This window comes from Mesorhizobium kowhaii (assembly GCF_042431665.1).
GTDB lineage: Bacteria > Pseudomonadota > Alphaproteobacteria > Rhizobiales > Rhizobiaceae > Mesorhizobium > Mesorhizobium kowhaii.
The window spans coordinates 1-112,169 of sequence record NZ_JBHLYT010000052.1; the positions used below are offsets into that span (position 1 = coordinate 1).

Below are 112,169 nucleotides of genomic sequence, written 5' to 3' on the forward strand. Positions count from 1 at the left end.
GGCGACAGGAATGGCTTCAGCACCAAAATCCTACGCCACATCAATCGCTTAAGCTACATCCGCCAGCCTCTCAGACGGGTCGTCGTGCATAAGACGGGCTAGCACTACGCGCCCGGTCGGCTGGCCGTTGTTAAAACGGCGGATCGCGTCATTGCCATATGCCTCGTGGAGGAGATCAAATGTGGCGTTGAAAGTCTCTGCGGCTTGCTGTGTTTCGGCGGTAGCTGCCAGATCGACTATACTTTTGTCGATGAAATCCTCAACGTCCAACTTTCCATCGAACTGAATATATGTGTGCACAAAGAAACGGGACACATACTCCATATCCCTCTGCTTTTCGAGCTGATCTGGACTAGCTGAAAGCACCGTTAAAAATGACTGTCTCTGAGAACATTCCTTCATAAACTGATAATAGGCAGGGCTTACCATAATGACGATAACGTTTCTCAGTTCTTGAGCGTTGGCTTGCGTTCCGCCTGCATTTAGCCGCTGGAATAGGTCATACTTCGTCTCATTGGAGCTAGGTCGTTTTAAGATCTCAACGCTGAGGCGACTACGTCGGACAGCCAATTGAAGCGGGCCGGGCAAGGGGATTTGTTCATCAACGGGAACATCTTGGATTTCTGGAGACTTGTCCCAAACAACTTTGTCGAGCGATGGAAGATACTTTGTTGCGACCAGTGAGCTAGGTATCTCACTCTGGCCTGTTGTCGGGTTCTTTAACACGCCCATAAATTCAAGCAATGTGGAGATACGTTGCAGGCCATCAATAAGTTCCCATTTCGTGTCGTCTTTTTCGAATACAAAAATGGACGGAAGAGGAATTCCAAGCAAAAGAGATTCAATTAGCTTTGATTTCTGGCCAATCTCCCAGCGGAACAAGCGTTGGAAATCAGGATTTATAATCAACTCACCATCTCTATACATATTTATAATCTCACCAACAGACATCTGATAGGCGTCCGTCTTTACGAGGCGCTTAGCATCCTCAATCTCTTTCTCAAGCATTCCAACCTCCGAGTGTCGCTAGTGCATGAATAGCAGTTGATTTATACTTGAGCGACTGGCAAAGCCAATATTTGGCTCACTCCATCCGGATATTTCGAGGCGTAGCCAACCCTCGCCTACGCCTTGCGCTCCCAGCGGCGGTCTGATGTCTGCTGCCAGTAGGTGACGGCATGGCCGGCGTCCTTCATCGTCTTCCAGTGCCCCCGGGCCGCCTCGACCTGGGCGGCATCGTGGCCGTCGAACAGGAACACGGCACGCTCGTAGCCGCCAAGTTCGGGCGGCATGGCGCCATCGACCAGGAAGCGGATCCTTGCCTCGTTGGGATTGCCGTCGCCGGTGGTCAACAGGATCGGCTGTTCACCGGGATAGGCCTCACGGTCGGTTGCATGGGCGAGGAACGAATCGTCGCGAAAAGTCCAAAGATGCTGGTCGAGCGCATCGCGGCGCTCCTCGGTGCCGGTCTGCACCACGGCGCGCCAGCCACGGTCGATGCTGCGCTCCAGGAGGCCGGGCAGCGCATCCTCGAGCGTCGATTCGGTCAGATGGTAGAACAGGACGTCGGCCATCGCGTCAGCCTATACCGGATGAACCCGCTCACTGCTCATAATTGTCTCGCACCAGCCGGTCGAGCAGCCTGACGCCGAAACCGGAACCCCAGGACTGGTTGATCTCGTTCGACGGCGAGCCGATCGCCGTGCCGGCAATGTCGAGATGCGCCCATGGCGTCTCCTTGACGAAACGCTGCAGGAATTGCGCGGCGATGATGGCACCGCCATAGCGGCCGCCAATGTTCTTCATGTCGGCGTTCTTGGAATCGATCAGCTTGTCGTATTCGGCGCCGAGCGGCATGCGCCACAGCCGCTCCTGCGTCGCCTGCCCCGCCGCCGTCAGCCTTTCGGCCAGTTCGTCATTGTTGGAAAACATGCCGGCATAGTGCTGGCCGAGCGCCACCATGACGGCGCCGGTCAGCGTCGCCAGGTTGACCATGAATTTCGGCTGGAAGCGGTCATTGCAGTACCACAGCGCGTCGGCCAGCACGAGGCGGCCTTCGGCGTCGGTGTTGAGCACCTCGATGGTCTGGCCCGACATCGAAATGACGATGTCGCCGGGGCGCTGGGCATGGCCGTCGACAGCGTTTTCGACCAGGCCGATGACGCCGACGACATTGGCCTTCGCCTTGCGCGCGGCCAGCGCATGCATCAGGCCGGTGACGGCGGCGGCGCCACCCATGTCGCCCTTCATGTCCTCCATGCCGGAGGCCGGCTTCATCGAATTGCCGCCGGTGTCGAACGTGACGCCCTTGCCGACGAACGCAACCGGGCTGTCCTTTGGCTTGCCGCCGTTCCACTGCATGATCGCCATGCGGGCGCCGCGCGGCGAGCCTTGCGCGACACCGAGCAGCGAGCCCATGCCGAGCTTCTTCATCTCCCTCTCGGCCAGGATCTCGACCTTGACGCCGAGCGCCTCGAGTTCCTTGGCGCGGGCGGCGAACTCAACCGGCCCAAGCACGTTTGCCGGTTCGTTGACGAGGTCGCGCGCCAGAAGCACGCCGTCGATCACCGCCTCGACCTCAGCGAAGGCCTTTCTCGCAGCGGCCGGAGCGGCGGTTTGGATGGTGACCTTGACCGGCTTTTTCGGCTCGGCCTCGTCCTTGTCCTTCCTGGTCTTGTACTTGTCGAAGGAATAGCTGCGCAGAATAATGCCCGCCGCGAGGCTTGCCGCGTCCTTGCCGCTTGGCGAGGCGCCGACCATTTCGAGCACCACGGCCACGTCGTTCGCCTTGCGCAGCGACGCGGCAATGGTGCCGCCAAGCTTCAACCACGCATATTCGTCGAGCCCCGACACCTTGCCGGCGCCGATCGCCACCAGCCTGTCGAGCGACGTTCCTTCCGGCGCCAGAACTTCGACGGAGCTGGCGAACTTGCCGGTGAACTCGGCGACCGGAAAGGCCCGCTCCAATGTCTTGCCCGGATCGCAAGCCCTGGCGGCATCGCTCAGGCCGCCCTCATCCGCCGACAGCACGAAGACCGTGCCAGTCTTGGGTGCGGAAAATTTGGCGAAGGCGATCGACGGTCTTTGGCTCATCATGTCCTGCTTTCGGAAAATGCGTAGCTTTTGGGGAAGTGGTTCGAAGCGATGCGCGACATTTGGTCGTTTTCCTGCATTTGGCAAGACTTTGCCAAATTCGCACCCCATATGACCAACGGAATCGATGGTGATTCTTCGCGGCGCGGCCCCGCTTTTTGCCGCAACCTGTTGTTAACCATCGATGTTTGCCCTTTCTTATCCATTGCCGCCGACACTCCGACCCGCCGGGGGCGCGTGATGTGGGACGGGAACCGGATCGACCATCCATGGAGCCAGTTGTGCAGGCGCCGCCGGACAGCTACCTTGTGCGGTGGCATGATGCCGTTCGAGAAGATCGAGAAAAGCCTTCATGAAGGTCATTGAACGCTACATCATGCGCCGCGCTTTCGTGGTCTTCATGGCGGCGCTGGTGTGGACGCTGGCCATCGTCTGGACGACGCAGGTGCTGGCCAAGATCGATCTGGTCACCGACAGCGGCCAGTCGTCGCTGACCTTCTTCGAGGTCGCCGCTCTCATCCTTCCCTCCATCATCCCGATCGTCGTGCCCTTTGCGGTGGTGGTGGCGGTCGCACAGACACTCAGCGTGATGAATTCAGATTCCGAGCTCGCCGTCGTCAACGCCGCGGGCGCCTCGCGCTGGACGATCGTGCGGCCGATCATGCTTCTGGCACTCGCCGCCAGCGTCTTTTCCTTTGCCGTCGACAACGGCATCGACCCTTATGCACGGCAGAAAAACCGGGCCCTGGTGGCGGCGTCGCACGCGGATCTGTTGTCGCTGATCATCCAGGAAGGCACCTTCCGCAAGATCGAGGATGGGCTGTTCCTGCAGATCGGCGAGCGGCTTCCCGACAATCGGCTGGGCGGCATCTTCGTCGCCGATTCGCGCGAAGAAGGGGTCAACCTGGTCTACTACGCCAAGACGGGCAACATCATCGAACGCGGCGGCGAAAAGGTGCTGATGATGAATGACGGCGTCATCCATCGCAAAACGCTGACCGGCGACCTGTCGGTCATCCGGTTCACATCCTATGCCTTCGACATGTCGGCCTTCATGGCGGCGGCTTCGGAGGTGAACCTGCTGCCGAAGGACCAGACGACCCAGTACCTGCTCAATCCAAACCTCAACGACAAGAACTACCAACAAATTCCCCTTGAATACCGGGCCGAGCTCAACCAGCGGTTTTCGGAATGGACCTATTCCATCGTCTTCGCGCTGATCGCGCTCGCGGTCGCGGGGGACGCTCGCTCGCACCGCGAGGCGCGCGTCAATCCGCTGATCACGGCGATTTCGATATCGCTGTTCGTGCGTTGGCTGGGCTTCTTTGCCGCCAGCAAGGCCGATGAGATCCCGCAATACGCCTATATGGTCTATGGCGTGCCCATTGTGGCTTCGGCGGTGGCGATCTGGTTCATCGTCTCCAACCGGACCATGGAACTGCCGATAGCTTGGGCGGACTGGATGACGAACTTCGCCACTCGCATCGGTGACAGCTGGAACGCGCTGAAGCTGCGTCTGTCCGGGCGCGGCACTTCTGGGCAAGGGGTCAGCTGATGGGCTGGACGCTGGGCCGCTATTTCTTCTTCCGCTACGTGACGATCACCATCTGGTTCTTCATCGGCCTCCTGGCGCTGGTGTTCCTGATCGATTTCACCGAGCTTTCCGGCCGCACCACCGGCCTGCCTGGCTTCACCTACGGGACGGCAGTGGCCATTTCCGGACTGCGGATGCCGATGATCATGCTGCAGACGGTGCCGTTTGTCGGCCTCTTCTCGGCGATGGCGACACTGGTGTCGCTCAACCGGCGCTACGAGCTGGTCATCGCGCGTTCCGCCGGCGTTTCCGCCTGGCAATTCCTGTTGCCGTGCTGCATCGGAGCGTTGCTGTTCGGCGTCCTGTCGGTTGGCGTCATCAATCCACTCGCCGCGCACGCCTTTTCCTGGTCCGAGCAGATCGAAACCCAGCTGCGCTCCGGCAAATCGAACACGGTTTCGGCCGATGCCGCACCCTGGATCCGGCAGAAAACCAGTTCCGGGGACACCATCATTGGCGCGCGCGCGATCCTCAACCAGGGCCTCGAGATGGCCGATGTCGTCTTCTTCATTCTCGACCCGCAAGGCAACATCGTCGAGCGCAAGGACGCCGCGCGCGCCTTCCTGCGCGACGGCTATTGGGAATTGCAGGACGTCAAGACGTTCCAGAACGGCACGATCCAGGCATCGGCGAGCGATCGCGTGCCGACCAATCTGAAGCCCGAATTCGTGCAGGAGCGGCTGGCGCGCCCCGAAACCATCCCTTTCTATGACCTGCCCGGAAAAATCGAGGTTGCCCGCTCGTTCGGCCTCAAGGCAAATGCCTTTGCCATGCAGTTTGATTCGCTCGTGGCGTTGCCGTTCCTTCTCGTCGCCATGACGCTGATTGCGGCAACGGTTTCAATGCGATTTGCTAGGATGGGACAGTCAGCGACGATGATTCTGGGTGGCATCGTCGCCGGCTTTCTGCTTTATGTCGTTTCGGTGCTGGTGAAGGCATTCGGCGTGGCGGGGTTCGTGCCGACTGTCGTAGCCGCCTGGGTACCGGTCGTGGTGGCTATGTTCTTCGGGGTGACTTTCCTGCTATACAAGGAAGACGGCTAGTGAGGGAGGCGTTTTTGCCCAGCAACAGGCAGGCCGGTTTGGCGCGCCTCTATGCGGCCAGCGCCTTGGCGTGCCTGCTTGCCTGCGCCGTGCCGATGCCCGCGCTTGCGCAGGACGTCAGCGACATGGCGGCCACAGTTCCGTCCGGCTCGCAGATGCTGCTGGCTGCCGATACGCTGGTCTACAACAACGACAACCAGACGGTGACTGCCGTCGGTGGCGTGCAGATCGACTACGGTGGCAATCGCCTTGTCGCCCAGCGGGTCGAATACAACCGCAATACCAAGCGGATGGTCGCGAGCGGCAATGTCGAGGTCATCAACAGCGATGGCACCAAGATCAATTCGGAACATATCGACATCACCGATGATTTTGCCGACGGCTTCGTCAACGCGTTGCGCGTCGAAACCATCGACAAGGCCTATTTCGCAGCCGAAAGCGCCGAGCGCATGGGCGGCGTGCTGACCACGTTCCACAATGGCGTCTACACCGCCTGCGAACCGTGCGAGGACAAGCCCGACAAGGCGCCGACCTGGCGCGTCAAGGCCAGGAAAATCATCTGGAACGGCGAGAAGAAGACGGTTCGCTTCGAGAACGCGAATTTCGAGTTCTTCGGCTTCCCGCTTGCCTATCTGCCCGCGTTTGAGATCGCCGACCCGACAGTGAAACGCAAGAGCGGCTTCCTGATCCCCAGCATCGTCTACAAGAGCGACCTCGGCGTCGGCGTAAAGGTTCCCTATTATTTTGCATTGTCACCGACCTACGACCTGACCGTCACCGGCACCGGCTACACCAAGCAGGGCTTCCTCGGTGAGGCCGAGTGGCGCCAGCGCTTCAACAATGGCCAGTACAGTTTGAAGATCGCCGGGATTCAGCAGCGGGATCCTGATGCCTTCCTCGACACGGCTGGATTCCCAGCCACCTCTGGCCACAACATCAATTCGGGTGGAGTTGGAGATCCGAACAAATTCCGCGGCATGATGGGCACCCAGGGCCAGTTCGCCATCAATCCGCGCTGGAATTTCGGCTGGGATGTGCTGCTGCAGACCGACAAGAACTTCTCGAATACCTACAGCATCGACAAGTACAGCAGCAGCGTCCACCAGTCGTCGGTCTACCTGACGGGTCTCAACGGCCGCAACTATTTCGACCTGCGCGCCATGCACTTCGAGGTGCAGGAAGATACGCCCAACAGCAATATCTCCGCACGCAGCAACCAGCAGCCCTGGGTGCTGCCGACGCTCGACTATGCCTATATTCCCGACGTATCGGTGGCTGGGGGCCAGTTGTCGCTCAATGTCAACGCACGCGTCATCCACCGCGACGATCTCGACCAGGCCTTTTCGACCCCATACAACTCGCTCACTCCAACTCAGCGTGTTCGCGGCATCGAAGGCGAATCCGGGCGCCTCACCGCCGAGGCCGAGTGGAAGCGGACCTTCGTCACCGATGGCGGGCTGGTGCTGACGCCGTTGCTCGCGCTGCAGGGCGACGCCGACTATGTCAACGCGTCATCGGCCTCGCTTGCCGCCATCAACGAGATGGCGCTGAACCCTGAGATAAATGCCCGCGACGACATGCGCTCGTCGTTTGCCCGTTACATGGCAACTGCCGGGCTCGAAATGCGCTGGCCAGTGCTGTTTTCGGGTGCCAATTCGAGCCATGTGTTCGAGCCGATGGCACAGGTCTTCATGCGCCCGAACGAGCAGTATGTCGGCGGGCTCGCCGTTCCCAACGAAGACGCCCAAAGCATGGTCTTCGACGCGACCACGTTGTTCGAACGCGACAAGTTCTCCGGCTATGACCGGGTGGAAGGCGGTTCGCGCGCCAATGTCGGCCTGCGCTATTCCGGCTCCTACGGCAATGGCTGGGGCACCAATGCCATTTTCGGCCAATCCTACCAGATTGGCGGCGAGAATTCCTTCGCCGCGCCGGATCTGGTCAATGTCGGCGCCTATTCGGGCCTCGACACCACCAAGTCGGACTATGTCGGCCTGTTTGGTGTCAACAGCCCCAATGGCTTCGCTGCCTCGGTTAGCGGCCGTTTCGACGAACAGAGCTTTGAAATGCGCCGTGGCGAGCTAAAGGCCGCCTACACCGGCCTGCCGGTATCGCTGACCGCCAAATACGCCTTCATCCAGGCACAGCCGCTTTACGGTTTCACGACCGACCGCCACGAGGTCACGCTTGGCGCGTCGACTCATCTCGCCGAAAACTGGCGCGTCTTCGGAACCGGAACCTACGATTTGCAGGAAAGCCTGCTGGTCAGCGACGGCGTCGGCTTCGCTTACAACGATTCCTGCTTCACCTATCTGATGTCGTACTCGCAGTCGCGCGACCTGAACACCAGGGAGGTGACGCAGAGCATCGGCTTCAACCTGTCGTTCCGCACCCTCGGCGATTTCGGCTCGTCGAGCAATGCCCTCGGCACGATCCAGTAACAGTCGGCGACATCGTTTCGCCGCATAGGGCTGGCAGGGATTTTGCGCACCCGGAACGCATAGAATTGGGCGGAACCGGGATAGAATTGGGATGCCAACGATGAGGAAATACCTCTTTTCAGCAGGGTTCGCGCTGCTTTTGGCGGTGACATCCGTGTCGGTCACCGTGATGACGCCGCCAGCTTTCGCCAGCGAGATCAAATACGTCGTCAACGACGTTCCGGTCACCTCCGGCGACATCGCGCATCGCGCCGCCTTTCTGAAGCTGCAGCGCAAGAAGGGCGACGCCGCCCAGGAAATGATCGACCAGACGCTGCGCATGGCCGAGGCCAAGCGGCTTGGTATCCGCATCAGCGACGCGCAGGTCGAGGCCGCCTACCAGCGCTTTGCCTCGAGCAACAAGATGCAGCTCAGCCAGCTCGACGGCGTCATGGAGAAGTCAGGCGTCAGCAAGGGCCACTTCAAGGAATTCATCCGCGCCCAAATGGCCTGGAACCAGGCCTTGAGCGCGCGTTACCGTTCCGGTGATGGCACCGGCGCCGTCAGCGAACAGGACCTCGTCAGGAAGATGCTCGAAAAAGGCGGCGCCAAGCCGAGCGCCACCGAGTACATGCTGCAGCAGATCATCTTCGTGGTGCCGGCCGCCGAGCGCAGCGCGACGCTGGCCAAGCGCAAGCGTGAGGCCGACGCCATGCGTGCCCGCTTCAACGGCTGCAGCACGACGCATGAATTCGCCAAGGGCCTGATCGACGTCACCGTTCGTGATTTGGGCCGGGTGCTGGCGCCGCAACTGCCGGCGGACTGGGCCGAGCAGATCAAGGCAACCAAAGTCGGTGGCGCTACCGTCACGCGCGAGACCGAGCGCGGCGTCGAATTCATCGGCATCTGCTCGTCGCGCGAAGTGTCCGACGACAAGGTTGCCCAGATGGTGTTCCAGAACGAAGGCTCCGGTGGCGACAAGAACGCCGACGAGCTCAGCAAGAAATATGTCGACGAGTTGAAGGCGAAAGCCCGCATCGTCAAGCGCTGACGTGGGCAGCACAGTGATTGCGCTCGCCCTGAGCGCCGGCGATCCGTCCGGCATCGGGCCGGAGATTGCCATCGCCGCCTTCATGGCGCGCGAGGCTGCCGCCTTGCCTCCCTTCTATCTGCTCGCCGATCCGGCGCTGATCGCTTCCCGGGCGCGCCTCGTCGGCATTTCGCTGCCGATCGTTGAAACGACGCCGGCGCAAGCGGCGCAGGTGTTTGCCCGCGCCCTGCCGATCGTTCCGCTGGCCGCTCGCTGCATCGACAGCCCCGGCCGGCCGGACCCGGCCAATGCGGCCGCCACCATCGAAGCCATCGACCGCGCCGTCGCCGACTGCCTTGCCGGCGAAGCCTCGGCCGTCGTCACGTGCCCAATCGCCAAGAAACCGCTCTACGATGCCGGCTTTCACTTTCCCGGCCACACCGAATATCTGGCGCATCTGGCGGCCCAACACAGCGGCGTGGAGGCGATGCCGGTGATGATGCTGGCCGGCCCCGACCTGCGCACCGTCCCCGTCACCATCCACATCGCGCTGGCTGCGGTGCCCAAGGCGCTGACCACCGAATTGATCGTCGCGACCGCGCGCATCACCGCCGCCGATCTCATCGCCCGCTTCGGCATCGCCAGGCCACGGCTGGCCATTGCCGGGCTCAATCCGCATGCGGGTGAAGGCGGTGCCATGGGCCTCGAGGACGAGCGGATCGTGCGCCCGGCGGTCGACATCCTGCGTGCCGAAGGCATCGACGCTTTCGGCCCCCTGCCCGCCGACACGTTGTTCCACGCCCGGGCACGGGCCGGCTACGACGCAGCACTGTGCATGTATCATGACCAGGCGCTGATCCCGGCCAAGGCGCTGGCCTTCGACGAAGCGGTCAATGTCACGCTCGGCCTGCCCTTCATCCGCACCTCGCCCGACCACGGCACCGCCTTCGACATCGCCGGCAAAGGCGTGGCGCGGCCCGACAGCCTGATGGCGGCGCTGAAGCTTGCCAAGCGATTGGCCGACAGCGGCGCAAGGGCCGCGGCCGCATGAGCGCTTCCTGCCCGAGCCTGCGCGCATGAGCATCGACGGGCTGCCGCCGCTGCGCGAGGTGATCGAGCGTCATGGGCTGCAGGCAAAGAAGGCGCTCGGCCAGAATTTCCTGTTCGACCTCAACCTCACCGGCAAGATCGCCCGCACCGCCGGCGACTTGTCCGATGCGACCGTGATCGAGGTCGGTCCCGGCCCCGGCGGGCTGACCCGCGCATTGCTTGCCAACGGGGCGCGTCATGTCATTGCCATCGAGCGCGACGAACGCTGCCTGGCTGCCCTTGCCGAAGTGTCCGATCATTATCCCGGCCGGCTGGAGATTGTATCCGGCGATGCGCTGAAGACGGATTTCGCAGCACTTGCCAGTGGGGGAGCAGGCGGCCCGGTAAAGATCATCGCCAACCTGCCCTACAATATCGGCACAGAGCTGCTGGTGCGCTGGTTGACGGTCAGCGAATGGCCGCCCTTCTATGCATCGATGACGCTGATGTTCCAGCGCGAAGTGGCTCAGCGCATCGTCGCCACACCCGGCAGCGATGCCTATGGCAGGCTTGGTGTGCTGGCCGGCTGGCGTACGCAGGCCAGGATCGCCTTCGACGTGCCGCCCCAGGCGTTCACGCCGCCGCCCAAGGTCACCTCTTCAGTGGTGCACCTGGAGCCGCGGGCGACACCCCTGCCCACTGACGTGAAAAAACTCGGCCGCGTCACCGAAGCCGCCTTCGGCCAACGCCGCAAGATGCTGAGGCAGAGCGTGAAAAGCCTCGGCGGCGAAGCCTTGCTCGAACGCGCCGGCATCGATCCGACACGCCGCGCCGAAACACTCAGCGTCGAGGAATTCGTACGCCTGACCAACACGGTGTAGCTTTCTTCTCCCCGTTTACGGAAGAAGATGCCGGCAGGCAGAACCTTGAAATGCTGCTCCCGCCCCTCATCCGGCCCTTCGGGCCACCTTCTCCCGTGAACGGGGAGAAGGAAGAAGCATCAGCTCGTCTTCTCGTCCAACAGTCCAGAGACGAAATCGAACAGGCCCGGCCGACGATCGCGTCTTAGCCGCTCCGCGACGACGATGCCGCGCACTTCGGCGAAGGCGCGGTCGAGGTCGTCATTGATGATGACGAAATCATATTCCTTCCAGTGCTCGATCTCGTTGCGGGCGTTTTTCAGCCGCGTCTCGATCACCGCCTCCTGGTCTTCTGCGCGACGCTTCAGCCGCGCCTTCAATTCCTTCATCGACGGCGGCAGGATGAAGATCGAGACAATGTCGGCGCGCATCTTCTCCTTGAGCTGCTGTGCGCCTTGCCAGTCGATGTCGAACAGCATGTCGCGCCCTTGAGCCAGCGCCAGTTCGGCCGGCTCGCGCGGTGTCGCGTAGCAATTGCCGTGCACTTCGGCCCATTCCAGCAGCGCATCGGAATCGCGCAGCCGCTCGAAATCGCGCATCGTCCGGAAATGATAGTGAACACCCTCGATCTCGCTGCCGCGGCGCGGTCTGGTGGTGACCGAGACCGACAGTTCGAGGCTGGAATCGCTTTCCAGAAGGTTGCGCGCGATCGTCGACTTGCCGGCGCCGGATGGCGACGACAGGACGAGCATCAGGCCCCGGCGGCGAATGCGGGACCCTAAATCCTTGGCAACCATTGGCTACTCCAGATTCTGGATCTGTTCACGAAACTGGTCGACCACGGCCTTCAGCTCCAGCCCGATCGCTGTGACCGTAGCGGCGTTCGACTTCGAGCACAGCGTATTCGATTCGCGGTTAAATTCCTGTGCCAGAAAATCGAGCTTGCGGCCGACCGCGCCGCCGCTCTCAAGCAGCGCCCGACCAGATGCGACATGCGTTTTCAGGCGGTCGATCTCTTCGCGAATATCGGCTTTGGTTGCCAGGAAAGCCGCCTCCATATGCAGCCGGCTTGCGTCCAGGTTGGCGGAAGCGTCCATCAGCAGCCTGACCTGCTCGGCGAGGCGTTCGCGGATCGCCGCTGTCTCGCGCGATGGATCCGCCTCGGCTCGCAGCGTCAGCGCCTCGATTGCGTCGATATGGCCCGCCAGCAGCAGAGCCAGTGCGGCACCTTCGCCCTGCCGCGCCTGTTCCAGTCCTTTGAGGGCCACCTCGAGCGCGGCCGTGATCGCGATGTCGAGCGCGGCGCGCACCTCTTCGGTTTCGACCGTTTCGGGAATATCGAGCACGCCGCGCAGCGAAAGCAATCCGTCTGATGTCGCGGGGGCAACACCGAACTGCTCCTGCAACCGCTTGGCGAGCCCCGCCAGATCCTTCAGAAAAACTTCGTTGACGACTGGCTGCGCCTGCGCGCCGGCGGCTCGGCCAATGGTCAGCGTCGCCTGGAAATTACCGCGCGCAAAACGCTTCTGAAGCGTCTGCCTGACGGCCGGTTCCAGCCGCTCGAAGCCTTGCGGCAATCGCAGCCGCACCTCGACGCTCTTGCCGTTGACGGACTTGACCTCCCAGGCGATCGCGGTGCCTTCATGCTCGGCGACGGCACGTGCAAAACCGGTCATGCTCTGCAAATTCATATCGCCCACAAGTCCCTGGCACATCACTCCGAAACCGGTTTTCCGGAGAAGAGCACGTGCGGCTTAAAAATGACTGCGCCGCAGGCGCATCGAAATCAGACGCGCGGCGCTCTTTCCAATGTCAGGACGCGGCCTTATGGGCAACGCCTTTCTTCGTCCTACTGGGCAGCGCCCGCATCACCGCCGCCGCTGTCGTCGCCAACGTCATCCGGCTTGTCGGCATTGCTGTCGCCAGTGCCGGTGGTATTAGCTGCCTTGGCGGCGTCATCGGCCTGCTTCTTCTGCAGCGCGCGATAGCGGGCGACGTTCTCATTGTGCTCTTCCAGCGTCGCGGCAAAGACATGCCCGCCAGTACCATCGGCGACGAAGTAGAGATCGTCGGTCTTCGACGGATTGGCCACTGCCTCCAGTGCTGCTCGACCCGGATTGGCGATTGGCGTCGGCGGCAGGCCGTTGATCACATAGGTGTTGTAGGCCGTCTGCTTCTGGATGTCCGACTGGTAGATCGGCCGGTCCGCCGGCTTGCCCTTGCCGCCGAACAGACCGTAGATGATGGTTGGGTCGGATTGCAGGCGCATGCCCTTGGCCAGCCGGTTCAGGAAGACGGCGGCAACGCGTGAACGCTCGTCACCCTTGCCCGTTTCCTTCTCGACGATCGAGGCCAGCGTGACGAACTCTTCGACATTGGCCAGCGGCAGGTCCGGCGCGCGCCGCTGCCAGACATCCTCGACCAGCTTCTTCTGATCCGCCAGCAGCTTGTCGACCATCTGCTGGCGCGTCGCACCGCGCGTGAAGCGCAGCGTGTCGGTGGCAAGGCTGCCCTCGGGGGGAGTGGTCGCCGGCATATCGCCGCTCAAGGCAGGCTCGTCGGCGATGCGCTGCAGCGCCTGCTCGACCGTCAGCCCTTCCGGAACGGTCAGCGAATACATCACCGACTTGCCACTCTTCAAAAGCTCCATGATATCGCGCATGGAAGCCCTGGGCTTGATCTCGTACTCACCGGCCTTCAGCGCCGAATCATTGCCGAAGGCGCGCACGCCAAGGCGGAAAACCCGGGCGTCGCTGATCAGTCCGCGTCGTTCGAGCTGTTCGGCAATATCCTGGACGCCGGTGTTCGGCTTGACCAGGAAGGTGTCGCCATTGGCCGAGGGGCCAGCTTCGGTGAATTCCTGCTTGCCAAAATACAGCGCGACGCCCGCCGCCAGAACCATCAGCATCACCAAAGAGATGACGAAGTTCATGAACACGACGACCTGGCTGCGCGACGCACGCGAGCGCTTCGGCGGCGGCGTGCCGGCCTCCGGCCGCAAGGCCTCGCTCGCTGTCTTCGGCACGATCGGACCCGATGCCGGACGCTGTCCTAATTCCCCGTTGCCCGCCGGATTTGTGTTCATTTTGCCCTGCCGTTTGATCGCTCAACGAATCCCCTGCGGCAGAGTAGGGGCGAATATGGCAAAATTGACGACATGCCGAAGCGTCGCCCGGCAGTTGGACGGTCAGCCATTGTAGCGCTGGAAGACGAGCGAAGCGTTGGTGCCGCCAAAGCCGAAGGAATTGGACAGCGCAACGTCGATCTGGCGGGCGCGCGGCTTGTGGGGCACAAGGTCGATCGCGGTCTCGCGCTCCGGGTTGTCGAGGTTGATGGTCGCCGGCGCGACATTGTCTCTGATAGCGAGGATCGAAAAGATCGCTTCGGCGGCACCCGCCGCCCCCAGCAGATGGCCGATCGACGACTTGGTCGACGACATCGAAATCTTCGATGCGGCATTGCCGACAAGCCGCTCGACGGCGCCGAGCTCGATCGTGTCGGCCATGGTCGAGGTGCCGTGCGCGTTGATGTAGTCGACATCGGCAGGCGTCAGCTTGGCCCGGTTCAACGCCGCCGTCATGCAGCGGAAGGCGCCGTCGCCGTCTTCGGCGGGCGCGGTGATGTGATAGGCATCACCGGTGAGGCCGTAACCGGTCACCTCTGCGTAAATCTTGGCGCCGCGCGCCTTGGCATGTTCGAGCTCTTCAAGCACGACGACGCCGGCGCCCTCGCCCATGACGAAGCCGTCGCGGTCGCGATCATAGGGGCGCGATGCTGTTTGCGGCGCATCGTTGCGATCGGTCGACAGCGCCCGGCATGCGGCAAAGCCGGCGATCGACAGTCGCGTCACCGGCGCTTCGGCGCCACCGGCGACCATCACGTCGGCATCGCCCCACATGATCAACCGGGCAGCGTCGCCAATGGCGTGCGCACCGGTCGAACAGGCCGTGACGACAGCGTGGTTCGGGCCTTTCAGCCCGTGCCGGATCGAGACCTGTCCGGAGACGAGATTGATGATCTGGCCGGGGATGAAGAAAGGGCTGATGCGGCGTGGACCGCGTTCCTTGAGGATCATCGCGTTCTCGGCGATGCCTTCGATGCCGCCGATACCGGAGCCGATCAGCACGCCGGTGGCGCACTGCTCGGTATGGGTCTTGGGTTCCCAGCCGGAATCCTTCAGCGCCTCGTCGGCGGCGGCAATCCCGTACAGGATGAAGTCGCCGATCTTGCGCAATTCCTTCGGCTCGAGCACGGCCTCGGGATTGAAGGTGGCATTGCTGCCGTCACCACGCGGAATGACGTGGGCGATCTTGCAGGCAAGATCCTCCACCTCGAACTCGGTGATACGTTTGGCAGCGCTGCGGCCGGTCAGAAGTTCCTTCCAGCTGTGCTCGAAGCCCATGCCGAACGGCGACAGCAACCCAAGGCCCGTGACGACGACACGCCTCATCGCAGGTTCTCCCCGGTGATGACTGCGGAAAGCGTCAGGCCGATGCCTTGTCGATGTACTTGACCGCATCGCCGACGGTCAGGATGGTCTCGGCCGCATCGTCGGGAATCTCGACGCCGAATTCTTCTTCGAACGCCATCACGAGTTCGACCGTGTCGAGGCTGTCGGCGCCCAGATCATCGATGAAGCTCGCCTGCTCCGTCACTTTGTCGGCATCGACGCCAAGGTGCTCGATGACGATCTTCTTGACGCGCTCTGCGGTGTCACTCATTTGGGGCATCCTCGTCTTTTGTTTGTCTGTCTTCGTTAGCGGGCAGAATGCCGCTAATCAAGCTGAAAGATGGTCCTGCCGGAAACGCAACGGCTACGGACCGGTTTTTGCCCGAACCGCCGGGTTGCGGGCCGCATTACACGAAAAATAGCTGAGGTCCAAGCCGAAATGGTCTCTTTTCACAAGCCGGCAACAACTCCGCTGGACCTCGTTCAGATCATCGCCATGCCGCCATTCACATGGATGGTCTGGCCGGTGACGTAGCCGGCTTCGTTGGAGGCGAGATAGGCGACGGCGGATGCGACTTCAGCGCTGGTGCCCATGCGGCGCGTCGGGATCGCCGCCATGATCGCCTCCTTCTGCTTGTCGTTGAGCTTGCCGGTCATCGCCGATTCGATGAAGCCCGGGGCGACGCAGTTGACGGTGATGTTGCGGGTGGCAATCTCCTGCGCCAGCGATTTGGAAAAGCCGATCATGCCGGCCTTGGAGGCGCAGTAGTTGGTCTGGCCGGGATTGCCGGTGACGCCGACCACCGAGGTGATGTTGATGATGCGGCCGTGGCGGCGGCGCATCATCGGGTGGGTGAGTTCGCGGGTCAGCCTGAACACAGCGGTCAGGTTGACCTCGAGCACGGTGTCCCAGTCGGCGTCGGACATGCGCACGAACAGCCCGTCCTTTGTGATGCCGGCATTGTTTACCAGGATGTCGACACCTTCGAGATCGGCCTCCGCCTTCTGGCCGAGCGCCTTGACCTCGTCGCGGTTCGACAGGTTGGCCGGGAACAACTTGACCCGGTCGCCAAGTTCGGCGGCCAGCGTCTCCAGTTTCTCGACGCGGGTGCCATGCAAGCCGACGATGGCGCCTTGCGCATGCAGCACCCTGGCGATCGCCTCGCCAATGCCCCCCGATGCGCCGGTGACGAGTGCCTTGCGGCCAGTCAATTCGAACATTTTTGTCTCCTGATTGAGAAGAGAACACCCTTCGCACGGGTGGGGTCAAATGGCATTCGATTAAGCAAGCGTCGCCAATGCCGCCTCGACATCAGCCGCGGAGCCGACCGACGCGGTGGCGATGTCGCGGTTGATGCGCCGCGCCAGGCCTGAAAGCACCTTTCCGGCGCCGATCTCGTAAAGCGTGGTGATGCCGTTTGCGCCGAACCATTCCACTGTCTCGCGCCAGCGCACGCGGGCAATCACCTGCTCGACCAGACGTCGCGCGATCTCGTCGGGGTCATTGGTCGGGGTGACGGTGACGTTGGAGACGATGGGAACCACCGGCGCGGCCTTCGCCACGCTGGCCAGGGCCTCGCGCATGATCTCGGCCGCCGGCGTCATCAGTGCGGAGTGGAAAGGCGCCGAAACCTGCAGCATGAGCGCCCGCTTGGCGCCCTTTTCCGTGCAAAGCCTCGCCGCCAGTTCCACTGCGGCTTTTGCGCCGGAAATGACCAGCTGGCCGCCGCCATTGTCGTTCGCCACTTGGCAGACAGAGCCCTTGCCAGCCCCTTGGGCAGCCTCGGCGCAGGCGGCTTCGACATCCGCCTGTTCCAGCCCGATGATCGCCGCCATGGCGCCCTCGCCGGCCGGCACCGCCGCCTGCATGGCATTGCCCCGGATGCGCAGCAGCCGGGCGGCATCGGCAACCGAAACGAAGCCGGCAGCCGCGAGCGCCGAATACTCGCCCAGCGAATGGCCGGCGACATAGGCGACCTTGTCCTTCAGCGCAAAGCCGCGCGATTCCAGCGCCCTGATCGCGGCCAGCGACACCGCCATTAGCGCCGGCTGCGCATTGGCGGTCAGCGTCAACGTCTCCTCCGGTCCTTCCCAGATCAGCTTCGACAGGTTTTCGCCAAGCGCATCGTCAACCTCCTGGAAGATCCTGCGCGCCTCGGGAAAGGCATCGGCGAGATCCTTGCCCATGCCGACAGCCTGGCTGCCTTGTCCAGGAAAGGTGAATGCAACGGCCATGCGAGGGCTCCCAAGGGCTGGTTTTGCTTGCCTGATAGTCGAGTTTTTCTTGCCTGTGACGCAAGGCAGGCCGCCAAGTCAAGCCCAGTTTGACCGTGCCCGGCGGCACCATCTCCGGCCGAGTGCCTGTTCCGAAAAGCTTTTTGGCGATCACTCCTGATGAAAACCGCTCACGAATCGTTTGCTGGCTCTTCTTATTTCCGCCACAGGCGCTAGCTTTGCGTGACAATTCTATGACAATCGAGTGACGTGTTTGTCGCTGGGTGGGAAGTTAAAGTGGCAAAGAGTTCGAAACGCGCCGGCAAGCCCGCGCCACAGTTCTTGGAAGACGATCCGTCCACCGGCTATCTGCCGGGCAGGAGATGGCCGGTTGTGCGCTATGGGCTGATCAGCCTGGCAATCGCGGCGGTCCTGGTGTTTGCCATCGAATTGATCGTGCGCGGCGACTTTGCCGGCACGGTTTCCTTCTTCCTGCAGCCGCTCAAGCCGGGCTGGACCACCATCGTCGTGTTTGCGCTGATCCTGATCGGCCTCGATGCCGTGCTCGGCCGCAGCCACCAGAGCCTGATGATCGTCGCGCCGCTGACGCTTTCCCTTGCCTTCGTCGGCCACCAGAAGTCGCATTATCTCGGCGATCCGCTCTATCCCACCGATTTCCTCTATGCCCGCCAGATCTTCGCGCTGCTGCCGCTCTTGGTGCGCGACCGGCCGATGACCGCGCTCGCCATGGTCGTGGGCATCGTCGGCGGCCTGTCGTTGCTCGTCTATGGCTGGCGGCTGTGGCGCCGCAAGGTTCCGGCGCTCAGCCGCAAGGGCCGCCTTGCCCGGCTGACGCTGGCGGTGCCGCTGCTCGCCTTCTTCGTTTCGATCATGGACTACGCCACCTTCTCCTGGACCAGGGACCGGCTGCAGATCATCCCGATCATGTGGGACCAGAAGGAAAACTATGCCTCCAACGGCTTTGCCCTGGCCTTCGCCCTCAACGTGCCGATGGCGCATGTCTCGGCGCCGCCCGGCTATTCCGACAAGGCAATCGCGGCGATCGACAGGACCGATGTGACCGCCTCGGTGCCGGCCGAGAAGCCCGACATCATCATCGTCATGAGCGAATCCTTCTGGGATCCGACCAAGCTGCCCGGCGTCACCATCACGCCCGACCCGATCCCCAACGTGCGGGCGCTGCGCTCGGGCTCGATGTTCTCGCCCGAATTCGGCGGCATGACCGCCAACATCGAGTTCGAGGCGCTGACCGGCTTTTCCAACGCCTTCCTGCCGGCGGGCAGCATCCCCTATCAGCAATATGTGCGCACGCCGACGCCTTCGCTCGCAACCTTCCTGAAGAGCCAGGGCTATCGGGCGCGCGCCATCCATCCTGGCACCAACTGGTTTTGGAACCGTGGCGCGGTCTATGCTGATTTCGGCTTCAACGATTTCAAATCCGAAGAGACGTTGCCGCCCTTGCAAAAGCGCGGGCCGCTGGCATCCGACGCTGCGATGACCGACGAGATCATCAGCGAGGCCGACGCCAGCGATGAACCGGTGTTTTTCTTTGCGGTCAGCCTGCAAAACCACGGCCCCTACGAGCCGAACCGCTATTACAATCCGACACACACGGTGCAGGCACCGATCAGCCAGTGGGCGCGCGAATCGCTGCTCAGCTACGCCGAGGGCTCAGCCGACGCCGATCGCGGCCTTGAACGCCTTGTCGAATGGGCGAAGAAACGCTCCCGTCCCACCGTGATCGCCTTCTTCGGCGACCATCTGCCGCCGCTGGGGCCGGTCTATGTCGAAACCGGCTTCATGAAAGACAATGTCGCGCCGCGCAAGGAACCGACGCCGGAAGCCGCACTTGACCATCACCAGACGCCGCTGATCATCTGGTCGAACCACTCCGGTCCGGTCGAGAACCTGGGCGCGGTGAGCCCGGCTTTCCTGCCCTATCATATCCTTACCACCGCCGGCATCACCCACCCTTACTACACCGGCTTCCTGGGTGAGATGCGCGAACGCTACCGCGTCGTCGACCGCAACCTGTTGCTGACGCCGACGGGCGAGGCCACATCCGATTGGGCGCGGCAGAAGGAGATCGACCCGGCGATCCGCGATTTCCGCCTGCTGCAGTACGACATGATGTTCGGCAAACGCCTCGCGGCGCCGGACTTCTTCCCCGAAACGGTCGACAAGGTTGTCGCCCATACAAGTTGAGCCGATCGATCTCGTGAGGATCAGGCCCGGCGCCCTCGGGTCACGCGTTCAATTCGTCAATTGCAGCTTCGAAAACTTGTTGGCGATCTGCTGGAACACGTCCGGCAGTTTGGTTGGATCGTTGACGGCATAATAGCCGCTCGGATCCGAAGCGCAGGCGCTGTAAAGCGCGCGGTTGGCGGCTGTGTCGGATTGCAGCACCATGGTGTAGATTTGTACGCCCTCGTTCTTCAATTGCGTGCAAACGCTTTTGGTCCAGCCGTCGACATTGCGCGCCGCGGCCGTCTGGTCGTCCGATCCGAAACGGCCACCTGACAGATAGCCATAGGATGTGTAGTCGGACTTCGTCGGCTGTTCGCTGGCGCCGTAGACGACGTTCTCGCCGTCCGTGAGCAACAGCACGATCTTGCTGATCCCAGGCGTCTTCCACGGCGCTGCATCGGTGTAGGGCGCGGCGGGCGACAGCACCCGCATGCCCCACGACAGGCCCTCGGAGACATTGGTGCCCGAACCGTTCCACTCGGTCATCTCGCTTGCCGCCTTGCGCAGCTTGTCGAAATCGTCGGTCAGGGGAACGACGGGTGTGGGGCAAGCGCGGTTCGGGCCGACGGTGATGGGGGTGCCCGTCTCGGTGATGAGCTCGTTGGCGGGCGCAACATATTTGGCGACCTTTTCCTTGGCAGACTTGCCGGGCGTCACCAAATCGCCGACGAGATCGCTGAGATCGATGCCGAGAAGGTTGCCTTTCTGCTTGGCGAGCTTGGTCTTGTCGTAGCCGTCGTCGAGATAGGAATTGTTGTAGTATCTCGCCGCATTGCCGTAGGAGGCAGACGGCTTCTGGGCAACTTCCGGATCGTCCGGCGCAAAATACGGAACGAACAGCGTGTCGGGCTTGTCCTGGTCGGGTGGGGTGTCGGAAATGTTGTAAGCGCCCGGTCGCGCCTCGACGCAGCCCTTCCATCCGGTGTTGTTCCATCCGGGCTCGGTCCATCCGGTCAGCTTGAGCTGCTTGAAAAGCGCCATATGATTGGGACGCTTGCCGTCGATGACCGGGAAATTGACGCCGTTGGTGGAGGACTTGCCGTCCATGTCGATCCAGGACGGATCGAATTCGTCGCCATCGACATTGACGGCCGTGACGAACGGAACCAGCGAGGCGCGGATCTCGCGCGTCGGCGATTTTGTCGCCTCAAGCGTGTCGAGCAATGATTTGGTCGCCGTCCTCAACGCCGTCATGCGCGCGCCGGCCATGGAGCCGGTGTTGTCCAGCACCAGCACGACTTCGAGTTGGTTGTTCGATTCGGCGGCGGAGGCATCGACCTCGATGTGCTTGTCCTTGCCGAACAGGAAGGCGAAGTTGAGATTGACGTCGGCTGAGGCAACCGCCTTTGTCTTGACGAAGTTGATGCCCCTGTCGACGGTCAGCGTCGCCTTCGCATTGCCTAGTTCGCCATGGCCGGCGATGTTGGCCTGGAAATAGCGGTCGAAGGCGTCATTGCGGGTGATGTCGAGATCGCCAAGATGCGAAGAAGCAAGGTTTGCCGCATCGAGGGCATTCTGCAGGTTGCTCTTGGCCCGCATGAGAGTGGAGACATCAGTGGCGAAGGCGATAGCCGTGATGATGGCCGGCAACCCCAGTCCCATCACAAGCGTAAAATTGCCGCTCGTCGAGCGCCAGAACTTGTTGAGAAGCATCCTTACCCCCGGAAATGCTTGCCGCTTTTGTAGGCGGTTTATCCTGGCTTCTCGCCTCCCATGATGAATCGACCGTTGACGGCGGGGTTTCAACTCCACACAACCTGACAGTGTGGTTAAGGCCTGATTGCCAGAACCACAAAGCCCGGCAGTTGTTGCTGCTTGATTTTTCCGTCCCTGCGACACGAGGGAATGCCGCTTGCGCTTGCGTTATGGGCGGATTGCTGTATAGACGCCCCCAATCTGCCGGTCCCAGCTGGGGGCTGAACGGAGGGCCGGAGGTTTTTTCGAAAACCTTCGTGTGAAGCCAGAAGCGCTTCCGCCTCCCGTGTCTCCGCTCTCGACCGTCTCGTCATGCTCCTTTCTTCCCCGTGCCCTTCGAGGGTTTGCGGGTCAGAGAAGTTGCAGAGGCTTTTGCCGCCGGGAACCGGGAGAGAAACGAAGAAAGGCACTGATACACTATGGCTCTCTACGAACATGTGTTTCTTGCCCGGCAGGACCTCTCGCAGCAGCAGGTCGATGCGCTTGTCGAACAGTACAAGGGCGTCATCTCCGCGAATGGCGGGTCCGTCGGCCGGGTCGAGAACTGGGGACTGAAGTCCCTCACCTACCGGGTCAACAAGAACCGGAAGGCTTACTACACGCTGATGGACCTGAATTGCCCGCCGGCCGCGCTCAACGAGATGGAGCGCCAGATGGGCCTGTCCGAAGACGTGCTGCGTTTCCTGACCATCAAGGTCGAGGCGCATGAGGAAGGCCCGTCGGCCATGATGCAGAAGCGCGAAGAGCGCTCGGAACGCGGCGGCTTCGGCGACCGTGACCGTGGCGATCGTGGCCCGCGCTCGTTCGGCGACCGTGATCGCGGCGATCGTGGCGATCGTCCGCCGCGCTCGTTCGGCGACGCCGGTGCCGATCGTGGTCCGCGCCGTCCGCGCGAAGGCTTTGAAGGGGGTGCAGAATAATGGTCGACATCAACCAGATCCCGACCCGGCGCCCGTTCCATCGCCGCCGCAAGACCTGCCCGTTCTCCGGCGCCAACGCGCCCAAGATCGACTACAAGGACGTGCGTCTCCTGCAGCGCTACATTTCCGAGCGCGGCAAGATCGTGCCGTCGCGCATCACCGCCGTCAGCCAGAAGAAGCAGCGCGAACTCGCCAAGGCGATCAAGCGCGCCCGCTTCCTCGGCCTGCTGCCTTACGTGGTTCGCTAAGGCCTTTTAATTAACCATGATCTTTTCCAACTTTTCGGGATCATGGTCTAGGCAGCGGGCGGCTTGCCGCCCGCTTTTTACCGGCCGTGACGGGCGCGACCGGGTCGACGACAAAATCCCGAGTTGGATTTCGAAAAGAGATCCTAACTGCCTGAACAGGCAGGACAGCGACACCGGCGCCAAGGCGCGCCCCAAGCTTCCTGACCTGTTCCCAAGACATTCGGCGTCGATCCCAATGACTGGCGCCCAACCGAAGGAACAAAACCATGGAAGTCATTCTTCTCGAACGCGTTTCCCGCCTCGGCCAGATGGGCGATACCGTCAAGGTCAAGGACGGCTTTGCTCGTAACTTCCTGCTGCCGCAGGGCAAGGCGCTGCGCGCCAACGAAGCCAACAAGAAGAAGTTCGAAGGCCAGCGCGCCCAGCTCGAAGCCCGCAACCTCGAGCGCAAGTCGGAAGCCACCGAGGTCGCCGAAAAGCTCGACGGCAAGAGCTTCATCGCCGTGCGTTCGGCTGGCGAAACCGGCCAGCTCTACGGCTCGGTGTCGACCCGTGACATCGCGGATCTGTTGACGGCGGAAGGTTTCACGGTCAACCGCAACCAGATCCTGCTCAACCAGCCGATCAAGACCATCGGCCTCACCAATGTGGCGATCGCGCTGCATCCGGAAGTCGAGGTCACGATCACGCTCAACATCGCCCGTACGGCCGACGAGGCCGAACGCCAGGCCAAGGGCGAGACGCTGACCACCGCCGAAGCCATCTACGGCGACGACATCAACGACAATGCCCGGCCGGAAAACTTCTTCGACCCGAACACCGAGTTCGAAGGCGGCGAAGACAACGCCTGACGATTTGAGTTGCCGGTGCGCCCCGCCGGGGCGTGCCGCATTTTAGCTTCCCAGTCGGCGTCAGCCATACTGGACCAATGCCCGGGTCTCTCGCCCGGGCATTTTTGTGCCAAATGGAACTTTTCGAACCCCTATATATTGATGCAGACTATAGCGTCGCGCGCCCTTTGGACGCGCAAAGGACGCTGTAGAGCTTTGGTTTGGCGCATGATCGCTTTCCGAAAATCGATTTTCGGGGTGATGCGCCGAGACAGCCTGTCTGGCCGAGAGGGGATATTGGTCATGAATATTCTGTTGAAGCGCGTTCTCGACCGCCTGGTGCGCACCGGCAATCTCAAGGTAACCGGCCCCAAGGGCTCGACAGTGGTGTTCGGCGACGGCAGCGGCGAGCCGGTGCACATGCACATCAAGACCGCGCATGCCGAGCGCGCCATCACCTTCGATCCGATGCTGGCGGTGCCGGAATCCTACATGGACGGCGAACTCGACATTCTCGAAGGTGGCGTGCTGGGTGTGATGCGCATCGCCTTCCAGAACATGGGCAGCGGCGGCATCGACGCCACCTGGTCGAAAGCCATCGAAGGCCTGCGCCACGCCTTCCGCCGCCTGCAGCAGATCAACACCGCTTCGCGCTCGCGCCGCAACGTGCAGCGCCACTACGACCTGTCGGGGGACCTCTACCGGCTCTTCCTCGATGACGACATGCAGTATTCCTGCGCCTATTTCGAGCAGCCGGACATGACGCTCGACGAAGCGCAGGCCGCCAAGAAACGCCACATCGCCGCCAAGCTCAGGCTGAAGGCGGGCCAGACGGTGCTCGACATTGGTTCCGGCTGGGGTGGGCTCGGCCTCTATCTCGCCAAGGCGTTCGACGTCGACGTGCAAGGCGTGACGCTGTCAACCGAACAGCATGGCGTCGCCACCGACCGCGCGCACGCGCAAGGGTTGGAAAGCCGCGTGCATTTCGAGCTCAAGGACTACCGCGAGCTCAACGAGCGTTTCGACCGCATCGTTTCGGTCGGCATGTTCGAACATGTCGGCGTCAACCACTTCCGCACCTTCTTCGACAAGAGCGCGACACTGCTCAAGCCGGATGGCGTCATGCTGTTGCACACGATCGGCCGCTCCGGCGTGCCGTGGGCGACCAGCGCCTTCATCCGCAAATACATCTTCCCGGGCGGCTATATCCCCGCGCTCTCCGAAGTCATGCCGGCGATCGAGAAGTCGGGGCTGGTCGTCACCGACATCGAAATCCTGCGCCTCCACTATGCCGACACGCTGAAGCACTGGGGCGAGCGCTTCGCCGCCAACCGCGACAAGGCCAAGGCGATCTACGACGAGCGCTTCTGCCGCATGTGGGAGTTCTACCTGGCCGCTTCGGAAGCCGCTTTCCGCTGGCAGGATCTCGTGATCTTCCAGATCCAGCTCGCCAAGAAGAACGACACCTTGCCGATGACGCGCGACTACATGGCCAAATGCGAGAAGGCGCTTGAGATGCGCGATATGGGACACCGTGAAACGGCTCCCATCAATCCCATCAAAAAGAGCCCGGCTGCTAAGCCAGCTCGCCGCCGCAAGGTTGCGGACTAAAGCGCGTCGCGTTTGAACGGACCCATGCGACGCGCTTTAGGTCTTTGTTTTATGCATGTCGTTCTCCCAAAACCGGGGCCACTTTTGGGCGACATGTATTAGAAATACTATTGCCGCTTGCCATTGCCCGCCCCTGCCCTGAAAAAGGTCCCGTGATCGCCACCGGACCTTTTTTCATGACCTACGTCCTCTACGTCGCTGCCGCGCTGGCCGAGATCGCCGGCTGCTTTTCGTTCTGGGCCTGGTGGCGGCTGGAGAAGTCGCCGCTGTGGTTGCTTCCCGGTCTCGCCTCGCTCGCTCTGTTCGGCTTCCTGCTGGCGCTGGTCGATGCCAATGCCGCCGGCCGCGCCTACGCCGCCTATGGCGGCATCTACATCGCGGCGTCGCTTGGCTGGCTTTGGTTGGTGGAGGGCGTGCGCCCCGACCGCGGGGATCTTGCCGGTGCAGCGCTCTGCATTGTCGGCGCCTCCGTGATCCTCATCGCGCCACGCGGAGCCTGAGCATGGAGTTGCCGGCCCCACTTCGCCAGGGCGTCGAGCGCTTGCTCGAAAACGTTCCATTGGCGACACTGAAGCAGGCGGCAAAAACGCTGTCCGACCGCTACCGCGCCGAGTTACGCGACGGCCGGCTGCATATGGCGCAGGACGTGGCCGTGCGAGCCTATCTGGCGACGCGGCTGCCGGCGACCTACGCCGCCGTCCGCGCCAGCCTCGACGCGCTGAGCGACGCCAGGCCCAGCTTTCAACCCAAGAGCCTGCTCGACGTCGGCGCCGGCCCTGGTACGGTGCTTTGGGCCACCACCGACCTGTGGCCCGATCTTGAACAGGCGGTGCTGTTCGAAGCCAGCGCCGCGGTGCGCAAGGTCGGCGAGACGCTTGCCGCCGGCGCAATTGCCGCTCGAACCAGATGGCTGGCCGGCGACGCCACCATCGACCTTGCCGATCTCGAGCCGGCCGATCTGGTCACTTGCGCCTATGTGCTCGATGAAATTGTCCCTGCGTCTCTGCCAAAGCTCATCGGTCGGTTGTGGCAACTCACAGGCGATACGCTGTTGATCGTCGAACCGGGCACGCCCGCCGGATGGCAGCGCATCCTTGCGGTGCGCCGGCAACTGATAGAGGCCGGCGCGCATGTGCTTGCGCCTTGCCCGCATCAGGCGCCCTGCCCGCTCGACCCGCCCGACTGGTGCCATTTTTCCCGCCGCGTCGCCCGCTCACGCCTGCACCGGCTGGCCAAGGATGCCGACGTGCCATGGGAGGACGAGAAGTTCATCTATGTCGCCGCCTCGCGACAGCCGGCTCCTTCCCTTCGGGCACGGGTCATTGCGCCGCCAAAATCCGGATCCGGCAAGGTGTTGCTGAAACTTTGCGAGAGCAACGGCAGTGCCGGCGAGAGGCTGTTCACCAAGCGCGACGGCGAGACGTTCAAGGTCGCTCGGCGGTCGGACTGGGGCGACGTTCTGGAGACTTGACCGGCACAATTGTTCTTGCTTCGTTCTTGTTTTTCGTGTAAATTGTTACCTTGCTGAGTCAACTGAAATCGGGGCACGGGAATTCTGTCCTGTGGACGATTTGTTGTTCCTGTGAACAAGCGAGCATTGATGTTGGTTGGCATCGACACTGTTGCAGATAAGTCAGCACTGACTTTTCCCATTCTGGTATCGAAAAAGCCGGGATCGGAATCGGGGATATCATGGCAGAAGCAGCGCGAAAATTCGGCGTCGCGGAAACACCGCTCTATCGCGAAGCACCGAACAACATCGAGGCCGAGCAGGCGCTGCTCGGCGCCATCCTCGTCAACAATGACGCTTTCTACCGCGTCTCGGACTTCCTGAAGGCCAGCCATTTCTACGAGCCGCTGCACCGCAAGATCTATGAGGTGGCGTCAGAGTTCATCCGCATGGGCAAGGTGGCGACGCCGATCACGCTAAAAACCTTCCTGCCGGCCGACGAGAAGGTCGGCGACATGACGATGGCGCAATATGTCGTGCGGCTGGCGGTGGAAGCCGTCACCGTCGTCAACGCCACCGACTATGGCCGCGCCATCTATGACCTTGCGACGCGCCGCGCGCTGATCACCGTCGGCGAGGACATGGTCAACATCGCCTATGACGCGCCGGTCGACATGGCGCCCACCGAACAGATCGAGGATGCCGAGCGGCGGCTGTTCGAGCTGGCCGAAAACGGTCGCTACGACGGCGGTTTCGAAAGTTTTTCCGATGCGTTGAAGAACGCCGTCGACATGGCCAGTGCGGCCTATATGCGCGATGGCCACCTCTCCGGTATTGCCACCGGCCTGCGCGATCTCGACCACCGCATGGGCGGCTTGCAGCCATCGGATTTGATCATCATCGCCGGCCGCCCGGGCATGGGCAAGACATCGCTGGCCACCAACATCGCCTACAATATCGCTGCCGCCTATGAGCCCGCCCAGCAGGCCGACGGCTCCGTCAAGGCAGCCAATGGCGGCGTCGTCGGCTTCTTCTCGCTCGAAATGTCGTCGGAGCAATTGGCCACCCGCATCATCTCCGAGCAGACCGAGATCCCATCGTCGAAAATCAGGCGCGGCGACCTGACGGAAGCCGATTTCGGCAAGCTTGTCGCGTACACGCAGGAGAACCACAAGCGCCCGCTCTACATCGACCAGACGGGTGGTATTTCGATTGCCCAGCTCGCGGCTCGCGCCCGCCGCCTCAAGCGCCAGCGCGGGCTGGATCTGATGGTCATCGACTATATCCAGCTTATGCAGGGTTCGTCCGCAAAGGCGTCGCAGAACCGCGTCCAGGAAATCACCGAGATCACCACAGGATTGAAGGCGCTCGGCAAGGAGCTTGGCGTGCCGATCATCGCGCTCTCACAGCTCTCGCGTCAGGTCGAAAGCCGCGACGACAAGCATCCTCAGCTGTCCGACTTGCGCGAATCGGGCTCGATCGAGCAGGACGCCGACGTGGTGCTCTTTGTGTACCGCGAGGAATATTACATCAAAAACAAGGAGCCGGAGAAAGGCACGCCCGAGCACCTCGCCTGGGAAACAAAGATGATCGAGGTCCAGGGCAAGGCCGAAGTGATCATTGCCAAGCAGCGCCATGGACCGACTGGCACTGTCAGCCTTGCCTTCCAGGGCGAATTCACCCGCTTCTCCGACCTTGCCGAAGAGCATCACCTGCCGGAAAGGTTCGAGTGACCTCTTGAGAAAGGTCTCTTTCCTTCGCCAGGCAGCATCCGACTGATGGCCAAATCGCGCGTTCAGTTCATCTGCCAGAATTGCGGATCGGTGCACCAGCGCTGGGCCGGCAAATGCGACGCCTGCGGCGAGTGGAACACACTCGTCGAGGAAGGCACGTCCGGCGGCATCGGCTCGGGACCGGCCAACACGCGCAATGCCCGCAAGGGCCGCGCGGTGGTGCTGACCACGCTGTCGGGCGACATCGAGGACGCGCCGCGCATCATCTCGGGCATCGGCGAGCTCGATCGCGCCACCGGTGGCGGCTTCGTGCGCGGCTCGGCGCTGCTGGTCGGCGGCGATCCCGGCATCGGCAAATCGACGCTGCTCACCCAGGCCGCAGCTGCACTGGCGTCAAAAGGCCACCGCGTCGTCTATGTCTCGGGCGAAGAGGCCGTCGCGCAGATCAGGCTACGGGCGCAGCGGCTCGGTGTTGCCGCCGCCCCAGTGGAACTTGCAGCCGAGACCAATGTCGAGGACATCCTGGCCACCATCGCCGACGGCAAGCGGCCGGACCTGGTGATCCTCGACTCGATCCAGACGCTGTGGACCGACCTCGCCGATTCGGCGCCAGGCACCGTCACCCAGGTGCGCGCCGCCGCCCAGGCGATGATCCGCTATGCGAAATCCACGGGTGCGGCGATCGTCCTGGTCGGCCATGTCACCAAGGAAGGCCAGATCGCCGGGCCACGCGTCGTCGAGCATATGGTCGACGCCGTGCTCTACTTCGAGGGCGAAGGCGGCCATCACTTCCGCATCCTGCGCACGGTGAAGAACCGCTTTGGACCGACCGACGAGATCGGCGTCTTCGAAATGTCGGACAAGGGCCTGCGCGAGGTTGCCAACCCGTCCGAGCTTTTCCTTGGCGAACGCCATGCGAAATCGCCCGGTGCCGCGGTTTTCGCCGGCATGGAGGGCACGAGGCCGGTGCTGGTCGAGATCCAGGCACTGGTCGCGCCGTCCTCGCTCGGCACGCCGCGCCGCGCCGTCGTCGGCTGGGACGGCGCCCGGCTGTCGATGATCCTGGCGGTTCTCGAAGCCCATTGCGGGGTGCGCTTCGGCAGCCATGATGTCTATCTCAACGTCGCCGGCGGCTATCGCATTTCGGAGCCCGCGGCCGATCTGGCGGTGGCGGCGGCACTGGTTTCCTCGCTCACCGGTCTTGCCCTTCCCGCCGATTGCGTCTATTTCGGCGAAATCAGCCTTTCGGGCGCCGTGAGGCCGGTTGCGCATGCGCAACAGCGCCTCAAGGAAGCCGAAAAGCTGGGTTTTGGAAGCGCGGTTCTGCCCTTGGGCAGCGAGGAACTTGCCGGGGGGATCGGGGCCGGTGCTTTCCAGCCGACCGAGCTTGCCGACCTCGTGGCACGCATAGCCGGCTCACGCCGAAGCCGCGTGGACGAGCAAGATTAGAGCATCGGACCCGAAAGTGGGAACCGGTTTTGGGAAAACCCGATGCTACGCGCTATAATGCGGCTCATGGAGTGGGGCGAAAGACATGCCGATTACGCTGCTTGACGGAATTCTCGTCGGCTTCACCCTGGTCTCGGCGATGCTCGCCATGGTTCGCGGCTTTTCGCGCGAAATCCTGTCCGTCGTCTCCTGGGCAGCGGCGGCAGCGGCGGCGTTCTTCTTCTACAAGCCGGTCCTGCCTTACCTCAAGCCTTACATCGACAACGAAAAGATCGCCATGGCGGCTGCCGCCGGCATCGTCTTCGTCATCGCGTTGATCGTCGTCTCGGTCATCACCATGAAGCTCGCCGACTGGATTATCGATTCCAGGATCGGCGCACTCGACCGCACGCTGGGCTTCCTCTACGGCGCGGCACGCGGCATTCTGGTCGTTGCCGTCGCGCTGCTGTTCTTCAACTGGCTGGCTGGCGCCAAGGCACCGGCCTGGGTCACGGATGCCAAGTCGCGGCCGTTGCTGGAACAGATCGGCGCCAAGCTCGAAAGCCTGCTGCCCGAGGATCCGGAAAACTCCATCCTCAAGAAGCTCAATCCGAATCAGCCGGCTGCCGAGACGCCCGCCGCTCCGGACGCACCGGCGGCGGATGCTCCGGCAGGTGGCGACGATGCCAATACGCCCGCGCCGGACGATGACGCCGCAACACCGCCCGCGGACAACGCCCCGGCCAATCCAGCACCAGCTGCACCGGCAAACTGACGCCCTGAACGGGCGCCGTGAACTGACGATGGTGTGAACGGCTGCACGGTGTGCGTTGCTTTCGACGCGAACCCGCATTATATGGCGATTTTAGCGGAGCTTAAGATGGCAGACGCAGACGACGTGCTTTCCGCCGAGGCCGACGACCATTTCCACGACGAATGCGGCGTGTTCGGCATCTTCGGCCGGCAGGATGCGGCAGCCATCGTCACACTTGGCCTGCATGCGCTGCAGCATCGCGGCCAGGAAGCCGCCGGTATCGTTTCCTATGACGGCACCCAGTTCCATGTCGAACGCCATGTCGGCCTGATCGGCGACACCTTCACCAAGCAGCGCGTCATCGACAGCCTGCAAGGCAACCGCGCCATCGGCCATACGCGCTACGCCACGACGGGCGGCGCCGGCATGCGCAACATCCAGCCCTTCTTCGCCGAACTGGCCGATGGTGGCTTTGCCGTCGCCCACAACGGCAACCTGACCAACGCCATGACCGTGCAGCGCGCGCTGCAGAAGCAGGGCGCGATCTTCTCGTCCACCTCCGACACCGAGACGCTGTTGCACCTTGTCGCCACCAGCAAGGAGCGCGATTTGAACTCGCGTTTCATCGACGCGGTGCGCCAGGTCGAGGGCGCCTTCTCGCTGGTGGCGATGACATCCAAGAAGATGATCGGCTGCCGCGATCCGCTCGGCATCCGGCCGCTGGTGCTCGGCGATCTCGACGGAGCCTGGATCCTGGCGTCCGAAACCTGCGCGCTCGACATCATCGGCGCGCGTTTCGTGCGCGATCTCAAGCCCGGCGAGATGGTCGTCGTCACGTCCAAGGGCATTGAAAGCCTGTTCCCGTTCGAGCCCCAGAAGACCCGCTTCTGCATTTTCGAATACGTCTACTTCGCCCGGCCGGATTCCTCGGTCGAAGGCCGCAACGTCTATGAAGTGCGCAAGCGCATCGGCGCCGAACTGGCGCAGGAAAGCCCGGTCGAGGCCGACATCGTCGTGCCGGTGCCGGATTCCGGCACCCCGGCGGCGATCGGCTTTTCGCAAGCCGCCGGCATTCCCTTCGAGCTCGGCATCATCCGCAACCACTATGTCGGCCGGACCTTCATCCAGCCGGGCGATTCGATCCGCCACATGGGCGTCAAGCTGAAGCACAACGCCAACCGCCGCATGATCGAGGGCAAGCGCGTGGTGCTGGTCGACGACAGCATCGTGCGCGGCACCACCAGCCAGAAGATCGTGCAGATGGTGCGCGACGCCGGCGCCAAGGAAGTGCACATGCGCATCGCCTCGCCGCCGACGCGCGCCTCCTGCTTCTATGGCGTCGACACGCCGGAAAAATCGAAGCTTCTGGCATCGCGCATGTCGGTGGAAGAAATGGCCGAGTTCATCCGGGTCGATTCGCTCGGCTTCCTCACCATCGAGGGCCTTTATCGCGCCGTCGGCGAGGCCAGCCGCGACAACGACCAGCCGCAATTCTGCGACGCCTGCTTCACCGGCGAATATCCGACCCGCCTGCTCGACTTCGAAGGCCACGACAATGTGCGCACGCTGTCGCTGCTGGCGACGAGCGGGTCGTAGGCTCTTGCGGCACCGTCATCTGCGTTAATCAAATTCCCGGAATCCATCGCATGACCCTCGACCTTACCGGCCGCGTTGCGGTCGTCACCGGCGCCTCGCGCGGCATCGGCTATTTCATCGCCAAGGAGTTGGCTGCAGCCGGCGCGCATGTCATCGCGGTTGCGCGCACCGTCGGCGGGCTGGAAGAGCTCGACGACCAGATCAAGGCGGCCGGCGGCCAGGCGACGCTGGTGCCGCTCGACCTCGCCGACATGGTCGGCATCGACCGGCTGGGCGGCGCCATCCACGAACGCTGGGGCAAGCTCGACATTCTCGTCGCCAATGCCGCCGTCCTCGGCGTCATCTCGCCGATCGGCCATGTCGAGGCGAAAACGTTCGAGAAGGTGATGACCATCAACGTCATCTCGACATGGCGGCTGATCCGCTCGGTCGACCCGCTGCTGCGGCTCTCCGACGCCGGCCGCGCCATTTTGCTGTCCGCGAATTCGGCCCACTCGGCGCGTGCCTTCTGGGCCCCCTACGCGGCATCAAAGGCTGCGGTCGAGACGATGATGCGCTCCTGGGCGCATGAGACGCAAAGCCTGCCGCTCAGGGTCAACGCCGCCGACCCAGGCGCCACCCGCACCGCGATGCGCGCCCAGGCGGTGCCTGGCGAGGATCCCGCAACACTGCCGCACCCCTCGGAGGTCGCCAAACTTATCGTGCCGCTGGCCAGCCCGGACCTGAAAGAGACCGGACTGATCTTCCAGGCCAAGCACAACCGCTTTGTCGCCTATCGTCAGCCGGAATAGCTGCTTTTTTGCCGGAAGATTTTCGGCACTGCCGACGTTCTTCGAATGTCAGACATTCGAACCCTGAACGGAGGACACCATGCGCAGAGTGCTTCTCGCCACCGCCGCCGCCCTGATCGCAGCCGCGGGCGCCGCCTATTCGCAAGACGCAACGATGAGCTTCTTCGTCACCAGCGTTGGCTCCGGCAAGGGTGCCGACCTCGGCGGCCTCAAGGGTGCGGACGCGCGTTGCGCCTCGCTGGCGGAAGCCGCTGGCGTCACCGGGAAGAGCTGGGCCGCCTATCTGTCGACCAGCGACACCGACGCGCGCGACCGCATCGGCAAGGGGCCCTGGATGAACGCCAAGGGTGTGAAGATCGCCGACGACGTCGCTTCATTGCACAGCGACGCCAACGGCATCACCAAGCAGACGGCGCTGAACGAGAAGGGCGAAGTGGTCAACGGCCGTGGCGACACGCCAAACCGCCACGACATGCTGACCGGCTCCAAGCCCGACGGCACAAAGATCGCCGACCAGACCTGCGGCGACTGGACGATGAGCGGGGCGGAAGGTGCCGCGATGATGGGCCATCACGACCGCACCGGCCTTGACGATTCGGCGGCTGCCAAATCCTGGAACTCCTCGCACGCGTCGCGTGGAGGCTGCAGCCAGGAGGCGCTGAAGGGCACCGGCGGTGACGGCCTGTTCTATTGTTTTGCCACCAACTGAGCCCGCTTGGACCTCAGGAATTGGGGCTAGAATCCACCGTATCATCACGCGGCTGTGATGTGACGGTGGAAGGCTGCGCGGCGGTCATGCTTTCGTCATTTCCATGGAGTTGGTAGAAGTACCGACTCCCGCAACAAACGCCCTGGCTGGGCAGAACAAGGAAATTCCCCATGGCTTCGACCGTAGCGTTGGTCTGGTATCTGGTAATCGCCGGCCCGCAGGGCGGCATGGTCGTGCTGCCCAGCACCTTCGACAAGCGCGAACAGTGCACCGCCGCCATCACCGAATATCAGAAGCAGCCGACACCGACCGGCTGGTCGGTGCAATGCGTGCCGAGCGCCTCGCCCTTCACCGACGAGGGCGACGCCGAAGAGCCGGCAGCACAGTAAGCATCAGGCGCACGGGATCCGTGGCCGGCGGCCGCGGATCTCGTGGCGTTTCAGCGCCGTGCGCTTACCGTCAGCTCCGGCTTCTGGTTGATGGTCTGAAACACCACGCAATAGCGCTCGGTCAGCTTCAGCAGCGAGTCGATCCGCTCTTGCGGCTCATCGGTGTCGAGACTGAAAGTGAGCCGGATGGCGCGAAAGCCAACCGGCGCATCCCTGGCGACACCGAGCGTGCCGCGAAAATCGAGGTCGCCTTCGGCTTCCACCGTGGCGGCGCCGAGCTTGAACTCCAGCGCCGTCGCCACCGCCTTCAGCGTCACCCCGGCGCAGGCCACCAGCGCCTCCAGCAGCATGTCGCCCGAGCAGAGCTCGAGCCCTGAGCCACCGGTCGCGGGATGCAGTCCGGCGATTGCAATCGCCCTGCCCGTCTCCACCTTGCAGGCAACCGACTGGTCGTCGATCGAGCCTTTGGCGCGAAGCGTGATCAACGCCTGCGAAGCGTCGTCGCGATAGGCCTGCTTCAGCGGCGCCTGCATAGCCTTCAGTTCGGTGGCATCCATTTTCGTTCCTTTCGACAGTCTTCGGCGCCTTCTTAGCATTGTGTTGCGAGGTATGTGCAGACCCTTGGATGCGCTGGAGGGACAGCGCAAAGGAACGCGGCGCCAGGAGACACAGACCATTGCCACAAGCCATTTCCTTTGACTTCGATCGCCTCGGCCATACCTATGCGACAGTCGTTCCCGGAGGCGTCATGCGTACCAGGCTGAAACTCATTCCCGCCATCCTGCTGATACTCACCGCTCTCGTGCAACCCGTCTTGGCCGAAACAGCCGAGCGCCCTGCGCCGACGGATGGCGTGCTGTCGTTGCTGCCGCCCGCGCAGACCACGGACCATTCGATCACCATCGCCGGGCGCAGCCTGCAATATCAGGCTACGGCCGGCACGCTGTCGCTGCTTTCCGGCAAGGGCGAGGTCACGGCGGAGATCTTCTATGTCGCCTACACGCTGCGATCGCCGGCGGGCGCGGTGAAAGACTCGCGGCGCCCGATCACCTTCGTGTTCAACGGTGGCCCGGGAGCGGCGTCCGCCTATCTGCATATCGGCGCGCTCGGACCGCGCGTGATAGCCACCGGAACCGAGGGGGAATTCCTGCCTTCGCCGCAAAAACTCATCGACAATCCGGACAGTTGGCTCGACATGACCGACCTCGTCTTCGTCGATCCGGTCGGAGCCGGCTACAGCCGCGAGGCACCGGGCCAGGACACGCACGACTTCTGGGGTGTCAACCAGGATGCCAGTTCAATGGGGGCTTTCATCCGGCTCTATCTTGCTCAGAACAGCCGCACCGGATCTCCGTTGTTCCTCGCCGGGGAAAGCTATGGCGGGTTCCGGGCGGCGCTGCTCGCCAGGACACTGCAAGAGGATATCGGCATCAGTCCAAGCGGCATCGTGCTGATCTCGCCAGCGCTCGAATTCATGCTTGTCCAGCCCGACGAATTCGAGCCGCTGCATTGGGCGCTCGAACTTCCCTCGCTGGCGGCGGTGCGCCTGCACGCCGAAGGCATTGGTGGCGAGGCGCTGCGGGAGAAGCTCGCCGAGGTCGAGCACTACGCGTTGGGCGATTACCTTGCGGCTCTCGCCAGCGGGCTGGAGCAAGGCGGGCGGCTGGCGAGCCAGCGCGTGGCGGAGATCACCGGCCTGCCGCTCGACCTCGTCCAGCGGAACTTCGCCCGCATCCCGACCGGACTGTTCGCAAGGGAGTTCGCCCGCGCCAGCGGCAATGTGCTCAGTCCTTATGACGGCACGATCGCGACTGCCGATATCGCGCCGGAGAGCGCCGGCATTGCCGGTCCGGATCCGGTGCTCGACCGCAGCGTCCCGGCACTGACCTCGGCTTTCGTCGGCTACGCCCGTGACGAACTGAATTTCCACACCGATGTCAGCTATCGGTTGCTCAACGGCGATATCAGCCACAATTGGGATTACGGCATCTCGCGGCAAGGCTATGCCGGCGTAATGGATGATCTGCAGCGAGCGCGCTCGCTGAACCCTGCGCTCGGCGTGGTCATCGTCAATGGCTACACCGACCTTGTCACGCCTTACCTGGCTTCGCGCTACTTGGTGAGCCAGATCCCGTCACTCGCCAATGCCAAGCCCATCCGTCTCGATGTCGTCGACGGCGGGCACATGATGTATTTCAGACCCGACGGTCGTCGCGCGCTGAAAGAGGCCGCTTCGGAACTCTACCAGCCGACGCAGTAAGGTTCGCAACGCAGCTCGCCAAGGAACCCCTGCCCCAACGCAAGCATGAGGCTGGCGTAGCGCTGCGCCGGCTTTCGCCCGTATAGCTTGGTGCCAGAGAGCTGACTTCCCAGGCTCTTTACATCGCTCCTCGCAGCATTTCTGTCGCCTCCCGCACCCTAGGTTCCGCGCCTTATGGCCGATGTCGCCATTCTTGAAACACGCGAAAGGGTCCTTGCCGGGATCCTGCTGACGGGGGCGGCCTATTTCCTGTTTTCGACGCAGGATGCCTCGATCAAGCTGCTGGTCACCGGCATGACGGTCTGGCAGATCATGTTCTTTCGCAGCATCACCATTCTCGGCGCCTGCGCGGCGATCGGCGGGCGACGGCTGTTTGCCGACACGGTGCGATCGCAGATCGTGCGGCCGATGCTGGTGCGCAGCGCCTTCACGCTCGCCGCCTGGCTTTGCTACTACAACGCCGCGCGCAGCCTGCAGCTCGCCGAACTGACCACCGTCTATTACGCGGCACCGATCATCGTCACCGTGCTTTCGGTGGCGATGCTCGGCGAAAAGGTGCCGATGCTGCGCTGGCTTGCGGTGCTGATCGGCTTTGCGGGCGTCTTCGTCGCTTGCGACCCGACCCATCTCGGCCTGTCCGTGCCGGTGCTGCTGGTGCTGGCGGCCGCCGGTCTGTGGGGTATCGCCATCGTGCTCTTGCGCAAGACCGCGCTTGCCGAACGCTCGATGATCCAGCTTCTCCTCAACAACTTCTATTTCCTGCTCTTTTCGGCGGGGCCGGCGCTGCTCTGGTGGCACACACCGGACTGGCGCCAGTTGCTGCTCCTCGCCAGCGTCGGCGCGCTCGGCGGGTTTGCGCAATATCTTCTGTTCGAAGGCATGAAGCGAACGCCGGCTTCGATCCTCGCACCCCTTGAATACACCTCGCTGCTGTGGGCGTTCGCGCTCGGCTTTGCGATCTGGGGCGACGTGCCGCGCCGCGAGGTGTTTCTGGGTGCTGCCCTTATCGTCGCCGCCGGGCTGCTGATTGTCGGCACCGAGCATTTCCGCAAACGGCTATGATGTGGATCGCCATCACTGCTGACGCTACGATGTCAGGATGCAACGGCGTAGGCTGGCGGTATGAGTGACATTGCAGCCACGACGGACAGCACCGCCGAACGCACGCTGGGTATCCTGCTGGTGTCGTCATCGGCGGCGGTGTTCGGCCTGACCGGCGTCTTGACCAAGTCGATCCATGCCGATCCGCTGACCATCACCTGCTGGCGCGGCTTTGTCGGCTCGATCCTGATCAGCCTCTATGTGTTGTGGCGGCGCCACCGCTCCGGCGGCCGCGAAACGCTGCGCCTTGGCTGGCGCGGCTGGCTGCTGGCGGTGGAAGGGGCGCTGGCCAGCATCGCCTTCATCTCGGCCTTCAAATTCACCTTCGTCGCCAATGTCGCGATCATCTACGCCACGGCGCCGTTCGTCACCGCGCTGCTGGCCTGGGTTCTGACGCGTGAACCGTTCCGCCTGCAGACGATGGTCGCCGCCGCCGTGTCGCTGTGCGGCGTTGCAATCATGGTCTGGTCCGGCTTCGGCACCGGCAATCTGTTCGGTGACGGGCTGGCGCTGCTGATGACAATCGGCAGCGCGCTCTACATGATCATGGTGCGTGCCTTCCGCGACACGCCCGTGGTCTGGGCCGGCGCGGTGTCGGCCTTCCTGCTGTTCGTGCTCGGCTGGTTCGTTACCGATCCGCTGGCGGTTTCACCAAGGGATGCCGTTCTGCTCGTCACCTTTGGTGTCTCCTTCGCGCTGTCCTCAGTCCTGTGGACAGAAGGCGCGCGGCTCATTCCAGCCGCCGAATCCGGGCTGCTCGGCTCGGCCGAAGTGCCGTTCGCGATCCTGTTTGCCTTCCTGTTCCTGGGCGAGATCGCACCAGCCGCCAGCATGATCGGCGGCGCCATCGTGTTGTGCGCGGTGTTTGCCCATGCGGGGCGGGATTGGCTGATGGCCCGCTCGCAACGCATGGCGTCAAATATTTCGTAAAAAAGTTACACAGTCACGGAACCATCATCCGGGTCACGCATTATTGGTGTGACGGGCCACCCCCAAGTCCCCCCAAACCCCTCGGCCCGTCCTACTTCGAAGCCGACCGCAAGGTCGGCTTTTTCTTTGGCGCTTAATCCGCCGCGAGACCCGATCTCGTCGATTCAGCCAAGGAGCCCGGGCAGAGCCAAGTTACCGCTGAGCAGTGCAGCCAGATCGGATGCCGGACCATCGGCACCGGAGCGCAGCCGAATGGCGAATTCAGCCGTCGGAACCTGTGGCAGGCCAAATTCGCGCGGCGCCTCGACAATGCCGGAATGGGCAAAGCGCGCCGTTCGAAGCGTCAGCGCAACACCCGCATTCACGGCCGTGCGCAGGCCGGCCAGGCTGGCGCTGCCGGCGGCGATGCGATAGCGGCGGCCGGCCGCATCGAGTGCGGCAAGTGCTGCTTCGCGAAAGCCGCAATACGGATCGAGCAGCGCCAGCGGCAATTCTTCCTGGCGCGAGGCCAGCCCTTTTTGCGAACATAGCCATATCATCGGCTCGCGCAGCACGCCGACTTCGTCCGGCGTTGCCACCTGGCGCATGACGATTGCCAGATCGAGCCCGCCGGACTGTATCGCTTGCGCCAGTTCGGCGGAGCGGCCGACACGCAATTCGATCCTGACGCGCGGATGGCCGACGGCGAAGGCGCGCAGCAGCTCGGGCAAGCCGCTGTCGGCAAAATCCTGCGTCGTGCCGATGGCAACGTGCCCGGCGGCGCGCGCGCCCTTCAACGCCAGCCATGCCTCGCGGTGCGCGGCAAGGATGCGCCTTGCGTGGCCGACGAGATCCTCGCCGGCCGGCGTCAGGCCACGGCCCCGGCCCTGCGGCGCCAGAAGCGGTTCGCCGACGATTTCCTCAAGCCGCTGCATCTGAGCGGTGACCGCCGAGGGTGAACGGCCGACGCTTGAAGCCGCCTGCGCCAGCGTGCCGCTGTCGACGAAAGCGAGAAAGGTCCGGAGCAGATCAGGATCGAGCGTTTCCATAGTTCGATAATATCGAATCTTCAGTTAAAAACAATTCGATTTTTTTGATTCAATGTTAGTGGCATGGTCTCTCCAACGGCGATCAGACGCCGCTCAAACCAAGGAGAAGAAAAATGCCCATCATCAACATCAGCGTCACCGGCAAACCTGATGCCGCCCTGTCCGCCAGGATCGCCAGAGAAATCACCGAGATCACCGCCACGCAGCTGCGCAAGGATCCGACCATCACCGCGGTTGCCGTATCCTATATCGACCCGCAGCACTGGTTCGCCGGTGGCAAGTCATTGGCCGAGCATGGCAGCAACACGTTCTGGCTCGATATCAAGGTGGTCGACGGCACCAACACCAAGCTCGAACTCGAAGCCTATCTGAAGACGATCTTCGACGCCTTTGGCCGCCTGCTGGGCGGGGTGCACGAGGAAAGCTATGCCTTCGTGCACGAAGTGCCGGCCGCCGCCTATGGCTATGGCGGCAAGACGCAGGAGTTCCGTTTCATCAGCGGGCGGTTGAAGGCGGCGTAGCTCCTTCTTCCCACAAGGGCAGAAGGAAAAAGCTCCGCATTGACGTTGCTCCCACATCGTCTAGATTCTGGCCGAAGCGGCCGCAAAAGAGCCGCGATGCTAAAATCGTTGGGAGAGACGCGGCATGATCCTGACACTGGCGCTGCTTGCGGGTCTTGTTCTGGCCTGGCTGCTGATCGGCGTGGTGGAGAAATTCCGCCTCGGCCTGCGTTTCACCCAGGCACTGCTCTATGTGCCGTTCAAGCTCGCCTACCGGATCAGCGACAACCGCATCAGGATCGCCCGCAAGGCGCAGGTGCCCGTCATCTACGTCATTTCGCACCAATCGCGTTTCGAGCCGGCGCTGATGCTGTCGCTGCTGCCGGACGACACGCTGCATATCCTCGACGAGGTCTCGGCGCGGTCGCCATGGCTCGAACCGTGGCGCGAGCTTGGCCGCACCATCGCCTTCAACGCCGAGCATGTCTTCGTCAGCCGCCGGCTGGTGCGCGTGCTGAAGGGCAAGGGGCGGCTCGCCGTCTATCTGCCGGATGCGGTCGAGCCTGACGTCAAGACGTTTCGCCTGTTTCGCGCCGTCACCCGCATCGCCATGCAGGCCGACGCCAAGATCGTGCCGATCTTTGTCGCCGGCGCGCGCAGCCTGCCGGTGTCGCTGACGCCGGCGGACAAGGCACCGCGGCACTGGTTTCCACAGCTGTCGATCAGCGTGCTGGAGCCGATGACCATCGCCGAACTGGTGGCGCGCAACCCCGACCAGGCCTCGAACACCAACGCGCTGTTCGACCGTGTCGCCGAGGCCCGGCTTTTCGGCACCGACCTCGATCGTGGCCTGTTCCTGGCCATGCGCGATGCCGCAACCCGTGTCGGCGCCTCGCACCCGATCATCGAGGATGTCATCTCCGGCGCGCTGAGCTACCGCAAGATGTTCATCGGCGCCCGCGTCCTGGGCCGCCGGTTCGAGGCGGTGACGGCGCCGGGCGAAGCGGTCGGCCTGCTTCTGCCCAACGCCAATGGCGTGGTGCTGTCGTTTGTCGGCCTGCTGTCTGCCGGCCGGGTGGCGGCAATGATCAACTACACCGCCGGCCCGGCCAGCGTGACCGCCGCGGTGCGCACGGCGGTGATCCGCACGGTTGTCTCCTCCCGTGCCTTCGTCGAGAAGGCCGACCTCGGCGACATCGTCGCGGCGGTCGAAAACGGCGGCGCCAAGCTGCTTTGGCTGGAGGATGTGCGGGAAAGCGTCGCCGCGCTGGACAAGCTTGCCTCCGCCTTGCTGTGGCGCTGGCCGCTGCAGCGGCAGGATGCGGCCAAGCCTGCGGTGATCCTGTTCACCTCGGGGTCGGAAGGCACGCCCAAGGCGGTGGTGCTGTCGCACAGGAACCTGCTTGCCAACGCCATGCAGGCCGAGGCGCGCATCACCATCTCGCCCGCCGATATCCTGCTCAACGTGCTGCCGGTGTTCCACTCCTTCGGCCTGACGGGCGGCACCATCCTGCCGCTGGTCACCGGGGTGAAACTGTTCCTCTACCCCTCGCCGCTGCATTACAAGATCATCCCGGAGGTCGCGCGCAAGGCGAAGCCGACCATCATGTTCGGCACCGACACGTTCCTCGCCAACTATGCGCGCACCGCCAAGGACGGCGATTTTTCCAGCCTGCGTTTCGTCGTCGCCGGCGCCGAGGCGGTGAAGCCGGAAACCCGCCGCGTCTATCGCGAACGCTTCCAGGCCGAGATCATCGAAGGTTTTGGGCTGACCGAAGCCGCACCGGTGGTTGCCGTCAACACCGCCATCCATGGCCGCGATGGCACCGTCGGCCGGCTGCTGCCGGCGATGCGCATGAAGCTGGAGCCGGTCGAAGGCATCTCCGACGCCGGCCAGTTGTGGCTCGACGGACCGAACCTGATGATGGGCTACATGACTGCGGATCGCCCGGGCGAATTGCAGCCGCTGACCGGCTGGCATGATACTGGCGACATCGTTGCCGTCGACCGCGAGGGCTTCATCACCATTCGCGGCCGCGCCAAGCGCTTCGCCAAGATCGCCGGCGAAATGGTGTCGCTGGGTGCTGTCGAGATGCTGGTGCAGTCGCTGTGGCCGGAAGAACGCCATGCGGCGGTGGCGGTGCCGGACAAGAGGCGTGGCGAGCGCATCGTGCTGGTCACCACCGCCGACGATGCCAATCCCGACGAGTTGCGCAAGTTCGGCAAACAGGCGGGTGCCGCCGAACTGATGGTGCCGAACGACATCGTCAAGGTCGAGGAAATCCCGGTGCTGGGTTCCGGCAAGACCGACTATGTGTCAACGAGAAAGCTGGCGATCGACAGGCTGGGCCTCGGCGTTGCGGCCTGAAACTACAAAGACCTGATCGAGAATTCGAGAACCGCTAACCGATGTCCGAAGGTGGCACCTTCTCGCCTTCCTGCCTGGCGCGCTTTGAATAGGCGCGCACGCTGAACGGCAGGAAGAGTAGATAACCGGCGACCGAGGCGGTCAGCGTGTACCAGGGATAGGTCATCAGCAAGAGCACGTAGAGCACGACACCCAGGATGATCGGCAGCACCTTGTCGCCCGGTATCCTCAGGCTCTTGCCGGAATAGACCGGCAGCCGGCTGACCAGCAGGAAGGCGACCAGCACGGTGAAGCCGGTGGCGACGAAGGCAGCCGGGCGACTGGGCTCCAGACCTGTGCGCAGGAAATAGAGATAGAGCGGCAGCATCACCAGCACGGCGCCCGCCGGCGCCGGCACGCCGACGAAATATTCGGACTGCCAAACGGGGCGTTCGGCCTTCTCGTCATCGAGCACGTTGAAGCGAGCAAGCCTGAGCCCGCAGGCGATGGCGAACAGAAGTGCTGCGATCCAGCCCGGCGAACCCGCGCGGTCGAGCAGGAAGGCATAGAGCACCAGGGCGGGCGCAACACCGAAGTTGACGATGTCGGCCAGCGAATCCATCTGCGCGCCGAATTTGGAGGTCGCCTTTAGCATCCGCGCCAGGCGGCCGTCAATGCCGTCGAGGAACGCCGCGAGCAGCACCATCACCACTGCCGGCTCAAAACGGCCTTCGAAGCCAAAGCGGATGCCGGACAGGCCGGCACAGATGGCAAGCACGGTGACGAGGTTGGGCAGCACCATGCGCATCGGGATTTCGCGGATGCGCGGGCCGCCGCTGGCATGGGCCTCGAACTTTTTGTATTGCGTGCCCACCGGTCAGGAAATCCGCACTAGAGGGGTGCCGGCGACACCGCCGAATTCGGCCAGCACGGTTTCGCCACCGACCGCGGTCTGACCAACGGCAACGCGCGGCGTGGCGGTCAAGGGCAGGAATACGTCGACGCGCGAGCCGAAACGGATCAGGCCAAAGCGCTCGCCGATGGCGATGGAGCCGCCGGTCTCGGCCCAGCAGACGATGCGTCGCGCCACCAGGCCGGCGATCTGCACGGCAGCGACCGTGCCGTTGGGGCTCTCGATGACCAGGCCGTTGCGCTCGTTCTCGGTGCTTGCCTTGTCGAGTTCGGCATTGAGGAATTTTCCGGGCCGATGTTCGATCTTGGCGATACGGCCACGCACCGGGGCGCGGTTCACATGGCAGGAAAAGACGTTCATGAACACCGAGATGCGGGTCATCTCGACATTGCCGAGGCCGAGTTCGCGCGGCGGCACCGCCGGTCCAACCGCCGAGATGATGCCGTCGGCGGGGCTCACCACCAGGCGGTCGTCGACGGGCGTGACGCGCTCGGGATCGCGGAAGAAATAGACGCACCAGGCGGTCAGGATAAGGCCGATCCAGAACAGGATCGACGAGAAATAGCCCAGGAAAAGCGTTGCCGCGCCGAAGGCCGCGATAAAGGGATAGCCTTCGCGATGGATCGGTACGAACGCGTTCTTGACCGTATCGACAAGGCTCATCGGGCTGGGGCAGGCTCCGTTTCAAGTCCGGCCTCAATAGCCGAAAGCCCAATTCACCGCAACGCAACAATCGGCAAGGCCGCATTGGCCGCAATTGGCGAGAGCCGTGCGAACTGAAATTGTTGCGCGGTGCCTGTCGGCAACCCGTCCTTTCGCCCGTCCTTGGTGAGACGGCGTCTTTCATGGACCGCTCGGCCGTGATGACGCGCGCAACAAGGATTACCCACACATGCAGAAACCATCAGCCCCTCAAACACGTCTCGTCACGGAAGGCCTCGCCTTCGGGGAATCGCCACGCTGGCATGACGGGCGCCTGTGGCTCTGCAACTGGGGCACCGGCGAGATCGTCGCCGTCGACGCCGGTGGCAACAGCGAGATCGTGCTCACCGTGCCCGCTGTCCTGCCCTACTCCATCGACTGGCTGCCGGATGGCCGCCTGCTCGTCATCTCTGGTCGCGAGGGCTTGCTCTTACGCCAGGAACCGGACGGCTCACTGGTCACCCATGCAGATTTGCGAGGCCTGTCGAAAAGTCCGTGGAACGAGATCGTCGTCGACGGACGCGGCAACATTTATATCAATGGCGGCGGCCCGGCGCCGGCTCCCGGCCAGCATTTCGGCCCTGGTACCGTCGTGCTGATCACGCCGGACGGCGCGATCCGGCAAGTGGCGGAAAATATCGCCTTTGCCAACGGCATGGCCATAACCCCAGACAACAGGACGCTGATCATTGCCGAATCGCACGCCAATCGGCTGACCGCCTTCGACATTGTCGCGGACGGCAGCCTCGCCAACCGCCGCGTCTGGGCAGATCTGGACGGTTTTCCCGACGGTATCTGCCTCGATGCCGAAGGCGCGGTCTGGTATGCGGATGTCCCCAACAAGCACTGTGTGCGGGTGCGCGAAGGCGGTGAGGTGCTGCAGACCGTCACTATCGATCGCGGCTGCTTTGCCTGCATGCTGGGCGGTGCGGACAGGAAAACGCTGTTCATAGTCGCCGCCGAATGGCGCGGCTTCGAGCATATGGTCAGCGAAGCCCGCACCGGCCAGGTGCTCAGCGTTGAAGCGCCGGCACCTGGCGTCGGCTGGCCGTAGAAGCCTTACCTACACCCCGGGGATCCGCTGATAGTTGGCGATATCAGCCCGAACACCGAGCCGGGCGATCGTCTCCTGTGGATTGAAACCGGCACGCGCATGCTCGGCCGTGACGATCGGCACGACCCGGTCAACGGCCGACTGGCTCTCCCATTCGACGATCGTGACAAGGTTGAATTCGCCCGGTCCCGAGAATTGCTCGAGCAGGAAATCCTGCACGAAGCCATCCTGCCGGCGCAGCACCTCATGCGTTGCCTTGACCTTGGCGAGTATCTCTTCGCGGGCGGCGGCCGGGACGACAAACTTGTCCACCCTGAACACGCTGCCACCATCAGCGCTCTGATTTGTCTTGCTCATTTCGATTGTTCCGTTCTTGGATCTTGGTGTTTCCGGGCTCCAAGAACGGCCTACAATCTCAACTTAAGTTGAGGTCAAGCGGAAATGTCAGTGCCTCCCAAACCTCAATTCACCTCCGACGTGCGGCGGCGAACGATGACGCCAAGCTCGTCGCCCTCGCGGGCGATGCGCAGCCGCTCCTCGGCTTCGGTCGCTTCGCGCTGGCGATCCCACATCGAGGCGTAGAGGCCGTGCTTGCGCATCAGCTCGGCATGGGTGCCGCGCTCGGCGATCTGGCCATCCTGCAGCACGATGATCTCGTCGGCCGAAATCACCGTCGACAGCCGGTGGGCGATGACGATGGTGGTGCGGCCACGGCTGACCAGATCGAGCGCGGCCTGGATCTCCTGCTCGGTGTGGCTGTCGAGCGCCGAAGTTGCTTCGTCGAGCATCAGGATCGGCGGCGCTTTCAAAATGGTGCGGGCGATCGCCACGCGCTGTTTCTCGCCGCCGGAGAGCTTCAGCCCGCGTTCGCCAACCATCGACTTGTAACCATCGGGCAGCCGCTCGATGAACGGGCCGATCTGGGCAAGTTCGGCCGCCTTGCGCATGTCGTCTTCGCTGGCGCCGATGCGGCCATAGCGGATGTTGTAGGCGATGGTGTCGTTGAACAGCACCGTGTCCTGCGGCACCATGCCGATTGCTCCGCGCAGGCTCTCCTGCGTCACGTCCCTGATATCCTGGCCGTCGATCAGCACCTGGCCGCCCTGGACGTCGTAGAAGCGGAACAGAAGCCGCGATATCGTCGACTTGCCAGCGCCTGATGGCCCGACAATGGCGACCGTCTTGCCGGCCGGCACCTCGAAGCTGATGCCCTTCAGGATCTTGCGGTTCGGGTCATAGGAGAAATGCACGTCGCGGAACTCGACCTTCCCGGCGCTGACGGCGAGTGGCTTGGCATCCGGTCTGTCGACGATCTCCTGCGGCACATCCAAAAGGTCGAACATCTGCTCGATATCGGTCAGCCCCTGGCGGATTTCGCGGTAGATGAAGCCGATGAAATTGAGCGGCACCGACAGCTGCATCAGCATGGCGTTGATGAAGACGAAATCGCCGACCGTTTGCGTGCCGGCCTGTACTTCCAGCGCCGACATGCACATGACGATGACGGTGCCGAGGCCGAAGATGATGCCCTGGCCGAAATTCAGCCAGCCGAGCGAAGTCCAGATGCGGGTCGCGGCAATCTCGTAGCGCGCCATCGAGCGGTCAAAGCGCTCGGCCTCCATGCCTTCGTTGTTGAAATATTTGACCGTCTCGTAGTTGAGCAGCGAGTCGATCGCCTTGGTGTTGGCGTCGGTGTCGCTGTCGTTCATGTCGCGGCGGATCGAGATGCGCCAGTCGCTGGCCCGCACCGTGAACCAGACGTAGACCCATACGGTGACCGCGACGACGACCACGTATTTCCAGCCATAGGTGTAGGCGAAGATGCCGGTGGTCAGCGCGAATTCGAGGATGGTCGGCGCGGTGTTGAGCATGATGAAGCGCACGATCGTCTCGATGCCCTTGGTGCCGCGCTCGATGATGCGCGACAGGCCGCCGGTGCGCCGCTCGAGATGGAAGCGCAGCGACAGTTCGTGCATGTGGACGAAGGTGCGGAAGGCGAGCTGGCGCACCGCGTACTGGCCGACGCGGGCAAACAGCGCGTCGCGCAGCTGGTTGAAGCCAAGCTGCACCAGGCGCACGACATTGTAGGCGACGACCAGCATGACGGGCGCCAAAAGGAAGGTCGGCAGCGGCGGCACGGACTTGGCGTCGCCGGCCAGTGCGTCGGTCGCCCATTTGAAGAAATAAGGGCCGGCGACCAGCGTCAGCTTGGCGACGACCAGCAGAAGCGTCGCCCAGGTGACCCGTGCCCGGAGATCGGCACGGTCCGCCGGCCACATGTAAGGCCACAGATTGAGCAGCGTCTTGAAGGTCGAGGAGTCGGAGACGGTTTTTTCGGCCATTTTGTGCCTTCTTCTTATTTTCAGCGGCCGGAGCAGCAGGAATTGACGAGCGCGGCGACCGATGCGGAAACATCGGCGAGCGCGGCGTGGTCGACCGCATAGCGCGAGCGCTGGCGATCAGGCTCGAAGCGAACCAACCCGGCTTCGACCAGTATCTTCAGGTGTTGTGACACGGTGGACTGCGCCAGATCGAAACGATCGACGACTTCGCGGCAGCAACAGGAGTTGCTGGCCGACAGGTGTTTTATGATTTCGATGCGTGCCGGATGTGAAAGGGCGGCAAGCCTTGCGGCGACAACGCGGCTGTCCGGGGCGCAGTTGCGCGGCGCGGGGCGGCGTCCGTCTGTTTCGAAGGGGGATTCGATCATCGTCCATCGGCGATAAACGATGACCGGTTCTGCGGCAAGCTGCCCTTATGGGCAGATTTGGCTGCTAGGCCGTTGGAATGTGAGAGCTGAACCAATCGAGCACCAGCTGGGGGTTTTTTCCGAAGTAGTTATATCCTTCGAAACGCTGGTCTGTCCCTTCGATCCAGAAGAGTTTCTTGTCTTCGGAGGAAATGGTGTCGTAAATTTCCTGCACATTGGAGGGCTTGGTCAGGAAATCATTGCGGACCTGCGCGACGAGTGTCGGAACAGTCACTGCCCTGGCATAGTCCATCGGCCAGACGTCGGCGAGGTGAAAGCCGGTCTGCTTGTGAAAGGCCACGTCGAACAGATCAAGGCCATTGGCGATTTTCTGGTTTTCGACCGCTGTTTCGACGAATACCGCCGGCGTCACGGGCTGCAAGGCGATCATCGCCTTGATGTGGGCGAATTCCTCCGGGTGCTTCTTCATGCCCACGATGGTGGCATTGGCTCCCAGGCAGCGGCTGTAAAGGGCCGTCTTCATGTCCTTGGTATCGGGCCGGGATTTCGCGTAACGCAGCGATCCGATGACGTCACGATATTCCAGCACGCCGTGGCCATTGATGCCGCCGCTGCCCATCCCGCTGCGACCATGGTTGCGCATGTCGTAGGTGATGATGTTGTAGCCTGCATCATGCAGGAGCTTGTATTCCGGCAGGAAATTCACTTCGAAGCCGCCGAAATTTTTCCACGGCTCCAGATGCCCCGGGTAGCCGTAGCGATTGCAGGGCATGGGGTGATTGAAGATGAGCAATCTGTCCGATTGGGCAGGGATGAACCAACCCTCGATCGTCACGCCATCCATCGCCGGAAAGAAGATCTCCTCGTATTCCATGCCGTATTCATTCGGCCACCTCAGGATCGGAGTGCGGGTTGAGTGTGCCATCAAATCGGCAAGGCCATTGATGAACTCTTCGGATTTGGCATCGGTCATGGTTGCACCCGTTTGCATTTGATTGTCCGCAGCCGTCGCAACTGCGGATGAGGCGGCGATGATAGGGAGAGCGGCAAGCGCCACCCCCGCTTTCAGAAGCTGCCGGCGGTCATTCGAGAGAGCGCCTTCCTGCTGAACAGAATTGTCGCGCTGGTTGCCCATGTGGGCCTCCTTGATAATGTTGAGATGTCGATGTCCGCTGGGATTTGAGGCGAGGACACACTCGGTGCTGCCCCGCCCTATTCCCCCGTTATGGCTGCGGCGGGACAAACCCTTCCGTGATAACAACCGTGCCTTCGGTCGAGGCGACGCGGAACGTCCTCGCGGCCGTATATTCGGGAGAATTGTAGAAGCGCTGGGCGTCGGCCAGGCTTGGAAACTCGGCTATGGCGATAACCTTTTTCGGCTGGCCTTCCACAGCGGTCGCGTTGAGGTTGAAGACGATGATCTTCCCGCCGTATTTCGGTGCTAGCGGGCCCGCCTCTTCCATATATTTCTGGTAACCCGCGTCATCCTTGATCGTGTAGTTGGCGATCATGTAGCCGGGCGCCTGCGTGTTCTGCGCATAGCCTGTTGCTGCGAGAGCGATGGTGACGGCCGTGGCTGCAGCCGCGCCGATGGCGAGTTTCTTCATTGTACAATTCCTTTGGCTTTGGGGGCTAGAATGAGCCGTCTGTCGACCTGGACAGATCCTCGTAAGCGCTCAGTTCCTCAAGGTGTCCTTCGAGGACCGGCTTGAACGCCGCAAAGGCGTCGCTGCCGGCCAGGAACTGCCTTGGCGGATTCTCCATCCCGGCAAGTTTGACGAAGACAGCGCCGAGCTTGGCGGGATCACCTTGCTGTTTGCCGTCATAGCCAGACCACATGTCTTGGGCAGTGCCTTCAGCCGCGTAGTCCTCGATCGTGCTGGCGCCATACTTGGCGTTCTGCGCATCGAGGAGGTCCGTGCGGAAGAAGCCCGGTGCGATCACCACGATCTTGATGCCGAACTGTTCGACCTCCTGCGCCACCGAGAGGGAAAGGCCTTCGACCGCGAATTTGGCAGCGCTGTAGGCGCCGCAATGCTTGAAGCCCATTATGCCGGCAAGCGAACTGATGTTGATGATCCGGCCCGAGCGCTGTTTGCGCATGACCGGAAGGACCGCGCGCATGACGTGGATGACGCCGTACAGATTGGTCGAGATCAGCCCCTCGATCTGGGCGGTGCTTAACTCCTCGAAATTGCCAAGCAGGCTGTAGCCGGCATTGTTGACCAGAACGTCGATGCGTCCAAAGGCCTTCATCGCCTCGTCGACCGCAGCCTTCGCCTGTGCTTCGTTGGCGACGTCCAACTGGACGCACACGAGCCTGTCGCCTGCGACATCGCTCAGCGCATTGCGGACCTTGTCGAGATTGCGGGCAGTCGCGATCACCCGATCGCCCGCCTTCAGGGCCGCCCTGGCGGTGGCGGCGCCGATGCCGCTGCCGGCACCCGTGATGAACCAGACCTTGCTCATATCCAACTCCTTGTCTTCGATGGACAGGAGATAGACCGCACAGCTTATCCTGATTAGACGCTATTATCTGCATGAACTTAGAAATGGGATTGATAAATGCGTCATCGCCAGTCGCAAACCACTACCCTTTGTAGCGGAGCGCTTCGATCAGGACGGCGAAGGCCGGGGTTTGTTGTCGTCTGCTTGGATAATAGAGGTGATAGCCGGAGAATGGCGGGCACCAATCCTCCAGCACACGGATCAGACGTCCGTCGGCAACGTGCTGGGCAACCTGAGTTTCGAAGGTGTAAACCAGCCCCAGTCCGCCGAGGGCAGCGTTTACCAGCATCTCATTGTCGTTGATGACGAGTGACCCGCTGACCCGGACCTCAAGCTCGACGCCGTCACGCTCGAACTCCCACGCATAGAGCCCACCTCCTGCGCTTTGCCGGTAGCTGACGCAATTATGGTTGCTCAAATCACGCGGCGTTTGGGGGACCACACGGGCGGCTAAGTAGGTTGGGGAGCCGACCACCGCCATGCGGATATCGGCGCTCACGCGAACCGCAACCATGTCTTTCTCGACCTGCTCGCCGACGCGGATGCCCGCGTCGAACCGGCCGGCGACGATGTCGGTGAGCCCTTCATCGACATTGATCTCGACAGCGATGTCCGGATATTCCGGCAGGAGCTTCAGCAGGACAGGCCAGAGCACCGTTCTTGCCGCATGGCGGAAGGTGGTGATGCGGATTGTGCCCGCAGGCTTGTCACGAAGTGCGGTGAGCTGAGCGATTTCATTGTCTATATGGTCGAATGCCGGACGCAGGCTGTGAAGCAGCTTTTCTCCGGCGTCGGTCAGCGACAGGCTGCGCGTCGTTCGTGAGATCAATCTGACTTTGAGCCGCTCCTCGAGCATGCGGACGGCGTAGCTCAGTGCCGACTGGGATAGGCCAAGCTTTGCGGCGGCACGTGTAAAGCTTCCCTCTTCGGCGACCGCGATAAACATGGCCAGCTCGCTGAAGTCGCCTTTTCTCATTTATAAGCCTTGCTTCTGACTGCGCGTCGATTATAGCGCCCAATCGGCATGTTCGTCCTCAGCTATTTGTTCCCCCCGACGGCCGCTGACCGATCGCGGCCGAAGCACCCAGATAGCGGCTAACGCTTTGAGATGGATTTCTCGATCCCTGGGATATCGGCAATCTGTTCAGCCAAAAAGTCGACCAGTAGGCGGACCCTTGCGACGGCCGCGCGCTCCGGGACAATCAGCATGTTCAATGGGACGGAGGGCAGCGAATAGTCCACCAGTATCGTCTCGAGCAAGCCTGCCGCCAAAAGATCGTCGATAAGCCATCGATGAGCCGGTGCGATCCCTCGGCCCGCAACCAGGGCCTCGCGTGCGGCCAGTCCATGGTCGATGCGCAGTCGCCCCGCGAAAGGCACGATATGGAGCTCGCCGCCGGCGCCTTGCAAAGCAAGAGTTTCGCTGCCCGCCACGTTCGACATCCGGATGCCCTCATGTCGAGAAAGATCAGGTGGGATGACCGGTCTGCCTCGCGCCGCCAGATAATCCGGCGACGCCACAAGCAGACGCCTTGATTGGCCGAGGGCGCGCAGCTTCAACGAGCTGTCCGTGAGTGGCCCCAGGCGAAGCGCGATATCGACGCCCTCCCGGACGAGATCAACACGCTCGTCGGTGAGGCTGAGGTCAATTCCGATCTCGGGATATCGATCCTGAAAGGCGAAGATGAATCGGCTGGCGTGCAAGACCCCGAAGGCCGCCGTACAGGATATCCGGACGGTGCCCGCCGGCGCGCCGCGCGCACCCCGCGCTTCGTCGCCGGCCTGCTCCACAAGGCGCAGGATCTGCATGCTGTTTGCATAGTACCGGCTACCCTCGTCGGTCAGCGTGACCCGCCGGGTTGTCCTGCTGAGCAAAGGCACGCCTACCGCCTCCTCGAGTTCCTGCAAATGCCGCGTGACCGTCGATTGCCCGATGCCCAGTTCATTGGCAACCAACGACAGCTTGCCCCGTTCTGCGACGCGAACGAAGGTGCGCATGCGTTCGAGCGTGATATCCGATTTATCCATTATTCGGCACAATCTTATCCATTACCAATACATAGCGGATTGCTTCGATATTGCCTACCTGGTGGACAGGTTTTCAATCCCTGGAGTCGCCGCATGAAAATTCTGCTTGTCTTCGCTCATCCCGAATCGCGCTCGCTCAGCGGCGCGCTCCGCGACGTGGCCATCAAAGAACTGGAGGCACAGGGCCACGAAGTGCGGGTAACGGACCTTTACGCCCAAGGTTGGAAATCAGCGGTCGATCGGACCGATTTTCCGGCTTTGGCGCCGGATGCGCGGCTGATGCCTGTCGCGGCGTCAAAGAAGTCTTTCGAGGCCGACGCGTTGACAGAAGACGTCAAGGCCGAAATCGCCAAGCTGCTTTGGGCGGATGCGCTGATCCTCCAGTTTCCGCTCTGGTGGTTTGCCATGCCGGCGATTCTCAAAGGTTGGGTGGACAGGGTCTTCGCTTACGGCTTCGCTTACGGTGTTGGTGAGCATAGCGACAAGCGATGGGGCGACCGCTACGGAGAAGGAACCCTGGTCGGCAAGCGCGCAATGCTGATCGTGACAGCCGGTGGCTGGAAAGAGCACTACGCGCCTCGCGGCGTCAACGGAGAGATCGACGACCTGCTGTTCCCGATCAATCACGGGATTCTCTACTACCCGGGTTACGACGTGCTTCCGCCGTTTGTCGTCTATAGCGTCGACCGCTTTGGTGAAGCCGACTTCGAGCCCGCTGCCGAGCGCCTGCGCGAGCGAATGAGAACGCTCGCTACCACGCAGCCCATTCCCTATCGCCGGCAGAATGGCGGCGACTATTTGATTCCGAGCATGAACCTACGCCCTGACCTCGGCGATCAGAACATGACCGGGTTCAAACTTCACCGGAGCGGCTCAACGAGCTAGCTGACTTCGACCTCTGGGTGGCCTTGGCTCTACTTGGTCTTGGGCGGCGCTGTTGTCGCCTGCTCGCCCAACGCCTTGAGGTCGGCGGCTTCGCCCTCCTTCGACTTTTCCGGGACCTTGAACACCTGTCCAGGCCAGATGCGGTCGGGATCGCTGATCTGATCCTGGTTGGCGAGGTAGATGGTCGAATACCGCACGCCATGGCCGTAGACGCGCCGCGAAATCCGCCACAGCGTATCGTTGCGGCGGATGATGACGGCGCTGCCGGCATGCTCGAGCTTGGGCGCCACCGTCTCGGGCACATAATCGCCTGGCGGCGTTGCCGCTGCCACATCGGCCGGAGCCTCAGTGGCGGGCGCTGCCGGCGTCGCTGGCGCTTCGGCAGCGGCCGTGGCCGGCGCGGCAGGTGCTGGAGCGGCAGGCGCTTCGGCAGCGGGCGCGGCCGGCTTCGGCTCGGCCGGCTTGAGCTCTGCGGGCGCCACGGCGGCGACCGATTCACCTGGCTCGCGCTCGAACGGTACGGCGGCGCGGGCCACGACTTTCACCCCGTCGGCATCGAGACCATCGACATGGATGGTGTAGCTGCCGACCGGAATGTCGCGCGTCGCCTCGACCAGGAAGTGGCCGTCCGGCGACGTCTGCGCGTCACCGAGCAGGATGTCATTGGCATAGGCGCGCACCTTGCGGCCGGCATCGGCGAGACCGGCGACAAAAATCTTGTTGCCGTCGATCTCGACCGCCTCGACGACGATCTTGGGTTCGGCCACTGATGCCGCGGGCGGCGTAGCTGGAGCCGGAGCAGCAGTTGCAGGGGCTTCGGCTGCAGGAGCAGCCGGGGCGGCAGCCTGGTCGCCAGCCGCCGGGGCGGCTGGCTTTGTCTCCGGCGCCGGAACGGTGAGCAGTTCGGCCGGCTTGCCGGGCTCCTCGACCATGGCCAGCACCTGGCCGGCCGCATCCTTGGGAACCGAGACGACGGCGGTCTGCGCCGAGGCGGTCACGACATCGCCGGTGGTGGCGCGCAGTGCAATTGTATAGTCGCCCGGCTTCAGCGGATCGTCGAGCACGATGACAAAGGCGCCGTCGGGGCCGGCGACCGTCGAGCCGAGCACAGTGCCGCCGCTGAGGATCTCGACCTTTGAGTTGGGCGCCGCATTGCCGGCAATGACGATCGAGCCATTGCTCTCGACGCGCACCACATCGAAGGACGGCACGATCGGACCGGTTGCAGCGGGCGCCGCCGCATCCGTTGCCGGTGCGGCCGGGGCCGTCGCCTGAGGCGCCGCAGCGGGAGCAGCCGGCACCGCCGCTGGCGGCAGCCGCGCTTCCGTGCCTGGATCGGCCGGTTTCGGCGCCGCGGGCGGCGTCAGTGCCGCTACTTCCGCCGGCGGCGTGTGATTGAGATACGGGTCGAGTGCGCCCGATACATAGGCGGTTCCTGCGGCCGCAACGGTCCCACCCGCTGCGAACAAGAACGCCTTCAGTGGATTAATTGCCATATTCCCTACCCCTTAGCCACCTAATGCCGGTCTAGCCTGTTTTGCCAAAGCCGACAAGAAAAAGCCCGCCCCGGGCTTGACCCCGCATTCAGACCCAATCACCAATCATCGTATGAACACGATTCGATCCGTCTGCGTCTATTGCGGCTCGTCTCCGGGCCGCGATGAAACCTATGCCAAGGCCGGTCACCTGCTTGGGCGCTCGCTTGCGCGCTCCGGCCTCAGGCTGATTTACGGCGGCGGCACCAAAGGCATCATGGGCGCCGTCGCCGAGGGCGCCTTGCGTGCCGGCGGCAAGGTGACGGGCATCATTCCGCGCTTCCTGATCAACAAGGAGGCGACCGAAACCGCGCTTGACCGGCTCGACGAGCTCGTGATCACCGATAACATGCACGAGCGCAAACACAGGATGTTCGAAAAATCCGACGCCTTTGTGGCGCTGCCGGGCGGCATCGGCACGGTCGAGGAGATCGTCGAGGTCATGACCTGGGCGCAGCTCGGCCATCACCGCAAGCCGATCGTCTTCGGCAACATTGGCGGATTCTGGGATCCGATGCTGGCATTGCTCGACCACATGGCCGCCGAGGGCTTCATCCACACCGCGCAGCGGGTCAAGCCGCTGGTGGTCAACGACCCCGAGGCAATCGTCGCCGCCATCATGGTGGCCGGGTCCTCCGTCGACGCCCCGACCGAGGGCATGCAGTCGGTGATCGACAAACTCTAGGGGAATAAGGGAGTAGGGCAGTAAGGCAGTATGTAGATTGCCTGGAGTGTCCCCTACTGCCCTACTGCCCTACTGCCCTACTGCCCTACTGCCCTACTGCCCTACTGCCCTACTGCCCTACTGCCCTACTGCCCTACTGCCCTACTGCCCTACTGCCCTACCCTCTTCCCGCGCTGCCTCCCTCAAGCCGGCGATCACCGCACGGCGATCATGCCGCCGCCACGCGAGATAAATGGAAACCGTGCGTTCGAACCATGGCAGGTCGCGAAACACGATCCGCGATGGTGCGGCGGCACGCAGGCTGGCCTGCACCGTCGCCAGGCCAAGCCCGGCGCTGACCAGACCGAGCGAGGTCAACGGATCTGCCGTCTCGTAAGCGATGTCGGGCAAAAAGCCGGCCTTGGCGCAAGCAGCCAGGAACTGGCCACGGTTGGTGTCGTCAGGTTGGCGCACGACGGTAATCCAGGTGCGGCCGTCGAGGTGGTGCGGCCTGATGTCCGACAACTCTACAAGCGGATCACCTTTGGGGATCGCCAGCACCAGCGGTTCATGGCGCAGCGCCATAGTGGCGATGTCCGGGTCTTCGTCAGCCGGTGGCGAATAGACGAAGCCCAGATCGAGCGACCGCTGCCGCAGCCCCTCCAGTTGCGCCGCCGACCGCAGGCTTCTCAACTGAAGGTGAAAATCCGGCCGTTCACGGCGGAACTGACGCAGCATCCCGGCGACAAGCCCGGCATGTACGGCGCCTTCGACATAGCCGATGGCGAGACGGCCGACGGCGCCGCTGGCCAGGTTGCGGCCGAACTCCTCCAATCGTTGCGCGTTGGACAGCAGCGAGCGGGCCTCGGTGAGGAAGGCGCGGCCCTCGGCGTTGAGATGGACCCGTTGCCTGGCTCTTTCAAACAGGGGAACGCCAAGCTGCTCCTCGAGCTGCATGATCTGCCGGCTGAGCGGCGATTGCGAGATATGCAGCATTTCGGCGGCGCGGCCGACATTGCCGGTTTCGGCGACGGTGACGAAATAGCGAAGCTGGCGCAGGTCGAACATTTTTTGTCCCGAGGGTTCAAGTCCTTTCAGGTCTCAACTTTAGCTTATTCTGTCTTGGACAGTCTGGCTAGCCGCGGCGATAGTTGGGTCATCCCAACCAAAGGAGACCGCCATGCAGTTCTTTGCCCTTCTCACCCGCAACACCGAAAAGTTCACCGATGCCGATTTCGCGCCGTTGCTGCCCGGCGAGGCCGAGCAGAGGCGCACGCTCTATGCCGGAGGCGCGGTGCGCCAGGTATGGAACCGTGGCGACATCCCGGGCAGCGGCATGATGTTCGAGGCCGGCAGCGACGCCGACGTGCGCGGTCATCTCGCCACCTTGCCGCTGGTCAAGGCTGGTATGATGGACATCGCCGCCATCGTGCCGCTCAACCCCTACCCCGGCTTCGGCCCGAAGCGCTGACAGGGCGCAAGAGGCGCGGCGGTCGGCAAGGCTTGCCGCCTCCGTCTCCTTTCTACCTCCAGAGCTTTCGCTGATACGTCGTGCAAACTCGTCCTGTAACGATTTCCGTTTGCGGCCCGCTGGCTAGTTGGCTATCGGAGAATATCGGCAGAGGGACAAATTTTGGAGAACAGACCCGAGGCGGGAACAGATCGCGTTCCACGCGCATCAGTCGTTATGACCGTCTACACCGACCGGCGCTTCCTCGATGCGGCGGTCGACAGCATACTCGCGCAGGAATTTGGCGATCTCGAACTTGTCGTCGTCGATGATGGAACGGGCGAGGACGCGGTCTTCCAGGCGCTGGCGCAACGCGACCCGCGCATCCGGATTGTCGTCAATCCCACCAATCTAGGCACTGCCGCCGCCGCCAACCGCGGCATCGAAGCCGCTCGCGCCGACATCATTCTTCGCCTGGACGCGGATGATATCGCCGAGCCGACGCATGTCGGGCGCCTCGTAGCGGCACTGGCCGACGATCCGCAGCTGGGCCTGGTCGGAAGCTCCGTGACGCTGATCGACGAAGCCGATCAGGTCCACTATGTACAGGCAATGCCGCAAACGGATCTCGAGATCCGGTGGACCATCCTGTTCTACAATCCATTCTACCATTCAGCGGTCGCGTATCGCCGCGACTGCTTCGAGGCGGCCGGACATTACAGGATCGAGGAACTGGTCTCGCAAGACCACTATCTCTGGTTCCAGATGCTGCCCCTGTGCCGCATGCGAAACCTTGCCGAGCCGCTGACGCGCTATCGGATGAATATGCTCGGACTGTCGATGGCAAACTCAAAAAACTGGCGCAACCGGACACATCCGATCCGTGAGGCACTGTGGACCCGTATCGGCCTGACCTACGACCTCTACGACGACGCCTTCGCCCAGGACCTGTCGCGCTTCCTGCGCGGGCATGAGATCGCCACTGAGCGGCGCGTCGCCGCCTACCGCAAACTGCTTGGCGTGCTGCGCGTCTTTCTTGCGGCATCGCAACCCTTTGCGCGCGCCGAGGATGCGGACGACGCCCAACGGCTGGCGCACAGTACAGTCGCGCGCATGCTCGCCAGCCCACCGGTGCGGCTGCGAGAGGTGCTGGAGGTCTGCGCCCTGAGCTGGCCGCTCGACCGGCGCGCCGCGACCAGCGCGGCGATGAGGCGGCTGGCAGTCGGCGCCAGTTCCCGGTTGCGGGCGGCAGGAAAATGGCTGAGCCGGCGTTGGGCGAACTAGGGTGTTTTTGGCGCGAGATCTGCCGTCCCTGCCGGTCCGTAACGAGAGAGCATGATGGACCCTGATTTTTCTACGTGGTTTGAAGGCAAGTACCTTTCCACCGACTGGACGTCGCCATTCTTCTCCGTCTGGGCGGCGCTGCTCGCAGCGCGCCGTGACGAGCCCCTCAAGGTCCTGGAAATCGGTTCCTGGGAGGGCCGGTCCGCGATTTTCTTTCTACAGTATCTGAGCAAGTGCCAACTGACATGCATCGATACGTTCAGTGGAAGTCCCGAACACGCGCTTCGTGCCAGATGGGCCGACCAGCTTGCCCATGTGGAACAACGTTTCGACCTCAATATCGCTGAATTCGGCGGACGGGTCGAAAAGATCAAAAGCCGTTCGTCGCAAGCGTTGGCTCGCCTTGTCGCCGAGGAGCGCAGTTTCGACGTCGTCTTCATCGATGGCAGCCATCACAGCGCCGATGTCCAGGCCGATGCCGTGTTTTCCTGGCAGATGGTCCGGGACGGCGGGATCATCATTTTCGACGATTATGAGTGGACGTTCTTCCCGGACGAAGTCGATCGCCCGAAACTTGGAATCGATACGTTCCTGTCGGTGCATGCCGGCCAATACCGCGAGTTGTACCGGGGCCTGCAAATCATTGTCCAAAAAATCGAGGCCTCAAAAATCGAACCTTCACGGGAGCCCGCGCCGGCACTGCCGCGGGAGGCCGGCCAGGCGCTCGACATCGCTGAAAACAGCGTCGAATTTGTCCTGATTGCCGAAGCGGGCATTCTCGAAGCACAAGCCCTGTTGCTGTGCGAGAGCATACGGTGTTTCGCCGGCGCCTATTCGCGGTGCCCGATAACGGTCGTGTCGCCAAGGAGCAGCCGTCGCCCATCCTTGTCGACGCTGCACAAACTCGAGCAGTTGGACGTCGAATATCTGCCGATCGAGATCGAGAGTTACGACCCGCAATACGGCACGTCCTATCGCATTCATGCGCTCGCTCACGTCGAACGTCGGCCGGGACCGCCAGTCATCATCCAGTTCGACAGCGATACGATATTTGTCGCCGAGCCCGATTTTTCGTTGGGCGCAAGTGCGGCCGCCGCGCGTCCGGTGGACATCAAGGGCATGTGCACGACCGGGCCTGGCGACCCATTCGACAGTTACTGGAGACAGTTGTGCACCCTTGTCGGCGTCGACTATGAGCATCTCCCCATCGTGCAGACAACGGTCGATGGTCAGGCGGTGCGAGCGAGCTACGATGGCGGGCTCTTTGTAGCAAAGAGGGCATGCGGCCTTTTCCAGCGTACCGAAGACATTTTCAGGCAATTGGTGGCCGCGGATGTGAAACCGTGGACCGACGGGCCAACCATCAGCACCGGGACCGGAGTTCCGCACGGAGAGACCCCAGCCTATTGGGGCACAAGCCAGGCCGCCTTGTCGCTGGCGGCAGTCGCCGGAAACCACTCCGTGCGACTTTTGCCGGACACGCACAATTTTCCTCTCAATTGCGTGGCTGCGCTGGCGGTGCCTGACCCGGCGCGCTTGGTCCACATCCACTATCATGAACTGTTCAGCGCCGGATCGGCTGACGCAAATCCGATATTGAACGGAACGCTGGACCTTCCGGCGGGAATTTCCGAATGGCTTGTGGCCCGACTGCCGCTGCAGGAACACCCGCAACCGACGGTGCCGAAGCGTGACCTGCCAAAGCCACCCCGGAGAAAGGCAATCTTGTCCTGGGTATGCACCGCAGCGGCACCTCCGCGCTTGGCGGCGTGATCAACGCACTTGGAGCGGCCGGTCCGAAAAATCCGCTGTCCGCAAATTCCCACAATCCCAGGGGATTCTGGGAAAGCGCCCGCCTCTATCTCGCCAATAATGACCTGCTGACATCGGCGAATTCCTCCTGGAGTGACTGGCGGCCGCTCGACCCGCGATGGATGCAATCGCCGGCAGCCGAGCGACATCGCCACAAAATCATGGCGATCCTCGACAATGAATTCGGCGACGAGCCCTTGTTTTTTGTCAAGGACCCGCGGATTTGTCGATTTGTCCCGCTCTTGTCGTCGATCCTGGCCGAGATGGCGGTCGATGCGGTCGCATTTCTGCCGGTCCGCAATCCTCTCGAGGTCGCGTTGTCGCTGAAGCGGCGCGATGGTCTGCCGCTGCCAAGATCACTTATGCTGTGGCTGAGGCACGTGCTCGATGCGGAGTATCATTCGCGAGGCATGCCACGATATTTCCTGCGCCACGAAGATTTCCTCATCGACTGGCGACGCCATATGGACCGTGCGGCCGAAGCAACCGGTGTCGTCTGGCCGGCTCGTTCCAGCCAGTCCGATGTCGAGATCGAACAGTTCCTGACCGCGGACCTGCATCATGAAAGGGCCTCGATCGAAGACATGCGGAACCATCCGGATGTCACACCGCTGGTCCGGAAAACCTATGACATTTTCCGTGCCATGGCGGTCGATGGCGAAAGCCCTGAATTGCGCGCTGAACTGGATCGGGTGCGGATGGGGTTCGACGAAAGCTGCGATGTGTTGGGTATGATGGTCGCCGCCGAGACTGAACAGCTACGCGGGGAGCTTGGAGCACGGAATTTGGAGTACGGGGCAGTCATTCGCGCCCAGCACCACCTCAGGCTCGAGCACGACGCGGTCGTTCGCGCCCTTCATGACGTCGGACTCGAGCGCGATGCGGTCGCCCGTGCCCATCACGAGGTCGGACTCGAGCGCGACACGGTCGCCCGTGCCCTCCACGACCTCAGGCTCGAGCACGATGCAGCCGTTCGCGCCCATCATGAGCTTGGACTCGAGCGCGATACGGCCGTTCGTACCGTTCACGACCTCAGCCTCGAACGCGACGCGCTCGTCCGCGACCGAGACGCCCTTCGCGCGGAACGCAACGCGCTTCTCGCGTCAAGCAGCTGGAGGCTGACCGCGCCGTTGCGATGGGTGCGAGGCCCGTTCGTGCGCCGAAGATAACGGCAAGATCGAACGCGGCCAGTGCGACGCCAATGATCGACCGTGATCCACAGACTGTGATCGGCTGTCAAGAAACCGTCACACGAAATTGGGTTCGCCCGTGTTAAAAATCGCGATCAGGCAGCCGCCACGCGGTGCCGCTCTCGAAACCTGCATCTGGCACCGCGTCCATGGATATCGCTCTCGCCCCGGAAGGCACCGACCTGTCGCCTTACCTGCCCGACGAGCACGGGCTGTTCTTCATCTACCATTTCACCACTGAGGGCCTGCGCACCAAGGACCCGGCACAAGCGCGCTGGACCTGGCGCAGCTATCAGATCACCGACCTGCACGCCCGCCAGGAGATCGGCGCCGAAAGGTCTTTGCCGGGGCCGGCGCGCGACGCCTTCCTTGCCCCCAGCCATGGCTGCCACATCGACTTCGAGGATGGCTGGCTCTATGGCGATCTGCCGGATCTCAGACACGACTTTTCGGAGGCGCGCGGGCTCGTCCATTTCCGCTTCGCCTTCAACGACACGATGCTGATCGGCGCTCGCAAGCAGCCGCTGGAATCGGTCGACGCCGTCCGCAAGGCGGTGGAGAATGGATCGCGGAAATTCCGCTCGCCGGCGGAACTGATCGAGGCGGTCACCGGCCAGTCGCTCGATGGCATGCTGGGCGAGCTCGGCAAGCTGGGCGACACGCTCGACGGCATCGAGGACCGCGTCGTGCGCGATGCATGGCACAATGAGCGACAAGCGCTGGTCGAGGCGCGCCGGCAACTGGTGGTGATCCATCGGCAGATGGCGACGCTCGCCAATCTGTTCCGGCATCTCGACCATTCGCATCGCGACGAGTTGCCTGACCCGATCAACGACATGGCGGCCAGGCTCTCGCACCGGGCGCACACGCTCTATCATGACGGCGAGCAGTTGCAGGCACGCACAAGGCTGTTGCAGGACGAGCTGATGGCCAAGCTGACCATGCAGTCGAACCAGCTCCTCTATATCCTCTCTGTCATGACGGCGGTGCTGTTGCCGATGACCATCATCTCCGGCTTGTTCGGCATGAATGTCGGCGGGCTGCCGCTGGTCAACACGCCCGTCGGCTTTTGGGTGGTGACCGCGGTCTCGTTGGTTATCGCCGCAGCTACCTATCTGTTCGTCAGGCGACTTGGCCGGGGGTTGTAGCGCCGGCCGCGCGGTTCTTACGCTGTGGCGCGAAGGTCCTCGACGATGGTGCCGGCGGCATGGGTTTCCGCTTCGTGGTCGGGCTCGCGCCAGGTCTCGGCAAGGCCCGCCGCGTACCATTCGCGCATCGCCGGCAAGGCAAGCAGCTGTGCCGGATAAGCGGCAGCCGCGCCCTCGAAGGAGAGCCCATAGGACTGGGCCCGAAACGCCACCGGGGCAAAGAAGGCGTCGACGGCGGTAAAATGAGCACCGGCGAGAAACGGCCCGCCGAAACGGGCAAGGCCATCATTCCAGAGATCGCCGAGGCGGAAGAGATCCTGCTTCAGCGCATCGGACATCGGGAACGGTTTGACCCGCACGCCGCAACTCATCGGGCATGCGCCGCGCAGCGCGGTGAGGCTCGAATGCATTTCGGCGGCGGCCGAGCGCGCCCAGGCGCGCGCCTTGGCCTCGACAGGCCAGACGCCATGGTGACGCTCGGCCAGATATTCGACGATGGCGAGCGAATCCCAGACCGCCCAGCCATCGTCGATCAGGCTGTTGTCTATCAAGCAGGGCACCCGGCCGCTGGGTGAGAACGACCGGTAGAGATCCCAGCTCGGTCCGGTCGGAAATGGCGTCAGCCGCTCCTCGAACGGAATATTCAGCTCGCGCATCAGGATCCATGGCCGCAGCGACCATGAGGAATAGTTCTTGTTGGCGATGTGCAGCAGGTACATCGAAACTCCTTGGGGACTGTTTGGAAATTCTACTCCGGCGGCCATCTGATGGCGTTTTCTGCGCTTCCGTTGCTCACGGACCAAATGTCCGCTGCGCTACGGTTCTCGAAATCACCACCATATGACTCGCCATAGCGAATTTCGAAACAGCCTCTTACCGGACAGAAGCCCGCCGCGCCGTTGTCAGCATCGACCAGGAATAAATCGCCAGTGCCGCCCAGATGAGAGCAAAGGCGACGGCCTGGGTGGTGCCGAAAGGCTCGTCGAAGATCAGGACGGCGATCAGGAACACCATGGTCGGCGCGATATATTGCATGATGCCGATGGTCGAGAGGCGCAGCAGCTTGGCACCGAAGGCAAACAGCAGCAGCGGCACCGATGTGACCGGACCGCAGCCGATCAGCAACGCCGTATCGGCGCCACCACCGGATACGATGTGGTCCTGCCCGGTCGCGATCAGGTAGGCGATGTAGCCGAGCGCCGGCACCGACAGCAAAAGCACTTCGAGCAGGAACCCTTGGCTCGGGCCGATCGGCAGCGTCTTGCGGAAGAAGCCGTAGGCGGCGAAGGAAAACGCCAGCGCCAGCGACACCCAGGGCAGCTTGCCGCCTTCGATGGTCAGCACCGCAACGGCGACCGCCGCCAGCACCACTGCCGCGATCTGCAACCGGTCGAGACGCTCGCCCAGCAGCAGCGCGCCGACGACGACGCTGACCAGCGGGTTGATGTAATAGCCAAGCGCGGTCTCGACGGTGCGGTCTACGGCGATCGCCCAGACATAAATGCCCCAGTTGACCGAAATCAGCGCCGCCGTCAGCGCGGCCATGGCGATGGTACGGGGTGAGCGAAGTGCGGCCTTGAAATCCGCCGTGCGGCCGGCCCAGACCAGCACGGCCGCGGCGATCGGCACCGACCAGACGATACGGTGGGCGATCACCTCGGCGAGCGGCAGATGGGCGACCGCCTTCATGTAGAAGGGCAGCAATCCCCACAGCAGATAGGCGCCCAGTGCCAAAAGAAAGCCGCGGCGGGCCTTTGAATCGGCGTCCAGGGTAATTGCTTCAGTGGCCATGGGCCAACGCTATGGCCCAGCCACCTCGCCAAGACCATCGCAAAGTTCTGATGGATCAATGGACTTTCGCTGATGGTTCAACCCTACTCCGCTGCCACCAGCCCGGCCATTTCGCGGTTCTTCATCAGCTTGTAGACGATGGAGTCCATCAGCGCCTGGAACGAGGCGTCGATGATGTTTTCGGAAACGCCGACCGTCCACCAGCGCGCGCCGGTGCCGTCATGCGATTCGATCAGCACGCGGGTGATCGCCTCGGTGCCGCCATTGAGGATACGCACCTTGAAGTCGGCAAGCTCCATGTCGGCGATCTCGCTTTGGAATTTGCCGAGATCCTTGCGCAGCGCGATGTCGAGTGCGTTGACCGGGCCATGCCCTTCGGCCACCGACATCTTCTCCTCGCCGTCGACCAGCACTTTGACGATCGCTTCGGACACCGTCTTCAACTGGCCGTTGGCGTCGAAGCGCCGCTCGACCATGCAGCGGAACGAGGTGACGTTGAAGAATTCAGGCAGGCCGTGCAGCATCTTGCGCGCCAGCAGTTCGAAGCTGGCGTCGGCGCCTTCATAGGCATAGCCCTCGGCCTCGCGTTCCTTGACCACGGCAATCAGCGCATCGAGCCGGTGGTCGTCCTTCGGCACATCGATGCCGCGCCGCTTCAGCTCGGCGAGGAAATTGGCCTTGCCGCCCTGGTCCGAGACCATGACGCGGCGGCGGTTGCCAACCGCTTCTGGGGGCACATGCTCATAGGTCGCCGGCTCCTTGGCCAGTGCGGAGGCATGGATGCCGGCCTTGGTGGCAAAAGCCGAGGCGCCGACATAGGGCGCCTGCGCTTCCGGCGCACGGTTCAAGAGTTCATCGAAAGCGCGTGACAGCCTGGAGACTCCGGTCAGGGCCTCCGCCGAAATACCTGTTTCGAAGCGGGTGGAGAAGGCCGGCTTCAGCGCCAATGTCGGCACGATCGATATCAGATTGGCGTTGCCGCAGCGCTCGCCAATGCCGTTGAGCGTGCCCTGGATCTGGCGCACACCGGCCTCGACCGCGGCCAGCGAATTGGCGACCGCCTGGCCGGTGTCGTCATGGGCATGAATGCCGAGATTGCCGCCGGGAATACCGGAGGCGATGACCTTCTCGACAATGGCGCGGACTTCCGACGGCTGCGTGCCGCCATTGGTGTCGCACAGCACAACCCACCGCGCGCCGGCATCAAAGGCCGTCCTGGCACAAGCCAGGGCGTAGTCGGGATTGGCCTTGAAGCCGTCGAAGAAGTGCTCGCAATCGACCAATGCCTCCTTGCCGGCGGCGATCGCCGCCTCAACGGAGGCCTTGATGGCGTCGAGGTTCTCCTCGTTGGTGCAGCCGAGCGCGACACGGACATGGTAGTCCCAGCTCTTGGCGACGAAGCAGATGGCGTCCGACTTCGATTGCACAAGGGCTGCAAGGCCGGGATCGTTGGACGCCGACACCCCTGCCCGCTTGGTCATGCCGAAGGCGACGAATTTGGCGCGCGCCGTGCGCTTCTCCTGGAAGAACGCGGTGTCGGTCGGGTTGGCGCCGGGGTAGCCGCCCTCGACATAGTCGAGGCCGAAGTCGTCGAGCAGTTTTGCGATGGCGATCTTGTCCTCGACGGAAAAGTCGATGCCCGGCGTCTGCTGGCCATCGCGCAAGGTGGTGTCGAAGAGATAGAGGCGCTCGCGGGTCATGGTCATTTGCCTGCAAACTTGTCCGTCGCCCGGATCAGCTGATCCAGGATGCCCGGCTCCGAATAGGCATGACCGGCACCCTCGACCAGATGGAAATCGGCCTTTGGCCAGGCCTTGTGCAGCGCCCAGGCATAGTGCGCCGGACACGGCATGTCGTAGCGGCCATGGACGATGGTGCCGGGAATATCCCTAAGCTTCCAGGCATCGCGCAGCAACTGCCCCTCTTCCAGCCAGCCGGCATGGACGAAATAATGGTTCTCGATGCGGGCAAAAGCGATGGCATAGTCGTCCTGCCCGAAAGGTCCGCTGGTTTCGGGATCCGGCAAAAGCGTGATCGTTTCACCTTCCCACAGGCTCCAGGCGCGGGCGGCCTCGATCTGCGCCTTGCGGTCCGTGCCGACCAGCCGCTTGCGGTAGGCGGCCATCATGTCGCCGCGCTCGGCCTCCGGGATCGGCGCCAGGAACCGCTCCCATTTATCCGGGAACATTTCCGAGACGCCGAACTGGTAATACCATTCTAGTTCCGCACGCGTCAGCGTGTAGATGCCGCGTACCACCAGCTCGCTGACGCGATCCGGATGGGTCTCGGCATAGGCAAGCGCCAAGGTCGAGCCCCAGGAGCCGCCGAACACCAGCCATTTGTCGAAGCCGGCCATCTCGCGCAGCCGTTCGATGTCGGCAACCAGATGCCAGGTCGTATTGGCATCGAGCGAGGCGTTGGGCGTCGATTTTCCGCAGCCGCGCTGGTCGAACAGGATGACGTCGTAAAGCTTTGGGTCGAACAGTCGCCGGTGTTTTGGCGAAATGGTGCCGCCCGGTCCGCCATGCAGGAAAACCGCCGGCTTGGCGCCCCTGGTGCCGGAACGCTCCCAGTAGACCTGATGGCCGTCGCCGACATCGAGCATGCCGGACTCGAACGCCTCGATCTCGGGATAGAGGGTACGCGATTGACTGCTCATAGCTGCAAACCTTTGGTCGGCCAGTCCGTCGTTTCGTGGTCGGGGTGCTGGAAGGAGATGATCTGCTCCTGCCTTGTGTAGAAATCGGGATCCTGGTGGACGGGCTGGTCGAAGATCGTCTCCACCCAGGGCAGCCGCGCGGCGTAATTGACCTGGATTTGCGGGGCGAGATCGGAGCGGTCGTCGAAGGCGCCGATGGCAATCTCAAGCCCGCCGGGCTGCCGGTAGGTCAGCGGCGTGCCGCAGCGGGGGCAGAAGCCACGATCGATGTTGACCGACGACTGGAAATAGCTCGGTTCTTCATGGGTCCATTCGACGCCATCCTTGGGCACCGTCACCAGTGCACCGAAGAACGAGCCGAACTGCTTCTGGCACATGCGGCAATGGCAGATCGACGGGCGGCCGAGCGCCCCATGAATGCGGAAACGCACGGCGCCGCACTGGCAGCCGCCGGTTCGTATTGTCTCGGTCATGATCTTTCCTTTGGCGGCCATTGTTCGGTGTCGTGGTCTGGATGCTGGTAGGAGACGAGATCGGCCAGATAGGGGGCCGACGACATGTCGGCCATCGTCTCCTCGCCCGGCAATTGCGGGATCGTATCAACGTAGGGCAGTTTTGCCTCGGTGCCCCACTGGATCAGCGGCACGATCTCCGCCGGATTGTCGAACGCACCGATGGCAAGGCCAACTCCGTCCGGCGCGGTGAAGGTCAACGGCGTGCCGCAATCGGCGCAAAAGCCACGATCGACATGGTTGGACGAGCGGAAATATTTCGGCTCGCCACGCGTCCAGTCGAGCTTTGCGCCGCGCACCGAAACCAGCGGCGCGTAGAACGAGCCGAACGCCTTCTGGCACATGCGGCAATGGCAGATCGAAGCGTCGCCAAGCGCGCCCTCGACGCGAAAGCGCACCGCGCCGCACTGGCAGCCGCCGGTGTAGGTCGGCCGGTTGTCGAGGCTCATCGCGGTTCACTCCGGGGCATGGCAGACGGCCTCGACATTGTTGCCGTCGGGATCGAAGACGAAGGCGCCATAATAGTTCGGGTGATAGTGCGGGCGCAGGCCCGGCCCGCCATTGTCCTTGCCGCCGGCGGCAAGTGCCGCGGCGTGGAAGGCATCGACCTCGGCGCGGCTGCGCGCGGTGAAGGCGACGTGCTGGTGGTCTTTCGGCTTGTCCTTGCCGGAACTCAGCCAGAACACCGGCCGGTCGCGGCCGTAACCGCCGACCTTGGCGCCACCGGTATATTCCAGCGGCACCATGTACAGCAGCGCGGCGCCCAACGGCGCCATCGCCTTGTCGTAGAAAGCCTTCGAAGCATCGAAATCGGCAACGGTTATGCCGAGATGGTCGATCATCTTTTTACCTCCCAGGTGGTGATACGCTCCCCGGTGACGGGGTCCTTGCCGTCCTTCAATTGTACGCCTTGTGCCAGCAGTTCGTCGCGGATGCGGTCGGCCTCGGCCCAGTTCTTCGCGGCGATGAGCGCGAGGCGATTGGCGATGGCCTTGGCAACACCACCTTTATCAATGTCGGCCGACGCGACATCGAAGCCGAGGAACAGCAGCGACGCCTTCAGCGAAGCAGCGGCTTCGTTGCCGTCCACGGCCTCGCCGGCCAACTGCGTCATGACCTGGAAGGCGGCATAGGTGGCGAGATCGTCCGACAACGCATCGATGACCTCCACCGGCAACTGCCCCGCCGCCGGCGCCAGATCCGCCGCCCGCTTCCATTTGCGCAGCGTGTTTTCGGCCTCCTCCAGCTTGCGCACGGAAAAGTCGATCGGTTCGCGATAATGCGTCATCAGCATTGCCAGCCGCAGCACCTCGCCCGGCCATTTGCGGCCGCCAAAGGTCTCCATCTCCAGCAACTCGTTGATCGAATAGAAATTGCCGAGGCTCTTCGACATCTTCTGGCCTTCGACCTGCAGGAAGCCGTTGTGCATCCAGATATTGGCCATCACGTCGGTGCCATGAGCGCAACGCGACTGGGCGATCTCGTTCTCATGGTGTGGGAAGATCAGGTCGAGGCCGCCGCCATGGATGTCGAAGACCTCGCCGAGATAGGCGGCCGACATCGCCGAGCATTCGATGTGCCACCCCGGCCGGCCCCTGCCCCACGGGCTGTTCCAGCCCGGCTCCTCCGGTGACGACAGTTTCCACAGGACGAAATCTTGCGGGTTTTTCTTGTGCGCGTCGACGGCGACGCGAGCGCCGGCCTGCTGCTCGTCGAGATTGCGCTTCGACAATTGTCCGTAGTCCGGCATCGACGCGGTGTCGAACAGCACTTCACCCGCCGCGACATAGGCATGGCCGCGTGCGATCAGGCTTTGAATCAAGCTGATCATGTCGGCCTTGCCATCGGCGCGGGGCTCGACGAATTCGGTGGCACGCGGCTCGACCGTCGGCTCTAGGCAGCCGAGAACAGCCACATCGTTGTGGAACTGGTCGGCGGTCTTTTCGGTGACCCGTCGGATCGCCTCGTTGAGCGAGAGCGTTCCGGATGCGATCTCGCCGCCGAAGTCCCGCAAGGCGCGCGCGTTGATCTTGTCGTCGACGTCGGTGATGTTGCGCACATAGGTGACGTGCGTCTCGCCATAGAGATGGCGCAGCAAGCGGAACAACACGTCGAAGACGATCACCGGCCTGGCATTGCCGATATGGGCAAAGTCGTAGACCGTCGGGCCGCAGACATACATCCGCACATTGCGCGGATCGATCGCGACGAAATCCTCTTTCGTCCGCGTCAGCGTGTTGTAGAGGCGCAGGCCCTGCGATGCGTCAGACATTCGTGCCTTCCCGGTTCGTTACTTTGTTTGAGCATGATCTGGTCCGAAAACCGGTTCCCACTTTTCGGGATCATGCTTTGACTGGAGCCGGCGCGTCGAGGCGCAAAACAGACTCCAGCCTGCTGGCCGGGGCGTTTGTCCAATCTGGGGAAGATGAGGCGAAAACGTCCGGACCAGCGCGAGGCTAGCCAATAATGCAAATGCCACAAATGGCGAAAGACGTTTTCATGGGCGGCTTTATCGCCTTGGCCGGTGTTGCCGTCAAGTCGCTAGTTTCAGCAAAAACGTCGCTGGATCACAGGTATTGATGCACTGAAACATTTTATTAAACATGTCGGCACAGTGATGAAACATTCGCCGGCTAGTTCAGCAGGCGTCACGATTTGGTCAGAATCGGCCATCAAACGCAGACACGAAAATGTTACCTGGGAAGAGAGACATGCCCCGAACCAAGCAGGAATCCAACCGCGCCAAGCAACCGGCGCTGGCCAACCACTACCGCGCCATCGGCCCGGCCGCGATCGTCGCCGCCCTTCTCCACACCGCGAAGAAGAAAAAGCCGGCGCAGAAGATCGTATCGCCCCGCGCTGCCTGAACTGGTGCGCGACCGGCCCGAAGGTGGCCGGAATGAAGCGCCAGAGCGCGCCTCGAAATAGCAGCTTTCGTCCTTTTGTTTGAGCCTGATTTCCCGAAATGATCTTTCCCGAAAACTGGGGCCACTTTTCAGGATCATGCTCTAAAACAACGTCATTTGACTGTCGTCCGCGCCGGGCTTCTGGCGCCTGACCTTCTCGGGCTCCGGCCCGATCTCCCCCCTCTCCTGAATCTCCGGTCCGGTGTTGGCGACCTTGTTGACGAGGTCGGAAACCGGAATTGCCTCGAAGAAATCAGGCTGCGCCGGCCGCAACAGGTCGGCGACATCGCGCGGCTCGAGCGTGCGGCAATCCAGCCAGCGGGCGAAATCCCTGATATCGATCACCACCGGCATGCGGTCGTGAATATCAGCGATGTCGGCATTGGCTTTGACGGTCAGGATGGCGCCGGTGTCCATTTCCGAACCGCCCGGCTCGGCATAGGTCTCGATCAGTCCGGCAAAGGCGACCAACCCGCCATGCCTGGGCCGTATCCAATAGGGTTGCCCCTTCTTGCCACCGGTTTGCCGCCATTCGTAAAAGCCGGATGCCGGCACCAGCGCGCGGCGATGGCGCATGGCGGCTTTGAACGAAGCCTTTTCGGCGGCCCCTTCAGAACGCGCGTTGAACAGCAGCGGAAACTCGCGTGTGTCCTTGACCCAGGTCGGGATCAGCCCCCAGCGCACCAGCATCGGCTGGCGGTCCGGCAGATTGGAGCCCGGCGCCCGTGGGGCGCCGGCGATCGCCATCAGGATCGGCTGCGTCGGCGCGATGTTGTAGCGCGCCGGGAAATCCTCAAGCCCCGCCACGTCCAGAAAGGCGGCGGTCTGGTCCGGCGTCGCGGTCAAGGCAAAACGTCCGCACATGGTCGACTGGTGCCCTTCGACTGGTTCGGTCTGAAAGTGGCGATGGAACCGGCGTTGCGCAACCGCTAAAGCTTCCCCATGCTGGGCGGTCCACAACAGACCTGCCTTCAAATGAGCCTGATCGGGGATCCATGAACGAAGCGCGCAAGACACTTCCGGCCGTCTCGGTTGCCGTCGTGCGTGGCGACACCGTGCTCCTGGTCAAGCGGGCGCGGCAGCCATCGCAAGGGCTCTATGCCTTTCCGGGCGGCAAGGTCGAAGCCGGCGAGACGCTGGAGGCCGCGGCAAAGCGCGAACTGCTGGAAGAAACCGGCTTGCACGCCACCGACTACCGCCCGCTTCGGGAAATCCACATCGACGGCAGGGATGACGGCCACCCGGTCGATTATCTCCTCACAGTCTTCGGAGCCGCCTATGCCGGTGGCGAGGCGGTGGCTGGCGACGACGCCGAGACAGCAGCCTTTTATACGCTCAGCGAAATGGCGGGGCTGCCGCTCGCCGGCTCGGTGTTTGCCGTCGCCGAGGACCTGTTGGGCCTTGGCGCAAACGCCGGGGTACAGCCCTGAAAATCGCCTTGCGGGCGACAAATTGTTTCGCCACAAAGGCTTATGCTGTTTGGCAGGCCGCAACGGCTTACCCCGTTCGGCAGACCACAACGACTGACGCCGTTCGTTCGGCAGGCCATAACGGCTAACGCCGTTAGGCGGACCACAACGGCTGACGCCGTTAGGCGGAGAAGGCTTATGAACCGTCCATCCCTGCTTCTCGCCGTATGTCTTGCCGTCAGCACGGCCTTTTCGACGCGGCCGGCGCTCAGCGCCGAGTCGCCGTTCGAGCCTGGGCTGATGCGGTTGGCGGAAGTTCTGGGGTCGCTGCACTTCCTGCGCAATTTGTGCGGTGAGAAAGGCGACCAGTGGCGCGTCGAGATGCAGAAGCTGCTCGATTCGGAAAATCCGGACGCCGAGCGGCGCGCCCGCTTCATCGCCAGCTTCAATCGCGGCTACCGCTCCTTCGGCGGCACGTACACGCAGTGCACGCCGTCGGCGACTGAAGCCATCAGCCGCTATATGAAGGAAGGTGAGACGCTGTCGCGCGACATCGCCTCGCGTTACGGCAACTGATTTAGCCGTTCCGACCTGCCCATCCACAGATATCCGGACCATCGCTGGCGACAATCGATATATCCGGCTTGTGCCAGGTGACATCTTGGTGCAATCCTCATGTGGCACTTCTGCAACAGTATTAACGAAACCTTACTGCGTGAATGCGGAATTAACTCAAACTGAAGGTTTTCGCCCCGCAGGCCGCCCTAATCGGCTAAGTTTGACTCGAGTTGAACGCAGCTCCGCACAAGGCAATCGGGCTTTGTAAAAAACGATCAAAAAAATGTCGTATTTACAAATACTTAATTGACCCTGCGTGTGAAATGAACAGATCAAGCCTGATCCACATCGACGGATCGCCGCTTGAAAGGGTGGACATCGCATATGGAACATGGTGTCAACGACATCGACGCGCTGGTCAGGGAAGAGAAACGCCTGACCGCCGTGGAAAGCCACAGCGAAGCCTGGGCGGAGGGTCTCTCCGCCGGCATAGAGCCCGAGATCATTGCCGAGGCCGCGCTCGAGACGGCATTCGGCGAGATGTTGCGTGCCAATGGCGAGACCTCGGCCCTTGCCCTGCTCGACCGCATGCGTGAAAAGGTGATTGCTGGCGCCTTCGAACCTGAACGGCTGCGGCACTGAACCGACGTCCGGTTCTTTGACGACAGAATGCCGCTCGGGCGTCATGCCCGGAAGCAGGGAGAAACGGGCAGTGAGTCTTTCGATGTCAGGCAAGCCGCGTGGCTTGGTCCTTTACATCTGCTTCGCCGCTTGCTGTGCCGCGATTCCCCTGGTTCTCGTCAGCAGCCCCGCTTATGCGCTGAGCGAGATCAAGCGCGAAGAGCTCCCCGCACCCGTCACGCCGCCGGTGGACGACGACATGTCGCCGCCCGGAAGCACCGTGCCAATGCCCGACCCGGTCGGGCCGCTGCCTCCAACCGGCCAGCCGGTTGCCCCTAAAGAAGCCGAGCCGGACAGCCCGGCGGACGGCGGCGTCACCAGGCCGCGAGTCGATCCGGAGACGCCGGTGCCCGAGGTCGTCTACGATCTCGGCAAGCTGCCGGAACCGGTACGGCGCATGCACGACCTGATCGTCGAAGCCTGCAAAGGCGGCGACATCGAAAAGCTGCGGCCTTTGATCGGCACGGGCGACAACACGACGCAATTGTCGCTGACCGATATAGACGGCGACGCCATCGCCTTCCTCAAGGGTCTCTCCGGCGATCCGGAGGGCCAGGAGATCCTGGCCATCCTGGAAGAGGTGCTCAATGCAGGCTATGTCCACCTCGACGCCGGCACGCCGGAAGAGCTCTACGTGTGGCCGTATTTCTTCGCGCTGCCATTGGACAAGCTCGATGCCAAGCAGCGGGTCGAGTTGTTCAAGATCGTCACCGCCGGCGATTTCGACGACATGAAGCAGTTCGGCGCCTACATCTTCTACCGCGTCGGCATCACGCCCACCGGGCAATGGACGTTCTTCGTCGCCGGCGACTGAGCCTTTTACCCTCCCCTTGCGGGAGGTCGGGGGGCCTAGCGGGGCAATGCCTCGGAAAACTCCACCGCTTTGCCCTGGCCCGGCGTGACGATCTCGCCTTCCCACATGATGCGGCGGCCGCGAATGACGGTGCCGACGGGCCAGCCGGTCACTTGCCTGCCGTCATATGGCGTCCAGCCGGCTTTCGAGCCGGCCTGCGCGTTGGTGATGGTCTCGCGCCGCTTCATGTCGACAATGGTGAAATCGGCGCCGTAGCCGGCGGCGATACGGCCTTTTCTCGCCATGCCGAAGATGCGTTGCGGACCGTGGCTGGACAGGTCGACGAAGCGCTGCAGCGTCAGCCGGCCGGCATTGACGTGATCGAGCATGATCGGCACCAGCGTCTGCACGCCGGTCATGCCCGAGGGCGAGGCCGGATAGGGCTTGGCCTTCTCGGCCAGCGTGTGCGGTGCGTGGTCGGAGCCGAGCACATCGACGATGCCTTGCGCAATGCCGTGCCAGACGCCGTCGCGATGGCGCTTCTCGCGCACCGGCGGATTCATCTGGATCAGCGTGCCGAGCCGCGCATAATCGTCCGCCGACAGGGTCAGGTGATGCGGCGTCGCCTCGCAGGTCGCGACATCCTTGTGCTGTTGGAGGAACAGAATCTCCTCGGCCGTCGAGATGTGCAGGACATGGATGCGGGCGCGAACAGTGCGCGCTATGCGCACCAGCCGCTCGGTGCAGCGCAAGGCAGCGATCTCGTCGCGCCAGACCGGGTGCGATGACGGGTCGCCCTCGATGCGTTCGCCCAGACGTTCGCGCAGCCGAAACTCGTCCTCGGAATGAAAGGCGGACCGGCGGCGCGTATTCCTAAGGATCGAGGCGACGCCTTCATCGTCCTCGACCAGAAGGTCGCCGGTGGACGAACCCATGAAAACCTTGATCCCGGCCGCACCCGGCAGCCGCTCGAGCTCGCCGACGTCTTTTGCATTCTCGCGGGTGCCGCCAACCCAGAAGGCAAAATCGCAGTGCATGCGGCCACTGCCGCGCCGGACCTTGTCGGCAAGCGCTGCCTCGCTGGTGGTCAGCGGATTGGTGTTGGGCATCTCGAACACGGCGGTGACACCGCCCAGCACCGCCGCCCGCGAGCCGGTCTCCAGGTCTTCCTTGTGCTCAAGCCCCGGCTCGCGGAAATGCACCTGGCTGTCGATGACACCCGGCAGGATGTGCAGGCCGCGGCAGTCGATCGTCTCGCCGGCCGAGGCCTGGCCGAGATCGCCGATGGCAGCGATGCGTCCATCCTTGACGCCGATGTCGCGAGCCCCTTCGCCGTCATGGTTGACCACTGTGCCGCCTGTCAGGATGAGGTCGTAGGTCATGGCCATGCTCTCTTGCGGGGGGAGTGCCAGCGGCTTACGTAAAGGCCGACCGTTTTGCAAGATCAGGCTGCTTTCGCCAATGCCCTTTGCCCAGCTCAAAGACCGCGCACTCATCTCCGTCTCAGGCCCCGATGCCGAGCATTTCTTGCAGAACATCCTGACCACCGATCTGGACGTCTTGACACCCGGCCAGGCAAAACCGGGCGCGCTGCTGACGCCGCAAGGCAAGATCCTGTTCGATTTCCTGATCTCGCGCGCCGGCGAGAATGCATTCCGGCTCGAGTGCCGTGCCGACATATCAGATGATTTCGTGCGCCGGCTGATGCTCTACAAGCTGCGCGCCAAGGTCGAGATTGCCAAGGCCGATCAGGCGCTTGTCAAAGTCGCATGGGGAAGTGAGTCAACGGCCTCACAATCTGATTCAACGGCGGCCGCCGACACGCGCTTTCCGAACGGCGCCGTCACGCGCTCCTATGGCGAAACAGATGAGCGGAGCGACCTTGCCGCATGGCAAGCCTTCCGCATCGCCAGCGGCATTGCCGAAAGCAGCAGCGACTACCAACTTGGAGACGCCTTCCCGCATGACGTGCTGCTCGACGAGACCGGCGGCGTCGGCTTCAGGAAGGGCTGCTATGTCGGCCAGGAGGTTGTCTCGCGCATGCAGCACCGCGGCACGGCCCGGCGGCGCGTGCTGATCGTTCAGGCTGGACTTCCCCTGCCCGCCGCTGGCACCGAACTCACCGTCGAGGGGCGGCCGGTCGGCACGCTTGGCTCGACCGCCGGCACGACCGGGCTCGCCATTGCCCGCATCGACAGGGTCAAGGCGGCGCTCGACGCCGGCCAGCCGATCATGGCGGGCGACATGCCGGTTACCGTGGCCATTCCCGGCTGGGCGAAGTTCAGCTTCCCGCAGGAAGCCGTCAGCGCGGAGGAGGCCTGATGGCGGCCGATCGCGTCGGTGCGCCGGCACGCGCCTGGCAGCGCATGCTGTCCGGCCGCCGGCTCGACCTGCTCGACCCCTCGCCGCTCGACATCGAGATTTCGGACATTGCGCACGGGCTCGCCCGCGTTGCCCGCTGGAACGGCCAGACCAGCGGCGAGCACGCCTTTTCGGTCGCCCAGCACTCGCTGCTTGTCGAGGCGCTGTATTGCGACCTGGTGCCGGAGGCTTCGGCCGACGCCCGGCTGGCGGCGCTGCTGCACGACGCCCCCGAATATGTCATCGGCGACATGATCTCGCCGTTCAAATCGGTGATGGGCGGCAGCTACAAGGACTGTGAATTGCGATTGCAGCGCGCCATCCATCTGCGCTTCTCGCTGCCGCCGGAACCGGCCGCGGCGCTGCGCAAGGAGATCAAGCGCGCCGACCAGATCGCCGCCTATTTCGAAGCAACGCTGCTTGCCGGCTTTTCGACCGCCGAGGCGACCGAGTTCTTCGGCCGTCCGCGCGGCTTCAATGCCGATCGCTTCGATTTCACGCCACGCTCTGTTACCTGGGCGCAGAATGCGTTCCTGAAGCGTTTTTCGGCGATCGAGAAGTCGCGCCGCCAGGTCCCGGCACAAGCGATCGGCTGAAAAACGCTAAATTAACCGGCGGCGACCACACTAGCCCGTTCGATCACGAGCCGCAGGCGCGCCTTATGCCCGTCGCTGATGCCAAGGATGGTTCGGCCGTCCCGGAACCGGGGGCCGAAGGCATGGATCGGCCGCGCTCCATGGAAGACGAACTGCGCGAACAGAACGAACGCTTTTCGGCCGCCGTCGAGAACATGTCGCATGGGCTGTGCATGTTCGACGCCGACGAGCGCATGATTATCTGCAACGTCAACTACATCAACATCTTCTGCCTCGACGCCAGGGTGATGCGGCCCGGCATCCGGTTCCTCGACATCCTGCGCCACAGCGTCGACATCGGCATTGCCTCGCAAAGCGCCGAAGAACTCTACGCCATCCGCAAGCCCTATATCGACCAGGCGAAAGCCTCGACCTATGAGGAGACGCTGTCGGACGGTCGCATCATCCACATTTCGCATCGCCCGCTGGCTTCGGGCGGCTGGGTCTCCATCTACGAGGACATCACCGAACAGCGGCGCGCAGAGCGGGATCTCAAGGAGCAGCATCGCCGCTTCGACGCAGCACTTGCCAACATGTCGCAAGGCCTGCTGATGTATGACGCCGACGGCAGGCTGATCGTGCGCAACCAGCGCATTCTGGAACTCTACGGTGTCAGCGAAACAGACCTTCCACTGGGCATGGGTCTGCGCGAACTCCTTGAGCGGCTGGTACGCCTAGGTGTCTATCCGCCCATCGATATCGATCGCGAGGTCCTCAAAACCGAAGCCCGCCTGCAGGTCGGCCAGACGCGATCGACCCCCCGTCAGCTTGCCGACGGACGAACGCTGATGATCGCGCGTCGGCCGATGAGTGGCGGCGGCTGGGTCGCCACGTTCGACGACGTCACCGAAAGCAGACTGGTCGAAGAGCGCATGACCCATCTTGCGCATCACGACACGCTGACCGGACTGCCCAACCGCTCGATGCTTCGCGAACGGCTCGACCAAGCGCTGGAGGATGCGGCTGCACCGCTGGCAATCTTCTCGCTCGATCTCGATCGCTTCAAGGCGGTCAACGACACGTGGGGACATCCGGCCGGCGACTGGCTGTTGAAGAGCGTGGCCGAGAGGCTGCAGCGTTGCCTGCGCAATGAGACAGACATCGTCGCCCGTTTTGGCGGTGACGAATTCGTCATCATCCAGTTCCCTTTCAAAAGCCTGGCCGAAGCGGAAAAACTGGCGAAGCACATCGTCGCGGTGATCGCAAAACCGTTTCGCGACAAAAACCGGGACATTCATGTCGGCATCAGCCTTGGCATCGCCGTTTTCCCCGATGACGGCCGGGATGCCGACACGCTGCTGAAAAATGCCGATACGGCGCTCTACCGGGCGAAGAGCGAAGGGCGCAACCTGTACCGCTTCTTCGAGCCCGGAATGGACGCCATGGTGCAGGCGCGGCGCGCACTTGAGACCGACCTCGAGGCAGCTCTGCCGCACCAGGAATTCGACCTCGATTTCCAGCCGATCATGAATATAGAATCCGGCGAGATTGTCGGTGCGGAAGCCTTGATGCGCTGGCATTCGCCGACGCGCGGCACGGTGGCGCCGGACAACTTCATTGCGGTCGCCGAAGAAACCGGACTGATCGTGCCGCTTGGCGAATGGGCGCTGAGGAAAGCCTGCGCGACGGCGGCGAGCTGGCCTCCCGCCCTGCGCATCGCGGTCAATGTCTCGGCCGTGCAGCTCAAAAGCGGTGGCTTTGCCCGCAGCGTCATCTCGGCGCTGGCCTTTTCCGGCGTGCCGGCCAGCCGGCTGGAACTGGAAATCACCGAAACGGTGCTGATGGACGAAAGCGAGACCGTGCTGAGGACACTGCGTCAATTGCGCGGGCTGGGCATCCGCATTGCGCTGGACGATTTCGGCACCGGCTATTCCTCGCTCGGCTATCTCAGGCGTTTTCCCGTCGACAAGATCAAGATCGACCGTTCGTTCATCCGCGACATCGGCAATCGCGACACGGCGGCGATCGTTCGCACCATCATCGGGCTGGGGGCCGAACTCGGCATCACGGTCACCGCCGAGGGTGTCGAGACCGAGATGCAGCTCGACATTCTGCGCGGCAACGGTTGCGTCGAGGCGCAGGGCTATCTGATCGGGGTTCCATCAAAGGCAGCGGATATTCAGCGCCTGCTGAAATCGCGCGCGTTGCACAGCCAGACCGGCTGAGGTCGGCCCACCGTCAGCGCAATGTCTCGATGTATTTTTCGTGGAAGCTGACATAGCCCGGTTCGACCACCTTCAGATGGCGCTCGATCAGCGCATGAAACTCCGGCAGTTGATGAAACGGCACGCCGGGATACGCATGATGCTCGGCATGGAACGGCATGTTCCAGGCCAGCTTGCGGACCAGCCAGTTGGTCAGCGTGGTCCTGGTGTTCTCCAGCATGTTGGCGACGAACGGACAACGGCCGTGCTCGGCCAGGAGATAGAGGCGCAGAAACGGCTGCCCGAGCAAGGCCGGCACGATCCAGACATAGAGAAGCACCGTGAGCCGGAAATAGACGGCCAGCAGAATGAACACGGCATAGAAGGCAATCATGGCGCGCGCCTCGACGCGCACCTTGTAGTGCCCCTTTGGCGGAACATAGCTTCCCCGGCCTCGGTCCATCGCATTGCCATAGAGCGTCTTGAGATGCCCCCACCACGTCGGGATGCCGGAGACATGGACGAGGTATTGCCTCCATGTCTCCGGTTTGGGGAAAGCCAGCTCCGGATCATTGTCTGGGTCCTGGGTGTATCGGTGGTGGGCGAAATGGAAATAGCGGAACCAGTCCGCCGGCAGCGCGATCGCCAGGCTGCACACCCGCGCCACGGCATCGTTCAGCCACTGCCGTTCGAAGGCGGTGCGATGCACCGTCTCGTGCAACAGCGTGAACAGGAAGACGATCAGGATGCCTTGCGGCAGCATCAGCAGCTGCCAGAACGGCACCTTGGCGGCGATCAGCGATCCGATGACCACGATCGCGCCCCAATGAGCGGCAAGCTGAACGAGACCTGAGACATCCGACTTGGCGGTCAGGCGATTGCGCTCTTCCTGCGTCAACGATGCAATTACGTCGCGATGGTGCACTGCGTCATCCCGCTCGAAAATGTCGACGCTCATCGTATTCAACAAGAAAGCTTTCTAAAAACGAGGAATTCTGCGATTTAGATAAGGTCACCTTATCTATCGGGCATCATGATCGCTTTTCCATCCTTGCGCGGACTCCAGGCTTTCGAAGCGGCGGCGCGTTCCGGCAGCTTTGCCGCGGCAGCCGAAGAGCTTTCTATCTCCGCCGCCGCAGTCAGCCAGCTGATCCGGACCATCGAAGACCAGATGGGCCGCAAGCTGTTCAACCGGGTCAACCGCCGCGTCGTCCTCACCGACGCCGGCAGGGAAATACTGCCTCGGCTGACAACGGCATTCGGTGAGATCGGCAGCGTGTCACGAGAACTGAGCGGCGCCGAGTTCCGCTCCCGGCTCGTCGTGTCGGTACCGCCATCCATGGCGATGGGCTGGCTGTCGTCGCGCCTGGCAGGCTTTGTCGCGGCCCACGGCGCTGTCGACATATCGCTCAGAGGCGAAGACGATCCGGTATCGTTCGACCGCGATCTGATCGACATCCGCCTTTCCTATGGCCGTTCGCACTACCGCGACCAGGCAACGGAAGACATCGTCGGGGATGCCGTCTACCCCGTTTGCGCACCTGATCTCGTCGCGACGAATAAACCTCTGGACGCCACCGCCCTCACCGGCCTGCCGCTGATCCACACCGACTGGGGACCGACGGGCGCGTCGTTCCCGACCTGGCGCAACTGGTTCGAAGCGATGGGCATCGAGCCTGGCCGGGCAGCGCAACGCGGCCTTTCGGCGAATTCGTCGCGGGCCGCACTTGATCTTGCCATTTCCGGCCTTGGCGTCGCGCTGGCGCAAGGGGTCTATTGCGCCGAGGCCCTGGAAGACGGCCGGCTGGTCAGGCCCCTCGCCCAGGCGCTGGAGCTGCGCCAGCCCTATTGTCTGACAACCCCGGAGCGCAGCGCAAGACGCGATGTGGTGGCGGCGTTTCGCCAGTGGCTGATCGAGGAATGCGTGCGCGCGGTCAAATCGCCGGCGCTAGAGAGCCGTTGACGGCCAGTCATGGCCGCTCAGAGGTGCCCGCTCAATGCCTCTACCATGTCCTTGTTCGTCGCCACGGGAACGATCTCGAACTCCACCAGATCCGCCCATTCGATGACCCAGCGCTGCAGCAACGTGACGTCATCAGCCTCCACCAGCAGGAAGCAACGGCTCATATCCGCCGCGATCCAGCTATGGTGCACGAGAAGCTCCCCCGGCTTCAGGCGGCCACGGTCGCGGAAGCGGCGGTAGATCTCCTTGCGATCGCAACCGCGAAAGTCCTCGATCACGATGAACAGCATCTTTTCCCCTCGGTGATTACCGGCCTGGGCGGTCCAGCCGCTCCAGGAACCACTGCGTCAGCCGCACCCAGACCTCGTCCTTTTCACCGGAATCCTCCCAGCCATGGTCGAGGTTCGGATTGTCGTTGACCTCGATGACGAAGACGCCATCCTTGGTCTCCTTGAGGTCGACGCCATAGAGCCCATCACCGATGCAGCGCGCCGCCTTCACCGCCGTCTCGACAACATGCGCCGGCGTTTCCTTCAGCGTGAAGGTCTTGATGCCGCCCTGGTCGGGCTTGCCGTTGGCCTTGTGGTTGACGATCTGCCAGTGCTTCTTCGCCATCAGATAGTGGACGGCAAACAGTGGCTGGCCGCCGAGCACGCCGACGCGCCAGTCATATTCGGTCGGAATGAACTTCTGTGCGATCAGAAGGTCGGAATCCTCCAGCCATTCCGTGGCAAGCGTCTTCAGCTCCTCGAAGTTGGCGCATTTCTTGACGCCGCGCGAGAATGACGAATCCGGGATCTTCAGCACCAGCGGAAAGCCCAGTGTCTGCGCCGCCAGTTCGAGGTCCGAAGTGCCAGCGATCATCACCGTCGGCGGCACCGGCACCTTGTTGTAGGCCATCAGCTCGTTGAGATAGACCTTGTTGGTGCAGCGGATCATCGACAGCGGATCGTCGATCACCGGCATGCCTTCCTGCTGGGCACGGCGGGCGAAACGATAGGTGTGGTTGGAGATCGTGGTGGTCTCGCGGATGAACAGCGCGTCGTAATTGGCGAGCTTGGCGAGATCCCGCTTGGTGATCGGCTCGATTTCGACGCCCATCTTTTCGGCGATCTTGGCCCAGTAGCGCAGCGACGAAATCTCAGACGGCGGCAATTCCTCATGCGGATCGACCAGCGTAGCGAAGGTGTAGCGCGCCGGCGTGCGGCCCTTGGTGTCGCGCCACTCGCGGTTGGTGTAGGTCTCCAGGCACTGGATGAAGCTTTTTTCTTCGTCCTCGGTCATCCGCGCCAGCGGGTGGAAGCCGATCTTGCGAATCGAGGCCCATTCGGCGCTGTCCTTGATGTGGACTTCGAGCGCCGGCGCACGGAACCAGTCGAACAACAGCTTGGCGAAACGGTCCCAGATTTTCGATGGGCCGATGCCGAAGAAGATACAGACCTTGGTTGGAAAGGCGCCGCCGAGATCCTTGCGGCATTTGTTGAGTGCCAGCTCCAGTTCGGGCAAAGCATGTTCGTAGAGCTTGCGTTCCGACAGGTCGATCATCGTCTCGACGGTCGGAATGACCTTGTGGCCGCGCGAACCCGCCAGCAGCGAGGCATAGTAGCCGCGGCTCTGGTAGGCGTAGTTGTTCGACAGGTTGATGACCTTCGGCCGCTGGCCGCGAAACAGCGACGGATGCGCAAGATAGTCACGGTTGGTGATGATCTTGTGCGGTGTCGCCACCTGGTCGAGATCGCTCTGCCGGCCGGTAAGGATGACCCAGGTCATTGTCTGTCGCGCTTTCCCAGAGTGATGGCGGCACGCAGTCCGTCGCGGCCGAACTGCGCCATGTTCATGAAGATGCCGTAAGGCACGGGAATGTTGGCGGCATCAAGGATGGTCTCCTGTCTCTCGTCCTCGACCCAGGGATCGTGGATCAGGATATGGTCGCCGTCATCGCCGATGGCCAGCACCCAGTGCGGCACTTTCTTGCCGAACATAAGGAAACCGCTGATCAGCACCAGCACCAGTTTTCCTTCCGCGATCGCGGCGCGAATGTCGTCGATGGCGAATGGACGGTAATTCACCGGGATGCCGTAAAGTTCCGCGCGGCGGCGAAAGTCGACCTGGGCCAGTTCCATCACCCGGCGCTTGTCCTCACTGCGCACCGACTGCAGGAACAGCGCGCCGTAGAAGGAAACATAGATCTCCGCCGCAAGCCCGCTTTCGTACCCCGAGACAGCGAGGCCGAATGGTTCGCAGCCACCGGGTCCCGACATCATGAAGACAGTCGTCGCCTCGCGCCACAGTCGGATTTCCATGACCGGATCCGGCGTGAAGCCGCGATCGAAATTGGCCATCGCCATCATCAGGCAGCATGGACCGCAGGTGAATTCGCAGGTCTGCTGGTAGAACGGCACCTTGGTGGCGATCGGAATGTCGCCGCGCAAGGTCTTTTCATAGCGAAGCGCTGTCTCGCCATCCTCATAGTAGCCGGATTCGCGGCCGATCTTGCGATAGCCGGCCTGCTCATAGATGCGGATGGCTCGGCTGTTGTCCTCGCGCACCTCGAGACGAAGCATCATGCGGCCGTGCTCGAAGGCGGCATCTTCCGCAGATCCAAGCAGCATGCGGCCAACACCCAACCCACCGAAGAACGGACCGGTGGCGATCGAGTAGAGACGCGCCACGCCGCTTCCCTTGCGAAACAGCACGATCGCGTAGCCGGCCACGCGGCCGTCGATTTCGGCGACCAGCGTCTCGGCGGTTTCGCGCTCGATGAACAGGCGGAAGGAGCGACGGGAAATGCGGTCGCTTTGGAAAACAGCTTTCTCGATGGCGGCGAGATCATCGACGTCAGACGCGCGGGCCGTGCGGATCTCGGCAGGCATGCGGCTTGAGAAAACCTCGATTGGTGGTGGGAAATGCCCTACTCGAAAACGTTCAAGACATCAGCCGAAAATACTGATGGCCACAAAGCGCTATCGCACCTCGAATAGGGCCGAATTGTGACAGATTCGGCAACAGCCCAGCGATGCAAAACGCTTTGAATGGGATCACTATTTGTGCATTGGCGCCGCCATCAAAAGCGACGCCTTTCAACTGGCCAGGCCGGCCAGAAGCTGGCCATAGGCGCTCTTTGCCACGACGGCCAATTGCTCGCGCGGCAGCGAGCCGACAACGGCGCAGCCATAGCCCTTGTCCAGCCAGTAGACGGCCTGGGGGCCGTTTTGCGCCGATGTATAGGTTCCCTTGGCATTCTGCGCCGATTCCGCCGTGACGAAGAGGGATATGCGCTCGCCCTTGTCGTCCTCATAGAGCAGCATCGCGGCCTTGCTTTCGCCGGCCGGCAGCAACCGGCCGCCGATCAACTGGAAACCGTTCGCGGTCAGGTCCGGCGCCACAAGCTTCAGCCCGACCCGGTTGGACAGCCAGGTCTGCAGATGATCCTTGTCGCTCGCCGGCACTTCGACCGCATGCCGCTTTTCGGCAGCGAAGACGACATGGGCCGCGATTGCCTGTTCGGCCAGCCGATCTTCCGCCGGATCCTCCTGTCCGGCGCGGTCGATGCCGGCAAGGTATCCGCCAAGCCCGCCAGCGACCACAAGCACGGCCGCCGCAGCGGCAAGCCACCAGCGCGAGCGTGACGCCGCCGCCCTGACCGGCGTCTCGCCTAGCACGACCTTGCGCAACCGCGCTGGGACGGCTTCGTCGAGCACGCCGGCGAAGGCGGCGCGAAGTGCTGCCCGGTCGGCGGCGAAGCGGGCGCTCCTGGCCTTCATCTCGGGATTGGCGTCGAGCCACGCATCGTAGGCGGCGCGCTCGTCGCCGGGCAGCTCGCCATCGAGCGCCATGTGAATGTCACGTTCGGAAAAGTCGCGGCGGATCATTTCTCGACGATCCTTATTGCGCGGCGGCGCGCCGTGTCGTCCAGCAACCCGCGCAATTCCTCACGCCCGCGCGCAATGCGCGACATCAGCGTGCCTGCGGGGACGCCGAGAATGTTGGCGGCTTCGGCATAGGAAAAACCTTCAACGGCGACCATGACGAGAGCCGCGCGCCGGTCGGGGCTGATCGCCTGCAATGCGTCGATGATCTCGCGCGAAGCGATGCTCTCCACCTGCTCGGCCGGCTGGGCCACCGCCTCGCCCGCCTCCAGTGGCAGCATCGTCGCTTCTCCGCGACGGTTCACCTTGCGCATCTGGTCGATGAACAAATGATGCATGATCGTAAACAGCCACCTCCGGGGGCTTTCTCCTGTCTGCCAGTTGTCGAGCCGCACAAGCGCCCGCTCGAGGCAATCCTGAACGAGATCGTCGGCAGCATCGCGGTCGCGCAAAAGCGAGCGTGCGTAGCGGCGCAGTCGCGGTATTTCGCCAAGGATTGCTGCCTTCTTTTCGTCCATGACCGCTGGTTCTGAGGTCGCCCTTGTTGATCCCGATTGAACGCGCCTTCTCGGCGTGGCGCAAGCGGCCAGCGCGAAGCGGTCCGCCGCCCCGGTCACCCAAGCAATGAGATAACGAGATGGGCGACCGTTTTATTCCCGCCTAAATTGAGTACCTGTCGTCACTGCTCGCCGACGGGTATTTTCACCCTCGCTGCCCGCGTCAGCAAGCGCTGGTAGAACAGGCCGATGCCGATCAGCACCGCGCCAAGGCCGATGAAGGACAGCGCCCGCAGCACGCCTTCCAGCTCCGACATGTCGAAGATGAAGACCTTCAGCACGGCGACCGAAATCAGCGCGGCGGAGGCAATGCGCAGCGCCTGTGATTTCAGCCAGACGCCGGCGGTGAGCAGCGCCACGCCGATAACCAGCCAAAGCGCCGAATAGGTGTAGGTCTCCAATTGGCCAAGACCGCTCCACAGGCCGATGAATTCGCCCTTGAACAGGCGCCTGACCGACAGGGTGGCATAGGCGAAGCCAAGCACAGCCGCCACCAGCGCCAGCATCTGCGCATACCATTTCGGCCGCTTGTCCCTGGCGTAGAGCGCCAGTGCCCCGGCGGCGACCGCCGGCAGGAGATAAGCGAGGAACAACAGGTTGAACACCGGGATCTGGCCGGTTGATTCGTCGGTGAACAGCGGATTGAGCACCACGAAATGCCGGACACCGATGAAGGCGACCGAAACCACACCGGCGGCCATCGAACCATAGCGCAGCACCGAGCTTGGCGAGCGCATGTCGATGGCGACCAGGATGGCGCCGGCGCCGATGGCGATCAGCGTGTAGATCGCCTGCTCGGCGAGCGTCATCGCCCCCGTGTCGATGACGCCGCCATGCATGGCATGGCGCACCAGCATGGCCAGCGTGAGCAGCGCAAACAATGCCGCCGCTGCTTCCATGGCGAGGCGTGGGCGGCCGTTGGTGGTGCGGGCAAGCTGCCAGGCGGCGAAGCCGAAGGCGAGCGCCGGCACGCCGTAGCCCGGCAGCAGCCAGTTGAACACCGGTGTGGTCGACAAGAATTCGGCGCCGACGATGGTCGGGTCGAAAGCGACACGGCCGAGCACCGCGATCACCGCGCCAACCGAAATCCAGCCGAGCACCGGATAGGAGCGCCAACGCGTGGCCAGCGCCGGCACGATGGCCGCTGCACCGAGCAGGATGGTGGTCCAGCCGGAACCGAAAGCCATATGCAGCATCAAGAGGCCAGCGATGGCCGCACCGCCCAGGGCAAACGACACCGCCACGCCGCCCTCGAGCGGCGGTTCCTCGCCGCGCGCGATCCACTCGCTGCCGGCGGCGAAAACCACGACCAGCAGCGCTGCGACAGCGGCGTAGACAAGGTCGCGGTCGACATTGCCGAAGGTGAACCAGAGCGCCAGCAGGATGACCAGCGGCACGATGACGCCCCACGCCGCCCATGAGGCCGCGCGGATCCGTGTCGCGGCGGCGAACCTGTGGGCGGCCCAGAAGCCGGCGCCTATGAAGACCAGGCCAAGCGCGATGCCGATGCGCAATGTCAGCGCGTTGGATGTGGCCACAGGCAGGCCATCGACGCCCAAGGCGCCGCCCGAAAAGTCGGAGGCGATCGAGGTCGGTGGGATGATGCCGAGATAGATCATCACCGTCACCAGTCCTGCGGCATAGAGGAGCGGCAGCGCCAGTGGGCGATAGAGCGCGACGGCCACCATTGCGGCGATCAGCACGGCGCCCGGCAAGGCATCACCGGCTGCGATGAAGGCCGGGTCGACTGACAGGCCCAGCGCCGAGAATGCGACGAACAGGCCAGGCACGATGGACGGCCAGTCGAAAGCCCTGGCTGGTCCGGCCTCGTCGCCACGGCGGCTGAGCCAGACAAACGCAAGCACGGCCAGCGTGACGGCGTCGATGAACAGGATGGTGGAGAGGTTCGCGCCGGGCGCATCGGTCATGTAGAGGATGGTCCAGACACCGGTGCCGAAAAAGGCCGCCGCCATCAGCAACGTCCAGTCGCGCATGCGGGCGATGACGGCGGTGGCGGCAAGCACGATCGCGAGATAGCCGAACAGTGCCCAGGGATTGGGCGCCTGCGAGGCAACCAGCATCGGCGTCACCATGGCGCCGATGAGGCCAATGCCGGCCAGCGCCTGGCCATGGACCAGGGCGGCTGCGATCGTCGCCACGCCGATGGCGCCGAGCAGCGTAAAGGCGAGCGCCGGGCCGATGAAGCCGTAAATGCCATGCGCGGCATAGACGGTGCCGAACAGGATGAAGGCACCGGCCGCCGTCAGGATAGCCGGAATATAGGCGCCAGCGGCACCTTGCACCGGCACCTTGAAGCCGGTGCGGCGGATGAACTCGCCGCCGGCGACCAGCACCAGGCCGAGAACCGCGGCCATCGTCAGCCGCACGCCCGGACCGAAAATGCCGGCCTCGATGGTGTAGCGGATCAGGAACAGACCGCCCAGCGCCAGCGCAATGCCGCCGACCCAGACCGCCCAGCGGGTGCCGAGCGCGGTTTCGACATCGGACTGGCGGGCGGCTTTCGCCGCGGCGGCCGGCTCGGCAGGTTCTGCCGCCTTCAGCGCCGCATCACTTGGCGCCCATGGCCCGGACACGGCCTCGCCGGTCAGGGCTTCTGCCTCCGCGGTGACCGCCTCGCTCACCGCTGGCGAGACGATATCGGTCGCCACGACCGGAGCCACATCGGCGGGCGCTTTGTCGGCCGCTGCCTGTTCGGACGGCTTGGCCGCAGGCGGCACGACGCCCGAAAGCACGAGGCTGCGCAGAGCGCCAAGCTCGCGCTCGACAAGGCCGATGCGGCTCTGCTGGCGCGAAATGATGACGAACAAAGCGATGATGGCGACAAGGCCGATCAGGCTTTCAAACATGGCGGTTCCCCCAAACCAGGCCAGTTTTCACTGACGTTCAGTCTCACTGACATTCAAATGCGGCGGCCAAACGGCCGGAAACTCAACGCGCCGCCAGATTGGCGGCCGGAAAGATCGAGCATGTTTCGGTGCCGAAAGCCAGCAACTTGCCGCCGGCATCCTTCAGCGTCGCTTCCGACACCGCCAGCGTACGGCCCTTGTGGACGACTTTGCCCTCGCAGACTACCTCGCCTGTCTTCGGTGTGATGGGCCGGGTCAAATTCACCTTGAACTCCGCCGTTGTATAGGCCTCACCCTTTTCGAGCAGCGTCTGCACGGCGCAAGCCAGTGCCGAATCGAGCAGCGTCGCCGCCCAGCCGCCATGCACGCTGCCCAGCGGGTTGAGGTGGCGCTCGTTGGGCACGCCACGGAACACCGCACGGCCTTCCGACACTTCGGTCAGCGCGAAGCTGAGCTGGAAGGAGATCGGCGGCGCCGGATACTTGCCGTCGATGATACGCTGCAGCAAGTCCAGGCCGGTGTATTCCAGAATGTCGGCGTGCGGAATCGTGCCGAGGCCGAGCGGTGAGACCCAGCCCGGATACAATTCGACCTCGCTCATGTGATGATTTCTCTGGCGGCATCCTCTCCGGCTATGGTCTTGCTGCGCGCGTGGTGTTTGCGCAGTGCGGCAAGAAAGCCGGCGCGGGCGTCGGGCGGCTCTATGCCGCGCGGCTCATAGACGTGGCGGGTGAAGAAGAAGCCGGTCAGCCGGAAGGCGTCGTCGACCGCCGCCGGATCGCCGCGCAGGCCGGAGCCGCGCTGCAGGAAGGCCGGCAAGGCCAGCATCTTGTCGCGCCATGGCAAGCCTGCTTCGCGCGATACCGCGCGTCCCGATTTGGGCGAGACATAGGCCAGGTCCTGCCGCGTGCCGGTGGCGGCGCATTGACTGAGATCGAGGCCAAAGCCGAGTTCGTCCAGCACCAGAAGCTCGAAGCGCGCCACCAGTTCGCCGGCAGCGTCGGCATCGTCGAGATGGACGATCATCACGGCAAGCGTTTCGTAGAGACCTTCATGCGCGTCGCGCTCCGGCAACAGGCGCAGATGCGCGGCCATGGTCTGCAGCCCATAGACGGCCACCGCGCTGTCCATCAGCCGGGCGGCGTTCATCTCGATCGCCTCGGCCTGGAACGTGCCGAGATGCTCGTCAAGCCGCGCCCGCCACAACAAGTCGACACGATTGCCGGGTTGCAGGACAGGCTGCTGCTTGTGCGAACGGCCGCCACGCACGAGACCGAGATGACGGCCATGCGCGCGTGTCATCACCTCGAGAATGGCGCTGGTTTCGCCATGCTTGCGGGTGCCGAGAATGATTCCCTCGTCGCGCCATTCCATCTCCAGAGCTTTTCACCGGTTGGATGGCGAAATCAAGGTGTGGGTTTTGGCTCCTGACAGACCGGCACCGGGACAGTGCAAAAAAAACCGCCCGCAGCATATCGCTGCGGGCGGCCTGGTAAGGTCAGTCGATCCGTTAGAACGAGCGCTGGAAGCGGAGAATGCCGCCGACGCTGCTCTTCTTATTGGCCTTGGTCCAGTTGTTGAAGTCGGCGTCGTCGAACTTTCCAGCATTGAGGTAGTCGACTTCAGCCGTGACCGTAAAGCCGGGCACAACGGTATAGGCAACGTTAGCGGCGATGCCGAGGTTCTTCCAGTCGTCATAAGAGACCTGGGCGTTGAACGCGGTCTTGTCGTTGAACTTGTAGGTGCCGCCGCCCCAGACTGCCCAGTTGCCGCCCCACTGCTTGTAGAAGCCGCGACCGCTGGCATCGATGGCGTTGCCCGCATTGTCGTTGAGGTTGTCGTCCGTGCCGTAGCCGCCGATGATGAACAACGTCAGTTCCTTGCTGACATTGACGTCCAAACGGACCTTGCCGGCCACTTCCTCGTAATTGCTGTCATAGGCGACGACGCCGGTGACCGCACCCCAGTCGCCCTTGTACTTCAAGCCGCCGACGACATGCGGAACATAGCTGTCGATGGTGCCGACCTTGCCGGCGCCTTCTTCGAGAGAGACCAGCCCCGTGAAGCCGTTGCCTGCGTCGAAGTAGTACTGAACGACGTTGCTCTCCTGCCCGCCATACGGAACCAACGTATCCTGGATGACGTTGCCGGCATAGCCGATGAACGTATCGAAAGCCGTATCATCCTTGCCGACGCGCAGGCCGCCGAGCTGAATCCAGGCATAACGCAGCGAGAGAGACTTGTTGCGGCCTTGCCAGTCGTCCGCATTGGAGGCGCCCTGATCAAGATAGTCGCCACTGCTGTTGCCGTAGTTGAAGCGGGTCTCGGTGTAGGTCTTGAGGGTACCGAGCTCGGTCTCCTGACCGGTCCAGGTCTTCAGCGTGAAGCGGGTGTTCTTGTAGTAGGTCGAGTGCGTGTCGCCGGCGCTCTGGTGGTCGGGAACGTGGTTGACACCATCCAACGAGCCGGCATCGCCGATGCCGATGTCATAACGGACGTAGCCGCCGATGCGCAGGCAGGTCTCGGTGCCGGGAATATAGAAGTAGCCGGCGCCATAGACGTCGCAGATCTTGACGTATTCGGCCGGTTCCGGTTCGGCGACGACGACAGCGTCAGCCGCGCGCGCCGCTGACCGCGATCAGTGCCGCGGCTGAGCCGAGAAGAAGGCTCTTGATGTTCATTTTCTGACCTCTCCAGTCAAAGTTTAAAATGGCTTCGGATTTGTGGCCGGCGGCAATGTTTTCCCGCCTCACCCCCACAACGAAAAAGGCTCGCACCGCTCCCCCTTTTCGGTGGCGAACATACCCATCGATCTTCTGCCTTCAATGACGATTCCAGAAATAAGTCCGATTCCTCTAACAGATTAATTCTGTGTTGCACAAATAACACTCGTTAGAATTACCGCCGGCACAATTGGAACAACGTCATATATTCAATATATATCAAGATAATTTCGTGGCTAACGACCTTTTGTAGGCAAATAGTTTCTACAATTACGCCATATGTGCGGATATAAGCCTATCTTAGCGAAAAACATCTGGATATTTTTTCGCCCACCCAACCATCCGATGACATCCGTCCGTCAATCGTGCCCTGGCGCTGCGCCGAAATGCCGGGCCACGCCTGCCCGGCCGATTTTGCTTTTGCCGAGGCGATCGAAACTCACCGGAGCGCCGTCGCGGTGATTATTGTGACAGCGGCCAACCGTTGAAGACGATTCTGGGCTGGGTCTCGCGCGCCAATTAAGGCGGATCGTCCTGTAGCGACGAGACAGCCGAACGATATCGGCCCCGCCCTAGTGGAAATATCGGAAATCTTTCAGAAACCGCTCGGGATTTTTGGCCGTGTCGGCGTCAATAAGCACGGGTTGTCTTGGACAACTGCGGTAGCCCCGCCATCCGGGCGACATCACGTCATCCGCGCGCGTCGGCAAGCACTTCATCGATCACATGTCGGGATTTTTCAACCTCACCTAAGTTGACGCCGATGTGGCCGGCGACCGTGATCAGCGCCTTCCACAGCGTCCAGCCGCGACCGCGCGCCCACATGGCCGCGTCGGCCGGAAGGCCGGCGCGAAAGATCTCCCGGCTTTTGCCTTCGAACAGCGTCCACGCAATCGCCAGATCGCATGAGGGATCGCCGACGCCCGAGGTTCCGAAGTCGATCACCGCGCTCAACCGGCCCTGCCTGACCAACAGGTTTCCCCAACTGACGTCACCGTGGAACCAGACCGGCGCGCCGTGCCATGTCGCGGCAAGTGCCGCCTCCCACACCGCGCTTGCGGCGTCCGTATCGATCTTGCCGGCGAGAGCTGCAATCGCATCCCGGGCTTCGCCGTCATAGACGCTGAGCGGACCGCCGCGAAAGAAGTTGTGTTGCCCCGGCACCGGTCCGCCGGTGGCGTCGATCCGTTGCAAGGCAACCAGGAATGCGGCCAGGTCTGATGCGAATTGCGACAGGCTGGCAATACGCTCCCGCTTTGCCGTCTCGCCTTCGATCCAGCCATAGACGGACCAATGCCAGGGATAGTCTTCGGCAGGCAACCCCATCGCCTGTGGCACCGGGATCGGCAGCGGCAACAGAGGCGCAAGCCTCGGCAGCCAGCAATGCTCCTTTTCCACTTGCAGGGAATAGGCGGCAGCGCTCGGCAGCCGTACGGTCATCCCGTCGCCCAGATGGAAGGTCCTGTTGTCCCAACCGCCAAACTCGACCGGCCTGATCGCAAGATCCTTCCACCGGGGAAATTGCGTCGCGATCAACCGGCTGACAAGCGCTGTGTCGATGTTCGGCTTGCTGTCCATGGACCCAGTTGTTACGACGCAATTCCGGACGGAAACTGCTTCACACTTTTCCTGGAATTGCTCCCTTGTTTTGTCGCAATTCCGGACGGAAAACCGCTTCACACTTTTCCTGGAATTGCTCCCTTGTTTTGTCGCAATTCCGGACGGAAAACCGCTTCACACTTTTCCTGGAATTGCTCTAGCGCGGAAACTCAAGCCCCATCTCGCGGTAGCGCTCGGGGTCGTCGCCCCAGTTCTCGCGCACCTTGACGAACAGGAACAGGTGCACCTTCTGTTCGAGGATGCCTGCGATTTCCATGCGCGCCGCCTGGCCGATGGCGCGGATGGTTTCGCCCTTGTGGCCGAGGACGATCTTCTTCTGGCTGTCGCGCTCGACATAGATGGTCTGGTCGATGCGCACCGAGCCGTCCGGCTTTTCTTCCCATTTCTCGGTCTCGATATGGGAGGAATAAGGCAGTTCCTGATGCAGCCGCAGATAGAGCTTCTCGCGGGTGATCTCGGCCGCCAGTTGGCGCATCGGCAGGTCCGAAATCTGGTCTTCCGGATAATACCAGGGGCCGGCAGGCAGGGCTTCAGCCAGATAATCGAGCACATCCTTGCAGCCGGAACCGGTCAGCGCCGAGACCATGAAGGTGCGCTTGAACGGCACCCTTTCGTTCGCTGCCGCAGACAAAGCCAGCAGCGCCTCGTGCTTGACGCGATCGACCTTGTTGAGGATCAACACCATCGGCTGGCGGACATCCTTCAGCCGTTCGAGGATGGCGTCGGCATCGCCCCTGATGCCGCGCTCGGCGTCGATCAAGAGCAGCACGATATCGGCATCCTTGGCGCCGCCCCAGGCGGTGGTCACCATTGCCGTGTCGAGCCGCCGCTTGGGTTTGAAGATGCCGGGCGTGTCGACGAAGACGATCTGCGCATTGTCATGCGTGGCGATGCCGCGCACGATGGCTCTGGTCGTCTGCACCTTGTGGGTGACGATCGACACCTTGGCGCCGACCAGCTGGTTGACCAGCGTGGACTTGCCCGCATTGGGCGCGCCGATCAGCGCGACGAAGCCGGAGTGCGTGGCGGCGGCCTCCGTTGCCGGAGAGGTATCTTCGGTGGCGGTCATGCCGCGCTCCCTTCACTAGAGCGCCGCGCGTCCACTTGGACGCGCAAAGGACGCTCCAAAACTTTGAATCTACGCATCGTGCTTTCCAAAAATCGGCTCCGATTTTTGGGCCGATGCGTTGGCCCAGACGCCTTCGCGCAAAAGAAATGCCGAGGCTGCCGCTTCTTCCGCTGCCCTGCGGGAGCCGCCGGTGCCGATAGAAGGCGCAAAGCCGCTGACTTGCAAGGACACGGTGAAAACCGGCTGGTGGTCGGGCCCTTCGCGTTTTTCGATCACATATTCGGGGCGCGCGTCGCTGGTCTTGGCAATCCATTCCTGCAAATCGGATTTCGGATTGAGCGGCTTTGCCACAACCGAGCGCGAGCGCGGCTCCCAGTAACGCAGGACGAAGCGCCGCGCGGCGTCGATGCCACCGTCAACATAAACCGCCGCGATCAGAGCTTCGACCGCATCCGCCAGATAGTTTCCACCCGAGCCACGCGAGCGCGTCTTCAAGGCAGCGTCGGCCCGAACCAGATCCTCCAACTGCATTTCGATGCCGATCTCGGAGCATGTTTTCGCATCCACCAGCGCATTGAAGCGTGGCGCGATTTCACCTTCCGGCGCGTCGGGAAACTTTTCGAAAAGCATATCGGCGACGACAAGCCCAAGCACGCGGTCGCCCAGGAATTCGAGACGCTGATTGTTGCTGGCCGCCTTGACCGCACTGGAGTGCGTCAATGCGGTCTCAAGCAAGCGGATATCCTTGAAGACATGGCCGGTCTTGGCCTTCACCACACCGGCCAGTGTTTCGCCTGTCGGGCGCTTCAAAGCCATCAATTGACGAAGTGGAACAGGCGCGAAGCACGCATCAGCGACGGCCATTTCCAGATTTCGAGCGGGCTCGCTTTGCCGGCGATCGAGAAGAAAACAAGATTGGCGCGGCCGACGAGATTTTCCGCTGGGACGAAGCCGACGGTGAAGCGGCTGTCCGAGGAATTGTCACGGTTGTCGCCCATCATGAAATAGTGGCCGGGCGGCACGTTCCATTCGCGGGTGTTGTCGCCGATCGAATTGGGCGAGATGTCCAGCGTGTCATAGCTGACGCCGTTGGGCAGCGTTTCCCGGTAGACGTCGATCGGCTGAGGCTCTTCGGTGATGTCGGGATTGTCGATCTGGCCGGTTTTCACGCGCGGCACGCCGACATCGTTGATGAACAGCTGGCCGTCCTTGACCTGGATCTTGTCGCCCGGCAGGCCGACCACGCGCTTGATGTAGTCGACAGACGGGTCAGGCGGGAACTTGAACACCACCACGTCGCCGCGCTTGGGCTCGGAGCCCCAGATGCGGCCCGAAAAGATGTCGGGGCCGAAAGGCAGCGAGTAACGGGAATAGCCGTAGGACCATTTGGTGACGAACAGATAGTCGCCTTCCAGAAGCGTCGGCCGCATCGATCCCGACGGGATCGAAAAAGGCTGGAACAACAGCGTGCGGATGACCAGGGCGAGCAAAAGCGCCTGCACGATGACGCTGACGGTCTCGCCAAGGCCGCCGGATTTCTTCTCAGATTTTTCAACCACGCTCATGTCGTCCTCGATTGTGCGTTGGATGGTATAGAGTCTCGGCGCGCGCTGGGCAACGTCATGCCGATCCTCAGATGCAATCAATGTGGCGCTTCTTCGACGGGCAACGCCTCGATGATCACAAAGGCTTGAGCGAGCGGGAAATCATCGGTGATGGTCAGGTGGATTGCCGCCCGATGATCCTTTGGCAGGATTTTGTCCAGCCGCGCCTGTGCCCCTCCAGTCAGCGCCATGGTCGGCGCGCCGCTGGGCAGGTTGACGACACCCATGTCGCGCCAGAACACGCCCTGCGCGAGACCCGTACCCAGCGCCTTGGCGCAGGCTTCCTTGGCGGCGAAGCGCTTGGCGTAGGACGCCGCACGCGCCCGGCGGTTCTCGGAGCGGGCCTGCTCGAGGTCGGTGTAGATTCTCTGGATGAAGCGCTGGCCGTGACGCTCCAGCGACTTTTCGATGCGTCTGATATCGATCAGGTCGCTGCCGATGCCGATGATCATCGTGCGGTGGAACCGATGCTTCCGCCGGGATGAGACGCTTGCGCATGCCGGCTTGCGCGCTCGGCCAGGCGCTTGCGCCGCTGTTCGCGGAACGCGTTCATGCCCCAGCGCGTGAGGGCGTAGAACAGGAGCCCAAAGACCAGCCCGAGCGGCACCGCGCCAATCAGCATCGGCTCAAGCACGGGTTTCCACAATTGCGCGAAGGAAAGCTTGTGCAGCATCTCGCCAAGATGCGCCGGCGGGCCATGCGCAGGCAGGCGATCATGCAGGATCAGCTTGCCGGTTTCCCAGGAGGCGCCCCACAGCAGCGGAAAGGTCAGCGGGTTGCCGAAAAAAACCGCGGCGAGGGCCGCCGCCACCAGATTGCCGGCAATCACCCAGCACAGGATCGCGGCGATGGCGAAATGAAAGCCCACGGGAAAGAACGAAGCGAAGACGCCGGCGGCGACACCGGCCGCCACCGCGTGCGGTGTGGCCTTCAGCCGCAGGATGCGCTTGGAGAAATACTGAAGCGAGCGCGAAAACGAGCGGCGCGGCCACAGATAGGTACGCACCCGCTCGAAAAGGCCATCAGGCTTGCGGCGTCGAAAAAGCACTCTATACCCGTTCCACAGCTCTCGCGCCGGCATTTTCGGCCGGGCGTAACAGCACCATCTTGCGCTTGACGATCGCCCAATGGCAATCTCAACCTTGATGTAACGACGCGCCGGCAGAAAAACAACCAAACCGCCTGTGCGGCGCGCGCTTGTTGCCGCCCTTTTGGGGCGGGCATTCCTCGCTTCGAACATTGGACAATCGCGGCGAATTTAAGGAACCGGCATTGTCGCATCGCCGAAAGGCGCAGCCGCGCTGGCGGTTACGGCAAATATTCGCTGACCTCGACCAGATTGCCGTCCGGGTCGCGGAAATAGACCGACATCATCGGACCTCGCGCCCCGACGCGTTCGACCGGACCGAGTTCCACCACTACGCCATTGGCCGCGAGACGGGTGCTGACTTCGCCCAGCGGCCGCTCGGTGATCAGGCAGAAGTCGCCCGAACCGGGCGTCGGCGACTTCGCCTTCGGCTCGAAGGTGCGGCGAACCTCGTGCACATTGATCTTCTGGGTGCCGAAAGCCAGCGCCGTCGGCCGGCCCGGCGCATCGATGCGTTCAAAACCCAGCACGCGCTGGTAAAAGGCGCAGGTCACTTCCAGCGAAGCGACCGTCAGCACGAAATGATCGATGCCGGCGATCATTTTTTCGGCCTCTTCGTCAGATATTGCGGCTGCCGGGCTTGACCGCCGGGATGGCGGCCAGCTCCGGCGGCAGCCGGTCGGCCGGGTAGGCCGGAACCTCATATTCGGCCAGCGCGATCAGCGGCACGCCGACATGGGTCTTGCCGGCCGAACGGTCGATGATGCAGGCTGCGGCAACCACTTCGGCGCCAAGCTCGCGCAGGCACTCGATGGTCTCGCGGATCGACAGGCCGGTGGTGACGATGTCCTCGACGATGACGACGCGCGCGCCCCTGGCGATCTCGAAGCGGCGCAGGCGGAACTCGCCCCCTTCCCGCTCGACCCAGATTGCCGGCACGCCGAGATGGCGCGAGGTCTCGTAAGCCGGGATCAGCCCGCCGATCGCCGGACCGACGACGTAATCGATCTTGCCCGGCACCGCCGCTCGGATCTTCTCGGCCAGCGCCTTGCACAGCCGCTCGGTCTTGTCGGCATGCATGAACACTCGTGCCTTCTGCAGGAAGACCGGGCTTCTCAGGCCCGATGTCAAAATGAAATGCCCTTCGAGAACAGCACCCGCCTCGCGGAAAATCCCCAGCACTTCATCTGTGTTCATTTCTGCCTCTTATTGATTGACCATGATCTTTTCCGAAAACCGGTCCCCACTTTTCGGGATCATGGTCTAGTTAGTTGACCATGATCTTTCCCGAAAAACCGGTCCCCACTTTTCGGGATCATGGTCAGCCGTTCACACGCCTTGCATCGCTGACGCTCGAATTGTCCTTGAGCTGCGACAGCAGCCGGTTGAGGTGCTTCAGATCCCAGACTTCGAGATCGATCAGCATTTCGGTGAAGTCGGGCGCGGTGCGCACCATCGACAGCGTATGGATGTTGGCGTCGTTCGACGCAACGACTTGGGCGATATCGGCGAGCGAGCCCGGCGCATTGATGGCGGTGACCGAGACGCGCGCCGGAAACCGTTCCTTGGTGCGCTCGTCAATGTCCCAGCGCACGTCGATCCAGCGTTCGGGCTGGTCGTCGAAGGCCTGCAGCGCCGGCGACTGGATCGGATAGATGGTGATACCGGTGCCCGGCTGGACGATGCCGACGATGCGGTCGCCGGGGACCGCCCCTTCCGGCGCAAAACGCACCGGCAGGTCGCCACGCACGCCGCGGATCGGTACGGCGCCATCGCGCGGCTGGTCCTTGTCCTTGCGCGCGGCGCGGCCCGGAATCTGGAACAGCATGCCGGCGGCGTTGCGGATTTTCGACCAGCCTTCCTCGCGCTGCTTGGGTGCGGCGGTGGTGACACGCTCGTCCTTGTAGTCGGGGAATACCGCCTTCATGACATCGGTGGAGGCAAGCTCGCCGCGGCCGACCGAGGCCAGCACGTCCTCGATGTCCTTGCGTGCCAGCCGGTGCAGCACCTGCTTCAGGCTCTCCTTGGTGAAGGTCTTGCCGGCGCGCTCAAAGGCGCGTTCCAGGATGCGGATGCCCAGACCCGAATACTGCTTACGGATGGCATTCTTGGTGGCACGGCGGATCGCCGAGCGCGCCTTGCCGGTGACGACGACCGATTCCCATGCCGCCGGCGGCACCTGCGCCTTGGAGCGGATGATCTCGACCTCGTCGCCGTTCTTCAGTTCCGTCATCAGCGGCATGATGCGGCCGTTGACCTTGGCGCCGACGCAGGTGTCGCCGACATCGGTGTGTACCGCATAGGCAAAATCGATGGGCGTAGCACCTCGCGGCAGCGCAATCAGCATGCCTTTCGGCGTGAAGCAGAACACCTGGTCCTGAAACAGTTCCAGCTTGGTGTTTTCGAGAAAGTCTTCCGGATTGTCGCCCTCGGCAAGCTGCTCGATGGTGCGCCGCAGCCAGGCATAGGCGTTGGTCTCTTTCGAGATCGCGTGCGCGGCACCGTTGGTCTTGCCGCCGGTGTCCTTGTAGATCGAATGGGCGGCAACGCCGTATTCGGCGATCTTGTTCATCTGGTGGGTGCGGATCTGCAGTTCGACGCGCTGGCGCGATGGCCCGACAATGGTGGTGTGGATCGACCGGTAGTCGTTCTGCTTCGGCGTCGAGATGTAGTCCTTGAAGCGTCCGGGCACCATCGACCATGTCGTGTGGATGGCGCCAAGCGCCCGGTAGCAATCCTCGACCGTCTCGACGACGACGCGGAAGCCGAAAATGTCGGACAGCTGCTCGAAGGACAGCGCCTTGGCTTCCATCTTGCGAAACACCGACCACGGCTTCTTCTGGCGGCTCTTCACGCCGGCCTTGATCGCATGCTTCTCGAACAGCGCGGAAAGTGCCTTCTCGATCTCGGACAGCACATCCTTGTTGCGCTCGAAGATTTCGGCGAGCCGTGCGGTGACGGCGCGGTAGGCTTCCGGATTGATGTAGCGGAAGGCGATCTCCTCCAGCTCCTCGCGCATGCCTTGCATGCCCATGCGCCCGGCCAGCGGCGCATAGATGTCCATCGTCTCCTCGGCGATGCGCAGGCGCTTGGCCTCCGGCATATGGTCGAGGGTGCGCATGTTGTGCAGACGGTCGGCGAGCTTGACCAGAAGGACGCGGACATCCTCCGAAATCGCCAGCAGAAGCTTGCGCAGGTTTTCCGCCTGCTCGGCCTTCTTCGACACGAGGTCGAGTTTCTTGAGTTTGGTCAGTCCCTCGACCAGCTTGCCCATTTCGGGCCCGAACAGCTCATCGATCTCGGCCCGCGTCGCCGTGGTGTCCTCGATGGTGTCGTGCAGCAGGGCGACCGCGATCGTCGCCTCGTCCATATGCATTTCGGTGAGGATGGCGGCGACTTCGAGCGGATGCGAGAAATAGGGGTCGCCGGAAGCGCGCTTCTGGTGGCCATGCTTCTGCATGGCATAGACATAGGCCTTGTTGAGCAACGCCTCGTTGACGTCAGGCTTGTAGCGCTGGACGCGCTCGACAAGCTCATACTGACGCATCATGGGCGGGATCTCGCAGCGGTGAAATGAATCATGCGCCGCACTGCTGTACGGCGCATGTCATAGATAGCCACGAAACTGCCGATACGGAAGTGCGGAAGATTATTCCAGCGACCTCCGCAACAGAGGTTCGCTTAGTAGTCGTCGCTCTTTTCCGGGGGCACCAGGCCCTCGATGCCGGCGAGGAGATCTTCCTCGGTCATCCGGTCGAAGGTGATGTTCTCCTCGGTGTCATCGGCATCGCTGGCCGCGACGGCGCCGCTGGTCTGGTCGGCAATCGCCTCGCCATCGGCTTCGGGCTCGTCGACCTCGACGTGCTTCTGCAGCGAGTGGATCAGGTCTTCCTTGAGATCGTCGGGCGACAGTGTCTCGTCGGCGATCTCGCGCAGCGCCACGACCGGGTTCTTGTCGTTGTCACGCGGCACGGTGATCGGCGCGCCCTGGCTGATCTGGCGGGCGCGATGGCCGGCAAGGAGCACCAGCTCGAAGCGGTTGTCGACCTTGTCGATGCAATCTTCAACGGTTACGCGGGCCATGGATTGCCCCTTTCATGCGATGGATTTGATGGAAATCAGGCGCGGTCCTTAACCCGAACGCCGCCAAAATACAAGCATCATGGCAATGGCGGGGTCGCAGGGCGCTCAATCCCTCGTTTAAACACCCGATTTGGCAAAACCAGGCTGCATTCATGGGTTCGGCGCCTCGATCACAATTGCTTGCAGTGCGGCAACCGCCCTTGGATTGCCGCGAAACTGGCGTTATCTCGGATGGCGCGAAGGTCAGCCGGTTTATTATGAGCCTGACCGATAGTCGCTATCGCATTTCGTTAGACGGCCGTTTATTTCGAAAAGGACTATTTTCCATGTTCGACCCTCGTGAAAAAATCGCCCTATTCATCGACGGCGCCAATCTCTACGCGACGTCGCGCGCGCTCGGCTTCGACATCGACTATCGCAAGCTTCTGTCGAGCTTCCAGAAGCGTGGCTATCTGCTGCGCGCTTACTACTACACCGCACTGGTCGAGGATCAGGAATACTCCTCGATCCGTCCACTGATCGACTGGCTCGATTACAACGGCTTCAAGGTGGTCACCAAGCCGGCCAAGGAATTTACCGACTCGACCGGTCGCCGCAAGATCAAGGGCAATATGGACATCGAACTCACGGTCGATGCGCTGGAACTCGCCGATGTCGTCGACCACTATGTCATCTTTTCCGGCGACGGCGATTTCCGCACGCTGGTCGAGGCGCTGCAGCGGCGCGGCCGCAAGGTGTCGATCGTCTCGACCATGGCCTCTCAACCGCCGATGATCAGCGATGATCTGCGCCGCCAGGCCGACCATTTCATCGACCTGACGACGCTGAAGAACGAGGTCGGTCGCGATCCGTCCGAGCGGCCGGCGCGCAGGCCCGAGCCGGCCGAAGTCGACGAGGACGACTACTGAGGCCGGTCGCCTTGACCGCCCTTTCCCCCTCCGAACCCGGCCGCGACTGCCCGCTCTGCCCGCGGCTGCATGATTTCATCGCCGAATGGCGGCAACGCGAGCCGTCCTGGTTCAACGCGCCGGTGCCGACCTTCCTGCCACCCGATGGCGACGATGCCGTCCGGCTTCTGATCGTCGGGCTGGCGCCCGGCCTGCGCGGCGCCAACCGCACCGGACGGCCCTTCACCGGCGACTATGCCGGAGACCTGCTCTACTCGACGTTGATTTCGCACGGTTTTGCGCGCGGCGAGTTCAAGGCGCGGCCGGATGACGGGCTGGAGCTGGTCGGCACGGCAATCACCAATGCGGTGCGCTGCGTGCCGCCGGAGAACAAGCCAGTGGGTGCCGAGATTGCCACATGCCGGACGTTCCTGGTGCCGACGATTGCCCGCTTTCCCAATTTGCGCGCCGTGCTGGCGCTGGGATCGATCGCGCACCAGTCGACGGTGCGCGCGCTGGGTGGGCGCGTCGCCGCCTATCCGTTCAAGCATGGCGGGCAGCTGCCGGCCGGGGGCATCACGCTGTTTTCGAGCTATCATTGCTCGCGCTACAACACCAACACCGGTGTGCTGACCGAAGCGATGTTCGTCAGCGTCTTCCGCGAGATCGCGGCGTTCCTGCGGAAATAGCGCTGCCCTTCAGAACCCTTCCAGCACGATCTTGCCCTTGGCCTTGCCGGTCTCGATCAGCGCATGGGCGCGCTTCAGATTGGCGGCATTGATAGGACCGAAGGTCTCGCCCAGTGTGGTGCGGATGGTCCCGGCGTCAACAAGCCGGGCCAATTCGTTGAGGAGCTCGCCCTGCGCGGCCATGTCCTGCGTCTCGAACATCGAGCGGGTGAACATGAACTCCCAATGCACAGACACGCTCTTGCGCTTGAACGGATTGATGTCGAGCGATTTGGGATCGTCGATCAGTCCGAAACGGCCTTGCGGCGCGATCAATTCGGCGATCTCGGCCAGGTGCCGGTCGGTGTTGGTTGTCGAGAACACAAAGGCTGGTGCGCCGATGCCAAGGGCTGCGACTTCGGCGGCGAGCGGCCTGGAATGATCGACGACATGATGAGCGCCGAGCCCAAGCGCCCAGTCGCGTGTCTCGGGCCGCGATGCGGTGGCGATCACCGTCAGATCGGTCAGTTGGCGCGCAAGCTGCACCGCGATCGAGCCGACACCGCCGGCGCCACCAATGATCAGGATGGCTTTCGCCGCGCCCGCGACAGGCTTCCTGACATCGAGGCGGTCGAACAGAGCCTCCCAGGCGGTGACCGCCGTCAACGGCAGCGCCGCTGCCTGCGCATAGCCGAGCGAGCCGGGTTTGCGGCCGACAAGACGCTCATCGACAAGGTGGAACTCGGCATTGGTGCCTTGTGGCGCCAGGGCGCCGGAATAGAAGACATCGTCGCCCGCCTTGAACAGGCTGGCGTCCGGACCGGTCGCGACGACCCGGCCGGCGGCGTCCCAGCCGAGCACACGCCACGCTCCGGCTTCGGGCCTGGCGCTTTGCCGCACCTTGGTGTCGACCGGATTGACCGAGATTGCCTTCACCTCGACCAGCAGCTGACGGCCTTTCGGTTTCGGCTTGGGCAAGTCGATGTCGACCAGGGAGGCCCCATCGGTGATGGGGGCTGGGATTTGATAGCCGACGGCGCGCATTTTTTGGTCTCCGCGATTGCTGTTGAGCATTGTTCGGAGCAGAGATGCGGATTATGTGCCGCAGGCGCAAGAATGCACATATAAAGCACATAGTGTCGAAAAGGATACCGTCATGCCGCGCATTCGCCATGAGCGATTCGATTGCAGCCCCGGCTGCACCGTTGAGGGAACGCTCCGCTACATCGACGGAAAATGGAAAGGCGTCGTGCTCTACCATCTGTTCGAGGGCACGCTGCGCTTTAACGAGATACGCCGGCGCATTCCGAACTGCACGCAGCGCATGTTGACCAACCAGCTCCGCGAACTGGAAGCCGATGGACTGATTGCCCGCAAGATCTATGCGGAAGTGCCGCCGAAGGTGGAATACAGCCTGACGCCGCGCGGCAGAAGCCTGGAACCGGTGATCACCGCCCTGAAAATCTGGGGCGATGCCAATGTGACGCTCGCGCCGGAGGTTTCCCAGGCCGCGGCATGAAGCGGCGGCGAGCGAGGTCCCTGGATGGGTTCACGGGGATCACTTGGCTTCCGGAGGGATCGATCCCGGTGATGCTGCAGACAGCGCGGCCAACACAGCCGGTCCGCCCTGCAGCACATTGAGATCGACATCGCCGTTGATGCCGTCGACGCGCCCTTTGTTGTGGTACTGCCAGTAGACCCAGTCGTCGCGATCCGGCTGCAGCAGCAATGAGCGAAGCCAGAGCGGCCGGGCAGCGATGCGCCCGGCATAGGCCTGCTCAGCCTCGTCAGTCAGGTAGACAATCGCCGGCTTGCCGAACGTGGCCTCGACTGGAGCAAGGAACGCGGCGAGTTCGGCGCTCAGTTGCTCGGGCGTTGGCCGCTGTGGACAATTGCCGCCGAACTCGATGTCGACGACCGGCGGCAGCAAGGGCTGATCGTGCGGCACCACCGAGATGAAATTCTTCGCCTGGTCGGCGCCAGGCCGACAGAAGGTGAAGAAATGATAGGCGCCGACGGCGAGACCGGCGGCGCGGGCCTCTTCCAGATTCCTTGCAAAGGCATCGTCGACATGATCGCCGCCTTCGGTCGCCTTGATGACGGCAAAGGCGACATCGTCGGCGGCAACGCGCCGCCAGTCGATCTGGCCCTGATGATGGGAGACGTCGATGCCCCTGACCGGATATTTGCCGCGGTCTGGCGAGAATGCCCTGAAATAGAGATAGCCGCCCGCAGCGATGAAACACACCAAAACCAGGCTGGCTAAACCCCAAAGGACGATCCGGCTCCTTAGAATCATTCTTTTGGGATACCCAGCCCTTCGCTATGTCTCCCTGCCCTTCGGGCGTTCAGTCCCTTCAAAAGGTCCACTGGACCTTTTGATCCGCCCCGAAGGCGGACCGGGCCTTCACCGATCGTCGCTCGAGAAGCCAAATCGTTGGCTTTTCGTCCGCTTGGCGGACCGCTCCTCACCCACGCTCCTTCATCAGCCGGCCTTTTTCGCGCGACCAGTCGCGTTGCTTCTCGGTCTCGCGCTTGTCGTGCAGCTTCTTGCCGCGGCCGACGGCGAGCAGCAGCTTGGCGCGGCCCTGATCGTTGAAATAGATCTTTAGCGGCACCAGCGTCATGCCTTCGCGGTCGACGCTCTGCGCCAGCTTGGCCATCTCGCGCTTGTTGAGCAGGAGTTTGCGGCGCCGGCGCGGCTCGTGGTTGAAGCGGTTGGCCTGCAGATACTCCGGCAGATAGGAGTTGATCAGCCAGATCTCGCCGCCTTCGACCGAGGCATAGCTATCCTGGATGTTGGCCTGGCCCTGGCGTAGCGACTTGACCTCGGTGCCAGTCAGCACCAGGCCGGTCTCGATCGTGTCGAGCACCTCATAGGAAAACCGCGCCTTGCGGTTTTCCGCAACGGTCTTGTTGTTGGGATCGGCTTTTCTGACTTGATTCATGATGTGGAGAGGTGGCGCCTCATCCCTAGTTTATCAAGCCGGCGTGCTTCATCGCCGCATCGATCTTGTCGGCGGTCGACTGTTCGACCGTCATGAGCGGCGAACGCAGCACGTTCTCGACCTTGCCCAGCTTCGACAGCGCATATTTCGCGCCGGAAACGCCGGGCTCGAGGAAGATCGCCTTGTGCAGCGGCAGCAGGCGGTCCTGCAATTCCAGCGCCTTGGCGCTGTCGCCGGAAAGCGTTGCTTCCTGGAATTCGGCGCAGAGCCGCGGCGCGACATTCGACGTCACCGAAATGCAGCCGACGCCGCCATGCGCGTTGAAGCCAAGCGCCGAAGCGTCCTCACCCGAAAGCTGGATGAAATCCTTGCCGCACGTGGCGCGCTGCTCGGAAACCCGCTCGACCTTGCCGGTGGCATCCTTGACGCCGATGATGTTCTTGAAGTCGTGCACCAGCTGGCCCATCGTCTCCGGGCTCATGTCGATGACCGAGCGCGGCGGGATGTTGTAGATGATGATCGGCAGGCTGGTTGCCTTGGCGACGGCGGCGAAATGCGCGTAGAGGCCGCGCTGGGTCGGCTTGTTGTAATAGGGCGTGACGACAAGTGCAGCGTCCGCGCCGGCCTTCTCGGCATATTGCACCAGCCCGACCGCTTCCTCGGTGTTGTTGGAGCCCGCGCCGGCAACCACCGGGGCGCGGCCCCTGGCCACCTCGATGCAGACCTTGACGACATGGCGGTGCTCGTCATGCGACAGCGTCGGCGACTCGCCAGTCGTGCCGACCGGGACCAGGCCGGTCGTGCCCTCGGCGATCTGCCACTCGACGAACGCGCGAAAGGCTTTCTCGTCGAAACGCCCGCTCTTTTCGAACGGTGTCACGAGCGCAGTAAGCGAGCCTCTCAGCATGTCGTCCAACTCCTTGGCACTTCTTTGTTTATGCATGTCGTTGTCCCAAAACCGGTACCCACTTTTAGGCGACATGCATCGGTGTTTTGTTTGTGCGCGCCTTCTAGCCGAAAGCGAAGCGGCGCACCATAGTCTCGACATTGTTGCGCGGCAAGCATTGCCATGGTGCCAGCAGGCGCAAATCGAACGACCTCGCTAACTCTTTGTTTACGGGCTCTTCACGACCTAGGTCTAGCCTTCGAAGCGTCACGCATTGCTGGTGGAATGCCAGGACAACGAAAGACGTAAAGACCATGCCGACCAGTCGGCCTCACCTCTTCGCGCTGCTTGGCGCCACGCTCGCGCTGATGCCGGGCATGGCGATCGGCGGCAGCGTCGATGTGCAGGTCACCTCGACCATCCCGATGCCAGGCCTGCAGGCCGAGGCGCAACAGGATGCCTCGCCCAGCGTCGCCCTGTTGAAAAGCGGGCTGGATGCGCTGGCGGCTGGCGACATTCCCGGCGCCCGCGCCGTGCGTGATGCCCTTCCCGGCCACTCGCTCGATCAGCATATCCTTGCCTGGGCGATCGCGCTTTACGGCGGCGACAAGGTTCCGAGCGGCGATATTGCCGCCGCCGCGAAGATGCTGCCCAACTGGCCGGGCACCGTCGCCTTGCGCAAGAACAGCGAGCGCGCGCTCTATCGCGAGAACCCTGCCCCCGATACCGTTATTCGGGCGTTCGACGGCAGCCAGCCGCAGACATTCGAAGGCGTAATGGTTCTCGCCCGCGCCTATGTGGCGTCGGGCAATGCCAAGGCGGCACGTTCGGTGCTGTCGCCATTCTGGCGCACCGCGATCCTGGAGGCCAAGGACGAGACGGCGCTGCTCAAGGAATTCGGCAGCCTTATCCCTGCCGCCGACCACCGTTTTCGCATGGAGCGCATGTTCTATGCCGATCGGGTGAATTCCGCACAGCGCGTCGCCGGCCTCGCCGGTGCCCAGCAGCTTGCCGATGCCTGGGCGGCAGCCGACCGTGGCGACAAGAACGCGCCGAAACTGCTGAAGGCAGTGCCGGCGGCGCAGCGTTCGGCCGGCTATTTTTTCGCGCAGGCCGAATATCTGCGCAAGCAAGAGAATTTTGCCGACGCCGCGGCTGTTGTGTTGCAGGCACCGACCGATCGCGAAGCTTTGGTCGATCCGGACGCCTGGTGGGTCGAGCGCCGGGTGTTGTCGCGCGAACTGGTCGACCAGGGCGACATGAAGACGGCATACCGGATCGTCGCCACGCATGCCGCCGAAAGCGCCACCAATGCGGCGGAGGCCGAGTTCCATGCCGGTTGGTATGCGCTGCGTGGTCTGAACGATCCAAAAACCGCGGCAACGCATTTTGCGCTCATCGCCGACCTCGCCCAGGGACCGATGACCCTGTCGCGCGCCTACTACTGGCTCGGCCGTGCGGCGGAAGTCGGTGGCCCGGGCAACGCCAAAGACTATTTTGCGCGCGCCGCTGCCTACGGCACGACATTTTACGGCCAGCTTGCCGCCGAACGCGTCGGCCGGCAGGCGCTGAACATCGTCTACCCGCAGCCTGATGCCGCCGACCGGCAGAATTTTGCCGGCCGCGAGGCCGTCAGCGCCATCAAGCGGCTGCAGGAGGCCGGCTACGACCGCTATGCCGAAACGCTCTATCGCGACCTTGCCGGGCAGTTGACCAGCCCCGGCGAACTGGCGCTGCTCGCTGTCTTGGCGGAAAAGCAGGGCAACCATTTCATGGCGCTGAAAGTCGGCAAGATCGCCGGGGCGCGCGGCATCGATGTCGGCGCGCTGTCGCATCCGCTCGGCGTCATTCCCGATTCGGCCAACATTTCCGGTTCTGGCAAGGCGCTGGCCTATGCGATCGCCCGCCAGGAAAGCGAGTTCAACATCGGCGCCGTGTCGAGCGCAGGCGCGCGCGGGCTGCTGCAACTGATGCCCGGCACCGCCAAGCAATTGGCGAAGAAGGCCGGATTGCAATTCTCGCAAACACGACTGACCACCGACGCCGGTTACAACGCGACGCTTGGTTCGGCCTTCCTTGGCGAGCAGCTCGACTGCTTCAACGGCTCCTATGTGCTGACCTTCGCCGGCTACAATGCCGGTCCCAACCGTGCCAGCCAGTGGGTAGCGAAATACGGCGACCCGCGCGGCAAGGACATCGACACCGTCGTCGACTGGGTAGAGCGGATTCCTTACACGGAAACAAGAAGTTACGTGCAGCGCGTGATGGAGAATTACGAGGTCTACAAGATGCGTATTTCCGGCAGATACGACATCGTTGGAGATCTGGTGAACGGGCGGAACTGACCGACCGATGAGGTGACAGGATAAGCCAAAGGCTGGCGATCCTTCGCGCCCCCCTCTGTCCCTCCGACATCTCGAAGGTGCTGTAGCGCCTTCCCGATTTGACCATCCCCGCCCTCGCCTGTAGCAGTCGGCTGACGCACCGGCGGAGAGAATCCAGATGTCGAGCAGTGAAGGTTTTTCGGACTTTTTCTACAGCGCGCCGGATGGGTTAAGACTTCACGCCCGCATCTATGGCGAAGCGAATTCCGGACACTGGCCAGTCGTCTGCCTACCCGGCCTGACCCGCAATGCGCGGGATTTTCATGAGCTCGCGCTCCATCTTTCGACGCGAGCGCAGGTTCCGCGTAAGGTGGTTGCCTTCGATTACCGCGGGCGCGGGCAGTCCGCCTACGATGCCGATATCAGCCACTACAATGTCGGCGTTGAAGCTGGCGACATTCTTGCCGGGCTTGCCGCATTGGGAATAGAGGCGGCCGCCTTCATCGGCACATCACGCGGCGGGCTGATCATCCATGTGCTCGGCATGACGCAGCCGGCTGTCCTGAAAGCCATTGTTTTCAACGACATCGGGCCGGTGATCGAGGCAGTCGGTCTCGCCCACATTCAGTCCTATCTTGAACGCGCGCCGAAGCCCAGGACCTTCGCCGAGGCCGTGGATGCCCAGCGCAGCGTTCACGGCCAGGACTTTTCCGCTCTCACTGACGCAGATTGGGCACGGATGGTACGGGCGCTCAACCGCGAGACGGATCAAGGCCTGTTGCCGGATTTCGACCCGAAGCTGGTCGACATCGTTTCGGGTCTTGATCTGACGCAGCCTTTGCCGTCGCTATGGCCGCAATTCGACGCGTTGGGCGCGATCCCATTGCTCACCATACGCGGCGCCAATTCGAGATTGCTGTCGACGGACACACTGCGGCAGATGCGAGTGCATCATTCCATGATGGAAACGATCAATGTCGAGGGCCAGGGCCATGCGCCATTCCTCGAGACCAGCGACTTGCCGGACGCCATCGCGGCGTTTCTTGATCGGGTTGAGCGAGAGAATAACCCAAAGTAAACGCTTCCATCCTGATGGTCGGTGGCCTGCCGCCCGTCGAACGAGCCAACCGCAGCAGCGGAAGCATCCCAACGGACATGCCCCCGATGCGCAGGCAGGGTTCGGTGCCGGATGGTAGACGTAGCCAGCGCCGTAGACGTCGCAAATCTTGACGTATTCAGCAGGTTCCGGCTCGGCGACAACGACGGCGGCGCGCGCACCGAAAACTGCGATCAGGGCCGCAGCGGAGCCGAGAAGAGGATGTTCATTTTCTAACCCCAGTCAAAAGTTAAAAAACGGGTCTGGGTATTCGTTGCTGAAGGACAGCGTTCCCTGCCTCATCCCCACTGCCGAAAAAGATGCGCACCGCGCCGATCGTCCGATGGAATCAAGGCAAGGCCCCGAGTCGCCAGCCAGGGAATCGCCGCAGAACCGCCGCATCGCGGAAAAACTGCGGTTCGGTGCGTTCTTATTTTCGTTATTATGACGCGGGCTTGTTGATTGTGCCGGCGCTTTTCTTTATCCAGCGGCGCAACGGAGAGGTGGCCGAGTGGTCGAAGGCGCTCCCCTGCTAAGGGAGTAGAGGTCAAAAGCTTCTCGTGGGTTCGAATCCCATCCTCTCCGCCATTCCTGCCTGCTTGGGCAGTGGACGACTGACTGGTACCAGGAGCACCGCTGCATCGAGAGCCCTTGCTGCACGATGACCAATCCGCGTGGCGGTGAGCGCGAGGCGAGCTACGACCCGCTGACGCTCGACGTCAGGATCCCGCGAAAGGTGACCAAGGGCGGGTCTTTCCTGTGCGCTCCCAGCTACTGCCGGCGTTACCGGCCGGCCGCGCGCATGGCGCAACCTGTAGACACCTCCACATGCCACCTCGGTTTCCGTTGCATCGTACGTTCGGCGTGATGGCAATTTGCTCCACGCGCGGCGAGCATCCCGCCGGAGAGGTCGGCCCGAGAGCGTAAAGGGAAAGTAATGGCTAAGTCTGAGTCAACGCGCAGGCGGTCGTGAAGGCGACCGACCGCTACAAGCAGTGGGGCGGCAACTGGGCGGTGTGGGGCGGCGGCACCCGCAAGTTCAACAAGAAGACCTCGTTCAACGCTCAGGTGTCTGCTGACAACCGGAAGAACGTCGGCGTTGCAGAAAACGTAGCCTACGACATCGTCCCCGGCTTCACCGTCACGGCCGAAGTCGGTTTTTTGCATTGGAGCGCCGCTTGATCGGCAACTTGCGCGCGCCCATCCGGCGCGCTAGCAAGAAAGCCCTTTTAAGCGAGCTTCCACCATGCACCAACGCCCTCCCCTCACGCCGCTCGTCGCAGCGCTTCCCTCGACGGTGCCGTTTGTCGGTCCCGAAGCGCGGGAGCGTGAGCGCGGCCGCGCTTTTCGCGCCCGCATCGGCGCCAATGAGAGCAGTTTTGGTCCTTCGCCGCGCGTCATCGAGCGCATGGCCGGAATTGCCCGCGACATGTGGATGTATTGCGATCCCGACAATCACGATCTGAAAGTGGCGGCCGCCGCGCATCACGGCGTGAAGGTCGAGAACGTCGTGGTCGGTGAAGGCATAGACGGCCTGCTCAGCCTGGTGGCGCGCATGTATGTGGCGCCCGGCGATGCCGTGGTCACGTCGCTTGGCGCCTATCCGACCTTCAACTTCCATGTTGCCGGGGCCGGCGGGCGGCTGGTCACTGTCCCCTATGAGAACGACAGGGAAAGCCTGGACGGCCTGCTCGCTGCGGTGCGCAGGGAAAGGGCGCCGCTGGTCTACCTGTCCAATCCGGACAATCCGATGGGCAGCTGGTGGGAGGCGGACGAGCTCATCCGCTTCATCGAAGCGCTGCCGGAAACCACCATGCTGGTGCTCGACGAGGCCTATGGCGAACTCGGACCGGCCTCGGCGCTGCCGCCGATCGATATCTCGCGGCCAAACGTCATCCGCATGCGCACATTTTCGAAGGCCTATGGGCTCGCCGGCATACGCTGCGGCTATGCGGTGGCCGAAGCCCAGGTGATCCGCGATTTCGAGAAGATCCGCAACCATTACGGCGTCAGCCGCATGGCGCAGATCGCCGGCGTCGAGGCGCTTGCCGATCAGGATTATCTGCAGAGCGTGGTGGCGCGGGTCGCGGCCGGCCGCCGACGCATCGCCGGCATAGCCGAGCAGAACGGGCTGAAGCCGCTGGCCTCGGCAACCAATTTCGTCACCATCGACTGTGGTGGCGATGGCGCCTTCGCGCTGAAAGTGCTGCAGGGCCTGCTGTCACGCGACGTCTTCATCCGCAAGCCGATGGTGCCAGTGCTCGACCGCTGCATCCGCGTCAGCGTCGGCCTCGACCATGAGCTCGACATTTTCGCCGAGGAACTTCCGGGAGCATTGGCGGCCGCACGGGGGAATTAGGACAGGGCCGGATCGCGCTACAAATCCAGCTCCCAGGTCTGGCCGGTCAATTCCTTGCCGAAACTGTGGTGGTGCTCCTCCGAGATCAGCCTGAAGCCGGCACGCTCATAGATCGCGCGCGCCGCGACGAGGATGTCGTTGGTCCACAGCACCAGCCGCTTGTAGCCGCAAGCGCGGGCCTGGCTCACGCATTCCGCGACCAGGCGTTTGCCGATGCCCAGGCCGCGCGCCGCCGCCTCGACATGCAGCATCCTCAGCTTGGCCACCTCGTCGTCCAGATGAACCAGGAACACCGCGCCAACTGGCTCCTCGCCGCCGCGCTCGGCGATCCAGCAGAAATCACGGCCAGGCACGAAATTGCGGATGAAATCGGCGCCGATCTCGGCGAGCATGGCTTCGAACTCGATGCTCCAGCCATATTCATCGGCGTAGAGCTGGGCCTGCCGCTGCACGACCCAGCCGACGTCGCCGACGCGATGCGGCCGCAGCGTCACCTCGCCGTTTTCACCGACAGGATCACCCAGCAATTCCCCGGCCTTGCGCAACGCGCTGCCCAGTTCGTGCAGCCTGTCGTCGGGTACGCTTTCGATCAGCCGCGCCGTGTCCCGATCAGCCGCCGCCTGAAGCCTCGCAAGCGCGGCCTCGCCCCTCGGCGTCAGCGAGAGAACCCTTCGGCGTCGGTCGGCCGGATCCGTTCGGGCCTCGGTTAGCACCTCGCCGGCAAACTTGCGCAGAATCCGCGTCAGATAGGCGGCATCGACACGCAATTGCCTGGCGATTTCGGAGGCCGCCGGGCCGTTCTCCAGCCGAAATGCTCCGGCCAGGAAACCGCGTTCGCCGGCGATTTCGGCCGAAGCCGGGCGGCTGTGATGGCCCAGTTCGAACAGCACGCGCGCCTCGGTCAAG

At 62.9% G+C, this 112,169-nt stretch carries 109 protein-coding genes, 1 tRNA gene and 4 pseudogenes (1 of these 114 running past the window's edge); 53 read left to right on the top strand and 61 right to left on the bottom strand.

Annotated elements, in window-relative coordinates; genetic code table 11:
• Positions 1-48: 48 nt before the first annotated feature.
• From ACFFNA_RS26385 to ACFFNA_RS26395, 3 genes are all read right to left on the bottom strand, one after another.
• Entirely contained in the window at positions 49-1,008 is a 960-nt protein-coding gene (locus ACFFNA_RS26385) for a DUF262 domain-containing protein (RefSeq protein WP_378922827.1), read from the bottom strand.
• Positions 1,009-1,124: 116 nt separating this feature from the next.
• The gene (locus tag ACFFNA_RS26390) at positions 1,125-1,574 is read right to left on the bottom strand and encodes a DNA polymerase III subunit chi (RefSeq protein WP_378922829.1); all 450 of its coding nucleotides are present in this window, start codon (positions 1,572-1,574) and stop codon (positions 1,125-1,127) included.
• Positions 1,575-1,602: 28 nt separating this feature from the next.
• Entirely contained in the window at positions 1,603-3,093 is a 1,491-nt protein-coding gene (locus tag ACFFNA_RS26395) for a leucyl aminopeptidase (protein ID WP_378922831.1), read from the bottom strand.
• 51 nt (positions 3,094-3,144) lie between these two features.
• On the opposite strand from ACFFNA_RS26395, the gene ACFFNA_RS26400 reads away from it, so the two are divergent.
• From ACFFNA_RS26400 to rsmA, 7 genes are all read left to right on the top strand, one after another.
• Positions 3,145-3,459, top strand: coding sequence for a hypothetical protein (locus ACFFNA_RS26400; protein WP_378922833.1), 315 nt, complete (start codon positions 3,145-3,147; stop codon positions 3,457-3,459).
• Positions 3,446-4,648 carry an LPS export ABC transporter permease LptF gene (gene lptF / locus ACFFNA_RS26405; protein WP_111549248.1) on the top strand — a complete coding sequence of 401 codons (1,203 nt, stop codon included), beginning with the start codon at positions 3,446-3,448 and terminating at the stop codon, positions 4,646-4,648. Before ACFFNA_RS26400 ends, lptF begins: the two co-directional genes overlap by 14 nt.
• Positions 4,645-5,730: an LPS export ABC transporter permease LptG gene (gene lptG / locus ACFFNA_RS26410; protein WP_208647201.1), complete on the top strand. Its 1,086-nt coding sequence runs from the start codon at positions 4,645-4,647 to the stop codon at positions 5,728-5,730. Before lptF ends, lptG begins: the two co-directional genes overlap by 4 nt.
• Entirely contained in the window at positions 5,730-8,171 is a 2,442-nt protein-coding gene (locus ACFFNA_RS26415) for an LPS-assembly protein LptD (protein ID WP_167458841.1), read from the top strand. The genes lptG and ACFFNA_RS26415 overlap by 1 nt, the downstream gene beginning before the upstream one ends.
• A 91-nt stretch (positions 8,172-8,262) precedes the next feature.
• Complete coding sequence (locus ACFFNA_RS26420; RefSeq protein WP_167458840.1) at positions 8,263-9,201, top strand: peptidylprolyl isomerase; 939 nt, start codon at positions 8,263-8,265, stop codon at positions 9,199-9,201.
• 13 nt (positions 9,202-9,214) lie between these two features.
• Positions 9,215-10,231, top strand: coding sequence for a 4-hydroxythreonine-4-phosphate dehydrogenase PdxA (gene pdxA / locus ACFFNA_RS26425; protein ID WP_378922836.1), 1,017 nt, complete (start codon positions 9,215-9,217; stop codon positions 10,229-10,231).
• 25 nt (positions 10,232-10,256) lie between these two features.
• On the top strand, positions 10,257-11,090 hold the full coding sequence (gene rsmA, locus ACFFNA_RS26430) for a 16S rRNA (adenine(1518)-N(6)/adenine(1519)-N(6))-dimethyltransferase RsmA (RefSeq protein WP_111549244.1): 834 nt from the start codon (positions 10,257-10,259) through the stop codon (positions 11,088-11,090).
• Between the two features lie 119 nt (positions 11,091-11,209).
• Here rsmA and gmk read toward each other — a convergent pair whose 3' ends face one another.
• From gmk to fabD, 7 genes are all read right to left on the bottom strand, one after another.
• The gene (gene gmk, locus ACFFNA_RS26435) at positions 11,210-11,866 is read right to left on the bottom strand and encodes a guanylate kinase (protein WP_111549243.1); all 657 of its coding nucleotides are present in this window, start codon (positions 11,864-11,866) and stop codon (positions 11,210-11,212) included.
• A 3-nt stretch (positions 11,867-11,869) separates the two neighbouring features.
• A complete protein-coding gene (locus ACFFNA_RS26440; RefSeq protein ID WP_378922839.1) occupies positions 11,870-12,760 on the bottom strand; it encodes a YicC/YloC family endoribonuclease in 891 nt (296 codons plus the stop codon).
• Positions 12,761-12,918: 158 nt separating this feature from the next.
• The gene (gene mltG, locus ACFFNA_RS26445) at positions 12,919-14,154 is read right to left on the bottom strand and encodes an endolytic transglycosylase MltG (RefSeq protein WP_378922841.1); all 1,236 of its coding nucleotides are present in this window, start codon (positions 14,152-14,154) and stop codon (positions 12,919-12,921) included.
• 102 nt (positions 14,155-14,256) lie between these two features.
• On the bottom strand, positions 14,257-15,519 hold the full coding sequence (gene fabF, locus ACFFNA_RS26450; protein ID WP_378922843.1) for a beta-ketoacyl-ACP synthase II: 1,263 nt from the start codon (positions 15,517-15,519) through the stop codon (positions 14,257-14,259).
• 34 nt (positions 15,520-15,553) lie between these two features.
• Entirely contained in the window at positions 15,554-15,790 is a 237-nt protein-coding gene (locus ACFFNA_RS26455; RefSeq protein ID WP_006203723.1) for an acyl carrier protein, read from the bottom strand.
• 212 nt (positions 15,791-16,002) lie between these two features.
• Positions 16,003-16,740: a 3-oxoacyl-[acyl-carrier-protein] reductase gene (gene fabG / locus ACFFNA_RS26460; protein ID WP_111549239.1), complete on the bottom strand. Its 738-nt coding sequence runs from the start codon at positions 16,738-16,740 to the stop codon at positions 16,003-16,005.
• A gap of 60 nt (positions 16,741-16,800) precedes the next feature.
• Positions 16,801-17,754 (bottom strand): ACP S-malonyltransferase, encoded by a 954-nt coding sequence (fabD, locus tag ACFFNA_RS26465; RefSeq protein ID WP_111549238.1) that lies wholly within the window; start codon positions 17,752-17,754, stop codon positions 16,801-16,803.
• Positions 17,755-18,030: 276 nt separating this feature from the next.
• Between fabD and ACFFNA_RS26470 the strand changes: the two genes are divergently transcribed.
• Positions 18,031-19,959: an LTA synthase family protein gene (locus ACFFNA_RS26470; RefSeq protein ID WP_378922849.1), complete on the top strand. Its 1,929-nt coding sequence runs from the start codon at positions 18,031-18,033 to the stop codon at positions 19,957-19,959.
• Between the two features lie 48 nt (positions 19,960-20,007).
• On the opposite strand, the gene ACFFNA_RS26475 is transcribed toward ACFFNA_RS26470, so the two are convergent.
• Positions 20,008-21,654 carry a pilus assembly protein TadG-related protein gene (locus tag ACFFNA_RS26475; protein WP_378922851.1) on the bottom strand — a complete coding sequence of 549 codons (1,647 nt, stop codon included), beginning with the start codon at positions 21,652-21,654 and terminating at the stop codon, positions 20,008-20,010.
• 461 nt (positions 21,655-22,115) lie between these two features.
• Between ACFFNA_RS26475 and rpsF the strand changes: the two genes are divergently transcribed.
• The 13 genes from rpsF to ACFFNA_RS26540 all read left to right on the top strand — a co-directional run bounded on the left by rpsF (position 22,116) and on the right by ACFFNA_RS26540 (position 34,155).
• Positions 22,116-22,616, top strand: coding sequence for a 30S ribosomal protein S6 (rpsF, locus tag ACFFNA_RS26480; RefSeq protein ID WP_023761609.1), 501 nt, complete (start codon positions 22,116-22,118; stop codon positions 22,614-22,616).
• Positions 22,616-22,864 (top strand): 30S ribosomal protein S18, encoded by a 249-nt coding sequence (rpsR, locus tag ACFFNA_RS26485; protein WP_006203718.1) that lies wholly within the window; start codon positions 22,616-22,618, stop codon positions 22,862-22,864. The genes rpsF and rpsR overlap by 1 nt, the downstream gene beginning before the upstream one ends.
• A 266-nt stretch (positions 22,865-23,130) precedes the next feature.
• A complete protein-coding gene (gene rplI / locus ACFFNA_RS26490) occupies positions 23,131-23,715 on the top strand; it encodes a 50S ribosomal protein L9 (protein WP_378922854.1) in 585 nt (194 codons plus the stop codon).
• A gap of 282 nt (positions 23,716-23,997) precedes the next feature.
• Positions 23,998-25,305, top strand: a complete 1,308-nt coding sequence (locus ACFFNA_RS26495) for a cyclopropane fatty acid synthase (protein ID WP_111549234.1) — start codon at positions 23,998-24,000, stop codon at positions 25,303-25,305.
• A 176-nt stretch (positions 25,306-25,481) separates the two neighbouring features.
• Positions 25,482-25,805 (top strand): YnfA family protein, encoded by a 324-nt coding sequence (locus ACFFNA_RS26500; protein WP_111549391.1) that lies wholly within the window; start codon positions 25,482-25,484, stop codon positions 25,803-25,805.
• 2 nt (positions 25,806-25,807) lie between these two features.
• The gene (locus ACFFNA_RS26505) at positions 25,808-26,776 is read left to right on the top strand and encodes a small ribosomal subunit Rsm22 family protein (protein WP_378922857.1); all 969 of its coding nucleotides are present in this window, start codon (positions 25,808-25,810) and stop codon (positions 26,774-26,776) included.
• Between the two features lie 221 nt (positions 26,777-26,997).
• Complete coding sequence (locus tag ACFFNA_RS26510; protein WP_023761614.1) at positions 26,998-28,488, top strand: replicative DNA helicase; 1,491 nt, start codon at positions 26,998-27,000, stop codon at positions 28,486-28,488.
• Positions 28,489-28,533: 45 nt separating this feature from the next.
• Entirely contained in the window at positions 28,534-29,937 is a 1,404-nt protein-coding gene (gene radA, locus ACFFNA_RS26515) for a DNA repair protein RadA (protein WP_111549232.1), read from the top strand.
• An 85-nt stretch (positions 29,938-30,022) separates the two neighbouring features.
• Positions 30,023-30,691 (top strand): CvpA family protein, encoded by a 669-nt coding sequence (locus tag ACFFNA_RS26520; protein WP_378922859.1) that lies wholly within the window; start codon positions 30,023-30,025, stop codon positions 30,689-30,691.
• 105 nt (positions 30,692-30,796) lie between these two features.
• Complete coding sequence (gene purF, locus ACFFNA_RS26525) at positions 30,797-32,266, top strand: amidophosphoribosyltransferase (RefSeq protein ID WP_378922861.1); 1,470 nt, start codon at positions 30,797-30,799, stop codon at positions 32,264-32,266.
• Positions 32,267-32,316: 50 nt separating this feature from the next.
• Positions 32,317-33,057: an SDR family NAD(P)-dependent oxidoreductase gene (locus tag ACFFNA_RS26530; RefSeq protein WP_378922863.1), complete on the top strand. Its 741-nt coding sequence runs from the start codon at positions 32,317-32,319 to the stop codon at positions 33,055-33,057.
• A gap of 79 nt (positions 33,058-33,136) precedes the next feature.
• Entirely contained in the window at positions 33,137-33,766 is a 630-nt protein-coding gene (locus tag ACFFNA_RS26535) for a hypothetical protein (protein ID WP_378922865.1), read from the top strand.
• 170 nt (positions 33,767-33,936) lie between these two features.
• A complete protein-coding gene (locus tag ACFFNA_RS26540; RefSeq protein ID WP_111549227.1) occupies positions 33,937-34,155 on the top strand; it encodes a hypothetical protein in 219 nt (72 codons plus the stop codon).
• Positions 34,156-34,205: 50 nt separating this feature from the next.
• Here the strand turns inward: ACFFNA_RS26540 and ACFFNA_RS26545 are convergent, their stop codons facing one another.
• On the bottom strand, positions 34,206-34,712 hold the full coding sequence (locus ACFFNA_RS26545; protein ID WP_378922867.1) for an OsmC family protein: 507 nt from the start codon (positions 34,710-34,712) through the stop codon (positions 34,206-34,208).
• Between the two features lie 191 nt (positions 34,713-34,903).
• On the opposite strand from ACFFNA_RS26545, the gene ACFFNA_RS26550 reads away from it, so the two are divergent.
• The 3 genes from ACFFNA_RS26550 to ACFFNA_RS26560 all read left to right on the top strand — a co-directional run bounded on the left by ACFFNA_RS26550 (position 34,904) and on the right by ACFFNA_RS26560 (position 38,446).
• Positions 34,904-36,415 carry a S10 family peptidase gene (locus tag ACFFNA_RS26550; RefSeq protein WP_378923090.1) on the top strand — a complete coding sequence of 504 codons (1,512 nt, stop codon included), beginning with the start codon at positions 34,904-34,906 and terminating at the stop codon, positions 36,413-36,415.
• Between the two features lie 174 nt (positions 36,416-36,589).
• Positions 36,590-37,477, top strand: a complete 888-nt coding sequence (locus tag ACFFNA_RS26555; RefSeq protein WP_378922869.1) for a DMT family transporter — start codon at positions 36,590-36,592, stop codon at positions 37,475-37,477.
• Positions 37,478-37,537: 60 nt separating this feature from the next.
• Complete coding sequence (locus ACFFNA_RS26560) at positions 37,538-38,446, top strand: DMT family transporter (protein ID WP_111549224.1); 909 nt, start codon at positions 37,538-37,540, stop codon at positions 38,444-38,446.
• 164 nt (positions 38,447-38,610) lie between these two features.
• Here the strand turns inward: ACFFNA_RS26560 and ACFFNA_RS26565 are convergent, their stop codons facing one another.
• Positions 38,611-39,474 carry a LysR substrate-binding domain-containing protein gene (locus ACFFNA_RS26565; RefSeq protein WP_378922871.1) on the bottom strand — a complete coding sequence of 288 codons (864 nt, stop codon included), beginning with the start codon at positions 39,472-39,474 and terminating at the stop codon, positions 38,611-38,613.
• Between the two features lie 113 nt (positions 39,475-39,587).
• Here ACFFNA_RS26565 and ACFFNA_RS26570 point away from each other — a divergent pair, with 113 nt between their 5' ends.
• Together ACFFNA_RS26570 and ACFFNA_RS26575 are read left to right on the top strand one after the other, a co-directional pair.
• On the top strand, positions 39,588-39,995 hold the full coding sequence (locus tag ACFFNA_RS26570) for a tautomerase family protein (protein WP_378922873.1): 408 nt from the start codon (positions 39,588-39,590) through the stop codon (positions 39,993-39,995).
• A gap of 124 nt (positions 39,996-40,119) precedes the next feature.
• A complete protein-coding gene (locus tag ACFFNA_RS26575; RefSeq protein ID WP_378922875.1) occupies positions 40,120-42,342 on the top strand; it encodes an AMP-binding protein in 2,223 nt (740 codons plus the stop codon).
• 34 nt (positions 42,343-42,376) lie between these two features.
• Here ACFFNA_RS26575 and ACFFNA_RS26580 read toward each other — a convergent pair whose 3' ends face one another.
• Both ACFFNA_RS26580 and ACFFNA_RS26585 read right to left on the bottom strand, forming a co-directional pair.
• The gene (locus tag ACFFNA_RS26580; protein ID WP_111549220.1) at positions 42,377-43,195 is read right to left on the bottom strand and encodes a CDP-alcohol phosphatidyltransferase family protein; all 819 of its coding nucleotides are present in this window, start codon (positions 43,193-43,195) and stop codon (positions 42,377-42,379) included.
• A gap of 3 nt (positions 43,196-43,198) precedes the next feature.
• Positions 43,199-43,897, bottom strand: coding sequence for a phosphatidylserine decarboxylase (locus ACFFNA_RS26585; RefSeq protein WP_111549219.1), 699 nt, complete (start codon positions 43,895-43,897; stop codon positions 43,199-43,201).
• Positions 43,898-44,126: 229 nt separating this feature from the next.
• Between ACFFNA_RS26585 and ACFFNA_RS26590 the strand changes: the two genes are divergently transcribed.
• Positions 44,127-44,990 (top strand): SMP-30/gluconolactonase/LRE family protein, encoded by an 864-nt coding sequence (locus ACFFNA_RS26590; RefSeq protein WP_378922878.1) that lies wholly within the window; start codon positions 44,127-44,129, stop codon positions 44,988-44,990.
• A gap of 9 nt (positions 44,991-44,999) precedes the next feature.
• Here ACFFNA_RS26590 and ACFFNA_RS26595 read toward each other — a convergent pair whose 3' ends face one another.
• The 8 genes from ACFFNA_RS26595 to ACFFNA_RS26630 form a co-directional block, all read right to left on the bottom strand.
• A complete protein-coding gene (locus ACFFNA_RS26595) occupies positions 45,000-45,347 on the bottom strand; it encodes an antibiotic biosynthesis monooxygenase (RefSeq protein WP_111549217.1) in 348 nt (115 codons plus the stop codon).
• 104 nt (positions 45,348-45,451) lie between these two features.
• Entirely contained in the window at positions 45,452-47,332 is a 1,881-nt protein-coding gene (locus ACFFNA_RS26600; protein WP_378922880.1) for an ABCB family ABC transporter ATP-binding protein/permease, read from the bottom strand.
• A gap of 20 nt (positions 47,333-47,352) precedes the next feature.
• Positions 47,353-47,700 (bottom strand): ArsR/SmtB family transcription factor, encoded by a 348-nt coding sequence (locus ACFFNA_RS26605; protein WP_378922882.1) that lies wholly within the window; start codon positions 47,698-47,700, stop codon positions 47,353-47,355.
• Positions 47,701-47,764: 64 nt separating this feature from the next.
• The gene (locus tag ACFFNA_RS26610; RefSeq protein ID WP_378922884.1) at positions 47,765-48,835 is read right to left on the bottom strand and encodes an alpha/beta hydrolase family protein; all 1,071 of its coding nucleotides are present in this window, start codon (positions 48,833-48,835) and stop codon (positions 47,765-47,767) included.
• A gap of 88 nt (positions 48,836-48,923) precedes the next feature.
• On the bottom strand, positions 48,924-49,307 hold the full coding sequence (locus tag ACFFNA_RS26615; RefSeq protein ID WP_378922886.1) for a DUF1330 domain-containing protein: 384 nt from the start codon (positions 49,305-49,307) through the stop codon (positions 48,924-48,926).
• A gap of 25 nt (positions 49,308-49,332) precedes the next feature.
• On the bottom strand, positions 49,333-50,169 hold the full coding sequence (locus tag ACFFNA_RS26620; protein WP_378922888.1) for an SDR family oxidoreductase: 837 nt from the start codon (positions 50,167-50,169) through the stop codon (positions 49,333-49,335).
• A gap of 121 nt (positions 50,170-50,290) precedes the next feature.
• Entirely contained in the window at positions 50,291-51,184 is an 894-nt protein-coding gene (locus ACFFNA_RS26625) for a LysR family transcriptional regulator (RefSeq protein ID WP_378922890.1), read from the bottom strand.
• A 119-nt stretch (positions 51,185-51,303) separates the two neighbouring features.
• Positions 51,304-52,236, bottom strand: coding sequence for a LysR family transcriptional regulator (locus ACFFNA_RS26630; protein ID WP_378922892.1), 933 nt, complete (start codon positions 52,234-52,236; stop codon positions 51,304-51,306).
• A 93-nt stretch (positions 52,237-52,329) separates the two neighbouring features.
• Here ACFFNA_RS26630 and ACFFNA_RS26635 point away from each other — a divergent pair, with 93 nt between their 5' ends.
• Positions 52,330-53,121: an NAD(P)H-dependent oxidoreductase gene (locus tag ACFFNA_RS26635; protein WP_378922894.1), complete on the top strand. Its 792-nt coding sequence runs from the start codon at positions 52,330-52,332 to the stop codon at positions 53,119-53,121.
• A gap of 29 nt (positions 53,122-53,150) precedes the next feature.
• On the opposite strand, the gene ACFFNA_RS26640 is transcribed toward ACFFNA_RS26635, so the two are convergent.
• Positions 53,151-54,617, bottom strand: a complete 1,467-nt coding sequence (locus ACFFNA_RS26640; protein ID WP_378922896.1) for a LysM peptidoglycan-binding domain-containing protein — start codon at positions 54,615-54,617, stop codon at positions 53,151-53,153.
• 112 nt (positions 54,618-54,729) lie between these two features.
• On the opposite strand from ACFFNA_RS26640, the gene ACFFNA_RS26645 reads away from it, so the two are divergent.
• Positions 54,730-55,341 carry an LOG family protein gene (locus ACFFNA_RS26645; protein WP_111549207.1) on the top strand — a complete coding sequence of 204 codons (612 nt, stop codon included), beginning with the start codon at positions 54,730-54,732 and terminating at the stop codon, positions 55,339-55,341.
• Between the two features lie 141 nt (positions 55,342-55,482).
• Here the strand turns inward: ACFFNA_RS26645 and ACFFNA_RS26650 are convergent, their stop codons facing one another.
• Complete coding sequence (locus tag ACFFNA_RS26650) at positions 55,483-56,388, bottom strand: LysR family transcriptional regulator (RefSeq protein ID WP_378922898.1); 906 nt, start codon at positions 56,386-56,388, stop codon at positions 55,483-55,485.
• A gap of 112 nt (positions 56,389-56,500) precedes the next feature.
• On the opposite strand from ACFFNA_RS26650, the gene ACFFNA_RS26655 reads away from it, so the two are divergent.
• The 5 genes from ACFFNA_RS26655 (at position 56,501) to ACFFNA_RS26675 (ending at position 62,204) form a co-directional block, all read left to right on the top strand.
• Positions 56,501-56,791, top strand: a complete 291-nt coding sequence (locus ACFFNA_RS26655; protein ID WP_378922900.1) for a hypothetical protein — start codon at positions 56,501-56,503, stop codon at positions 56,789-56,791.
• Positions 56,792-56,953: 162 nt separating this feature from the next.
• On the top strand, positions 56,954-58,054 hold the full coding sequence (locus ACFFNA_RS26660; RefSeq protein ID WP_378922902.1) for a glycosyltransferase: 1,101 nt from the start codon (positions 56,954-56,956) through the stop codon (positions 58,052-58,054).
• Positions 58,055-58,105: 51 nt separating this feature from the next.
• Positions 58,106-59,827, top strand: coding sequence for a class I SAM-dependent methyltransferase (locus tag ACFFNA_RS26665; protein ID WP_378922904.1), 1,722 nt, complete (start codon positions 58,106-58,108; stop codon positions 59,825-59,827).
• 200 nt (positions 59,828-60,027) lie between these two features.
• Complete coding sequence (locus ACFFNA_RS26670) at positions 60,028-61,035, top strand: sulfotransferase family protein (protein WP_378922906.1); 1,008 nt, start codon at positions 60,028-60,030, stop codon at positions 61,033-61,035.
• A 170-nt stretch (positions 61,036-61,205) separates the two neighbouring features.
• The gene (locus ACFFNA_RS26675; RefSeq protein WP_378922908.1) at positions 61,206-62,204 is read left to right on the top strand and encodes a transporter; all 999 of its coding nucleotides are present in this window, start codon (positions 61,206-61,208) and stop codon (positions 62,202-62,204) included.
• 17 nt (positions 62,205-62,221) lie between these two features.
• Here the strand turns inward: ACFFNA_RS26675 and ACFFNA_RS26680 are convergent, their stop codons facing one another.
• The 8 genes from ACFFNA_RS26680 to cysS all read right to left on the bottom strand — a co-directional run bounded on the left by ACFFNA_RS26680 (position 62,222) and on the right by cysS (position 69,438).
• Positions 62,222-62,923 (bottom strand): glutathione S-transferase family protein, encoded by a 702-nt coding sequence (locus ACFFNA_RS26680; protein ID WP_378922910.1) that lies wholly within the window; start codon positions 62,921-62,923, stop codon positions 62,222-62,224.
• A gap of 154 nt (positions 62,924-63,077) precedes the next feature.
• Positions 63,078-63,995 (bottom strand): EamA family transporter RarD, encoded by a 918-nt coding sequence (rarD, locus tag ACFFNA_RS26685; RefSeq protein ID WP_378922912.1) that lies wholly within the window; start codon positions 63,993-63,995, stop codon positions 63,078-63,080.
• An 83-nt stretch (positions 63,996-64,078) separates the two neighbouring features.
• Complete coding sequence (cimA, locus tag ACFFNA_RS26690) at positions 64,079-65,701, bottom strand: citramalate synthase (RefSeq protein WP_378922914.1); 1,623 nt, start codon at positions 65,699-65,701, stop codon at positions 64,079-64,081.
• Positions 65,698-66,654 carry a prolyl aminopeptidase gene (gene pip / locus ACFFNA_RS26695; RefSeq protein ID WP_378922916.1) on the bottom strand — a complete coding sequence of 319 codons (957 nt, stop codon included), beginning with the start codon at positions 66,652-66,654 and terminating at the stop codon, positions 65,698-65,700. The genes cimA and pip overlap by 4 nt, the downstream gene beginning before the upstream one ends.
• On the bottom strand, positions 66,651-67,127 hold the full coding sequence (locus ACFFNA_RS26700; protein ID WP_111549389.1) for a GFA family protein: 477 nt from the start codon (positions 67,125-67,127) through the stop codon (positions 66,651-66,653). The genes pip and ACFFNA_RS26700 overlap by 4 nt, the downstream gene beginning before the upstream one ends.
• Entirely contained in the window at positions 67,124-67,615 is a 492-nt protein-coding gene (locus tag ACFFNA_RS26705) for a GFA family protein (protein WP_111549198.1), read from the bottom strand. Before ACFFNA_RS26705 ends, ACFFNA_RS26700 begins: the two co-directional genes overlap by 4 nt.
• A gap of 6 nt (positions 67,616-67,621) precedes the next feature.
• Positions 67,622-68,008, bottom strand: coding sequence for a VOC family protein (locus tag ACFFNA_RS26710; RefSeq protein WP_111549197.1), 387 nt, complete (start codon positions 68,006-68,008; stop codon positions 67,622-67,624).
• Positions 68,005-69,438: a cysteine--tRNA ligase gene (gene cysS / locus ACFFNA_RS26715; RefSeq protein ID WP_378922919.1), complete on the bottom strand. Its 1,434-nt coding sequence runs from the start codon at positions 69,436-69,438 to the stop codon at positions 68,005-68,007. Before cysS ends, ACFFNA_RS26710 begins: the two co-directional genes overlap by 4 nt.
• Before the next feature lie 439 nt (positions 69,439-69,877).
• Here cysS and ACFFNA_RS26720 point away from each other — a divergent pair, with 439 nt between their 5' ends.
• On the top strand, positions 69,878-70,033 hold the full coding sequence (locus ACFFNA_RS26720; RefSeq protein ID WP_111549195.1) for a hypothetical protein: 156 nt from the start codon (positions 69,878-69,880) through the stop codon (positions 70,031-70,033).
• 141 nt (positions 70,034-70,174) lie between these two features.
• Here ACFFNA_RS26720 and ACFFNA_RS26725 read toward each other — a convergent pair whose 3' ends face one another.
• Complete coding sequence (locus tag ACFFNA_RS26725; protein ID WP_378922922.1) at positions 70,175-70,936, bottom strand: SOS response-associated peptidase; 762 nt, start codon at positions 70,934-70,936, stop codon at positions 70,175-70,177.
• Positions 70,937-71,067: 131 nt separating this feature from the next.
• Between ACFFNA_RS26725 and ACFFNA_RS26730 the strand changes: the two genes are divergently transcribed.
• The 4 genes from ACFFNA_RS26730 to ACFFNA_RS26745 all read left to right on the top strand — a co-directional run bounded on the left by ACFFNA_RS26730 (position 71,068) and on the right by ACFFNA_RS26745 (position 73,534).
• A complete protein-coding gene (locus ACFFNA_RS26730; RefSeq protein WP_111549193.1) occupies positions 71,068-71,502 on the top strand; it encodes an NUDIX hydrolase in 435 nt (144 codons plus the stop codon).
• A 177-nt stretch (positions 71,503-71,679) separates the two neighbouring features.
• Positions 71,680-72,057, top strand: a complete 378-nt coding sequence (locus ACFFNA_RS26735) for a TIGR02301 family protein (protein WP_378922924.1) — start codon at positions 71,680-71,682, stop codon at positions 72,055-72,057.
• 366 nt (positions 72,058-72,423) lie between these two features.
• The gene (locus ACFFNA_RS26740) at positions 72,424-72,681 is read left to right on the top strand and encodes a hypothetical protein (RefSeq protein ID WP_008874920.1); all 258 of its coding nucleotides are present in this window, start codon (positions 72,424-72,426) and stop codon (positions 72,679-72,681) included.
• A gap of 70 nt (positions 72,682-72,751) precedes the next feature.
• Complete coding sequence (locus ACFFNA_RS26745) at positions 72,752-73,534, top strand: hypothetical protein (RefSeq protein WP_378922928.1); 783 nt, start codon at positions 72,752-72,754, stop codon at positions 73,532-73,534.
• Positions 73,535-73,569: 35 nt separating this feature from the next.
• On the opposite strand, the gene ACFFNA_RS26750 is transcribed toward ACFFNA_RS26745, so the two are convergent.
• A complete protein-coding gene (locus tag ACFFNA_RS26750; protein ID WP_245446394.1) occupies positions 73,570-74,901 on the bottom strand; it encodes a dihydroorotase in 1,332 nt (443 codons plus the stop codon).
• A 73-nt stretch (positions 74,902-74,974) separates the two neighbouring features.
• On the opposite strand from ACFFNA_RS26750, the gene ygfZ reads away from it, so the two are divergent.
• The 3 genes from ygfZ (at position 74,975) to ACFFNA_RS26765 (ending at position 78,674) form a co-directional block, all read left to right on the top strand.
• Entirely contained in the window at positions 74,975-75,835 is an 861-nt protein-coding gene (gene ygfZ / locus ACFFNA_RS26755) for a CAF17-like 4Fe-4S cluster assembly/insertion protein YgfZ (protein WP_111549190.1), read from the top strand.
• Positions 75,835-76,470, top strand: a complete 636-nt coding sequence (locus tag ACFFNA_RS26760; protein ID WP_378922930.1) for an HD domain-containing protein — start codon at positions 75,835-75,837, stop codon at positions 76,468-76,470. The genes ygfZ and ACFFNA_RS26760 overlap by 1 nt, the downstream gene beginning before the upstream one ends.
• Before the next feature lie 65 nt (positions 76,471-76,535).
• Positions 76,536-78,674, top strand: a complete 2,139-nt coding sequence (locus tag ACFFNA_RS26765; RefSeq protein ID WP_378922932.1) for a putative bifunctional diguanylate cyclase/phosphodiesterase — start codon at positions 76,536-76,538, stop codon at positions 78,672-78,674.
• Positions 78,675-78,687: 13 nt separating this feature from the next.
• Here the strand turns inward: ACFFNA_RS26765 and ACFFNA_RS26770 are convergent, their stop codons facing one another.
• A complete protein-coding gene (locus ACFFNA_RS26770; protein ID WP_378923091.1) occupies positions 78,688-79,578 on the bottom strand; it encodes a fatty acid desaturase family protein in 891 nt (296 codons plus the stop codon).
• Between the two features lie 108 nt (positions 79,579-79,686).
• Here ACFFNA_RS26770 and ACFFNA_RS26775 point away from each other — a divergent pair, with 108 nt between their 5' ends.
• Positions 79,687-80,616 (top strand): LysR substrate-binding domain-containing protein, encoded by a 930-nt coding sequence (locus ACFFNA_RS26775; protein WP_378922934.1) that lies wholly within the window; start codon positions 79,687-79,689, stop codon positions 80,614-80,616.
• 17 nt (positions 80,617-80,633) lie between these two features.
• On the opposite strand, the gene ACFFNA_RS26780 is transcribed toward ACFFNA_RS26775, so the two are convergent.
• The 19 genes and pseudogenes from ACFFNA_RS26780 to rpoZ form a co-directional block, all read right to left on the bottom strand.
• Positions 80,634-80,906 carry a DUF3303 domain-containing protein gene (locus ACFFNA_RS26780; protein WP_378922936.1) on the bottom strand — a complete coding sequence of 91 codons (273 nt, stop codon included), beginning with the start codon at positions 80,904-80,906 and terminating at the stop codon, positions 80,634-80,636.
• 16 nt (positions 80,907-80,922) lie between these two features.
• Complete coding sequence (locus tag ACFFNA_RS26785; RefSeq protein WP_111549185.1) at positions 80,923-82,386, bottom strand: RimK family ATP-grasp domain-containing protein; 1,464 nt, start codon at positions 82,384-82,386, stop codon at positions 80,923-80,925.
• Positions 82,383-83,489, bottom strand: a complete 1,107-nt coding sequence (locus ACFFNA_RS26790; RefSeq protein ID WP_378922938.1) for a peptidase C39 family protein — start codon at positions 83,487-83,489, stop codon at positions 82,383-82,385. Before ACFFNA_RS26790 ends, ACFFNA_RS26785 begins: the two co-directional genes overlap by 4 nt.
• Positions 83,490-83,696: 207 nt before the next feature.
• On the bottom strand, positions 83,697-84,488 hold the full coding sequence (locus ACFFNA_RS26795) for an anti-sigma factor family protein (protein ID WP_111549183.1): 792 nt from the start codon (positions 84,486-84,488) through the stop codon (positions 83,697-83,699).
• The gene (locus tag ACFFNA_RS26800) at positions 84,485-85,003 is read right to left on the bottom strand and encodes a sigma-70 family RNA polymerase sigma factor (RefSeq protein ID WP_378922940.1); all 519 of its coding nucleotides are present in this window, start codon (positions 85,001-85,003) and stop codon (positions 84,485-84,487) included. Before ACFFNA_RS26800 ends, ACFFNA_RS26795 begins: the two co-directional genes overlap by 4 nt.
• Positions 85,004-85,164: 161 nt before the next feature.
• Positions 85,165-87,909 carry a DUF2339 domain-containing protein gene (locus tag ACFFNA_RS26805; protein ID WP_378922942.1) on the bottom strand — a complete coding sequence of 915 codons (2,745 nt, stop codon included), beginning with the start codon at positions 87,907-87,909 and terminating at the stop codon, positions 85,165-85,167.
• A gap of 82 nt (positions 87,910-87,991) precedes the next feature.
• Positions 87,992-88,510 (bottom strand): PaaI family thioesterase, encoded by a 519-nt coding sequence (locus ACFFNA_RS26810; RefSeq protein ID WP_111549180.1) that lies wholly within the window; start codon positions 88,508-88,510, stop codon positions 87,992-87,994.
• Positions 88,507-89,283, bottom strand: coding sequence for a DNA repair protein RecO (gene recO / locus ACFFNA_RS26815; protein ID WP_378922944.1), 777 nt, complete (start codon positions 89,281-89,283; stop codon positions 88,507-88,509). The genes ACFFNA_RS26810 and recO overlap by 4 nt, the downstream gene beginning before the upstream one ends.
• Before the next feature lie 136 nt (positions 89,284-89,419).
• Positions 89,420-90,590 (bottom strand): annotated as a pseudogene (locus ACFFNA_RS26820) (porin).
• Between the two features lie 732 nt (positions 90,591-91,322).
• Positions 91,323-92,210: an aminoglycoside phosphotransferase family protein gene (locus ACFFNA_RS26825; protein ID WP_378922946.1), complete on the bottom strand. Its 888-nt coding sequence runs from the start codon at positions 92,208-92,210 to the stop codon at positions 91,323-91,325.
• 178 nt (positions 92,211-92,388) lie between these two features.
• Complete coding sequence (gene era, locus ACFFNA_RS26830; RefSeq protein WP_111549175.1) at positions 92,389-93,321, bottom strand: GTPase Era; 933 nt, start codon at positions 93,319-93,321, stop codon at positions 92,389-92,391.
• Between the two features lie 69 nt (positions 93,322-93,390).
• Positions 93,391-94,137, bottom strand: a complete 747-nt coding sequence (gene rnc / locus ACFFNA_RS26835; RefSeq protein ID WP_111549174.1) for a ribonuclease III — start codon at positions 94,135-94,137, stop codon at positions 93,391-93,393.
• On the bottom strand, positions 94,137-94,886 hold the full coding sequence (gene lepB / locus ACFFNA_RS26840) for a signal peptidase I (protein WP_111549386.1): 750 nt from the start codon (positions 94,884-94,886) through the stop codon (positions 94,137-94,139). Before lepB ends, rnc begins: the two co-directional genes overlap by 1 nt.
• A 77-nt stretch (positions 94,887-94,963) precedes the next feature.
• Positions 94,964-95,377, bottom strand: a complete 414-nt coding sequence (gene acpS / locus ACFFNA_RS26845; RefSeq protein WP_378922949.1) for a holo-ACP synthase — start codon at positions 95,375-95,377, stop codon at positions 94,964-94,966.
• Positions 95,374-95,973, bottom strand: coding sequence for a DUF2062 domain-containing protein (locus ACFFNA_RS26850; RefSeq protein WP_111549172.1), 600 nt, complete (start codon positions 95,971-95,973; stop codon positions 95,374-95,376). The genes acpS and ACFFNA_RS26850 overlap by 4 nt, the downstream gene beginning before the upstream one ends.
• 260 nt (positions 95,974-96,233) lie before the next feature.
• On the bottom strand, positions 96,234-96,614 hold the full coding sequence (locus tag ACFFNA_RS26855; RefSeq protein ID WP_378922952.1) for a VOC family protein: 381 nt from the start codon (positions 96,612-96,614) through the stop codon (positions 96,234-96,236).
• Positions 96,615-96,630: 16 nt separating this feature from the next.
• Positions 96,631-97,209: an orotate phosphoribosyltransferase gene (gene pyrE / locus ACFFNA_RS26860; RefSeq protein ID WP_111549170.1), complete on the bottom strand. Its 579-nt coding sequence runs from the start codon at positions 97,207-97,209 to the stop codon at positions 96,631-96,633.
• Between the two features lie 124 nt (positions 97,210-97,333).
• On the bottom strand, positions 97,334-99,562 hold the full coding sequence (locus tag ACFFNA_RS26865; protein ID WP_378922954.1) for a RelA/SpoT family protein: 2,229 nt from the start codon (positions 99,560-99,562) through the stop codon (positions 97,334-97,336).
• A 131-nt stretch (positions 99,563-99,693) separates the two neighbouring features.
• On the bottom strand, positions 99,694-100,095 hold the full coding sequence (gene rpoZ / locus ACFFNA_RS26870) for a DNA-directed RNA polymerase subunit omega (protein ID WP_111549168.1): 402 nt from the start codon (positions 100,093-100,095) through the stop codon (positions 99,694-99,696).
• 326 nt (positions 100,096-100,421) lie between these two features.
• Here rpoZ and ACFFNA_RS26875 point away from each other — a divergent pair, with 326 nt between their 5' ends.
• Both ACFFNA_RS26875 and ACFFNA_RS26880 read left to right on the top strand, forming a co-directional pair.
• A complete protein-coding gene (locus ACFFNA_RS26875) occupies positions 100,422-101,003 on the top strand; it encodes a LabA-like NYN domain-containing protein (RefSeq protein WP_109662677.1) in 582 nt (193 codons plus the stop codon).
• Positions 101,004-101,014: 11 nt separating this feature from the next.
• On the top strand, positions 101,015-101,671 hold the full coding sequence (locus tag ACFFNA_RS26880) for a uracil-DNA glycosylase (RefSeq protein ID WP_378922957.1): 657 nt from the start codon (positions 101,015-101,017) through the stop codon (positions 101,669-101,671).
• Positions 101,672-101,680: 9 nt separating this feature from the next.
• Here the strand turns inward: ACFFNA_RS26880 and ACFFNA_RS26885 are convergent, their stop codons facing one another.
• Positions 101,681-102,694, bottom strand: a complete 1,014-nt coding sequence (locus ACFFNA_RS26885; protein ID WP_378922958.1) for a zinc-binding alcohol dehydrogenase family protein — start codon at positions 102,692-102,694, stop codon at positions 101,681-101,683.
• A gap of 112 nt (positions 102,695-102,806) precedes the next feature.
• On the opposite strand from ACFFNA_RS26885, the gene ACFFNA_RS26890 reads away from it, so the two are divergent.
• The gene (locus tag ACFFNA_RS26890; RefSeq protein ID WP_167458837.1) at positions 102,807-103,169 is read left to right on the top strand and encodes a winged helix-turn-helix transcriptional regulator; all 363 of its coding nucleotides are present in this window, start codon (positions 102,807-102,809) and stop codon (positions 103,167-103,169) included.
• 39 nt (positions 103,170-103,208) lie between these two features.
• On the opposite strand, the gene ACFFNA_RS26895 is transcribed toward ACFFNA_RS26890, so the two are convergent.
• The 3 genes from ACFFNA_RS26895 to dapA form a co-directional block, all read right to left on the bottom strand.
• Entirely contained in the window at positions 103,209-103,949 is a 741-nt protein-coding gene (locus ACFFNA_RS26895; protein ID WP_111549165.1) for a glycoside hydrolase family 25 protein, read from the bottom strand.
• 169 nt (positions 103,950-104,118) lie between these two features.
• Entirely contained in the window at positions 104,119-104,598 is a 480-nt protein-coding gene (smpB, locus tag ACFFNA_RS26900; RefSeq protein ID WP_111549164.1) for an SsrA-binding protein SmpB, read from the bottom strand.
• 25 nt (positions 104,599-104,623) lie between these two features.
• On the bottom strand, positions 104,624-105,505 hold the full coding sequence (dapA, locus tag ACFFNA_RS26905; RefSeq protein ID WP_378923092.1) for a 4-hydroxy-tetrahydrodipicolinate synthase: 882 nt from the start codon (positions 105,503-105,505) through the stop codon (positions 104,624-104,626).
• Positions 105,506-105,798: 293 nt separating this feature from the next.
• Here dapA and ACFFNA_RS26910 point away from each other — a divergent pair, with 293 nt between their 5' ends.
• Together ACFFNA_RS26910 and ACFFNA_RS26915 are read left to right on the top strand one after the other, a co-directional pair.
• Positions 105,799-107,829 (top strand): lytic transglycosylase domain-containing protein, encoded by a 2,031-nt coding sequence (locus ACFFNA_RS26910; protein ID WP_378922961.1) that lies wholly within the window; start codon positions 105,799-105,801, stop codon positions 107,827-107,829.
• Between the two features lie 157 nt (positions 107,830-107,986).
• Positions 107,987-108,886: an alpha/beta fold hydrolase gene (locus ACFFNA_RS26915; RefSeq protein ID WP_378922963.1), complete on the top strand. Its 900-nt coding sequence runs from the start codon at positions 107,987-107,989 to the stop codon at positions 108,884-108,886.
• Positions 108,887-108,891: 5 nt separating this feature from the next.
• Here ACFFNA_RS26915 and ACFFNA_RS26920 read toward each other — a convergent pair.
• A pseudogene (locus ACFFNA_RS26920) lies at positions 108,892-109,147 on the bottom strand (porin); the annotation flags it as partial.
• A gap of 31 nt (positions 109,148-109,178) precedes the next feature.
• Between ACFFNA_RS26920 and ACFFNA_RS26925 the strand changes: the two are divergent.
• The 5 genes and pseudogenes from ACFFNA_RS26925 (at position 109,179) to ACFFNA_RS26945 (ending at position 111,263) form a co-directional block, all read left to right on the top strand.
• Positions 109,179-109,352, top strand: a complete 174-nt coding sequence (locus ACFFNA_RS26925) for a hypothetical protein (RefSeq protein WP_378922965.1) — start codon at positions 109,179-109,181, stop codon at positions 109,350-109,352.
• A 49-nt stretch (positions 109,353-109,401) separates the two neighbouring features.
• Positions 109,402-109,492: transfer RNA gene (locus ACFFNA_RS26930), tRNA-Ser, on the top strand.
• Positions 109,493-109,508: 16 nt separating this feature from the next.
• Positions 109,509-109,772: pseudogene (locus ACFFNA_RS26935) on the top strand (SUMF1/EgtB/PvdO family nonheme iron enzyme); the annotation flags it as partial.
• Between the two features lie 116 nt (positions 109,773-109,888).
• Positions 109,889-110,071: pseudogene (locus tag ACFFNA_RS26940) on the top strand (porin); the annotation flags it as partial.
• A 79-nt stretch (positions 110,072-110,150) separates the two neighbouring features.
• Positions 110,151-111,263 carry a pyridoxal phosphate-dependent aminotransferase gene (locus ACFFNA_RS26945; protein ID WP_378922967.1) on the top strand — a complete coding sequence of 371 codons (1,113 nt, stop codon included), beginning with the start codon at positions 110,151-110,153 and terminating at the stop codon, positions 111,261-111,263.
• A gap of 17 nt (positions 111,264-111,280) precedes the next feature.
• On the opposite strand, the gene ACFFNA_RS26950 is transcribed toward ACFFNA_RS26945, so the two are convergent.
• A protein-coding gene (locus ACFFNA_RS26950) for a bifunctional helix-turn-helix transcriptional regulator/GNAT family N-acetyltransferase (protein WP_378922969.1) crosses the window boundary here: on the bottom strand, positions 111,281-112,169 show its 3' portion. It continues 107 nt past the right edge of the window; 889 of the gene's 996 nt are visible here — the last part of the coding sequence; its start codon lies beyond the right edge, outside the window — the gene reads right to left on this strand; its stop codon occupies positions 111,281-111,283.

Bases quoted from the DNA above. Each gene is read 5' to 3' on its own strand.
- recO (WP_378922944.1), bottom strand. From the start codon at position 89,283: ATGGAATGGCGCGACGAGGGAATCATTCTCGGCACCCGCAAGCATGGC.
- ACFFNA_RS26500 (WP_111549391.1), top strand. From the start codon at position 25,482: ATGACCTACGTCCTCTACGTCGCTGCCGCGCTGGCCGAGATCGCCGGC.
- ACFFNA_RS26735 (WP_378922924.1), top strand. From the start codon at position 71,680: ATGAACCGTCCATCCCTGCTTCTCGCCGTATGTCTTGCCGTCAGCACG.
- rpsF (WP_023761609.1), top strand. From the start codon at position 22,116: ATGGCTCTCTACGAACATGTGTTTCTTGCCCGGCAGGACCTCTCGCAG.
- ACFFNA_RS26650 (WP_378922898.1), bottom strand. From the start codon at position 56,388: ATGTTCGACCTGCGCCAGCTTCGCTATTTCGTCACCGTCGCCGAAACC.
- ACFFNA_RS26765 (WP_378922932.1), top strand. From the start codon at position 76,536: ATGCCCGTCGCTGATGCCAAGGATGGTTCGGCCGTCCCGGAACCGGGG.
- ACFFNA_RS26575 (WP_378922875.1), top strand. From the start codon at position 40,120: ATGATCCTGACACTGGCGCTGCTTGCGGGTCTTGTTCTGGCCTGGCTG.
- ACFFNA_RS26885 (WP_378922958.1), bottom strand. From the start codon at position 102,694: ATGCGCGCCGTCGGCTATCAAATCCCAGCCCCCATCACCGATGGGGCC.
- smpB (WP_111549164.1), bottom strand. From the start codon at position 104,598: ATGAATCAAGTCAGAAAAGCCGATCCCAACAACAAGACCGTTGCGGAA.
- fabD (WP_111549238.1), bottom strand. From the start codon at position 17,754: ATGGCCGTTGCATTCACCTTTCCTGGACAAGGCAGCCAGGCTGTCGGC.
- rnc (WP_111549174.1), bottom strand. From the start codon at position 94,137: ATGGCTTTGAAGCGCCCGACAGGCGAAACACTGGCCGGTGTGGTGAAG.
- fabG (WP_111549239.1), bottom strand. From the start codon at position 16,740: ATGTTCGAATTGACTGGCCGCAAGGCACTCGTCACCGGCGCATCGGGG.
- ACFFNA_RS26400 (WP_378922833.1), top strand. From the start codon at position 3,145: ATGCGCGACATTTGGTCGTTTTCCTGCATTTGGCAAGACTTTGCCAAA.
- ACFFNA_RS26440 (WP_378922839.1), bottom strand. From the start codon at position 12,760: ATGAATTTGCAGAGCATGACCGGTTTTGCACGTGCCGTCGCCGAGCAT.
- ACFFNA_RS26865 (WP_378922954.1), bottom strand. From the start codon at position 99,562: ATGATGCGTCAGTATGAGCTTGTCGAGCGCGTCCAGCGCTACAAGCCT.
- ACFFNA_RS26600 (WP_378922880.1), bottom strand. From the start codon at position 47,332: ATGGCCGAAAAAACCGTCTCCGACTCCTCGACCTTCAAGACGCTGCTC.
- ACFFNA_RS26540 (WP_111549227.1), top strand. From the start codon at position 33,937: ATGGCTTCGACCGTAGCGTTGGTCTGGTATCTGGTAATCGCCGGCCCG.
- ACFFNA_RS26710 (WP_111549197.1), bottom strand. From the start codon at position 68,008: ATGATCGACCATCTCGGCATAACCGTTGCCGATTTCGATGCTTCGAAG.
- ACFFNA_RS26775 (WP_378922934.1), top strand. From the start codon at position 79,687: ATGATCGCTTTTCCATCCTTGCGCGGACTCCAGGCTTTCGAAGCGGCG.
- ACFFNA_RS26800 (WP_378922940.1), bottom strand. From the start codon at position 85,003: ATGGACGAAAAGAAGGCAGCAATCCTTGGCGAAATACCGCGACTGCGC.
- ACFFNA_RS26550 (WP_378923090.1), top strand. From the start codon at position 34,904: ATGCGTACCAGGCTGAAACTCATTCCCGCCATCCTGCTGATACTCACC.
- fabF (WP_378922843.1), bottom strand. From the start codon at position 15,519: ATGAGGCGTGTCGTCGTCACGGGCCTTGGGTTGCTGTCGCCGTTCGGC.
- ACFFNA_RS26610 (WP_378922884.1), bottom strand. From the start codon at position 48,835: ATGGGCAACCAGCGCGACAATTCTGTTCAGCAGGAAGGCGCTCTCTCG.
- ACFFNA_RS26795 (WP_111549183.1), bottom strand. From the start codon at position 84,488: ATGATCCGCCGCGACTTTTCCGAACGTGACATTCACATGGCGCTCGAT.
- ACFFNA_RS26495 (WP_111549234.1), top strand. From the start codon at position 23,998: ATGAATATTCTGTTGAAGCGCGTTCTCGACCGCCTGGTGCGCACCGGC.
- ACFFNA_RS26565 (WP_378922871.1), bottom strand. From the start codon at position 39,474: ATGGAAACGCTCGATCCTGATCTGCTCCGGACCTTTCTCGCTTTCGTC.
- pyrE (WP_111549170.1), bottom strand. From the start codon at position 97,209: ATGAACACAGATGAAGTGCTGGGGATTTTCCGCGAGGCGGGTGCTGTT.
- ACFFNA_RS26475 (WP_378922851.1), bottom strand. From the start codon at position 21,654: ATGCTTCTCAACAAGTTCTGGCGCTCGACGAGCGGCAATTTTACGCTT.
- ACFFNA_RS26645 (WP_111549207.1), top strand. From the start codon at position 54,730: ATGAACACGATTCGATCCGTCTGCGTCTATTGCGGCTCGTCTCCGGGC.
- radA (WP_111549232.1), top strand. From the start codon at position 28,534: ATGGCCAAATCGCGCGTTCAGTTCATCTGCCAGAATTGCGGATCGGTG.
- ACFFNA_RS26625 (WP_378922890.1), bottom strand. From the start codon at position 51,184: ATGAGAAAAGGCGACTTCAGCGAGCTGGCCATGTTTATCGCGGTCGCC.
- ACFFNA_RS26810 (WP_111549180.1), bottom strand. From the start codon at position 88,510: ATGAGCGAGGTCGAATTGTATCCGGGCTGGGTCTCACCGCTCGGCCTC.
- ACFFNA_RS26590 (WP_378922878.1), top strand. From the start codon at position 44,127: ATGCAGAAACCATCAGCCCCTCAAACACGTCTCGTCACGGAAGGCCTC.
- dapA (WP_378923092.1), bottom strand. From the start codon at position 105,505: ATGCTGAGAGGCTCGCTTACTGCGCTCGTGACACCGTTCGAAAAGAGC.
- gmk (WP_111549243.1), bottom strand. From the start codon at position 11,866: ATGGTTGCCAAGGATTTAGGGTCCCGCATTCGCCGCCGGGGCCTGATG.
- rsmA (WP_111549244.1), top strand. From the start codon at position 10,257: ATGAGCATCGACGGGCTGCCGCCGCTGCGCGAGGTGATCGAGCGTCAT.
- ACFFNA_RS26510 (WP_023761614.1), top strand. From the start codon at position 26,998: ATGGCAGAAGCAGCGCGAAAATTCGGCGTCGCGGAAACACCGCTCTAT.
- ACFFNA_RS26595 (WP_111549217.1), bottom strand. From the start codon at position 45,347: ATGAGCAAGACAAATCAGAGCGCTGATGGTGGCAGCGTGTTCAGGGTG.
- ACFFNA_RS26760 (WP_378922930.1), top strand. From the start codon at position 75,835: ATGGCGGCCGATCGCGTCGGTGCGCCGGCACGCGCCTGGCAGCGCATG.
- ACFFNA_RS26700 (WP_111549389.1), bottom strand. From the start codon at position 67,127: ATGACCGAGACAATACGAACCGGCGGCTGCCAGTGCGGCGCCGTGCGT.
- ACFFNA_RS26640 (WP_378922896.1), bottom strand. From the start codon at position 54,617: ATGGCAATTAATCCACTGAAGGCGTTCTTGTTCGCAGCGGGTGGGACC.
- ACFFNA_RS26530 (WP_378922863.1), top strand. From the start codon at position 32,317: ATGACCCTCGACCTTACCGGCCGCGTTGCGGTCGTCACCGGCGCCTCG.
- ACFFNA_RS26620 (WP_378922888.1), bottom strand. From the start codon at position 50,169: ATGAGCAAGGTCTGGTTCATCACGGGTGCCGGCAGCGGCATCGGCGCC.
- pip (WP_378922916.1), bottom strand. From the start codon at position 66,654: ATGAGCAGTCAATCGCGTACCCTCTATCCCGAGATCGAGGCGTTCGAG.
- ACFFNA_RS26680 (WP_378922910.1), bottom strand. From the start codon at position 62,923: ATGTACCTGCTGCACATCGCCAACAAGAACTATTCCTCATGGTCGCTG.
- ACFFNA_RS26385 (WP_378922827.1), bottom strand. From the start codon at position 1,008: ATGCTTGAGAAAGAGATTGAGGATGCTAAGCGCCTCGTAAAGACGGAC.
- ACFFNA_RS26855 (WP_378922952.1), bottom strand. From the start codon at position 96,614: ATGATCGCCGGCATCGATCATTTCGTGCTGACGGTCGCTTCGCTGGAA.
- cysS (WP_378922919.1), bottom strand. From the start codon at position 69,438: ATGTCTGACGCATCGCAGGGCCTGCGCCTCTACAACACGCTGACGCGG.
- ACFFNA_RS26545 (WP_378922867.1), bottom strand. From the start codon at position 34,712: ATGGATGCCACCGAACTGAAGGCTATGCAGGCGCCGCTGAAGCAGGCC.
- ACFFNA_RS26785 (WP_111549185.1), bottom strand. From the start codon at position 82,386: ATGACCTGGGTCATCCTTACCGGCCGGCAGAGCGATCTCGACCAGGTG.
- ACFFNA_RS26455 (WP_006203723.1), bottom strand. From the start codon at position 15,790: ATGAGTGACACCGCAGAGCGCGTCAAGAAGATCGTCATCGAGCACCTT.
- ACFFNA_RS26895 (WP_111549165.1), bottom strand. From the start codon at position 103,949: ATGATTCTAAGGAGCCGGATCGTCCTTTGGGGTTTAGCCAGCCTGGTT.
- ACFFNA_RS26520 (WP_378922859.1), top strand. From the start codon at position 30,023: ATGCCGATTACGCTGCTTGACGGAATTCTCGTCGGCTTCACCCTGGTC.
- ACFFNA_RS26615 (WP_378922886.1), bottom strand. From the start codon at position 49,307: ATGAAGAAACTCGCCATCGGCGCGGCTGCAGCCACGGCCGTCACCATC.
- ACFFNA_RS26420 (WP_167458840.1), top strand. From the start codon at position 8,263: ATGCCAACGATGAGGAAATACCTCTTTTCAGCAGGGTTCGCGCTGCTT.
- ACFFNA_RS26915 (WP_378922963.1), top strand. From the start codon at position 107,987: ATGTCGAGCAGTGAAGGTTTTTCGGACTTTTTCTACAGCGCGCCGGAT.
- ACFFNA_RS26725 (WP_378922922.1), bottom strand. From the start codon at position 70,936: ATGTGCGGACGTTTTGCCTTGACCGCGACGCCGGACCAGACCGCCGCC.
- cimA (WP_378922914.1), bottom strand. From the start codon at position 65,701: ATGACCATGACCCGCGAGCGCCTCTATCTCTTCGACACCACCTTGCGC.
- ACFFNA_RS26750 (WP_245446394.1), bottom strand. From the start codon at position 74,901: ATGGCCATGACCTACGACCTCATCCTGACAGGCGGCACAGTGGTCAAC.
- ACFFNA_RS26910 (WP_378922961.1), top strand. From the start codon at position 105,799: ATGCCGACCAGTCGGCCTCACCTCTTCGCGCTGCTTGGCGCCACGCTC.
- ACFFNA_RS26890 (WP_167458837.1), top strand. From the start codon at position 102,807: ATGCCGCGCATTCGCCATGAGCGATTCGATTGCAGCCCCGGCTGCACC.
- ACFFNA_RS26605 (WP_378922882.1), bottom strand. From the start codon at position 47,700: ATGATCGAATCCCCCTTCGAAACAGACGGACGCCGCCCCGCGCCGCGC.
- ACFFNA_RS26665 (WP_378922904.1), top strand. From the start codon at position 58,106: ATGATGGACCCTGATTTTTCTACGTGGTTTGAAGGCAAGTACCTTTCC.
- ACFFNA_RS26635 (WP_378922894.1), top strand. From the start codon at position 52,330: ATGAAAATTCTGCTTGTCTTCGCTCATCCCGAATCGCGCTCGCTCAGC.
- rarD (WP_378922912.1), bottom strand. From the start codon at position 63,995: ATGGCCACTGAAGCAATTACCCTGGACGCCGATTCAAAGGCCCGCCGC.
- ACFFNA_RS26730 (WP_111549193.1), top strand. From the start codon at position 71,068: ATGAACGAAGCGCGCAAGACACTTCCGGCCGTCTCGGTTGCCGTCGTG.
- era (WP_111549175.1), bottom strand. From the start codon at position 93,321: ATGACCGCCACCGAAGATACCTCTCCGGCAACGGAGGCCGCCGCCACG.
- mltG (WP_378922841.1), bottom strand. From the start codon at position 14,154: ATGAACACAAATCCGGCGGGCAACGGGGAATTAGGACAGCGTCCGGCA.
- lptF (WP_111549248.1), top strand. From the start codon at position 3,446: ATGAAGGTCATTGAACGCTACATCATGCGCCGCGCTTTCGTGGTCTTC.
- ygfZ (WP_111549190.1), top strand. From the start codon at position 74,975: ATGCCCTTTGCCCAGCTCAAAGACCGCGCACTCATCTCCGTCTCAGGC.
- ACFFNA_RS26395 (WP_378922831.1), bottom strand. From the start codon at position 3,093: ATGAGCCAAAGACCGTCGATCGCCTTCGCCAAATTTTCCGCACCCAAG.
- rpoZ (WP_111549168.1), bottom strand. From the start codon at position 100,095: ATGGCCCGCGTAACCGTTGAAGATTGCATCGACAAGGTCGACAACCGC.
- ACFFNA_RS26390 (WP_378922829.1), bottom strand. From the start codon at position 1,574: ATGGCCGACGTCCTGTTCTACCATCTGACCGAATCGACGCTCGAGGAT.
- ACFFNA_RS26655 (WP_378922900.1), top strand. From the start codon at position 56,501: ATGCAGTTCTTTGCCCTTCTCACCCGCAACACCGAAAAGTTCACCGAT.
- ACFFNA_RS26790 (WP_378922938.1), bottom strand. From the start codon at position 83,489: ATGCCTGCCGAGATCCGCACGGCCCGCGCGTCTGACGTCGATGATCTC.
- ACFFNA_RS26570 (WP_378922873.1), top strand. From the start codon at position 39,588: ATGCCCATCATCAACATCAGCGTCACCGGCAAACCTGATGCCGCCCTG.
- ACFFNA_RS26945 (WP_378922967.1), top strand. From the start codon at position 110,151: ATGCACCAACGCCCTCCCCTCACGCCGCTCGTCGCAGCGCTTCCCTCG.
- rpsR (WP_006203718.1), top strand. From the start codon at position 22,616: ATGGTCGACATCAACCAGATCCCGACCCGGCGCCCGTTCCATCGCCGC.
- ACFFNA_RS26675 (WP_378922908.1), top strand. From the start codon at position 61,206: ATGGATATCGCTCTCGCCCCGGAAGGCACCGACCTGTCGCCTTACCTG.
- ACFFNA_RS26740 (WP_008874920.1), top strand. From the start codon at position 72,424: ATGGAACATGGTGTCAACGACATCGACGCGCTGGTCAGGGAAGAGAAA.
- ACFFNA_RS26720 (WP_111549195.1), top strand. From the start codon at position 69,878: ATGCCCCGAACCAAGCAGGAATCCAACCGCGCCAAGCAACCGGCGCTG.
- ACFFNA_RS26705 (WP_111549198.1), bottom strand. From the start codon at position 67,615: ATGAGCCTCGACAACCGGCCGACCTACACCGGCGGCTGCCAGTGCGGC.
- acpS (WP_378922949.1), bottom strand. From the start codon at position 95,377: ATGATCATCGGCATCGGCAGCGACCTGATCGATATCAGACGCATCGAA.
- ACFFNA_RS26585 (WP_111549219.1), bottom strand. From the start codon at position 43,897: ATGAGCCTTGTCGATACGGTCAAGAACGCGTTCGTACCGATCCATCGC.
- ACFFNA_RS26555 (WP_378922869.1), top strand. From the start codon at position 36,590: ATGGCCGATGTCGCCATTCTTGAAACACGCGAAAGGGTCCTTGCCGGG.
- rplI (WP_378922854.1), top strand. From the start codon at position 23,131: ATGGAAGTCATTCTTCTCGAACGCGTTTCCCGCCTCGGCCAGATGGGC.
- lepB (WP_111549386.1), bottom strand. From the start codon at position 94,886: ATGAGCGTGGTTGAAAAATCTGAGAAGAAATCCGGCGGCCTTGGCGAG.
- purF (WP_378922861.1), top strand. From the start codon at position 30,797: ATGGCAGACGCAGACGACGTGCTTTCCGCCGAGGCCGACGACCATTTC.
- ACFFNA_RS26875 (WP_109662677.1), top strand. From the start codon at position 100,422: ATGTTCGACCCTCGTGAAAAAATCGCCCTATTCATCGACGGCGCCAAT.
- ACFFNA_RS26505 (WP_378922857.1), top strand. From the start codon at position 25,808: ATGGAGTTGCCGGCCCCACTTCGCCAGGGCGTCGAGCGCTTGCTCGAA.
- ACFFNA_RS26805 (WP_378922942.1), bottom strand. From the start codon at position 87,909: ATGTTTGAAAGCCTGATCGGCCTTGTCGCCATCATCGCTTTGTTCGTC.
- ACFFNA_RS26670 (WP_378922906.1), top strand. From the start codon at position 60,028: ATGGCGATCCTCGACAATGAATTCGGCGACGAGCCCTTGTTTTTTGTC.
- ACFFNA_RS26780 (WP_378922936.1), bottom strand. From the start codon at position 80,906: ATGCTGTTCATCGTGATCGAGGACTTTCGCGGTTGCGATCGCAAGGAG.
- ACFFNA_RS26560 (WP_111549224.1), top strand. From the start codon at position 37,538: ATGAGTGACATTGCAGCCACGACGGACAGCACCGCCGAACGCACGCTG.
- ACFFNA_RS26825 (WP_378922946.1), bottom strand. From the start codon at position 92,210: ATGGACAGCAAGCCGAACATCGACACAGCGCTTGTCAGCCGGTTGATC.
- ACFFNA_RS26535 (WP_378922865.1), top strand. From the start codon at position 33,137: ATGCGCAGAGTGCTTCTCGCCACCGCCGCCGCCCTGATCGCAGCCGCG.
- ACFFNA_RS26630 (WP_378922892.1), bottom strand. From the start codon at position 52,236: ATGGATAAATCGGATATCACGCTCGAACGCATGCGCACCTTCGTTCGC.